120 protein-coding genes and 1 tRNA gene (1 of these 121 running past the window's edge) are annotated in these 109,244 nt (G+C 67.4%); 64 read left to right on the plus strand and 57 right to left on the minus strand.

Annotated elements, in window-relative coordinates; translation table 11 throughout:
* The 3 genes from AC11WY_RS04950 to AC11WY_RS04960 all read left to right on the plus strand — a co-directional run.
* Nucleotides 1-815: helicase-related protein (locus AC11WY_RS04950; protein WP_482923158.1), on the plus strand; the 815-nt coding region annotated here is incomplete at its 5' end.
* A 103-nt stretch (nt 816-918) separates the two neighbouring features.
* Nucleotides 919-1,386 (plus strand): hypothetical protein, encoded by a 468-nt coding sequence (locus AC11WY_RS04955; RefSeq protein ID WP_482923160.1) that lies wholly within the window; start codon nt 919-921, stop codon nt 1,384-1,386.
* Nucleotides 1,387-1,624: 238 nt separating this feature from the next.
* Nucleotides 1,625-1,930, plus strand: a complete 306-nt coding sequence (locus tag AC11WY_RS04960) for a hypothetical protein (RefSeq protein ID WP_482923162.1) — start codon at nt 1,625-1,627, stop codon at nt 1,928-1,930.
* A gap of 14 nt (nt 1,931-1,944) precedes the next feature.
* Here the strand turns inward: AC11WY_RS04960 and AC11WY_RS04965 are convergent, their stop codons facing one another.
* The 3 genes from AC11WY_RS04965 to ade form a co-directional block, all read right to left on the minus strand.
* The gene (locus AC11WY_RS04965; protein WP_482923164.1) at nt 1,945-2,190 is read right to left on the minus strand and encodes a DUF2442 domain-containing protein; all 246 of its coding nucleotides are present in this window, start codon (nt 2,188-2,190) and stop codon (nt 1,945-1,947) included.
* Nucleotides 2,174-2,416, minus strand: a complete 243-nt coding sequence (locus AC11WY_RS04970; protein WP_482923166.1) for a DUF4160 domain-containing protein — start codon at nt 2,414-2,416, stop codon at nt 2,174-2,176. Before AC11WY_RS04970 ends, AC11WY_RS04965 begins: the two co-directional genes overlap by 17 nt.
* Nucleotides 2,417-2,652: 236 nt before the next feature.
* Nucleotides 2,653-4,350 carry an adenine deaminase gene (gene ade / locus AC11WY_RS04975; RefSeq protein ID WP_482923168.1) on the minus strand — a complete coding sequence of 566 codons (1,698 nt, stop codon included), beginning with the start codon at nt 4,348-4,350 and terminating at the stop codon, nt 2,653-2,655.
* A gap of 181 nt (nt 4,351-4,531) precedes the next feature.
* Here ade and AC11WY_RS04980 point away from each other — a divergent pair, with 181 nt between their 5' ends.
* Nucleotides 4,532-5,452 carry a DMT family transporter gene (locus AC11WY_RS04980; protein WP_482923170.1) on the plus strand — a complete coding sequence of 307 codons (921 nt, stop codon included), beginning with the start codon at nt 4,532-4,534 and terminating at the stop codon, nt 5,450-5,452.
* A 43-nt stretch (nt 5,453-5,495) separates the two neighbouring features.
* On the opposite strand, the gene AC11WY_RS04985 is transcribed toward AC11WY_RS04980, so the two are convergent.
* The 3 genes from AC11WY_RS04985 to AC11WY_RS04995 all read right to left on the minus strand — a co-directional run bounded on the left by AC11WY_RS04985 (nt 5,496) and on the right by AC11WY_RS04995 (nt 8,471).
* Nucleotides 5,496-6,272 carry an ATP-binding cassette domain-containing protein gene (locus tag AC11WY_RS04985; RefSeq protein ID WP_482923172.1) on the minus strand — a complete coding sequence of 259 codons (777 nt, stop codon included), beginning with the start codon at nt 6,270-6,272 and terminating at the stop codon, nt 5,496-5,498.
* Entirely contained in the window at nt 6,272-7,342 is a 1,071-nt protein-coding gene (locus AC11WY_RS04990; RefSeq protein ID WP_482923174.1) for an ABC transporter permease, read from the minus strand. Before AC11WY_RS04990 ends, AC11WY_RS04985 begins: the two co-directional genes overlap by 1 nt.
* Before the next feature lie 103 nt (nt 7,343-7,445).
* Nucleotides 7,446-8,471 carry a substrate-binding domain-containing protein gene (locus AC11WY_RS04995; RefSeq protein ID WP_482923176.1) on the minus strand — a complete coding sequence of 342 codons (1,026 nt, stop codon included), beginning with the start codon at nt 8,469-8,471 and terminating at the stop codon, nt 7,446-7,448.
* Nucleotides 8,472-8,805: 334 nt separating this feature from the next.
* Here AC11WY_RS04995 and AC11WY_RS05000 point away from each other — a divergent pair, with 334 nt between their 5' ends.
* The 5 genes from AC11WY_RS05000 (at nt 8,806) to AC11WY_RS05020 (ending at nt 15,312) form a co-directional block, all read left to right on the plus strand.
* Complete coding sequence (locus AC11WY_RS05000) at nt 8,806-9,246, plus strand: RbsD/FucU family protein (RefSeq protein WP_482923178.1); 441 nt, start codon at nt 8,806-8,808, stop codon at nt 9,244-9,246.
* Between the two features lie 32 nt (nt 9,247-9,278).
* On the plus strand, nt 9,279-10,502 hold the full coding sequence (locus AC11WY_RS05005; protein WP_482923392.1) for an ROK family transcriptional regulator: 1,224 nt from the start codon (nt 9,279-9,281) through the stop codon (nt 10,500-10,502).
* Nucleotides 10,503-10,575: 73 nt separating this feature from the next.
* Nucleotides 10,576-11,874: a sodium:proton antiporter NhaD gene (gene nhaD, locus AC11WY_RS05010; protein WP_482923180.1), complete on the plus strand. Its 1,299-nt coding sequence runs from the start codon at nt 10,576-10,578 to the stop codon at nt 11,872-11,874.
* A 92-nt stretch (nt 11,875-11,966) separates the two neighbouring features.
* Nucleotides 11,967-12,968, plus strand: a complete 1,002-nt coding sequence (gene deoC, locus AC11WY_RS05015; RefSeq protein WP_482923182.1) for a deoxyribose-phosphate aldolase — start codon at nt 11,967-11,969, stop codon at nt 12,966-12,968.
* Nucleotides 12,969-12,972: 4 nt separating this feature from the next.
* Nucleotides 12,973-15,312, plus strand: coding sequence for an aldehyde dehydrogenase family protein (locus AC11WY_RS05020; RefSeq protein ID WP_482923184.1), 2,340 nt, complete (start codon nt 12,973-12,975; stop codon nt 15,310-15,312).
* Nucleotides 15,313-15,408: 96 nt separating this feature from the next.
* On the opposite strand, the gene AC11WY_RS05025 is transcribed toward AC11WY_RS05020, so the two are convergent.
* The 3 genes from AC11WY_RS05025 to AC11WY_RS05035 all read right to left on the minus strand — a co-directional run bounded on the left by AC11WY_RS05025 (nt 15,409) and on the right by AC11WY_RS05035 (nt 18,429).
* Nucleotides 15,409-17,451 carry a hydantoinase/oxoprolinase N-terminal domain-containing protein gene (locus AC11WY_RS05025; protein ID WP_482923186.1) on the minus strand — a complete coding sequence of 681 codons (2,043 nt, stop codon included), beginning with the start codon at nt 17,449-17,451 and terminating at the stop codon, nt 15,409-15,411.
* Between the two features lie 232 nt (nt 17,452-17,683).
* Nucleotides 17,684-18,058, minus strand: a complete 375-nt coding sequence (locus AC11WY_RS05030; RefSeq protein WP_482923188.1) for a hypothetical protein — start codon at nt 18,056-18,058, stop codon at nt 17,684-17,686.
* Nucleotides 18,055-18,429 carry a terminase gpP N-terminus-related DNA-binding protein gene (locus AC11WY_RS05035; RefSeq protein WP_482923190.1) on the minus strand — a complete coding sequence of 125 codons (375 nt, stop codon included), beginning with the start codon at nt 18,427-18,429 and terminating at the stop codon, nt 18,055-18,057. Before AC11WY_RS05035 ends, AC11WY_RS05030 begins: the two co-directional genes overlap by 4 nt.
* 375 nt (nt 18,430-18,804) lie before the next feature.
* Here AC11WY_RS05035 and AC11WY_RS05040 point away from each other — a divergent pair, with 375 nt between their 5' ends.
* On the plus strand, nt 18,805-19,287 hold the full coding sequence (locus tag AC11WY_RS05040; RefSeq protein WP_482923192.1) for a helix-turn-helix domain-containing protein: 483 nt from the start codon (nt 18,805-18,807) through the stop codon (nt 19,285-19,287).
* Between the two features lie 296 nt (nt 19,288-19,583).
* Nucleotides 19,584-21,764, plus strand: coding sequence for a selenide, water dikinase SelD (gene selD, locus AC11WY_RS05045; RefSeq protein WP_482923194.1), 2,181 nt, complete (start codon nt 19,584-19,586; stop codon nt 21,762-21,764).
* A 108-nt stretch (nt 21,765-21,872) separates the two neighbouring features.
* Here the strand turns inward: selD and mnmH are convergent, their stop codons facing one another.
* Genes mnmH through nth form a run of 3 tightly spaced genes read right to left on the minus strand, consistent with a single transcriptional unit; the run spans nt 21,873 to nt 24,569 of the window.
* Nucleotides 21,873-22,925 (minus strand): tRNA 2-selenouridine(34) synthase MnmH, encoded by a 1,053-nt coding sequence (gene mnmH, locus AC11WY_RS05050; RefSeq protein ID WP_482923196.1) that lies wholly within the window; start codon nt 22,923-22,925, stop codon nt 21,873-21,875.
* A 10-nt stretch (nt 22,926-22,935) separates the two neighbouring features.
* Nucleotides 22,936-23,928: an adenosine kinase gene (locus AC11WY_RS05055; RefSeq protein ID WP_482923198.1), complete on the minus strand. Its 993-nt coding sequence runs from the start codon at nt 23,926-23,928 to the stop codon at nt 22,936-22,938.
* Nucleotides 23,925-24,569 (minus strand): endonuclease III, encoded by a 645-nt coding sequence (gene nth / locus AC11WY_RS05060; RefSeq protein WP_482923200.1) that lies wholly within the window; start codon nt 24,567-24,569, stop codon nt 23,925-23,927. The genes AC11WY_RS05055 and nth overlap by 4 nt, the downstream gene beginning before the upstream one ends.
* Nucleotides 24,570-24,686: 117 nt before the next feature.
* On the opposite strand from nth, the gene AC11WY_RS05065 reads away from it, so the two are divergent.
* The 3 genes from AC11WY_RS05065 (at nt 24,687) to AC11WY_RS05075 (ending at nt 27,194) form a co-directional block, all read left to right on the plus strand.
* On the plus strand, nt 24,687-25,532 hold the full coding sequence (locus AC11WY_RS05065; RefSeq protein ID WP_482923202.1) for a methylated-DNA--[protein]-cysteine S-methyltransferase: 846 nt from the start codon (nt 24,687-24,689) through the stop codon (nt 25,530-25,532).
* Nucleotides 25,533-25,656: 124 nt separating this feature from the next.
* Nucleotides 25,657-26,319 carry a YiaD family glycine zipper/OmpA-like lipoprotein gene (locus AC11WY_RS05070; protein WP_482923204.1) on the plus strand — a complete coding sequence of 221 codons (663 nt, stop codon included), beginning with the start codon at nt 25,657-25,659 and terminating at the stop codon, nt 26,317-26,319.
* Between the two features lie 107 nt (nt 26,320-26,426).
* Nucleotides 26,427-27,194 (plus strand): FadR/GntR family transcriptional regulator, encoded by a 768-nt coding sequence (locus tag AC11WY_RS05075; RefSeq protein WP_482923206.1) that lies wholly within the window; start codon nt 26,427-26,429, stop codon nt 27,192-27,194.
* Between the two features lie 74 nt (nt 27,195-27,268).
* Here AC11WY_RS05075 and AC11WY_RS05080 read toward each other — a convergent pair whose 3' ends face one another.
* From AC11WY_RS05080 to AC11WY_RS05105, 6 genes are all read right to left on the minus strand, one after another.
* On the minus strand, nt 27,269-27,829 hold the full coding sequence (locus tag AC11WY_RS05080; protein WP_482923208.1) for a F0F1 ATP synthase subunit B: 561 nt from the start codon (nt 27,827-27,829) through the stop codon (nt 27,269-27,271).
* A 4-nt stretch (nt 27,830-27,833) separates the two neighbouring features.
* Nucleotides 27,834-28,367: a F0F1 ATP synthase subunit B' gene (locus tag AC11WY_RS05085; RefSeq protein ID WP_482923210.1), complete on the minus strand. Its 534-nt coding sequence runs from the start codon at nt 28,365-28,367 to the stop codon at nt 27,834-27,836.
* Nucleotides 28,368-28,437: 70 nt separating this feature from the next.
* On the minus strand, nt 28,438-28,674 hold the full coding sequence (locus AC11WY_RS05090) for a F0F1 ATP synthase subunit C (protein ID WP_482923212.1): 237 nt from the start codon (nt 28,672-28,674) through the stop codon (nt 28,438-28,440).
* Nucleotides 28,675-28,717: 43 nt separating this feature from the next.
* On the minus strand, nt 28,718-29,473 hold the full coding sequence (locus tag AC11WY_RS05095) for a F0F1 ATP synthase subunit A (RefSeq protein WP_482923394.1): 756 nt from the start codon (nt 29,471-29,473) through the stop codon (nt 28,718-28,720).
* A complete protein-coding gene (locus AC11WY_RS05100; RefSeq protein ID WP_482923214.1) occupies nt 29,470-29,799 on the minus strand; it encodes an AtpZ/AtpI family protein in 330 nt (109 codons plus the stop codon). Before AC11WY_RS05100 ends, AC11WY_RS05095 begins: the two co-directional genes overlap by 4 nt.
* Nucleotides 29,800-30,045: 246 nt before the next feature.
* Nucleotides 30,046-30,624, minus strand: a complete 579-nt coding sequence (locus tag AC11WY_RS05105; RefSeq protein WP_482923216.1) for an OmpA family protein — start codon at nt 30,622-30,624, stop codon at nt 30,046-30,048.
* A gap of 182 nt (nt 30,625-30,806) precedes the next feature.
* Between AC11WY_RS05105 and AC11WY_RS05110 the strand changes: the two genes are divergently transcribed.
* The gene (locus tag AC11WY_RS05110; protein WP_482923218.1) at nt 30,807-31,154 is read left to right on the plus strand and encodes an ArsR/SmtB family transcription factor; all 348 of its coding nucleotides are present in this window, start codon (nt 30,807-30,809) and stop codon (nt 31,152-31,154) included.
* Nucleotides 31,155-31,160: 6 nt separating this feature from the next.
* On the opposite strand, the gene AC11WY_RS05115 is transcribed toward AC11WY_RS05110, so the two are convergent.
* The 4 genes from AC11WY_RS05115 to AC11WY_RS05130 form a co-directional block, all read right to left on the minus strand.
* Nucleotides 31,161-32,369, minus strand: coding sequence for an ABC transporter permease (locus AC11WY_RS05115; RefSeq protein WP_482923219.1), 1,209 nt, complete (start codon nt 32,367-32,369; stop codon nt 31,161-31,163).
* Entirely contained in the window at nt 32,359-33,087 is a 729-nt protein-coding gene (locus tag AC11WY_RS05120; protein WP_482923221.1) for an ABC transporter ATP-binding protein, read from the minus strand. The genes AC11WY_RS05115 and AC11WY_RS05120 overlap by 11 nt, the downstream gene beginning before the upstream one ends.
* Entirely contained in the window at nt 33,084-34,331 is a 1,248-nt protein-coding gene (locus tag AC11WY_RS05125; protein WP_482923223.1) for an efflux RND transporter periplasmic adaptor subunit, read from the minus strand. The genes AC11WY_RS05120 and AC11WY_RS05125 overlap by 4 nt, the downstream gene beginning before the upstream one ends.
* A gap of 119 nt (nt 34,332-34,450) precedes the next feature.
* The gene (locus AC11WY_RS05130; RefSeq protein ID WP_482923225.1) at nt 34,451-35,437 is read right to left on the minus strand and encodes a hypothetical protein; all 987 of its coding nucleotides are present in this window, start codon (nt 35,435-35,437) and stop codon (nt 34,451-34,453) included.
* Nucleotides 35,438-35,770: 333 nt separating this feature from the next.
* On the opposite strand from AC11WY_RS05130, the gene AC11WY_RS05135 reads away from it, so the two are divergent.
* Nucleotides 35,771-36,289 (plus strand): hypothetical protein, encoded by a 519-nt coding sequence (locus AC11WY_RS05135; protein ID WP_482923227.1) that lies wholly within the window; start codon nt 35,771-35,773, stop codon nt 36,287-36,289.
* A 265-nt stretch (nt 36,290-36,554) separates the two neighbouring features.
* On the opposite strand, the gene AC11WY_RS05140 is transcribed toward AC11WY_RS05135, so the two are convergent.
* Nucleotides 36,555-37,283 carry a Crp/Fnr family transcriptional regulator gene (locus AC11WY_RS05140; RefSeq protein ID WP_482923229.1) on the minus strand — a complete coding sequence of 243 codons (729 nt, stop codon included), beginning with the start codon at nt 37,281-37,283 and terminating at the stop codon, nt 36,555-36,557.
* Between the two features lie 198 nt (nt 37,284-37,481).
* On the opposite strand from AC11WY_RS05140, the gene AC11WY_RS05145 reads away from it, so the two are divergent.
* Complete coding sequence (locus AC11WY_RS05145; RefSeq protein WP_482923395.1) at nt 37,482-37,718, plus strand: hypothetical protein; 237 nt, start codon at nt 37,482-37,484, stop codon at nt 37,716-37,718.
* Nucleotides 37,719-37,806: 88 nt separating this feature from the next.
* Here AC11WY_RS05145 and AC11WY_RS05150 read toward each other — a convergent pair whose 3' ends face one another.
* Nucleotides 37,807-37,965: an entericidin A/B family lipoprotein gene (locus AC11WY_RS05150; RefSeq protein WP_482923231.1), complete on the minus strand. Its 159-nt coding sequence runs from the start codon at nt 37,963-37,965 to the stop codon at nt 37,807-37,809.
* A 425-nt stretch (nt 37,966-38,390) separates the two neighbouring features.
* Here AC11WY_RS05150 and AC11WY_RS05155 point away from each other — a divergent pair, with 425 nt between their 5' ends.
* Nucleotides 38,391-40,085 (plus strand): OmpA family protein, encoded by a 1,695-nt coding sequence (locus tag AC11WY_RS05155; protein WP_482923234.1) that lies wholly within the window; start codon nt 38,391-38,393, stop codon nt 40,083-40,085.
* A gap of 178 nt (nt 40,086-40,263) precedes the next feature.
* Here AC11WY_RS05155 and AC11WY_RS05160 read toward each other — a convergent pair whose 3' ends face one another.
* The 5 genes from AC11WY_RS05160 to AC11WY_RS05180 all read right to left on the minus strand — a co-directional run bounded on the left by AC11WY_RS05160 (nt 40,264) and on the right by AC11WY_RS05180 (nt 43,402).
* Complete coding sequence (locus AC11WY_RS05160; RefSeq protein ID WP_482923236.1) at nt 40,264-40,503, minus strand: hypothetical protein; 240 nt, start codon at nt 40,501-40,503, stop codon at nt 40,264-40,266.
* 456 nt (nt 40,504-40,959) lie between these two features.
* Nucleotides 40,960-41,035: transfer RNA gene (locus tag AC11WY_RS05165), tRNA-Ala, on the minus strand.
* A 73-nt stretch (nt 41,036-41,108) separates the two neighbouring features.
* Nucleotides 41,109-41,573 carry a thioredoxin TrxC gene (gene trxC, locus AC11WY_RS05170; RefSeq protein WP_482923238.1) on the minus strand — a complete coding sequence of 155 codons (465 nt, stop codon included), beginning with the start codon at nt 41,571-41,573 and terminating at the stop codon, nt 41,109-41,111.
* Nucleotides 41,574-41,621: 48 nt separating this feature from the next.
* Nucleotides 41,622-42,506: a DMT family transporter gene (locus AC11WY_RS05175; protein ID WP_482923240.1), complete on the minus strand. Its 885-nt coding sequence runs from the start codon at nt 42,504-42,506 to the stop codon at nt 41,622-41,624.
* A gap of 8 nt (nt 42,507-42,514) precedes the next feature.
* Complete coding sequence (locus AC11WY_RS05180; protein ID WP_482923242.1) at nt 42,515-43,402, minus strand: LysR family transcriptional regulator; 888 nt, start codon at nt 43,400-43,402, stop codon at nt 42,515-42,517.
* Nucleotides 43,403-43,516: 114 nt separating this feature from the next.
* Here AC11WY_RS05180 and AC11WY_RS05185 point away from each other — a divergent pair, with 114 nt between their 5' ends.
* Nucleotides 43,517-44,107 carry an FMN-dependent NADH-azoreductase gene (locus AC11WY_RS05185; RefSeq protein WP_482923244.1) on the plus strand — a complete coding sequence of 197 codons (591 nt, stop codon included), beginning with the start codon at nt 43,517-43,519 and terminating at the stop codon, nt 44,105-44,107.
* 53 nt (nt 44,108-44,160) lie between these two features.
* On the opposite strand, the gene AC11WY_RS05190 is transcribed toward AC11WY_RS05185, so the two are convergent.
* Nucleotides 44,161-44,529, minus strand: coding sequence for a hypothetical protein (locus tag AC11WY_RS05190; protein ID WP_482923246.1), 369 nt, complete (start codon nt 44,527-44,529; stop codon nt 44,161-44,163).
* A 334-nt stretch (nt 44,530-44,863) separates the two neighbouring features.
* On the opposite strand from AC11WY_RS05190, the gene AC11WY_RS05195 reads away from it, so the two are divergent.
* The gene (locus AC11WY_RS05195; protein WP_482923248.1) at nt 44,864-45,520 is read left to right on the plus strand and encodes a LysE family transporter; all 657 of its coding nucleotides are present in this window, start codon (nt 44,864-44,866) and stop codon (nt 45,518-45,520) included.
* 100 nt (nt 45,521-45,620) lie between these two features.
* Here the strand turns inward: AC11WY_RS05195 and AC11WY_RS05200 are convergent, their stop codons facing one another.
* Entirely contained in the window at nt 45,621-46,460 is an 840-nt protein-coding gene (locus tag AC11WY_RS05200; protein ID WP_482923250.1) for a hypothetical protein, read from the minus strand.
* 252 nt (nt 46,461-46,712) lie between these two features.
* On the opposite strand from AC11WY_RS05200, the gene ffh reads away from it, so the two are divergent.
* The 12 genes from ffh (at nt 46,713) to AC11WY_RS05260 (ending at nt 53,964) form a co-directional block, all read left to right on the plus strand.
* Nucleotides 46,713-48,224 (plus strand): signal recognition particle protein, encoded by a 1,512-nt coding sequence (ffh, locus tag AC11WY_RS05205; protein WP_482923252.1) that lies wholly within the window; start codon nt 46,713-46,715, stop codon nt 48,222-48,224.
* Nucleotides 48,221-48,766 (plus strand): GNAT family N-acetyltransferase, encoded by a 546-nt coding sequence (locus tag AC11WY_RS05210; protein ID WP_482923254.1) that lies wholly within the window; start codon nt 48,221-48,223, stop codon nt 48,764-48,766. The genes ffh and AC11WY_RS05210 overlap by 4 nt, the downstream gene beginning before the upstream one ends.
* Nucleotides 48,763-49,275, plus strand: a complete 513-nt coding sequence (locus AC11WY_RS05215; RefSeq protein ID WP_482923256.1) for a GNAT family N-acetyltransferase — start codon at nt 48,763-48,765, stop codon at nt 49,273-49,275. Before AC11WY_RS05210 ends, AC11WY_RS05215 begins: the two co-directional genes overlap by 4 nt.
* 88 nt (nt 49,276-49,363) lie before the next feature.
* A complete protein-coding gene (locus AC11WY_RS05220) occupies nt 49,364-49,660 on the plus strand; it encodes a chorismate mutase (protein ID WP_482923258.1) in 297 nt (98 codons plus the stop codon).
* Nucleotides 49,661-49,701: 41 nt separating this feature from the next.
* The gene (gene rpsP / locus AC11WY_RS05225) at nt 49,702-50,058 is read left to right on the plus strand and encodes a 30S ribosomal protein S16 (RefSeq protein WP_482923260.1); all 357 of its coding nucleotides are present in this window, start codon (nt 49,702-49,704) and stop codon (nt 50,056-50,058) included.
* 64 nt (nt 50,059-50,122) lie between these two features.
* Nucleotides 50,123-50,635, plus strand: a complete 513-nt coding sequence (rimM, locus tag AC11WY_RS05230) for a ribosome maturation factor RimM (protein ID WP_482923261.1) — start codon at nt 50,123-50,125, stop codon at nt 50,633-50,635.
* Complete coding sequence (locus tag AC11WY_RS05235) at nt 50,632-51,024, plus strand: hypothetical protein (protein WP_482923263.1); 393 nt, start codon at nt 50,632-50,634, stop codon at nt 51,022-51,024. Before rimM ends, AC11WY_RS05235 begins: the two co-directional genes overlap by 4 nt.
* Before the next feature lie 65 nt (nt 51,025-51,089).
* On the plus strand, nt 51,090-51,854 hold the full coding sequence (gene trmD / locus AC11WY_RS05240; protein WP_482923397.1) for a tRNA (guanosine(37)-N1)-methyltransferase TrmD: 765 nt from the start codon (nt 51,090-51,092) through the stop codon (nt 51,852-51,854).
* A gap of 46 nt (nt 51,855-51,900) precedes the next feature.
* Nucleotides 51,901-52,284 carry a 50S ribosomal protein L19 gene (gene rplS, locus AC11WY_RS05245; protein WP_482923265.1) on the plus strand — a complete coding sequence of 128 codons (384 nt, stop codon included), beginning with the start codon at nt 51,901-51,903 and terminating at the stop codon, nt 52,282-52,284.
* An 11-nt stretch (nt 52,285-52,295) separates the two neighbouring features.
* A complete protein-coding gene (gene rpmE, locus AC11WY_RS05250; protein ID WP_482923267.1) occupies nt 52,296-52,517 on the plus strand; it encodes a 50S ribosomal protein L31 in 222 nt (73 codons plus the stop codon).
* 153 nt (nt 52,518-52,670) lie between these two features.
* On the plus strand, nt 52,671-53,039 hold the full coding sequence (locus AC11WY_RS05255; protein ID WP_482923269.1) for a hypothetical protein: 369 nt from the start codon (nt 52,671-52,673) through the stop codon (nt 53,037-53,039).
* 115 nt (nt 53,040-53,154) lie between these two features.
* On the plus strand, nt 53,155-53,964 hold the full coding sequence (locus AC11WY_RS05260) for a division plane positioning ATPase MipZ (protein WP_482923271.1): 810 nt from the start codon (nt 53,155-53,157) through the stop codon (nt 53,962-53,964).
* On the opposite strand, the gene AC11WY_RS05265 is transcribed toward AC11WY_RS05260, so the two are convergent.
* Entirely contained in the window at nt 53,948-54,106 is a 159-nt protein-coding gene (locus AC11WY_RS05265) for a hypothetical protein (protein WP_482923272.1), read from the minus strand. The two genes, AC11WY_RS05260 and AC11WY_RS05265, sit on opposite strands and share 17 nt — an antisense overlap.
* A gap of 380 nt (nt 54,107-54,486) precedes the next feature.
* Here AC11WY_RS05265 and AC11WY_RS05270 point away from each other — a divergent pair, with 380 nt between their 5' ends.
* The 5 genes from AC11WY_RS05270 (at nt 54,487) to galE (ending at nt 59,481) form a co-directional block, all read left to right on the plus strand.
* Nucleotides 54,487-55,593: an ABC transporter substrate-binding protein gene (locus AC11WY_RS05270; RefSeq protein ID WP_482923274.1), complete on the plus strand. Its 1,107-nt coding sequence runs from the start codon at nt 54,487-54,489 to the stop codon at nt 55,591-55,593.
* 86 nt (nt 55,594-55,679) lie between these two features.
* Nucleotides 55,680-56,561 (plus strand): ABC transporter permease, encoded by an 882-nt coding sequence (locus AC11WY_RS05275; protein ID WP_482923398.1) that lies wholly within the window; start codon nt 55,680-55,682, stop codon nt 56,559-56,561.
* Entirely contained in the window at nt 56,558-57,346 is a 789-nt protein-coding gene (locus AC11WY_RS05280; protein ID WP_482923276.1) for an ABC transporter permease, read from the plus strand. Before AC11WY_RS05275 ends, AC11WY_RS05280 begins: the two co-directional genes overlap by 4 nt.
* Nucleotides 57,347-57,349: 3 nt before the next feature.
* Nucleotides 57,350-58,405 carry an ABC transporter ATP-binding protein gene (locus AC11WY_RS05285; protein WP_482923278.1) on the plus strand — a complete coding sequence of 352 codons (1,056 nt, stop codon included), beginning with the start codon at nt 57,350-57,352 and terminating at the stop codon, nt 58,403-58,405.
* Between the two features lie 56 nt (nt 58,406-58,461).
* Nucleotides 58,462-59,481, plus strand: coding sequence for a UDP-glucose 4-epimerase GalE (gene galE / locus AC11WY_RS05290; RefSeq protein WP_482923280.1), 1,020 nt, complete (start codon nt 58,462-58,464; stop codon nt 59,479-59,481).
* Here galE and AC11WY_RS05295 read toward each other — a convergent pair.
* The 9 genes from AC11WY_RS05295 to AC11WY_RS05335 all read right to left on the minus strand — a co-directional run bounded on the left by AC11WY_RS05295 (nt 59,472) and on the right by AC11WY_RS05335 (nt 68,281).
* Entirely contained in the window at nt 59,472-59,906 is a 435-nt protein-coding gene (locus AC11WY_RS05295; protein WP_482923282.1) for an acyl-CoA thioesterase, read from the minus strand. The genes galE and AC11WY_RS05295 overlap by 10 nt on opposite strands.
* Nucleotides 59,906-60,745, minus strand: a complete 840-nt coding sequence (kynA, locus tag AC11WY_RS05300; protein WP_482923284.1) for a tryptophan 2,3-dioxygenase — start codon at nt 60,743-60,745, stop codon at nt 59,906-59,908. The genes AC11WY_RS05295 and kynA overlap by 1 nt, the downstream gene beginning before the upstream one ends.
* On the minus strand, nt 60,742-62,367 hold the full coding sequence (locus AC11WY_RS05305; protein WP_482923286.1) for an AMP-binding protein: 1,626 nt from the start codon (nt 62,365-62,367) through the stop codon (nt 60,742-60,744). Before AC11WY_RS05305 ends, kynA begins: the two co-directional genes overlap by 4 nt.
* Nucleotides 62,368-62,389: 22 nt before the next feature.
* Nucleotides 62,390-62,794, minus strand: a complete 405-nt coding sequence (locus AC11WY_RS05310; RefSeq protein ID WP_482923288.1) for a RidA family protein — start codon at nt 62,792-62,794, stop codon at nt 62,390-62,392.
* Nucleotides 62,791-63,939 (minus strand): acyl-CoA dehydrogenase family protein, encoded by a 1,149-nt coding sequence (locus AC11WY_RS05315; RefSeq protein WP_482923290.1) that lies wholly within the window; start codon nt 63,937-63,939, stop codon nt 62,791-62,793. The genes AC11WY_RS05310 and AC11WY_RS05315 overlap by 4 nt, the downstream gene beginning before the upstream one ends.
* A 61-nt stretch (nt 63,940-64,000) precedes the next feature.
* On the minus strand, nt 64,001-64,813 hold the full coding sequence (locus AC11WY_RS05320; RefSeq protein ID WP_482923292.1) for an enoyl-CoA hydratase family protein: 813 nt from the start codon (nt 64,811-64,813) through the stop codon (nt 64,001-64,003).
* Entirely contained in the window at nt 64,810-65,265 is a 456-nt protein-coding gene (locus AC11WY_RS05325) for a MarR family winged helix-turn-helix transcriptional regulator (protein WP_482923294.1), read from the minus strand. Before AC11WY_RS05325 ends, AC11WY_RS05320 begins: the two co-directional genes overlap by 4 nt.
* Nucleotides 65,262-65,999, minus strand: a complete 738-nt coding sequence (locus AC11WY_RS05330; protein WP_482923296.1) for an SDR family NAD(P)-dependent oxidoreductase — start codon at nt 65,997-65,999, stop codon at nt 65,262-65,264. The genes AC11WY_RS05325 and AC11WY_RS05330 overlap by 4 nt, the downstream gene beginning before the upstream one ends.
* Nucleotides 65,996-68,281: a bifunctional salicylyl-CoA 5-hydroxylase/oxidoreductase gene (locus AC11WY_RS05335; protein WP_482923297.1), complete on the minus strand. Its 2,286-nt coding sequence runs from the start codon at nt 68,279-68,281 to the stop codon at nt 65,996-65,998. The genes AC11WY_RS05330 and AC11WY_RS05335 overlap by 4 nt, the downstream gene beginning before the upstream one ends.
* Nucleotides 68,282-68,409: 128 nt before the next feature.
* On the opposite strand from AC11WY_RS05335, the gene AC11WY_RS05340 reads away from it, so the two are divergent.
* The 15 genes from AC11WY_RS05340 (at nt 68,410) to AC11WY_RS05410 (ending at nt 81,233) form a co-directional block, all read left to right on the plus strand.
* Nucleotides 68,410-69,591, plus strand: coding sequence for an acetyl-CoA C-acyltransferase (locus AC11WY_RS05340; RefSeq protein WP_482923299.1), 1,182 nt, complete (start codon nt 68,410-68,412; stop codon nt 69,589-69,591).
* A gap of 95 nt (nt 69,592-69,686) precedes the next feature.
* Entirely contained in the window at nt 69,687-70,148 is a 462-nt protein-coding gene (locus tag AC11WY_RS05345) for a (2Fe-2S)-binding protein (RefSeq protein WP_482923301.1), read from the plus strand.
* Between the two features lie 3 nt (nt 70,149-70,151).
* On the plus strand, nt 70,152-72,395 hold the full coding sequence (locus AC11WY_RS05350) for a xanthine dehydrogenase family protein molybdopterin-binding subunit (RefSeq protein WP_482923302.1): 2,244 nt from the start codon (nt 70,152-70,154) through the stop codon (nt 72,393-72,395).
* Between the two features lie 82 nt (nt 72,396-72,477).
* Nucleotides 72,478-73,167 (plus strand): hypothetical protein, encoded by a 690-nt coding sequence (locus AC11WY_RS05355; protein ID WP_482923304.1) that lies wholly within the window; start codon nt 72,478-72,480, stop codon nt 73,165-73,167.
* A 127-nt stretch (nt 73,168-73,294) separates the two neighbouring features.
* Nucleotides 73,295-73,675 carry a DsrE family protein gene (locus AC11WY_RS05360; RefSeq protein ID WP_482923306.1) on the plus strand — a complete coding sequence of 127 codons (381 nt, stop codon included), beginning with the start codon at nt 73,295-73,297 and terminating at the stop codon, nt 73,673-73,675.
* Between the two features lie 22 nt (nt 73,676-73,697).
* Nucleotides 73,698-74,456 carry a 4Fe-4S dicluster domain-containing protein gene (locus tag AC11WY_RS05365; protein WP_482923308.1) on the plus strand — a complete coding sequence of 253 codons (759 nt, stop codon included), beginning with the start codon at nt 73,698-73,700 and terminating at the stop codon, nt 74,454-74,456.
* 40 nt (nt 74,457-74,496) lie between these two features.
* The gene (locus AC11WY_RS05370; protein WP_482923309.1) at nt 74,497-75,870 is read left to right on the plus strand and encodes a heterodisulfide reductase-related iron-sulfur binding cluster; all 1,374 of its coding nucleotides are present in this window, start codon (nt 74,497-74,499) and stop codon (nt 75,868-75,870) included.
* Nucleotides 75,867-76,919, plus strand: a complete 1,053-nt coding sequence (locus AC11WY_RS05375; protein WP_482923311.1) for an FAD-dependent oxidoreductase — start codon at nt 75,867-75,869, stop codon at nt 76,917-76,919. The genes AC11WY_RS05370 and AC11WY_RS05375 overlap by 4 nt, the downstream gene beginning before the upstream one ends.
* Nucleotides 76,919-77,794: a hypothetical protein gene (locus AC11WY_RS05380; RefSeq protein WP_482923313.1), complete on the plus strand. Its 876-nt coding sequence runs from the start codon at nt 76,919-76,921 to the stop codon at nt 77,792-77,794. The genes AC11WY_RS05375 and AC11WY_RS05380 overlap by 1 nt, the downstream gene beginning before the upstream one ends.
* The gene (locus AC11WY_RS05385) at nt 77,794-78,540 is read left to right on the plus strand and encodes a 4Fe-4S dicluster domain-containing protein (protein WP_482923315.1); all 747 of its coding nucleotides are present in this window, start codon (nt 77,794-77,796) and stop codon (nt 78,538-78,540) included. Before AC11WY_RS05380 ends, AC11WY_RS05385 begins: the two co-directional genes overlap by 1 nt.
* Complete coding sequence (locus AC11WY_RS05390) at nt 78,540-79,469, plus strand: CoB--CoM heterodisulfide reductase iron-sulfur subunit B family protein (RefSeq protein WP_482923317.1); 930 nt, start codon at nt 78,540-78,542, stop codon at nt 79,467-79,469. The genes AC11WY_RS05385 and AC11WY_RS05390 overlap by 1 nt, the downstream gene beginning before the upstream one ends.
* Nucleotides 79,466-79,939: a hypothetical protein gene (locus tag AC11WY_RS05395; RefSeq protein ID WP_482923319.1), complete on the plus strand. Its 474-nt coding sequence runs from the start codon at nt 79,466-79,468 to the stop codon at nt 79,937-79,939. Before AC11WY_RS05390 ends, AC11WY_RS05395 begins: the two co-directional genes overlap by 4 nt.
* 12 nt (nt 79,940-79,951) lie before the next feature.
* A complete protein-coding gene (locus AC11WY_RS05400) occupies nt 79,952-80,392 on the plus strand; it encodes a biotin/lipoyl attachment domain-containing protein (RefSeq protein ID WP_482923320.1) in 441 nt (146 codons plus the stop codon).
* A gap of 104 nt (nt 80,393-80,496) precedes the next feature.
* The gene (dsrE2, locus tag AC11WY_RS05405; protein WP_482923321.1) at nt 80,497-80,991 is read left to right on the plus strand and encodes a sulfur carrier protein DsrE2; all 495 of its coding nucleotides are present in this window, start codon (nt 80,497-80,499) and stop codon (nt 80,989-80,991) included.
* A gap of 14 nt (nt 80,992-81,005) precedes the next feature.
* The gene (locus AC11WY_RS05410) at nt 81,006-81,233 is read left to right on the plus strand and encodes a sulfurtransferase TusA family protein (RefSeq protein ID WP_482923322.1); all 228 of its coding nucleotides are present in this window, start codon (nt 81,006-81,008) and stop codon (nt 81,231-81,233) included.
* A gap of 25 nt (nt 81,234-81,258) precedes the next feature.
* On the opposite strand, the gene AC11WY_RS05415 is transcribed toward AC11WY_RS05410, so the two are convergent.
* Both AC11WY_RS05415 and AC11WY_RS05420 read right to left on the minus strand, forming a co-directional pair.
* Nucleotides 81,259-81,573 (minus strand): ArsR/SmtB family transcription factor, encoded by a 315-nt coding sequence (locus AC11WY_RS05415; protein WP_482923323.1) that lies wholly within the window; start codon nt 81,571-81,573, stop codon nt 81,259-81,261.
* 228 nt (nt 81,574-81,801) lie between these two features.
* Entirely contained in the window at nt 81,802-83,199 is a 1,398-nt protein-coding gene (locus AC11WY_RS05420; protein ID WP_482923324.1) for an MFS transporter, read from the minus strand.
* Nucleotides 83,200-83,385: 186 nt separating this feature from the next.
* On the opposite strand from AC11WY_RS05420, the gene AC11WY_RS05425 reads away from it, so the two are divergent.
* The 4 genes from AC11WY_RS05425 to AC11WY_RS05440 are packed head-to-tail and all read left to right on the plus strand — an operon-like array spanning nt 83,386 to nt 88,175.
* Nucleotides 83,386-84,333: an ABC transporter permease gene (locus tag AC11WY_RS05425; protein WP_482923325.1), complete on the plus strand. Its 948-nt coding sequence runs from the start codon at nt 83,386-83,388 to the stop codon at nt 84,331-84,333.
* A complete protein-coding gene (locus AC11WY_RS05430; RefSeq protein ID WP_482923326.1) occupies nt 84,330-85,148 on the plus strand; it encodes an ABC transporter permease in 819 nt (272 codons plus the stop codon). Before AC11WY_RS05425 ends, AC11WY_RS05430 begins: the two co-directional genes overlap by 4 nt.
* The gene (locus AC11WY_RS05435) at nt 85,145-86,740 is read left to right on the plus strand and encodes an ABC transporter ATP-binding protein (RefSeq protein WP_482923328.1); all 1,596 of its coding nucleotides are present in this window, start codon (nt 85,145-85,147) and stop codon (nt 86,738-86,740) included. The genes AC11WY_RS05430 and AC11WY_RS05435 overlap by 4 nt, the downstream gene beginning before the upstream one ends.
* Nucleotides 86,730-88,175 (plus strand): aldehyde dehydrogenase family protein, encoded by a 1,446-nt coding sequence (locus AC11WY_RS05440; RefSeq protein WP_482923330.1) that lies wholly within the window; start codon nt 86,730-86,732, stop codon nt 88,173-88,175. Before AC11WY_RS05435 ends, AC11WY_RS05440 begins: the two co-directional genes overlap by 11 nt.
* Before the next feature lie 62 nt (nt 88,176-88,237).
* Here AC11WY_RS05440 and AC11WY_RS05445 read toward each other — a convergent pair whose 3' ends face one another.
* Nucleotides 88,238-88,936, minus strand: coding sequence for an SDR family oxidoreductase (locus AC11WY_RS05445; RefSeq protein ID WP_482923331.1), 699 nt, complete (start codon nt 88,934-88,936; stop codon nt 88,238-88,240).
* A gap of 122 nt (nt 88,937-89,058) precedes the next feature.
* Between AC11WY_RS05445 and AC11WY_RS05450 the strand changes: the two genes are divergently transcribed.
* From AC11WY_RS05450 to AC11WY_RS05460, 3 genes are all read left to right on the plus strand, one after another.
* A complete protein-coding gene (locus AC11WY_RS05450) occupies nt 89,059-89,799 on the plus strand; it encodes a glucose 1-dehydrogenase (protein WP_482923333.1) in 741 nt (246 codons plus the stop codon).
* A 58-nt stretch (nt 89,800-89,857) separates the two neighbouring features.
* On the plus strand, nt 89,858-90,847 hold the full coding sequence (locus AC11WY_RS05455) for a P1 family peptidase (protein ID WP_482923335.1): 990 nt from the start codon (nt 89,858-89,860) through the stop codon (nt 90,845-90,847).
* Nucleotides 90,848-90,918: 71 nt separating this feature from the next.
* A complete protein-coding gene (locus AC11WY_RS05460) occupies nt 90,919-91,479 on the plus strand; it encodes a hypothetical protein (RefSeq protein WP_482923337.1) in 561 nt (186 codons plus the stop codon).
* On the opposite strand, the gene AC11WY_RS05465 is transcribed toward AC11WY_RS05460, so the two are convergent.
* Nucleotides 91,474-92,271: an alpha/beta hydrolase gene (locus AC11WY_RS05465; RefSeq protein WP_482923339.1), complete on the minus strand. Its 798-nt coding sequence runs from the start codon at nt 92,269-92,271 to the stop codon at nt 91,474-91,476. The genes AC11WY_RS05460 and AC11WY_RS05465 overlap by 6 nt on opposite strands.
* Before the next feature lie 84 nt (nt 92,272-92,355).
* On the opposite strand from AC11WY_RS05465, the gene AC11WY_RS05470 reads away from it, so the two are divergent.
* Nucleotides 92,356-93,834 carry an NAD-dependent succinate-semialdehyde dehydrogenase gene (locus AC11WY_RS05470; RefSeq protein WP_482923341.1) on the plus strand — a complete coding sequence of 493 codons (1,479 nt, stop codon included), beginning with the start codon at nt 92,356-92,358 and terminating at the stop codon, nt 93,832-93,834.
* A gap of 92 nt (nt 93,835-93,926) precedes the next feature.
* Nucleotides 93,927-94,502, plus strand: a complete 576-nt coding sequence (locus AC11WY_RS05475) for a GNAT family N-acetyltransferase (protein WP_482923343.1) — start codon at nt 93,927-93,929, stop codon at nt 94,500-94,502.
* Between the two features lie 6 nt (nt 94,503-94,508).
* On the opposite strand, the gene rsgA is transcribed toward AC11WY_RS05475, so the two are convergent.
* On the minus strand, nt 94,509-95,573 hold the full coding sequence (gene rsgA, locus AC11WY_RS05480) for a ribosome small subunit-dependent GTPase A (protein WP_482923345.1): 1,065 nt from the start codon (nt 95,571-95,573) through the stop codon (nt 94,509-94,511).
* Nucleotides 95,574-95,689: 116 nt separating this feature from the next.
* Here rsgA and AC11WY_RS05485 point away from each other — a divergent pair, with 116 nt between their 5' ends.
* From AC11WY_RS05485 to AC11WY_RS05495, 3 genes are all read left to right on the plus strand, one after another.
* Entirely contained in the window at nt 95,690-96,043 is a 354-nt protein-coding gene (locus tag AC11WY_RS05485; protein WP_482923347.1) for a cupin domain-containing protein, read from the plus strand.
* 24 nt (nt 96,044-96,067) lie between these two features.
* Nucleotides 96,068-96,850, plus strand: coding sequence for a YkgJ family cysteine cluster protein (locus AC11WY_RS05490; RefSeq protein WP_482923349.1), 783 nt, complete (start codon nt 96,068-96,070; stop codon nt 96,848-96,850).
* A 123-nt stretch (nt 96,851-96,973) separates the two neighbouring features.
* Entirely contained in the window at nt 96,974-98,620 is a 1,647-nt protein-coding gene (locus AC11WY_RS05495) for a Na/Pi cotransporter family protein (protein ID WP_482923351.1), read from the plus strand.
* Nucleotides 98,621-98,626: 6 nt separating this feature from the next.
* On the opposite strand, the gene sbmA is transcribed toward AC11WY_RS05495, so the two are convergent.
* The 11 genes from sbmA to AC11WY_RS05550 form a co-directional block, all read right to left on the minus strand.
* Nucleotides 98,627-99,865, minus strand: coding sequence for a peptide antibiotic transporter SbmA (gene sbmA / locus AC11WY_RS05500; protein ID WP_482923353.1), 1,239 nt, complete (start codon nt 99,863-99,865; stop codon nt 98,627-98,629).
* A gap of 147 nt (nt 99,866-100,012) precedes the next feature.
* Nucleotides 100,013-101,104, minus strand: a complete 1,092-nt coding sequence (gene modC, locus AC11WY_RS05505; protein WP_482923355.1) for a molybdenum ABC transporter ATP-binding protein — start codon at nt 101,102-101,104, stop codon at nt 100,013-100,015.
* A complete protein-coding gene (gene modB / locus AC11WY_RS05510; RefSeq protein ID WP_482923357.1) occupies nt 101,104-101,772 on the minus strand; it encodes a molybdate ABC transporter permease subunit in 669 nt (222 codons plus the stop codon). The genes modC and modB overlap by 1 nt, the downstream gene beginning before the upstream one ends.
* On the minus strand, nt 101,772-102,572 hold the full coding sequence (gene modA, locus AC11WY_RS05515; RefSeq protein ID WP_482923359.1) for a molybdate ABC transporter substrate-binding protein: 801 nt from the start codon (nt 102,570-102,572) through the stop codon (nt 101,772-101,774). The genes modB and modA overlap by 1 nt, the downstream gene beginning before the upstream one ends.
* 67 nt (nt 102,573-102,639) lie before the next feature.
* Nucleotides 102,640-103,011, minus strand: a complete 372-nt coding sequence (locus AC11WY_RS05520; RefSeq protein WP_482923361.1) for a winged helix-turn-helix domain-containing protein — start codon at nt 103,009-103,011, stop codon at nt 102,640-102,642.
* Between the two features lie 83 nt (nt 103,012-103,094).
* Nucleotides 103,095-103,994 (minus strand): DMT family transporter, encoded by a 900-nt coding sequence (locus AC11WY_RS05525; RefSeq protein WP_482923363.1) that lies wholly within the window; start codon nt 103,992-103,994, stop codon nt 103,095-103,097.
* A gap of 199 nt (nt 103,995-104,193) precedes the next feature.
* Nucleotides 104,194-104,658, minus strand: coding sequence for an Hsp20 family protein (locus tag AC11WY_RS05530; RefSeq protein ID WP_482923365.1), 465 nt, complete (start codon nt 104,656-104,658; stop codon nt 104,194-104,196).
* Nucleotides 104,659-104,772: 114 nt separating this feature from the next.
* Complete coding sequence (locus AC11WY_RS05535; protein WP_482923367.1) at nt 104,773-105,618, minus strand: trypsin-like serine peptidase; 846 nt, start codon at nt 105,616-105,618, stop codon at nt 104,773-104,775.
* Nucleotides 105,619-105,674: 56 nt separating this feature from the next.
* Entirely contained in the window at nt 105,675-106,970 is a 1,296-nt protein-coding gene (glcF, locus tag AC11WY_RS05540; protein ID WP_482923369.1) for a glycolate oxidase subunit GlcF, read from the minus strand.
* Between the two features lie 3 nt (nt 106,971-106,973).
* On the minus strand, nt 106,974-108,083 hold the full coding sequence (locus AC11WY_RS05545; RefSeq protein ID WP_482923371.1) for an FAD-binding protein: 1,110 nt from the start codon (nt 108,081-108,083) through the stop codon (nt 106,974-106,976).
* Between the two features lie 68 nt (nt 108,084-108,151).
* Nucleotides 108,152-109,244, minus strand: partial view of an FAD-linked oxidase C-terminal domain-containing protein gene (locus AC11WY_RS05550; protein ID WP_482923373.1) — the 3' portion only. The gene runs 341 nt beyond the window's last position; 1,093 of the gene's 1,434 nt are visible here — the last part of the coding sequence; its start codon lies off the right edge, out of view; its stop codon occupies nt 108,152-108,154.

The raw sequence follows: 109,244 nt of genomic DNA on the forward strand, positions 1-109,244 counted from the left end.
TGCTGGACGAGGTGCGCAAGGTCGCCCTTGCCGGGTTCCGCACCCTGGTGACCACCCTCACCAAGCGGATGGCCGAAGACCTGACCGAATACCTGCACGAACAGGGCATCCGCGTGCGCTACATGCACTCCGACATCGACACGATCGAGAGGATCGAGATCCTGCGCGACCTGCGGCTGGGCGCCTTCGACGTGCTGGTGGGCATCAACCTGCTGCGCGAGGGGCTGGATATCCCCGAATGCGGGCTGGTGGCGATCCTCGATGCGGATAAAGAAGGCTTCCTGCGCTCGGAAACCTCGCTGATCCAGACCATCGGGCGGGCGGCGCGCAACGTCGAGGGCCGCGTCATCATGTATGCCGACCGCATCACCGGCAGCATGGAACGCGCGATCCGCGAAACCGACCGCCGCCGCGAAAAGCAGGTGGCCTACAACCTTGCCCACGGCATCACCCCCACCACGATCCGCAAAAACGTCGACGACGTGATCCACGGGCTGTTTCAGGCCGACACCGACCAGAGCCGCGTCACCGCGACGCTGGATAAACCGATGTTCGGCCAGAACCTCGCCGCGCATCTGGACGCGCTGCGGATTCAGATGCGCAAGGCCGCCGAGAACCTCGAATTCGAGGAAGCCGCGCGCCTGCGCGACGAGGTGCGACGGCTGGAGGCGGTGGAACTCGCCGTCGCCGACGACCCGCTGGCCCGCCAGTCGGCGGTGGAGGAAGCGGTGGAAGAGGCCGTGAAGGCGCGCGGCCGCTCGACCGGCGGGCGCGGCGGGATGCACGGGGGGAAACGGGGCGGCCGCCGCAGCTAACTGAATTCATCGCGCTCATTGTCAAAAACAAATTGCGCGCCACGTTTGCAACTTGCGCTGAGCCCGTTTTTGCGGTAGATAAAAGCAAGAAGTCGGAGGTAGCATGAGCAGAATCGGATACTCGCAACGCATACGGCAGCGCATCGCGCAATTGGAGGCGGCTATCGTTGATGCCCAGTCCGAGCTTGATGAGCTTCGCGTTGCGGAGCGTGTGCTCGGGCGCCTCGGATCAATCAATGAGGATGAGGAGCAACCAGTTGGGCCAAGCCGGGCCTCTACAACCACATCTGGACATCTCACTGTCGCGGACAAGGCTGTTGATGCATTAACGCGGCATGGACCGCTTGACACATTGTCTTTGCTTGCGATCCTACAAGCCGAGTGGCGTCCGGATTTGCAACAAACAACCCTTAGTTCTACGCTGTCCAGAACAAAAGCATTGGGACGGATTGCTCATGAGGACGGAAAATGGTGTGCTCCGTCAATCAAAAACGAAGAGCCGCCCGAAGGCGGCTCCTTAGAGACTCTCGCGGAAGGTAGCACTTCACGCGATTGGGGTGGCGGAGTTTAAATATTACGCCACTCAAGTTCCGGGACGCAGGAGACTGCACTTCTTGCCTCTGCTGCGCCTCGCAGGCCCCGTTTTGGGGGTCACTTGGTCCAGATCTTGCCCCTTCCACAAGGGCTTAAGAGCAAACGGCGTCGTTGGGTCCAAACTAACGGCGCCGTTTGTGCAATGTAATACGGAAGTTCACTCAGGTCAAACGGCGCGGTCTACCCGCCCAAACCAATCCCCCCGGAGCCCCCCAATGTCCCTCCTCGCCAACCTCTTCGCCGGCATCTTCCTCGCCAACGCCCTGCCGCACCTGATCGCGGGCCTGCTCGGCATGCCCTTCCCCACCCCCTTCGCCAAACCCTCCGGGGTGGGCAATTCGGCGCCGCTGGTGAATTTCGTCTGGGGCAGCGCCAACCTGGCAGTCGCCGCGCTGCTGCTGGTCTGGCAACCGGTCGTGTTCGGCCTCAACCTGCCCTTCGGCGTCGCCGCCCTCGGCGCCTTCCTGATGGGGGCCGTCATGTCATGGCAGTTCGGCCGCGTGCGGACCGCTCGCCGCTGATCCGGTTCGCCCCCTCACGCCACCTTCCCAACCCCGCCCAAATCACCCCGCCCGGCCAGCAGCCCGGCGACCGAGATATCCTCGTCCAGCGCTTCCCAGTGGATGCCAAAGGGTGAAAGCTCAAACCCCTCCCGCGCCACCGGGTCGGCATGCAAGAGCCGTGGGAACCACGCCAGCGGCACCCCGATCACGCGCCCGTCCGACAGCCCGACCCACATCGCGTCCTCGTCGAAGCGGATGGTCTTAGCCGAAATACTCATGCCACGCCCTTTCGATCCGGTCGCGGTTTTCCGCCACCACCTGCACCAACCGCCGCAGGGTCCGCGCGTCGAACCCGGCACTTTCCGCGACCGCTACCTCGGGCCGCAGCCAGACCTTCGCTTCCGCCCCGGCGCCCATCACGTGCACATGCGCAGGTTCACGCGGGTCGCCCTCGTTCGAGTAGAAGAAGAAACGGAATCCGCCCGCGCGGAAGATCGTCGGCATGCGGACAGGCTAACCCGGGCCGCCTTCTCTGGCAACGTGCCCCCTCACAGGAACGACGATGACCCCTGCCCGCAGGCCGCCAAGGCCACCAGCAGGCCCATCACAAGCATCCACCTGAACCGCATCCGTGCCTCCTTTGTCTGGCCGGGGCCGTCCCGGCGGGGCGAGTTTGCGCCCGTCCGGCTTGCGGTGCAACGTCGGTGCGGTTTCGGTGCTTTTTCGGTATACCAGAAATGCTATGCGATTACCTCGAACTTATCCACATCGACCATGCCAAAGTCGGTGATCTTCAGGTGCGGGATGACGGGCAGGGCGAGGAAGGCAAGCTGCAGGAACGGCTCTTCCAGCACCACGCCCAGCGAGGCCGCCGCCGCCCTGAGCTTGCGCAGGCTGGCCTCGACCACCTCGAACGGCTCAAGGCTCATCAGCCCCGCGACAGGCAGCGCAAGCTCGGCCAGCACCGCGCCGCCCGCCACCACGACGAACCCGCCCTCGATCTGCCCCAGCCGGTTCGCGGCCAGTGCCATGTCGGCGTAATCGACCCCCACCACCGCGATGTTGTGGTGGTCGTGGCACACGGTGGAGGCGATGGCGCCCCGCTGCAGCCCGAAGCCGTGCACGAAGCCGGTGGCCATGTTGCCGTTCACCCCGTGCCGCTCGATCACCGCGATCTTCACCAGATCGCGTGTGGGGTCGGGCCGCTTGTCGCCATCGGTGGGGGCGATCACCTCGGTCAGGTGGTCGGTGATGATCTTGCCGGGAATGATGCCGATCACCGGCGTTTCGGCCCGGTTGCCCGCGGTGCGGAAATCGGTGGCCTTGACCGTGCGTGCCTTCACCGAATGGCGGGCGACCGGCGGAATCACCGCGCGCGCCGCGAAGGCCGCATCATCCGCCACCACGCCGCCACAGATCACCATCCGGGCGCGGCACGCCTCCAGGCTGTCGATCAGCACGATGTCGGCGCGCTTGCCCGGCGCGATCAGGCCGCGGTCCTTCAGGCCGAAGGCCTCGGCCGCCGAGAGGCTGGCCGCGCGGTAGACCGCCAGCGGCGGGGCGCCGAGCGCGATGGCCGTGCGGATGACGTAATCGAGGTGCCCGTGTTCGGCGATGTCCAAGGGGTTGCGGTCATCGGTGCAGAACGCGATGTAGGGCGAATTCCGCTCGGTGATGAGGCCCACCAGCGCGTGCAGGTCTTTCGACACCGAGCCCTCGCGGATCAGCACCCGCATCCCCTTGCGCAGCTTTTCCAGCGCCTCGGATGCGCTGGTCGCCTCATGCTCGGTGCGGATGCCGGCGGCGATGTAGGCGTTCAGGTCGCGCCCGGTCAGCAGCGGCGCGTGGCCGTCGATGTGGCGGCCGCGCCAGGTTTGCAGCTTGGCCATGCAGCCCGCGTCGCGGTGGATCACGCCGGGATAGTTCATGAACTCGGCGAGGCCACTGGTGCGCGGGTGGTCGCGCAGGGGGATCAGGTCGGCGGCCTCCAGCCGGGCGCCGGTGGTTTCCATGTGCGTCGAGGGCACGCAGGACGAAAGCTGGACGCGGATGTCCATCACCGTGCGGGTCGAGGCGTCCAGGAAGTAGGCGATGCCGGTCAGCCCGCAGACGTTGGCGATTTCGTGCGGGTCGCAGATCGCGGTGGTGACGCCGCGCGGGGTCACGCAACGGTCGAACTCGAACGGCGTGACCAGCGAGCTTTCGATGTGCAGGTGGGTGTCGATGAAGCCGGGCACGAGGATCGCCCCCTGCGCGTCGATCACGCGAACACCGTCATAGCCACCGTCGTAAACCCCCACGATGGTGTCGCCGCAGATCGCCACGTCGGTTTGCAGCAGCTCGCCCGTGATCAGGTCGAACACCCGCCCGCCGCGGATCAGCAGGTCGGCGGGCCGTTCGCCCCGGCCCTGCGCGATGATCTCTGTAAGGTCCGCCATCCGTCTGTTCCCCGCGCTGTCCGATGCGCCACAGAACCGCATGCGGCCGGGCCCGTCCAGCCCCCAATCCCGCCCCGGCGGACCTTGAACCTGGGGCGGAAACCATGCTTGATCCCGTCAGGCGCCGAAAAACGCCGCCTGCGGCCGCACGAAAGCCGCCTCTCGAGTCCTGGCCCCTTCGATGCGTCCCCTGCGTGGCATCCTGTTGAAACTCCTGTCGGTCACGATCTTTCTCGTGATGTCGTCCTGCATCAAGGCGGTGTCGGACCGTGTGCCCGCAGGCGAGGCCGTCTTCTTCCGCTCGGGCTTCGCGATGCCGGTGATCCTGGTCTGGCTGGGGCTGCGCGGCGACCTTGGCACCGGGTTGCGCACCGCCATTCCGCTGGGGCACGCGCGGCGCGGGATCATGGGCACGATCGGCATGGGCGCGGGATTCGCGGGGCTGGGGCTGCTGCCGTTGCCCGAGGTCACGGCGCTGGGCTATGCGTCCCCGCTGCTGACGGTCGTGTTTGCCGCAGCGATGCTGGGCGAGCGGGTCCGGCTGTTCCGACTGTCGGCGGTGGCCCTTGGCCTGTGCGGCGTGCTGATGGTGCTGACGCCGCGCCTCACGGCATTTTCCGGCGGTGCTGCCGACCGGATCGAGGCGATCGGCGCGCTGATCGTGCTGGGCGGTGCGGTATTTTCGGCGCTGGCGCAGATTCAGGTGCGCCGTCTGGTGGCGACCGAGGAGATATCGGCGATCGTCTTCTACTTCTTCGTCACCGCCACCACCCTGTCGCTGATCACGCTGCCCTTCGGCTGGGTTGTGCCGACGCGGACCGAAGCGTCCTTGCTGATCGGCGCGGGCATCACCGGGGGCCTTGGGCAGATCCTGCTGACCACCGCCTACCGCGAAGCCGACGCGTCGCTGGTGGCGCCATTTGAGTATGCCTCGATGGTGCTGGCGATCCTCGTGGGCTACTTTGTCTTCACCGAGATCCCCGACCACGGCACTTTGGCCGGGGGCGCGGTCATCGTGGCCGCCGGCCTGCTGATCCTGTGGCGCGAGCGTCAACTGGGCCTGGAACATGCCCGCCAGCGCCGGGCGAGCACGCCGACCTGAAGGCGGCCGGGCGCGGCTGAAGCCGCGCCCGGTGGTCCGGCAATCACGCCGCCTCGGTGACACCCTCCGGCAGCTTGGCGCCAGTCATGAAGGCCACCGCGTCCGACATCGTGTAGTCCTTCGGATTGATGACGCAAAGCCGCTTGCCCAGCCGGTGGATGTGGATCCGGTCGGCAACCTCGAAGACATGCGGCATGTTGTGGCTGATCAGCACGATCGGCAGCCCGCGCCGCTTCACGTCAAGGATCAGTTCCAGCACCCGGCGGCTTTCCTTCACGCCCAGCGCGGCGGTCGGCTCGTCCATGATGATGACCTTGGAGCCGAAGGCGGCGGCCCGCGCCACCGCCACACCCTGACGCTGGCCGCCTGACAGCGTTTCCACCGCCTGGTTGATGCTCTGGATGGTCATCAGGCCCAGTTCGGTCAGCTTCTCGCGGGAAATCCGCTCCATTTCCGCGCGGTCGAGCTTGCGGAACAGCTTCCCCATCACGCCCGGCTGACGCAGTTCGCGCCCCATGAACATGTTGTCGGCGATCGACAGAGCCGGACTCATCGCAAGGTTCTGGTAAACCGTCTCGATCCCGGCCTCGCGCGCGGCGATGGGCGAGTTGAAATGAATCTCCTGCCCATCGAGCGAGACCGTGCCCTCGTCGGGCTGGATGGCGCCCGACAGGATCTTGATCATCACCGACTTTCCGGCACCGTTGTCGCCGATCACGGCCAGGATTTCCCCCGGATAGAGGTCGAAATCGCAGTGATCGAGTGCGGTGACCCTGCCGAAGCGCTTTACCAGGCCTCGGGCCTTCAGAATGGGTTCCATCACGCTGCCGCCTTTCTGATCCACTGGTCCACGGCCACCGCCGCGATGATGAGCACACCGATCAACAGGTAGGTCCACTGCGGATCGGTGCCGTACATGCCGAGGCCGAGCGAGAAGACGCCCACGATCAGTGCCCCGAACATCATGCCGAGGATCGACCCGCGCCCGCCGAACAGCGAGATGCCGCCGATCACCACGGCGGTGATCGAGTTGATGTTTTCAAACTGACCCGAGGTCGGCGAGACCGAGCCGAGCCGACCGATCAGCGCCCAGCCTGCAAGCGCGCAGATCAGGCCCGACAGGGTGTAGACCGAGATGATGACGTTCTTCACCTGCACCCCGGCGAGTTCCGCCGCCTCGGGATCGTCGCCGACGGCATAGACATGCCGCCCCCAGGCGGTGTGCCGCAGCACGTAGGCCAGAACGATCACGAGAACGACCATGGTGATCGCGCCATAGGTCAGGACGGCGCCGCCGACCTCGACCGTCGAGCCGAAGAATTGCAGCAGCGGCGCCTTGTCCTCGATGTCCTGGGCGCGCAGCGTCTCGTTCGCCGAATAAAGGAAGTTCGCCGCGAGCACGATCTGCCACATGCCAAGGGTCACGATGAACGGCGGCAGCTTCATCCGCGCCACCAGCGTGCCGTTGACGAACCCGATCAGCGCGCCGAAGACCATTCCGCACAGCACTGCCGCACCGGGCGGAATGCCGTAGCGGAAAACGAACTGCCCCATGATCACCGACGACAGCACCATGATCGCGCCGACCGAAAGCTCGATACCGGCGGTCATGATCACCAGGGTCTGCGCCGCACCGACGATGCCGGTGATGGCGACCTGCTGGAAGATCAGTGTCAGCGCATAGGCCGAGAAGAACTTGCCGCCGATGATGATGCCGAAGATGATCACGGATGCGAGCAGCACGATCAGCGGCACCAAGGATGGCGTCTGGTGCAGCATCGACTGGAATCGCTGAACCTTGCTGCGCGGTTCGGTGAATTCGGCCACCTTGCTCTGCCCCGAAGCGATCGCTGTCTCGAAGCTCTGCGGGCCACGAATTTCCGTTGCCATTGTTTCCCCCTCCTCCACGGCCCTCTTCGGGGCCGGATGTGGAAAGGGGCGGCGCTGCCACCGCCCCTTCATCACTTATTCTGACGCTCAGTCTTGCGTCAAATCAACCCCAGCAGAGCTCTGCGCCCTTTTTGGTGTCGATCGACGGAACGCCAGCCACCGGGTGATCGGTGATCAGTTGCACGCCGGTGTCGAAGAAGTTCTTGCCTTCGGTCGGCTGCGGCTTGGTGCCGTCCTTGGCCCAGGCGGCGATCGCCTCGATGCCCTTCGACGCCATCAGCAGCGGGTATTGCTGCGAGGTCGCGCCGATGACGCCTTCCTTGACATCCTTGACGCCCGGGCAGCCGCCGTCGATCGAGACGATCAGCACGCCCTTCTGCTTGCCCACGGCCTTCAGAGCCTGGAAGCCACCGGCGGCCGAGGGCTCGTTGATCGTGTACATGACGGTCGGGTTCGAGTCTTTCGCCAGCAGGGTTTCCATCGCCTTGCGGCCACCCTCTTCGTTACCGGCGGTCACTTCGTGGCCGATGATGCGCGGGTCGGTTTCGTCGCCCCACTTGTTGGGGTCTTTCACGTCGATGCCGAAGCCGGTCAGGAAGCCCTGGTCGCGCAGCACGTCCACCGAAGGCTGCGACACGGCGAGGTCGAGCATCGCGATCTTCGCGGTGGCGGCCTTGTCGCCCAGCGTCGCCGTGGCCCATTGGCCGATCAGTTTGCCGGCGGCGAAGTTGTCGGTCGCAAAGGTCATGTCGGCCGCGTCGATCGGGTCAAGCGGCGTATCCAGTTCGATCACCAGCACACCGGCCGCACGGGCCTTCTGCACCGACGGAACGATCGCCTTGGTGTCCGAGGCGGTCAGCAGGATCCCTTTGGCGCCGTTGGCGATGCAGGTCTCGATCGCGGCCACCTGGGATTCGTTGTCGCCGTCAACCTTGCCGGCATAGGCTTTCAGGTCGATGCCCAGCTTCTTGGCCTCGGCCTGGGCGCCTTCCTTCATCTTCACGAAGAAGGGGTTGGTGTCGGTCTTGGTGATCAGGCAGGCGCTGACGCCCGCAGCCATCGCCGGAGCAGCCGAGATCAGCGCAAGGGCGGCGGCGCCGAACAGGGCGCCGGTTTTGAATTTGGTCACGATGGTCCTCCCAGAATATGGTTGGGGCAGAAACGCCCCTCGTTCTTCGCAAGCCGCAGTGTTCCTCCCGCTGCGATGGGCACAGAAAAGCTGATTCCCGCCGCTGCGTCAACATAAATAAATCACTGTGAATTAGTATTGACAGACTCCTCTTTTCCTTTGCACTCTCGGATGAACGGCCCGATCTGCGGGCTGCAAAACGCGGCACGAACCGCGCCGGGAGGAGACCGCCGAAGGATCGACGCGATCCGGCACATCGCTGTGCCGGGCGTCGTGCAGCAAGGCTTCGCCCTGCGTTTCGGGCTGCCGGGATGGCGCGCGAAAGAGCTGGAACATGCTGATCGGGATACCTTCGATACTCGGGCCGGACCTGCTTTTCACCCTCCGGTCGATGGGCCACGGCGACGAGATCGCGCTGGTCGACGGGAACTATCCCGCGCAAGAGCACGCGCGCCGTCTGGTGCGGGCCGACGGCCATGGAATCATCGCGCTGCTGGAGGCGATCCTGACGGTGATGCCGCTCGACCATGCCGTGCCCGAGGCGATTTTCCGCGCCTCGCTCAACGGCGATCCGGCGCAAAAAGCGCCAATTCACGCCCGGATCGAGGAAACCTGCGCCAGCCGCGTGCCGGGCTTCGCCGTGCGGGCGCTGTCGGGCGCCGACCTCTACCCCCGCATCCGGGGCGCCCATACGATCGTCGCCACCAGCGAGCCGGAGTTGTTCGCGAACGTCATCCTGCGCAAGGGTGTGATCCGCCCGGACGGCACGACGTGAGCCCGGCCGCCGACGAGGGGGAGCATGACGCGGTGAAGCAGGTTCAGGAGATCGTGCCAGACCGGACCCAGCCCGAGGGCGGTTTGCGCGGCTCGAACCAGTCCGGGATGCGCGCTTACAACGAGCGGCTGGTGCTCTCGCTCGTCCGTCGTCAGGGGGCGCTGGCGAAATCCGATATCGCACGCATCACCGGGCTGTCGGCGCAAACCGTTTCCGTCATCATGCGCAGCCTCGAAGCGGACGGGTTGCTGGTGCGCGGCGAGCCGATCCGCGGCCGCATCGGCCAGCCCTCGGTGCCGATGTCGCTGGCGGCCGACGGCGCCTTCTTCTTCGGGCTGAAGATCGGGCGGCGCAGCGTCGACCTGATCCTGGTGGATTTTCTTGGCGGGATCGTCGCGCACCGCCGCCAGACCTACCGCTATCCCACCCACGATGCCGCGGTGGAGTTCGTCGCCCGCACCCTGCCTGCGATGATCGCCGCGATGCCCGAGCCGCTGCGGGGGCGGATCGCGGGCCTTGGCATCGCGATGCCGTTCCAGATGTGGAACTGGGCGCAATACATCGGCGCGCCGCAAGCCGAGATGGACGCCTGGCGCGACCGCGACATCCAGTCCGAAATCGCCGCCTTCAGCCCGGTGCCGGTCTATGTGCAGAACGACGCAACCGCCGCCTGTGGCGCCGAACTGGTGTTCGGCACCGGCGAACGGCCGAAGGATTTTCTGTATTTCTACATCGGCTACTTCGTCGGCGGCGGCATCGTGCTGAACGGACAGTTGTTCACCGGGCGCACCGGCAACGCGGGCGCGCTCGGTTCGATGCCGGTGCCGGGGCCGGATGGCACCATGCGGCAACTCATCTCGGTCGCCTCGATGGCATCGCTGGAACGCTACCTGCTGGCCGCCGGGCTGTCGGCGGACACGCTTTGGGACACGCCGCCCAACTGGTCGATGCCGCCAATGATCCTGGACCGCTGGCTGGAGGAGGCCGCGCAGGGGCTGGCCCACGCGATCCTGTCGGCCGCCGCCGTGCTGGACGTCGAGGCCGCGCTGATCGATGGCTGGCTACCGGAAGCGGTGCGACGCGCGTTGGTGCTGCGAACCCGCACGGCCCTGGGGGCGCTCGACGTCGCCGGGCTCGAAGCGCCACAGGTGCGCGAGGGCACGGTGGGCGACCAGGCCCGCTCGCTCGGCGCCGCGTCGATCCCGTTGTCGCAGCGCTACCTGATCGACCAGAACGCCTTCCTCAAGGACGGCTGACCGCCGCACAGGCCCCTGTGATCAAAGCATTGGCTGGTATAAGGCGATCAGGCGGACATCACGGGAGGGATGAATGCTCGATCTGACCGGACACTGGGCGGGGCTCCTGTCACTGGCGATCTTCATCATCGCCTATGTGATGGTGATCCTCGAAGAAACCACCCGGATGCGGAAATCCAAGCCCGTCCTGATGGCGGCCGGCCTGATCTGGGCGCTGATCGGCATGGCCTATGCGCTGGCCGGGCACAGCGCCGAGGTTCACGCCGAAGCCACCGCCGTGATCGAGGAATATGGCGAGTTGTTCCTCTTCCTGCTGGTCGCGATCACCTACGTCAACACGCTGGAAGAGCGCCGCGTGTTCGAGGTGCTTCGGGTCAAACTGGTGGCATTGGGCCTCGGCTACCGGCAATTGTTCTGGCTGACCGGCATTCTTGCGTTCTTCCTATCCTCGATGCTCGACAACCTGACGACGGCGCTGATCATGGGCGCGGTGGTGCTGGCCGTCGGACAGCATTCGCCGCGTTTCGTGGCCCTTGCCTGCATCTCGCTGGTCGTGGCCGCGAATGCGGGTGGCGCCTTCTCGCCCTTCGGCGACATCACCACGCTGATGGTCTGGCAACAGGGCAAGCTGGACTTTGGCCAGTTCTTCGCCCTGTTCCTGCCCGCGCTGGTGAACTGGCTGGTGCCCGCCGCACTGATGCATCGCGCCCTGCCCAAAACGAGCCCCGCCGCGCCGGACGATCACGTCACCGCCAAGCCGGGCGCCGCTGGCGTGGTCGTCCTTTTCGCGGCGACGATCGCCACCGCCGTCGCATTCAAGAACTTCCTCGCCCTGCCGCCCGCGATGGGCATGATGATGGGCCTGGGCTATCTGCAAGTCTGGTCCTACCTGCTGCAACAGAAGGGCAGGCGCCGCCGCGATGATGACATGGTGCTGGACAGTTTCGCCCAGATCGCGCGGGTGGAGTGGGATACGCTCTTGTTCTTCTTCGGCATCATCTTCGCGGTCGGCGGCCTTGGCGTGCTGGGCTACCTCGGGCTGGCGTCCAGTGTGCTCTATACCGGCCTCGGGCCGACGCCCGCCAACATCATCGTGGGCGGGCTGTCGGCCATCGTCGACAACATCCCGCTGATGTTCGCGGTGCTGACGATGAACCCGGCGATGTCGCATGGCGAGTGGCTCTTGATCACGCTGACCTGCGGGGTGGGCGGGTCGATCCTGTCGATCGGCTCGGCCGCCGGGGTGGCGCTGATGGGACAGGCGCACGGGGTCTATACCTTCATGAGCCACCTGAAATGGACCTGGGCGGTGGCGCTTGGGTATGTTGCCAGCATCGGGGTGCATCTTGTGCTGAATGCCGCCCTGTTCTAGCCGCCCGGTGATTTGACCAAAGGGTCAGATCACCTTGCGCGAGGGCGCCCCCCCGTGCAAACCTCGCCCGGCAACCTGCACCGGAGGACCCCTTGCAGACCCACTCCGACACGTCGGCCACGACCGTGGCGCACCAGCTTCCGCAGCTGTCCCACGCCCGCAACTCCGGCATGACGCTGGATCTTGACTGGGTTGCCGCCGTGCAAGCCAACACCTCGGCGATCGAGCGGCGCACGGCGACGCTGCCGGGCCGCCGGTCGGTAAAGAAGGATTATCAGGCCGCCTGGCTTTGCAAGGCGGTCAGCCTGATCGACCTGACCACGTTGTCGGGCGACGACACCCCGGGCCGAGTGCAAAGGCTCTGTGCCAAAGCCCGCCAGCCGGTGCGCGCCGAGTTGCTTGACGCCCTGGGGATGCAGGGCCTGACCACCGGCGCGGTCTGTGTCTACCACGAGATGGTGGAAACCGCCGTGCAGGCGCTGGAGGGGACGAACATTCCCGTCGCCGCCGTTTCCGCCGGCTTTCCGGCGGGTCTGTCGCCACTCAAGACCCGACTGATGGAGATCGGGGAATCGGTCCGCGCCGGGGCGCGCGAGATCGACATCGTGATTTCCCGCCGCCATGTGCTGACGCAGAACTGGCAGGCGCTGTTTGACGAGATGCGGGCGATGCGCGCCGAATGCGGCGAGGCGCATGTCAAGGCGATCCTGGCCACCGGCGAACTGGGCACATTGCGCAACGTCGCCCGTGCCAGTCTGGTGTGCATGATGGGCGGCGCCGATTTCATCAAGACCTCAACCGGGAAAGAGCCGGTGAACGCCACGCTGCCCGTCAGCCTCGTGATGATCCGCGCGATCCGCGACTATCACGAACGCACCGGCATCAAGGTCGGCTACAAGCCCGCGGGCGGCATCTCCAAGGCCAAGGACGCGCTGGTCTACCTCTCGCTGATGAAGGACGAACTGGGTCACCCCTGGCTGCAACCCGACCTGTTCCGCTTTGGGGCCTCGTCACTGCTGGGCGATATCGAGCGCCAGTTGGAACACCACCTCACCGGCCATTACTCGGCCGCCAACCGCCATCCGATGGGATAAGCCCATGACCATTCGCGATATCTTCAACGCCATGAGCTACGGCCCCGCCCCCGAAAGTGCCGCCGAAGTGCAAGCCTGGCTGGCGAAACACAACCGAACGTTCGGTCATTTCATCGACGGCGGCTTCACCAAGCCGGGCGAGACCTTCGCCACCCGCAACCCCGCCACCGACGCGGATCTGGCGCAGGTGACACAAGGCACCGCCGCCGACGTGGCCAAAGCCGTCGCTGCCGCCCGCCGCGCCCAACCGAAGTGGGCGGCGCTGTCGGGCCATCAGCGGGCGAAATACCTCTACGCCCTCGCCCGCCTCGTGCAGAAACATTCCCGCCTGCTCGCCGTGCTGGAAACGCTCGACAATGGCAAGCCGATCCGCGAAAGCCGCGACATCGACCTGCCGCTGGTCGCCCGCCATTTCTACTACCACGCCGGCCTCGCCCAGCTTCTGGCCAGCGAGCAGCCCGGCATGGCTCCCGTTGGCGTCTGCGGCGCGATCATCCCGTGGAACTTCCCGCTGCTGATGCTCGCCTGGAAGGTCGCGCCCGCGCTGGCCGCCGGCAACACCGTGGTGCTGAAACCCGCCGAATACACCCCGCTGACCGCGCTGCTCTTCGCCGAGATCAGCCGCGAAGCCGGTTTGCCGAAAGGTGTGCTGAACATCGTCACCGGCGACGGTGCCACGGGCGCCGCGCTGGTCGACGCGCCCGTCGACAAGATCGCCTTCACCGGCTCGACCGAGGTCGGCCGCCGCATCCGCGCCGCCACCGCCGGGCGCGGCATCGCCCTGACGCTGGAACTTGGCGGCAAGTCGCCCTACATCGTCTTCGACGACGCCGATCTCGACAGCGCCGTTGAAGGGCTGGTGGACGCGATCTGGCTCAACCAGGGCCAGGTCTGCTGCGCCGGTTCGCGCCTCTTGGTGCAGGAAGGCGTGGCCCGCCGCTTCCACGACAAGCTGAAGCGCCGGATGGACGGGTTGCGGCTTGGCGACCCCCTCGACAAGTGCATCGACGTCGGCGCCATCGTGGACCCGGTGCAACTGACCGCCATCACCGCGATGGTCGATGGCAGCAACGAGGGCGAGGTTTACCGCGCCGCCGCCCCGGTACCCGCAGGCTGCTTCTATCCGCCAACGCTGATCACCGGCCTGTCTGCCGCCTCACGGCTGATGCAGGAGGAAATCTTCGGCCCCGTCCTCGTCTCGATGACCTTCCGCACCCCCGGCGAGGCGGTCGAGTTGGCCAACAACACCCGCTATGGGCTGGCGGCGACGGTCTGGACCGAGAACATCAACCTCGCCCTCGACCTGGCGCCGAAGCTGAAGGCGGGCGTCGTCTGGGTCAACGGCACCAACATGTTCGACGCCGCCGCCGGTTTCGGTGGTATACGCGAGTCCGGCTTTGGCCGCGAAGGCGGGTGGGAGGGGCTGCTGGCCTACCTCAAACCGGCCGGAAAACCGCGCGCCCTCAGACCGATCGCGGCCTTCCCCGAGCCCGCCAACCCCGAGGCGCCCGCCCTCGACCGCACTGCCAAGCTTTACGTCGGCGGCAAGCAGGCCCGCCCCGACAGCGGCTATTCCCGCGCCGTCTGGGGGCCTAGGGGCGCGCTTCTGGGCCATGTCGGGCTTGGCAACCGCAAGGACATCCGCAACGCGGTGGAGGCCGCTCAGGCCGCGAAGGGGTGGGCCAGGGCCACCGGCCATGCCCGAGCCCAGGTGATCTATTACATCGCCGAAAACCTCTCGGCCCGCGCCTCCGAATTCGCCGCGCGCCTGCACGCGATGACAGGAAACCGCGGCGAGGCCGAAGTGGAAAAGACGATCGAACGACTGTTCGTTTATGCCGCATGGGCCGACAAATGGGATGGCGCGGTGAAATCCGTGCCAATCCGTGGCATCGCGCTGGCGATGAACGAGCCGGTCGGCGTGATCGGCGCGCTCTGCCCGGACGAGGCACCGCTGCTTGGCCTGATCTCGGTGATGGCCCCCGCGATCGCGATGGGCAACACCTGCGTGCTGGTGCCCTCGGCGCCTTTCCCGCTGGCCGCGACCGACCTTTATCAGGTGCTCGACACCTCGGACCTGCCGGGCGGTGTCGTCAACATCGTCACCGGCGACGCGGCCGAATTAGGCAAAACACTGGCGGGGCACATGGACGTTGACGCGGTCTGGTCGTTCGCGGGGCCGGACCTCGCGCGCCTGATCGAGACGGAAAGCACGGCGAACTTGAAACGCACCTGGATCAACGACGGGCGCGCTCGCGACTGGGCCGGGCCCGAGGGTGAGGGGCAGGCGTTCCTGCGTCACGCGACCGAGGTCAAGACGGTCTGGGTGCCCTACGGCGAGTGATCCGTCCGCGACTGCCGGAGGGGGGCTGTCTGCCCCCCTTACCCCCAGAGGATATTTGCGGACCGAACGTGAACGAACATTTGTCTTGTCATCGCATCAGACCCCGAGCACCGGCCCCGGTTCTACGGCCCCGCCGGCGGCAATGCGCGGCCGCCCGGTTGCCGTGACCCGGATGCGCGCCTCGATGAACATCTTGCGGCCCTCGATCTCGACCTCCTGCACGTCCCGGGTGACGCTCAGCCGCAGTTCCTCGGCCCCGGCGGCGCGCGCCTTCTCTCGCGCCTCGACCGCGAGCACGGCCTCCGCCGCATCCAGCGCGGCGTCGCGGTTGGCGAAGGTCTGTGTTCCCGCCATCAGATGCGCCACGAACCGGCCTTCGCCCGGCGAGGTCACGATCGCCTCGGCGTGCATCGCGACCTGACCGACCACGGCACCGATGGCATTGGCCACCCCGGCATGTTCGGGCAGCACCATCCGGGTGCCCAGCCGCTCGCCGACCGCGCCGTAGTAGCTCGGGGCGGAGGCGCCAAGGCCGATCACCGGCACGCCCAGCCGCAAGCCGACCTGCACCACGCCGTCGGCCCGCCGCAGCCCTTCGCGCGTCAGCACATGGCGCGCCAGATCCTCGGGCGCGGCACCGCCCCAGTCGCGGCCGTCCTCGGCAAAGGCGGCCTCCAGCAGGCAATCCACGGTCTGCGCCGTCAACTGGTCGATGATCGCCTTCGCCATCGGCGCAGCCCCCGCCGCGATGCGGTCGCCCCGCCCGTTGCGCTTGCGCGCGAAAAGCCGCATCGCTTTTTCGGCGGCCGCGGCATCCCAGGCGCCAAGCCGCCCCAGCACGTGACTGGCATCGGATGGCGTGACGCCCGACAGCATCACCAGACCGCGTGCCACCAGTCGGGTCAGCGCCGCCCCGTCCAGCCGTGTCAGCAGGACCGAGGCGACCGTGGCCGCCTGCCCGCCGATCCTGTCCAGCAGCGCCGCCTCGCGCGGGCCAAGCCCCGCCGCCGATGCCCCCGCCATCGGCAGCACGAAACGCCCGTCAGCCTCGCCCGCGACCTCGGTAGACAGCGCCCGATCCAGCGCGCCATGCACCAGGTCCGGCCAATCCACCGCCATCAGCGACACCGGGATCAGCCGCCGCGGCCCCAGGCGCAAGCCACCTGAAAGCCCATCAACCAGATGCACCTCGCTGTCGCCGCCAAGGCCGGTGGTGCGCATCGCCACCGCTTCGACCATCGTCCGCCAGCCGCCGACACGCGCCCCCATCGGGTCGATCTCGGGCTTGCCGCCGCGCAGCAGCGCCACGTCGGTCGTCGTCCCGCCGATGTCCGAGACCAGCGCGTCGCTTTCCCCGGTCAGCCAGCGCGCCCCGACGATCGAGGCGGCCGGGCCCGACAGGATCGTCTCGATCGGCCGCTCGCGCGCCACGGCGGCCGAAATCAGCGCGCCATCACCGCGCACCACCATCAGCGGCGCTACAATCCCGATCGCGGTCAGATGCGCCTCGCAGGCGTCGATCAGCCGCGCAATCATCCCAATCAGGCGCGCGTTCAGCACCGCCGTCAGCGCCCGCTTGGGCCCGTTCAACTGCGCCGAAAGCTCATGCGAGCAGGTCACCGGCCGCCCGGTCAGGCGCCGCACCGCCGCCGCGGCCGCCAGTTCATGCGCGGGGTTGCGCACGGCAAACCGCGCCGCCACCGCGAACCCCGCCACGGTCGGGCCAAGCCGCGCGATCTCGGCCTCCAGCCGGGCGAGATCCAGGGGTCCGGCCTCGGTTCCGGCATGGGTATGGCCGCCCGCCATCGCCACCACCGGGTCGCCAGCCAGCGCCTCGGCCAGCCCGTGACGGGTCAGGTCGGCCTCGTCGAAGCCGATGAAGATCAGCGCTACGCGACCGCCCTGCCCCTCGACCAGTGCATTGGTGGCCAGCGTCGTCGACAGCGACACCATCGCCACATCCTGTGGTCTCAAGCCCGCCCGCCCCAGCGCGGCATCCACCGCGCGCCCGATGCCCAGCGCCAGATCGGCGCGCGTCGTCAGCGACTTGGCCGCCGCGATCACATGGGCCTCGCCATCGTCCACGATCACCGCATCGGTGTAGGTGCCGCCCGTATCGACCCCAAGAAAAACCGCCATGCCCCGTCCCGTCCTGTTCGCCTGACGCATCTAGGCCAGCCCCGTCGCGCCGTCAGCCCTCAAAGCGACCCAAGCCTGTCGCCTAGCGGCCATGTGCTTTCATCTTGGCGGAAATATCCCGGGGTGCGGGGGCTCGCCCCCCGTGTGTGTTCACATGGTTTGAGAATAGGTCTCAGATGGTTTGAGGATTTCCGGGATCAACTGATTGCAGCCGGTATCCTGCGGTTGAGGTCTAACGGCAAGCCTTCATCTTGCGCCACCAGCGGTGCACGGTGGAGCGGCCAACGCGGCGCTCTGGCGGGAAGTGTGCGGCGATTTCGTCGGTGAGCTGCTGGAAGGTCAAGTGCTCGATCCGGGCCCGAATGAAGGCTTCCAGCTCCGGGTCGGAAGCGATCTTGGCAGGGACGCCCATGCGGTGTTCGCGGCGGTGTTCTGCCGCCGGATGCCGTGCCTCAGTCGGGGCATAAACACCCCGTTTAAGACGGGCTTCAAGGGCAGTTTGCAGGGCCTTTGCAACGCGGCCCAGATCAACCCGCGCCGCGTCCATGATGGCGGCCGCCTCGGTCAGCGCCTCCGGACCGGCATCACGCGGTGGATCGACGCTCATTTGCCCCAGTCCCTTGCCAGCCACGTCCGCACCGAAACATCGCTGACGTGAAGACGCCGGGCGATTTCAGCGGTCGAATTGCCCTGCCACGCAAGGAAGGCCGCTACCCAGGGCTTCGCCAGGGGAACGCGGCGCGTCATGCGATGCGACAGTGCGCCAAGCGCCTTCGCCTTCTCGTAACCCACCAGCGCCTCAAGCCGAGATGACCCTTTCGGATCGTCGGCGATGTAGAGTTCGGCCCCGCCGAACGCTAGCAGAAATTGCGCCGTCAATTCCGGGCCAAGCACCTCGACAAAGTGCCGCACCTGTGGCGGTGGTTTGGGAAGTGGTCGGCCGACTTCGTTCATTTGGCGCTGTGGACGATGTTCCATATCCACTCCGCCACTTCATCAACCCGGCTTATTCACGGAAATCGGTTTGATTGGTTGCGTGCATCTGAAATCGCTGTAGATTCAAGCTGCTAGAGAGGAAACGACGGCAGCATCGGACGCACGCATGGGTGACGCGCGCATGACTGCTTGGACAACGGCCGCAGCCTTTGGGCCGGTCCATTCTTCCATCAGGGCCTTTCTGACGTTTGGGCGGTGAAAACCGTTGCCGCGGCACCACGCTGCAAGCGTCGTGCCTTGCTGGACAAAGCCGCTTCTTATAGCATCTGCCCTACGTTCGAGGGCCTTTCGGTCGGTCCTGCCCATCGCATTCGCTCCATATTGGGAGCATATTGCTCCATGTATGGAGTATACGCAATGACTAATTCGGCCTGGGCCGAAGGTTTTCGCGAGCGTCTTGGTCTTCTTCAGACTCGTTTCGGGTTTTCAAAGGCGGAGATGGCCCGTCAATGCGGTCTTCCAGCGCGAACCTTGGAAAACTACTTCAAGGGGCACAAGCCGGGGGTGGAGGCACTGATCGCGCTTTCACGCGGACTCGGGATTGATATCGAGTGGCTCTTGGGCGAGGACACCGAGGCCAAGAACTTCAACACCGATCTTGTTGGCGAAGCGGCTTGGAACGGGATTTATGCATATTCAAAGGAAATGATCGAAGTATCGGAGGCGGGCAAACGAGTTGTCGAAGACGGCAAAATTCTTGGAAGAGAACCTGCCAAATTCGCAGCAGCCGTTGAAGCAAAGATCGTCGCCGAATACATAGCTCTTCGAGTGGAGTACGCGGAGCCATCACTTGAGCGTGCCACCGCTTCCCGCAGGGCGCGGGGATCGACCACGGTTTAAGACCATGTGAAATCGTGTGGGGTGTGGGCTAAGTTGCCCACACCTTCAAAAACCCCCTATTGATTTCATTAGACTTTTTTTGCCGCGACACGCGCCAATGTCGCGCCATCCCCCGAAAATCGCCTTCCGTCCTCAAACCATGTGAAAGTCCGCTTCCGTAACGAACGGAAAACGCTTGCTATTTTTTCGGCACGTCCTCAAACCATGTGAACGCGCTCACCCCCGCCCGAGTCGCCCTGCCCCCTCGCCATTCGACCCTTCCTGCGCTACCCCGAGGGCAACCGCGAGGAGCCCCGATGCAGCCGCAAATTCCCCTGACCCGCGACCTCGTGCTGATTGGCGGCGGCCATACCCATGCGCTGGTGCTGCTGCGCTGGGGCATGGCGCCTCTGCCCGGCACCCGGCTGACGGTGATCGACCCGAATCCGACCGCACCCTATTCCGGGATGCTGCCCGGCCTGATCGCCGGGCATTACCGCCAGAGCGAGCTGGAAATCGATCTGGTGCAGTTGGCGCGCCATGCCGGGGCGCGGCTGATCGTCGGTCGGGCGACGGGGATCGACCGGGCAGCGCGGCGCATTGCGGTGCCGGGGCGGCCCGATCTGCGCTACGACATCGCCTCGATCGACATCGGCATCACCTCCGATCTGCCGACGCTGCCGGGGTTTGCCGAGCACGCCACCGCCGCCAAGCCGCTGGGCGACTATGCCGCGCGGTGGGAAGCGTTTGTCGCCAGCGCACCCGCCGGGGCATCGGTGGTCATCCTCGGCGGTGGGATCGCGGGGGTGGAACTGGCCTTGGCCAGCGCGCACCGGCTGCGCGCGGCGGGCATTGCGACACCTGCGGTGACGGTGCTGGAACGGGAAGCGGCGGCCCTGCCGGGCATCGGCGCCGGGGCCCGGCGAGCACTGCTGGCGCATCTGCGGGCGGCGGGGGTGACGGTGCTGACCGGCAGCACGGCGGCGCAGGTCACCGCTGACAGCGTTGTGCTGTCCGACGGACGCAGGCTGCCTTCGGCCTTCACGCTCGGCGCGGCGGGGGCGCGGCCGCATCGCTGGCTGGCCGAAACCGGGCTGACGATGGCCGCGGGCTTCGTGACCGTCTCGCCCACCCTGCGCGCGGTCAATGATGACGCGGTCTTTGCCGTCGGCGACTGCGCCCATCTTGGCTATGCCCCCCGTCCCAAGGCGGGCGTTTTCGCGGTGCGCGAGGCGCCGGTGCTGTATCACAACCTGCGCGCCGCGCTGACGGGTGCGCCGATGCGGCACTACCGGCCGCAGCGCGACTACCTCAAGCTGGTTTCGACCGGCGGCAAGGGGGCGGTGGCCGACAAGTTCGGCCTCAGGCTCGACGGGCGCTGGCTCTGGCGCTGGAAGGACCGCATCGACCGGCGCTTCATGCGCATGTTCCATCAGTTGCCGCAGATGCCCGCGTCGCCGCTGCCGGTTCCGCTCACCCTCGGGGTGCGCGAGGAAATGGCCGGATCGAAGCCGCTGTGCGGCGGTTGCGGCGCCAAGGTCGGCCCGGGCGCGCTGGCGGCGGCCTTGGGGGCGGTTCCGGCGCCGAAGCGGGCCGATGTGCTGTCCGGACCGGGCGACGATGCAGCGGTGATCGCGTTCGGCGCGGTGCGTCAGGTCATCACCACCGATCATTTGCGGGCGTTCTGCGAGGATCCGTTCCTGATGGCGCGGATCGCCGCGACCCATGCCCTGGGCGACGTCTGGGCGATGGGGGCGGTGCCGCAGGCGGTGCTGGTGCAGGTGACGCTGCTGCGCACGTCCGAGCGGTTGCAGGCCGACATGCTGGCCGAGATCATGGCGGCCGCGGCGCAGGTCTGCGGCGCGGCGGGGGCGGATATCGTGGGTGGGCACACCTCGGTTGGGGCCGAGATGACGATCGGGTTCACCGTGACGGGGCTGGTGGAGCCGCCGGTAACCAAGGCGGGGGCGCGGCCGGGGGATGCGCTCATCCTGACCAAGCCGTTGGGCACCGGGACCATTCTGGCGGCCGAGATGCAGCGCGCGGCACCGGGGCGGGTTGTGACGGGGGCCTGGGCCGGGATGGTGCACCCGCTGGGCCATGCAGCGGCGATCCTGGCGCCTGCGGCCCATGCGATGACCGATGTGACAGGCTTCGGCTTGGCCGGGCACCTGCTGGAAATCCTGGATGCCTCCGGCGTCGCGGCAGAACTTGATCTGGCCGCCATTCCGCTGTTGCCGGGGGCCGAGGCGCTGGCTTCGGCGGGCCATGCCTCGACGTTGGCGCCCGCGAACCGGGCCGCCGTGGCGCCCCGGATGACGGCGCCCGAGACGGCGCGGGCGGCGCTGCTGGTGGACCCCCAGACCGGCGGCGGGTTGCTGGCGGCGGTGCCGGGTGAGGCGGCGGAAGGGCTGCTGGCACGGCTGCGGGAGGCCGGAGACGAGGCCGCGATCATCGGGCGGGTCGTCGCGGGGGCGCCGTTCCTGACGGTCCGGTGAACGTGGCCAACCGTTCGCCCCGGCGTCGCGGCAGAAGGGGGCTTTTCCACCCCCACACCCGCGGAGGATATTTTCACCAATGCGAAAGAGCGAAGAGGTTTGCCCCGATCAATGCGCCGCGACGCGGGCCGCCAGACGGTCGGCGAGGCGGTCGAGCGCCTCGGGCGTCAGGTCGTCGGTTTCCAGCACGTCGCCCGTCTCCCCCGCGGTGCGGTCGCGCTGCTTGTCGTAGCGCGGATCATAGTGGCGCGCCATCAACTCGTCGGCGAGGTGTTCGAAATCGGCCGCGGCGGCAAGGGTGTGCCAGCGGTGGATCACCTCGGCGGGATGGAGCGGGCGGAGGAGGTCGATGACGCGGGCGAGTTGCACCGGATCGGCGGTCAGGTCGGCATAGGCGCGGGCGAGGTAGCGGGCGCGGGCGGCGCGGGGGGCGGCGATGCGCAGGCGTGGCGCGGTGCACATCGCCTTCCACAAGGGTGGCGGCAGGGCGCGGTTGCCGACCTTGCTCGATTCCGCCTCGATCACCACCGGCCGCGCCGGGTCGAGCGCGGCAAGCGCGACGGCGAGGCGGCTTTCAAAGGCCTTCTGGCTGGGCTGACCGCCCGGCATCGAGCCGAAGAGCGAGCCGCGGTGATTGGCCATGCCTTCAAGGTCGATCACCTGCACGCCGCGCGCCGCCAGCAGGTGCAGGAGTTCGGTCTTGGCGCTGCCGGTGTTGCCGTCGAGCAGGACCACGGGCGCGGCGATGGGGGTATCGTAGCAGGTCTGCACCACGAGCGACCGGTAGGCCTTGTAGCCACCGGCGATCAATTCGGTGCGCCAACCGATCTGGGCCAGGATCGTCGCGAAGGAGCCGGAGCGTTGGCCACCGCGCCAGCAATAGACCAGCGGGCGCCAGCCGCCGGGCTTGTCGGCCAGCGGGCCCTCGATATGGCGGGCGGCGTTGCGGGCGACCAGTGCGCCGCCGATCTTGCGGGCGGTGAACGGGTTCACCTGCTTGTAGATGGTGCCGACGCGGGCGCGTTCGTCATTGTCGAGCACCGGCAGGCTGATCGCGCCGGGGATGTGGTCGTCGTCGTATTCGGCGGGCGAGCGGACGTCGATGATGGTGTCGAAACCGAGGGTGGCGAGGTCGGTCAGCGCGGTGAGCGTGATCGCCATCGCCCAGCCCTCAGAGCACGCCGTGGCGGGCGAAGAGCGCGCGCAGGTCGGCCTCGGGCCGGGCGCCGATGTGGCTGATGATCTCGGACGCCGCGATGCAGCCCAGGCGGCCGCAGGTTTCCAGGTCGCGCCCCTCGGCCAGGCCCCAGAGGAACGCCCCGGCGAAGAGGTCGCCCGCGCCGGTGGCATCGACGATCCGGGTCGGGATCGCGGGCACCGGGCGATGCTGGCCGTCCCACAGGATATGGGCGCCCTTTTCGCTTTCGGTCGCGGCGACGATCGCAACCTCTTGCGACGCGGCCTTCATTGCGGCGCCGAAATCCTCGGTCTGGTACATCGACATCAGTTCGGCGCGGTTGGCGAACAAGAGGTCGACATCGTCGCGGATCATGCGGCGGAAGGCATCGCGGTGGCGTTCGACGCAGAACGGGTCGGAGAGGGTGAGCGATACCCGGCCACCAGCCGCCTTGCAGGCGGCGATCGCACGCGCGAAAGCCTCGTGGCTTTCCGGGCCGTCGAAGCGGTAGCCTTCGAGGTAGATCCATTCCGCCTGCGCCATCTGGCCTTCGTCGATGTCGGTGGGCGACAGGAACTCGGTCACGCCAAGGTAGGTATTCATCGACCGTTCGCCGTCGGGGGTGACTAGGATGATGCAGCGGCCGGTTTCCTGCGCGGTCGATCTGGGCGCGAGGGCGGTCTGGTAGACCGCGCCCTGCGCGCGCAGGTCGTGGGCGAAGATGGCGCCCAACTGGTCATCCTTGACCTTGCCGACGTAGGCCGTGCGGCCGCCAAGCTGGGCGATGCCCGCAATGGTGTTCGCGGCGGACCCGCCCGACACTTCCTCGGCCGGGCCGATGCGGCCGTAAAGATCGACGGCGCGGGGCATGTCGATCAGTTGCATGATGCCCTTCTGCACCCCCATCTCGGCCAGCGCGGCCTCGGAGGCGTGGGAGATCACGTCGACCATCGCATTGCCGATGCCGACGACCTGGAACTGTTTCATGGGGTCTTGTCCTCGTAAGCGCAAAGATCGCGGATCAGGCAATCGCCGCAGCGGGGCTTGCGCGCGGTGCAGATATAGCGGCCGTGCAGGATCAACCAGTGATGGGCGTGGCCCTGAAATTCGGCGGGTACGTTGTCCTCGATGGCGCGCTCGACGGCGTCCACGTCCTTGCCGGGCGCGATGCCGGTGCGGTTGCCGATGCGGAAGATGTGGGTATCGACCGCCTGCGCGGGCAGGTGCCACCACATGTTCAGCACCACGTTGGCGGTCTTGCGGCCCACCCCCGGCAGCGATTGCAGCGCCGCGCGGGAGGAGGGCACCTCGCCATCGTAGGTATCGACAAGGATGTGGCTCAGCCGGATGACGTTTTTCGCCTTGGTGCGGTAAAGGCCGATGGTCTTGATGTATTCGATCAAGCCATCCTCGCCAAGGTCGAGCATCTTCTGCGGCGTGTCGGCGATCGCGAACAGCGCGCGGGTGGCCTTGTTGACGCCCGCATCGGTGGCCTGCGCCGACAGCGCGACGGCGACCAGCAGGGTATAGGCGTTCAGATGCTCAAGCTCGCCCTTCGGTTCCGGCTCGTGGGCCTGGAACCGGCGAAAGATCTCGCGCATCGTGCGGTAGTCGCGTTGCTGTGCCATCCGCGCCGGTATGCCCTTTGGCCGGGCCCGGGGCAAGCGCGGGCCCTGCGGCAAAGCGCAGTTTTCGGGTCGCGTGTGGGGCTTTGGCGGCCTAGTCTGGGGGCCAAGGAGAAGCCCATGCCGCTGGATACCGACAGCCCCGCCTACCACTACAAGGTCATCGCCCGCGCGTTGGCGCTGATCGAGGCGGGCGGGCTGCAGATGTCGCTGGAGGATCTGGCCGCGCGGATGGGGATCAGCCCGGCCCATTTTCAGCGCACCTTTTCCGCCTGGGTCGGCGTCTCGCCGAAGCGGTATCAGCAATACCTGACGCTGGACCTGGCCCGACGCCTGCTGATCGAACGCCACACCGTGCTGGAAACCACGCTGGAGGCCGGGCTGTCGGGCACCGGGCGGCTGCACGATCTGTTCCTGCGCTGGGAGGCGATGAGCCCCGGCGACTATGCCAAGGGCGGCGAAGGCCTGACGATCTTCTGGGGCTGGTTCGACAGCCCGTTCGGCCCGGCGCTGGTGATGGGCACCGAGCGTGGCCTCTGCGGCATCGGCTTTGCCGCCGAGACCGGCGCCGATGCGACCATGACCGATCTCATTCACCGCTGGCCCAAGGCGGATTACGTCGAAGACCCGATGATGCTGCGGCCCTGGGTGATGGCGGCCTTCGGCGCCGATGCCACCGTGCCGGTGCCGCTTTACCTGATCGGCGCCCCGTTCCAGATTAAGGTGTGGGAGGCATTGCTGCGCATCCCCTCGGGCCACGTCACCACCTACACCGACCTCGCGCGCGCGGTCGGCCACCCTGCGGCGCAGCGCGCGGTGGGCACGGCGGTGGGGCGCAACCCGATCAGCCTGCTGATCCCCTGCCACCGCGCCTTGCGCACCACGGGGGCCTTGGGCGGCTATCACTGGGGCCTGCCGGTGAAACGCGCGATGCTGGCCTGGGAGGCGGCGCGGGCCGAGGCCTGAGCGCCGTGCGCCCGGCATGGGCGAAATCCTGCCGGTTGGCAGGCGCGCCTGTTCCTCGGTCGTCGCCTTGTCTATATTGCACGCAACGCCCGGAGACGGGGCGAGCAACGATGAGGCAGAGCAGATGTTGATGAAGACCCCCCTTCTATTGGCCACCGTTGGTGCATTGGCGCTGTCGGGGTGCATGTCGGATCAGAGCTATAACCCCAACGACCCCAACGCCAATGCCCGGACGGGCGCGATCACCGGCGCTGTCGTCGGCGGCCTTGCAGGCGCTTTGAGCGGTGGGCGCGGCGCCTTCGGCAAGACGGTGGTCGGCGCGGCGGCGGGCGGCGTGGTCGGCGCGATCGCGGGCGGCGCGCTGGACCGGCAGGCGAAGGATCTGCGCAGCGGGTTGGGCGACGACAACATCACCGTGGTGAACACCGGCAACGAACTGGTGGTGTCGATGCCGCAGGATATCCTGTTCGCGACCGACTCCACCGCGGTGCAGCCCGGTCTGCAACGCGAACTGGCAGCAGTGGCGCAAAACCTGCGGCAGTATCCCGACAGCACGGTCACGGTCAGCGGGCACACCGACAACGTCGGCACCGCCGCCTACAACCAGGATCTGTCGCAGCGCCGCGCCGACGCCGTGGCGGCCATCCTGATGCAGGACGGTGTGCGCGCGAACCGGCTGATCGCCTATGGCCGCGGCGAGAGCCTGCCCGTCGCATCGAACCTGACGCCCGAAGGCCGGGCCCTGAACCGGCGCGTCGAGATCCATATCCGCCCGAACAACGGCTGACGCGAACCATCCCGCGATGGCGGCCGGGCGCGCGCGTCCGGCCGTTAGCGCGCTGGACGCGCGCGCTGCGGTGCGGTCATATGATCTGACCAATCCGCAGGTGCCAAATGCCGTTCCAGAAGGTCACGCCCGAGAAACTGTCCACCGCCATCGTCCGCCAGATCGAGCTGCTGATCCTGCGCGGCATCCTGCGGCCCGGCGAACGGCTGCCGTCCGAGCGCGAGCTGTCGGAGTCGCTTGGCGTCTCGCGCCCCTCGTTGCGTGACGCGGTTGCCGATCTTCAAGAGCGCGGGTTGCTGACCGCGCGCGCCGGGGCGGGCATCTTCGTTGCCGACGTGCTCGGCTCGGCCTTCTCGCCCGCGCTGATCGGACTGTTCTCCAGCCATCACGATGCGGTGTTCGACTACCTCTCGTTCCGGCGCGACATGGAGGGGCTGACGGCCGAACGCGCGGCGACCCAAGGCTCGGACACCGACCTGAAAGTGATCGGCAGCATCTTCGCCAAGATGGAAGCCGCCCATTCCAAGCGCAACCCGGCCGACGAGGCGCGGCAGGATGCCGAGTTCCACATGGCGATCATCGAGGCCAGCCACAACGTGATCATGCTGCACATGATGCGGTCGATGTTCGATCTGCTGCGCGAGGGCGTGTTCTACAACCGCCAGGTCATGTTCAGGCAGCGCACCACGCGCAGCGCCCTGCTGGATCAGCACCGGGCGATCAACGACGCGATCCAGGCGCGCGACCCCAAGGCCGCGCGGGCGGCGGTGGAGGCGCATCTGGACTATGTCGAGGCGGCGTTGCGGGCGCAGTTGAAAGCCGACCACAACGAAGAGATCGCGCGCCAGCGGTATCAGCACGAACAGGGACGCTAGCCTGCTGTCATCCGTGCCCCCGGAATCGAAAGGCCCGGCACAAGGGCCGGGCCAGGATGCGTTTCGGCAGCGGCTCAGTTCAGCCGCGCGCTGACGTCGCCGATGGCGCTGTCGATCAGCGCGTTGGCCGTGGCCTCGGTCATCTGCTTGGTCAGCAGATCGCCCGCCGCTGCTACCGCCACCGACACGGCGCGATCCCGGACGGCACGCACCGCACCGGTTTCGGCTGAAGCGATCTGATCCTCGGCCGCGGCAAGGCGCCGGGCAATCGAGGCGGCCAGATCGGCCTTGGCCTGTTCGGCCGCCGCAATCGCCTCTTCGCGGGCACCGGCCACGATCCGGGCCGATTGCGCCTGCACGTCCTTCTGCTTGCGCTCGTAGGAGGCCAGGATCATCTGCGCCTCCTCGCGCAGCAGTCGCGCCTCTTCCAGGTCCCTGCGGATCTGGTCGGCGCGGGTGTCAAGCGCCCCGCCGATCATCCCCGGAACCTTGAAGTAGACGAGGATTCCGACGAAGACGAGGAACGAGATCAGCACCACGAAGGCAGGGTTGTGCAGCGAGAAGAAGGGGCCCGCAGGCTCTTCCGCCAGCGCGGGTGTCGCCGCGAGGATTGCCAGGATCGCCAGTCGTTTCATCGCCTTACCCCTTCAGCCGTGCCGCGACGGCGTCACCGACCGCAGCCGCATCCACGCTGCCGCCGAAGTGCGTCACGATCTCGCCCGCGGTGCTGCGCGCGACGTCGGTGATGCTTGCCAGCGCGCTGTCGCGAATGTCCGCGATCCGCTTTTCGGATTCCGCCGCCTTGGCCATGATCTCGGCATCCGCCCTGGCGGTGGCCGCGTCGAGATCCTTCTGGATATCGGCCTTGGCCGCCGCGACGATCTTGGCCGCCTCGGAACGGGCATCCGCCAGCGCCTTGTTGTAGGCCGCTTCCGCCGTGACCGCCTTGCGCTTCAGCTCTTCGGCCGCCGCGATGTCGCGCTCGATCGTGCTCTTGCGCTCGGCCAAGACGCCGCCGATGCGCGGCAGGATCAGCCGCGACACGATGAGGTAGAGCACGACCAAGGTCACCAGCAGCCAGAAGATCTGGTTGGCGTAGGTCGTGAAATCGAGCTGCGGCATTGCCACCTTGTGGCCGGCTTCGCCTGCCGCCGTGACCGCTTCAGTCGCCATGGTATTCTCCTTCACCCCAACGTGGCCGGAGGGACGCTTTCGCCCGCCCGGCCGCCTGACAGGTGCCGGATCAGACCGCGAACATCAGCAGGATGGCGACGAGGAACGAGAAGATCCCCAGCGCTTCGGCGAAGGCCATGCCGATGAACAGGTAGGCGATCTGGCCCGGCGCGGCCGACGGGTTGCGCAGCGCACCCGACAGGTAGTTGCCGGCCACGGTGCCCACGCCGATTGCGGCGGCACCCGAGCCGATACCAGCGAGGCCGGCACCGATATACGCACCCATCTTGAGCAGTTCGGGGGTCATGTCATGTCTCCTTGGTTGAATTGGGAAGATGTCGGATGATCGCTCAGTGCGACGGATGCAGCGCATCCTTGAGGTAGACGCAGGTGAGGATCGTGAAAACGTAGGCCTGAACGATGGCCACCAGCACTTCGAGCCCGTACATCGCGGTGATCGCGACGATGGACACCGGCGAGATCAGCAGCACCGCGGCAAAGGCCGCGAACACCTCGATCACCGCATGGCCCGCCATCATGTTGCCCGCAAGTCGGATCGAGTGGCTGACCGGGCGCACGAAGTATGAGATCAGCTCGATCGGCAGCAACACGAAGCGCATCGCAAACGGCGCGGAACTGACCCAGAACAGGCCCAGGAAGTGCGAGCCGTTCTTGGCAAAGCCGATGGCCGTGACCGAGAGAAAAACGATGATCGCCAGCACGCCCGTGACCGCGACATGGCTGGTGACGGCGAAGCTGAGCGGGATCAGCGACAGGGTGTTGGCGAAGCAGACGAAAAGGAAGATCGTCAGCACGAACGGAAAGAAGCCCAGCGCGTCTTCGCCTGCGACATCGCGGACCATGGTATGGATCAGGCTGTAGATCACCTCGCCGACCGACTGGCTGCGCGAGGGCACGATGGCGCGGGCGCCCGCGCCGACCACGAAGATCGCCATCACCACCAGAACGATGATGGCCATCCACAGCGTCACGTTGGTGATGGTGTACCAGTGCACCACGTCGCCGCCGAACAGCGGGCGCACGGTGAACTGCTCCATCGGATGGAACGTCAGGCTGCTGGATGCTTCGCCACTGGCCACGTCTATTCCCCTTCGTCCTCGGCGGGTGATCCCGCCGCCGTATTCTTCGACAGCTCCTGCGCCGAGCGGAACATCACCCGCACTCCGGCCGCGAAGCCCAGCATCATGAACAGCATCATCAACCACGGCTTCGTGCCAAGCAGCACGTCAAGCCCCAGTCCGATGCCGAAGCCGATCCCCAGACCGGCCACAAGCTCTGTCACCATCCGCCAGCCCACGTTGGCCTGGCTGTAGTGTTCGTCCACCCGGGGCGCCGGTGCGACCGACTTCTTCACCTTGGCGATGCGCGCATCGAGCTGCCTGAGCCGCTCGTCGTCGGGCGCATTGCCCATGTGAAGCCCCCCTTGGACAGTCGGTCGGAACCTACGGACGGGCCGCGCCCAAGTCAAGCGTTCACGAACCGTTGAGAATTCGCGCCAACTAGTTGATATTGCTATTATTTACAAGACGCCTGACGATCTGCCGCAGCGGTCTTGGTGTCGGCGCAAGCCCGGCGCCACATTCAACCATCCGGTTGAACGACGATGTTCCCCGGCGGCACAGCGTCTTTCCGTCGCGCCGCCGGAGCGGTCTTGACGTCACTTCTGGACGTTCGTCCCGGAGGTGTTCGTGGTCGAGGTCGTGGACTGGTTGCTGAGCAGCAGCAGCAGGCCGACCAGCCCGACACCCGCGAGCGCGGCACCACTGGTCAGCGAACTGGCCGGCACCGCCGGGCCCGTCAGGTACGCCTGATTGCAGTTGGCAACGTTCAGATCGACGAGGCGGTTCTTCGCCTCGGAGCCCGGCACATTGATCACCAGTTCGGACTTGCCCACACCGGACAGATCGAAGGTCATGTCTTGTCCGCCGTGGGTCTTGAGATAGTTCACCACGCGCATCACCCGCCGCTTCGACAGGTCAAGATTGTAGGCCGCCGAAGCCAGCGCATCCGTGCGGCCGGTTCCCGTGACATGTGCCTTCGGATACTTCGCGATCAGGTTGTCGAGCACCTGCATGTCCTCGGCAGTGAGCGTGTCTTTGTCGAGCGCAAAATACACGATGAGTTTGCACTGTCCCTCTTCGGCATGCGCCGCGCCGGTCATGTTTTGCGCCATTGCCGCCGTCGCGGAGACCAGTGTTGCCGTCGAAATCGCAAGCACCTTGAATAAAGTCCTCATGGATCACCCTCCTCCTAAATCCCCGACGGCAACGCAGACCAAAGATGGCACCAACCCGCCGCCGCGATTCCCAAAACTCACACTCCTGTGAGGATATTACTCCTCTTCCCGAGAAAAGCATGTGGAATTGTCCCATTTTGCCGCGGTTGACGGCGGCCGCGCGGGGGCCGATCCTGGGCGCCATGTCCGACCCGCTCGATCATGTCTTCGCCGCGCTCGCGGACCCGACCCGCCGGGCGATCCTGTCGCTGCTGCTGGAGGATGACATGGCCGTGACCGACGTGGCCGAGCCCTTCGCGATGTCGCTCGCGGCGATCTCGAAGCACCTCGCGATCCTCGCCGCGGCGGGACTGATCAGCCAGGAAAAGCGCGGCCGGGTGAAGTGGTGCAAGCTGGACCCCGACGCGCTACGCGGCGCTTCGGTCTGGATGCAGGGCTTCGGGCAGTTCGAGCCGGTGAACCTTGACGCGTTCGAGCGGTTTCTGGCGCGCGAACTGGCAGAGGGCGCAGCGCCGGACCCGACCGAGTGAGCGCCGTCATTGGTGCCGCAGCGCCTCGATCGGGTCCAGGCGGGCGGCGCGGCGGGCGGGAAAATAGCCGAATACGACGCCGACCGCCGCCGAAAAGCCGAAGGCCAGCAGCATCACCCAGGGGTCGGGGCTGAACGGCACCCGCAGCACCCGCGCGCCCGTCAGCCCCAGCGCAAGGCCGGTGAGGATGCCGATCACCCCGCCCGCCAGCGACAGCACCACCGCCTCGACCAGAAACTGCACCAGCACCTGCCGTTCGGTGGCGCCGATCGCCAGCCGGATGCCGATCTCGCGCGTGCGTTCGGTGACCGAGACCAGCATGATGTTCATGATGCCGATCCCGCCGACCAGCAGGCTGACCGCCGCCACCGCTGACAAAAGGCCGGTCAGCACGGTCGAGATGCCGGTCAGCATCGTCGCGATCTGCTTGAGGTCGAAGACGTTGAAATCGTCGTTTTCGCCCGGCCCGATGTGGCGGCGTTCGCGCATCAGCGCCTCGATGGCGGCCTTGGCCTTGTCCGTGGTCTGCCCGTCACGGACCGAGGCGAAGATCGTCGCCACCTCCTGATTGCCCGCGATGCGGCGCTGGAAGGCGCGCAGCGGCATCAGCACCAGATCGTCCTGGTCCGTGCCGAAGCTCGACGCGCCTTTTGCCGCCAGCAGGCCCACCACCCGGCAGGCGACCTGCCGGAACCGGATGTCGGCGCCGATCGGGTCGCCCGCGCCGAACAGCGCCTGCCGCACCGTTTCGCCCAGAATGCAGACCGCCGCGCCCGACAGGATGTCGCTGTCATAGAAGGCGCGGCCCTCGGCCAGGGTCCAGCCGGTCGCGGCAAGATAGCGGTTGTCGGTGCCGGTCACGTTGGTGGTGTGGTTCTGGCTGCCGAACACGACGGTCATCGACCCCGCGCTGAGCGGGGCGGCGGTGCTGACGGCGGGCACCTCGGCCTCGATCGCGGTGGCATCGCGTTCGCTGAGCGACGGCGCGGTGCCGGCCGAGACACCGGGGCCCCCGCCCTGACCCGGCCGCACGATCAGCAGGTTGTTGCCCAGCTTGGCGACGTCGGATTTCACCTGCGCGGTGGACCCCTGCCCGACGGTCAGCATCGCGATCACCGCCGCCACGCCGATGACGATGCCCAGCACGGTCAGGAACGACCGCAGCACATTGCGCAGGATCGCCTGCACCGCCAGCCGGAGCGCCTCAAGCAGCATCGGCGCCTCCGATGCCATCCGTGGCAAGGCGACCGTCAAGGAAATGCACCACCCGGTGGGCATAAGCGGCCATGTCGGGTTCATGCGTCACCATCAGGATGGTGATGCCCGCCTCGCGGTTCAGCGTGGTCATCAGCTCCATGATCTCGCGCGAACGGGCGGTATCGAGGTTGCCGGTCGGTTCGTCCGCCAGGATCACGTCGGGCCGTCCGACAATGGCGCGGGCGATGGCGACGCGCTGCTGCTGGCCGCCCGACAGTTCCGACGGGTCGTGGCTGACGCGGCCTTCCAGCCCGACCCGCGTCAGCGCCTCGCGCGCCAGATGGCGGCGTTCGGCCCGCGCCACGCCGCGATAGATCAGCGGCAGTTCGACATTTTCCAGCGCGGTCATCCGCGGCAACAGGTTGTAGCCCTGAAACACGAAGCCAAGGCAGTGGCGCCGCAGCAGCGCGCGCTGATCGCGGCTGAGCCCGCCGACCTCGACGCCGGAAAAGCGGTAGCTGCCCCGCGTCGGCGTATCGAGACAGCCGAGGATGTTCATCGCGGTGGACTTGCCCGACCCCGAGGGGCCCATGATCGCGACGAATTCGCCCGCAGCGATCGACAGCGTGATGTCGCGCAACGCCTGCACCTCGGCCTCGCCGGTGCCATAGGTCTTGCCGACCCCGCTGAGCGAGATCAGGGGCTGGGCGATCGGGGGGGCGCCCGCATCGGTCATGGCGTGGTGGCGTCGGTGATGACCGCATCGCCGGGCTGCAGCGGGCCCGAGACGACCTGCGTCAGCGTGCCGTCGGTCTGGCCCGCGACCACGTCCACCGGCACGGCGGCGCCGTCCTTCAGCAGCCAGAGCCGCTGCGCCCCGCCCGGTGGCGGCGTCGGCGTCGTGGGCTTGACCTGGGGCGGCTGGATCAGCATGCCGACAAAGCCAGAGCCGCCGCTTGGCGTCTTGGGCGCCGCAGGGGTGAAGCGCAGCGCGGCATTCGGCACCACAAGCACCTGCGAGACCGCGGCCACGATGATTTCCGCAGTCGCGGTCATGCCGGGGCGCAACGCCAGGTCGGCGTTGTCGATCGACAGCACCGCCTGATAGGTCACCACCCCGTCGATCGTCTGCGGCGCATAGCGGACCTGGGCGATGATCGCCGGAAACCGCCGTTCGGGGTAGGCTTCGACGGTGAATTCCGCCCGGTTGCCGACAGCAACCTTGCCGATGTCGGCCTCGTCGATGGCGACGTTCAGCTCCATCTTCCGCAGATCTGCGGCCAGCGTGAACAGCACCGGCGCCTGCAACGACGAGGCCACGATCTGGCCGACCTCGACATTGCGCGCCAGCACGATGCCGTCGATCGGCGCGGTGATCGCGGCCTTGTCGAGGTTCGCCTGATCCAGGCTCAGATCGGCCTCGGCGACCCGCACGTCGGCCGTCGCCATGTCAAGCGCCGCCGTCGCGCGCGCAAGTGCGGCGCTGGCGGTCTGCAAGTCCTGATCGGTGCCCGAGCCGCGTTTGACCAGCTCGGCGATCCGGTTGTAGCCGCTTTGCGTTTCGGCCAGCGTGGCGGCCGCCTGGGCCACCATCGCCTGCTTCGAGGCCAGCGTGGCCCGCGAGTGATCAAGGGTCGCCTGCAACTTGCCGGTGTCGAGCTTTGCCAGCAATTGCCCGGCGGCGACGTGATCGTTGTAATCCGCCGCGACGGCACGGATCGTGCCGCTCAGCTCGCTCGACACGTCGACCTCGTCGGTGGGCTGGACAGTTCCGGTTGCAGTGATACGCACCGTCAGGTCGGCGACGCGCGCGGCCACGGTGGTGTAGGCGGGGGCCGCCGCCGTGCGTGCCGCGCGCCACCAGACCCCGCCGCCGATCAGTGCGGCGAGCACGAGCCCGACGAAGACCCAGCGCGGCCAGCGCCGCCGCCTTGCCCCGCCGGCCAGAAGTTTCTCAAGGTCATCGGCCCCGATCGGCATCACATGATCCCATGTTCACGGACGAGCACACAGGATGCACCCGCCTTCCGCGCCTGCCCCTCTTAGCACGCGACCAAGCTCCGGCCTTGATCTGGAGCAACGCCGGAGGGCGCGGGGGCCTAGCGCGCGAGCCCGGGCACACGATTGAAGAGCCAGGTCAGCGGATCGTTGACCCAGGCCTTGGTCACATAGTCGCGGTGGTCGAGGCCGGGCGTCGCGAGGAAGGTCACCCCGCCCGGCCGTAGCGCCCGCGGCGGCGCCGTCGAATAGGCGATCCGTTCAGCGTCCAGTTGTCGACGGACGCTGGTGTTTTCGTCTTCCGCCGCCTCGGAATAGGCGGAAAAGAAGAAGGTGCCACGGTGGCTTTGCCGGATCCAGTCGACATATTGGTCAGTCTCGCCGAACAGCGCGTCGAGCAGCACAAGGCCCATGATACGCGGCCCGACGCCGCCGATCGTCAGGACATAGGCCACCGGGTAGTAGCCGCCGCTGAAGGCCACCAGAATGATCGGCAGCCCCGCGAATGCCTGTCGCGCGTCGCGCACGCCCAGCAGATCGGCGAGCGCCGTTGCCGCCTCGGACATGAAGCGGGCGAACTGCTTTGGTTGCCAGAAGCGGCCCGCGCTGGAGTCGAGCGCGTCGACGGCGAACTGCGGGGCGATCAGCGCCGCGTTCAGCGTCGAGGCCTGCAACTGGTCCAGCACATGCTGCCGACCCACGACGTCGCGCTGAAGCGTTGCCTGGTTGCCGTGAAAGAACACGACGATCGCGGCCTTCTTGCGCAGGTCGAAGCCGCCCGGCAGCGCCACCAGAACGTGGTTGTCGGAATAGGTCTGGTCTTCGTAGTAGACCCCGCCGCGTGGCGAGGTGTGACCGGCGCGACCGTTGGCGCCCTTGACGTCGAGGAATCTTTCGCCGGTATCGGGCCGCAGGCCCTCATAGGGGAACGGCGCGGAGGCAAAGGGGTAGAGTCTCGCTTTCATCCGCGCCAGGGGGCCTTTCGGGATTGCCGCCTCGGCGGGCGACCGCAGGCCGGACAGGGTTACGCCAAGCAGGGACAATGCCGCCAGCCGTGCCGTGAGGCCCCCGAGCGCGCGGCGGGACATCCTCCCCTCGATCATCACAGGTCATCGCCCCCGCTGGTTCCGACGGCACGGCCGGAGCACCTGCCAGACCGACCGCGTCCCCGCCATCCCGAGCATGCAGAAGATCGGGCGGCAAGGCAAAGGCAAAGGCGAAGGCCGATCTGATCCGCCACCACCTTCGGCCTCCAGTCCACGCGCTGCGGCAGCACTGCCAGCGCGGCGCGGAAGTTCGCCGCCTCCCCGGAGTCGAAATCCGACAGCGGGCCAACCTGCATCAGTCGTGCACCGCGCAATCAATGGCAGGGTGAACCATGACCAGATCAGGTCACCTCAAACCAGAATCGAGAATCTCAAATGTTCCGTAGCTTTTTTGCACCCGCGCTTGTCGCGGTCTTGATGGCCACAACGGCACCGGCCAATGCCGTGCAGGTCATGGTCAAGGACATCGCGGTCACCGTCGATCTGACCGCGGTCGCCAACCCGGCCGCCGCGAAATACTGGGCCAATCTGAGCGACGACCTGAAGGCCGCCATCGCCGCGCGCATTGCGGACCGGATCGCGGCAGACGGCGCGCACCTTCTGGTCAATGTGTCGTCGGTGGCGCTGTCGACCGGCTATCTGAACGCCGCGGGGGCCCCCGACCCGCACCTTGTGGGCGTGGTCAACGTGGTCACCGACGTGGCCACGTCCGGCAGCGGCACGACTCAGGCGACCCCACACAAGAATTCCAACTACGAGCTGACCATCTCGTTCAAGGACTCGGAGGCCTTCGTTCCCGCCGGTGTCGACGTGCTGACGATCACGCCCGACAAGAAGGAATACCACGACGCGATGATCGCGGCCTTCGCCGACTACGTCGCCAAGCACCTCTGACACGCCGCCTGCCATCGCCGGTTCGGAAAGTCGGTGGCAGGACTGACCTGCATCAGTCCACCCGGTCGGGAATCGGATCAGGCTGATGCATGGCGGGCGGATATCCGGTCGCCACCTTGTTGTTTTCCGAGTTCTGGTGAAGCCCGTCGGCGGATGCTTGTCCCTAGGCATCCTCAGGTGCAACCGGCGGGCTTCACCAGTTTGCGACGCAAGGCCAGAGCCCGGTCCGCCGACATCGGCACGGCCAAGCGCCACACCGGCGAGCCTAGCGCAGCAGGGGGCCGCTCTGATCAAGGTAGCTCAGGTCGAACTCGGCCAGCGCGGCAAGTCCGTCAAAATCGTCGAAGATCACCTTGCCGTTGCGGAAGGTCAGCAGACCCTCCTCGCGCAACTGGCGCAGGACGCGGTTGATGTGAACCGCGCTCAGCCCCAGCGCATCGGCCAGCAGGTATTGCGACAGCGGGCAGGCATAGCTCTCCCTCGTGCCAAGGCCGACCAGCATCAGCCGCGCGCCAAGTTCCAGCAGCAAATGCGCGGTGCGCTGCAGCGCGTCGCGGCGGCCGATGTTGATCAGATGCTCCACCACCATCGCCTCGTCGCGCGAGGCGGCCCAAAGCACCGCGGTCGCCAGTCGCGGGGTGCGGCTGAAGGCGTCGAGCAGGTCGCTGGCCAGCACCTCGGACGCCTCGACCCGCGTCACCGGCTCGACGTTGTGGTCGGCGGTGCGGAACAGCACGCTGCGCAGGCCGAGGAAATCGCCCGGAATCTGGAAGTCCACGATCTGCCGCGTGCCGCTCGGAAGCAGCTTGTAGGAACAGGCCCAGCCGCTGGCCAGAATGTAGGCCGGTCGCACGGTCTGACCCTGGTAGATCATGTCCTGCCCGGCCGGAAACCTCCGGCGCCGTGCGTGCAGCGCCGCCAGGGCGGCGAATTCCGGATCGGAAAGGGCAACGTAGGCGCCAAGCTTGCGGGCGAAGGGGCTGTTCTGAACCATCGTCGGCAAATCTTATCCGACCTTTGCCGCGCAAAGGGCAACGGCGGTGGCATTCTGCGCGGCACGTTATCGAGGCGGAACCTCTGCATCCTGCTCTGCATCAGCCCACCCTGCAAGTTTTCTGCGAAGATGGCGATGCGAATGATGCCGCGCGGTCGGACCTCCGTTGGGTGGTACGCCTTGGAAAGGTTTCCCGTCATGAGTTTTGCCCCAGATGTTTCGGGAACTGCCGCGCTGGCGATCGTGGAATCGCTCCTGCTGGCGCTGAACGACCACAAGATTCTGCCAGAGACCGAGATCCTCGGCATCCTGAAGGATGCGGCGGCCGCGCATGCAGAGATGCGGGAAACAAAGGAATATCCCGGCCATCACGCCTCGGTCGCGGCGCTGATCAACAAGATACTGGACGGGGGAAATTCCGTGCGCCGACGCTGACGCCGGGCGCGGCGTGGATCTGATCGGCCAGAATCAACCGCCGACCTGCCGCCGGGCCCTGCCGCTTGATGCGGCCCGTGTTCAGCGGTCAATAGGTCTTGTTCTCGTTGGCGCTGTTCGTGATCGCCTGGCCGGCCGACGTAATGTCGCGCCCGGCACCTGCGGTGGCATCGCAGCCCGCAAGCAGCATCGGCACCAGCAGCAAAACAGCGGCGGTCAGTGTCAGACCCGTCTTGGTCGCCTTCATGTCAATCTCTCCACAGTCCTCGCCGCCCACTTCGGACGGAACGGCGCTTTTCCACCGGCTAAGAGGATTGCCGCAACGCCACACTAACATGGATCACGCAGCGCAGGTATATTCAAGCCGTCGGCGGATTTCAAAAGACACGATCGCGCCGCCTCTCGGCTTCGGGGCCGTGCTGATCCACGTTAAGGCGTGGCAGCGGGGGGCAGGTAGAATAAAATCATCCGTCGGTTTGCGGAATCGGCCGTGCCGTGGAAATATCGCGGTCGGCCCTGCATCCGGCACCCAGCGGGAAAGGCCCGTTCGGACATGCCATCCCGACCACGTCCGATCAACCGACGGCTCGCTTCCGGGCGTTCGCGGTTGGTCGGCGGAATCGGGTCCGACGTACCACGACCGAGTTTATCCCCTCGCCATCTGGAGCCAACATGAGCATTTCCCTTCTCAAGACCACCACCTCGATCTGCGTCGCGCTGATGCTGTTGCAGCCCGCAGCAGGCTTTGCGCAGACGGATACCACCACGCCGCAGGTTGACGGCTCGCCCTGCCTGCCCGGCCAGAAGGACTGCAAGCCGATCCTGCCCAAGGTGCTGAAGCCCGGCGCCAAGGCGCCCGAAGCGCAGCCGGCGCCCGGAGCCACGACACCCGAGGTGACGCCGACGCCCGAGGTGACCCCCACGCCCGAGGTGACGCCGACGCCCGAGGTGAAACCCACGCCCGAGGTGAAACCCACGCCCGAGGTGAAGCCGACGCCCGAGGTGAAACCCACCCCCGAGGTGAAACCCACCCCCGAGGTGAAGCCGACGCCTGAAGTGAAGCCGACACCTGAAGTGAAGCCGACGCCGGAGGTGAAGCCGACGCCCGAGGTGAAACCCACGCCCGAGGTGACGCCGACGCCCGAGGTGAAACCCACGCCCGAGGTGAAGCCTACGCCCGAGGTGAAGCCGACGCCCGAGGTGAAGCCGACGCCCGAGGTGAAGCCGACGCCCGAGACCGGCACCGGGAAACCTCAGCCGACCGACCAGACCGGGAAACCGAAACCGGGTGCCGACTTGCTGGGTGCCAAGACGGGCGGCAAGACCAAGCCGCCGGCTGCCGCCGCGGCACCTGCTGATGCGAACGCCGGCGCGACCGCCCCGGCGATCACCCTTGGCGACAAGGACGTGCGCCGCAGCGACCAGAACGCCCCGGATCACAACGCCCCCCAGGCCAACCAGCAGGGCTCCGGCCTGACCGATCTTGAGAAGTTCGGGCTGATCGCGCTCGGGGCTGTCGCGGTCGGCGCGATCCTGTCGAACGGTCAGACCGTCGTGTCGAACTCCGGCGACCGCGTCATTGTGCGTGATTCGAACGGCCGTTACGGCGTGATGCACGACGATAACGCCCTGGTGCGCCGCCCGGGCTCCACCGTCCACACCCAGAACTACAATGACGGCTCGGTGCTCAGCCGGGTCGTGCTGGCGGACGGCACCGTCATCATCACCGTGCTCGACGTCGACGGGCGTGTCCTGCGCCGCAGTGTGCAGCACCCGAACGCGCACCCGGTCATGCTCTACGACGATACCCGGCCAGAGCGGGCCTACACGCCGGACAACCGGCCGCGTCGGCCTCCGGTGATCATCATCTATGGCATCCAGACGACGCCTGAAGTGCTGATCCAGGGTTTCGACGCCCCGCCGCCGCAGCCCTACGGCCGCACGTTCAGCCTGCGCCAGGTGCGCGACTACCACGAGGTGCGCAGCCTTGTCCCGGCGGTGAACCTGAACGCGCTGACCTTTGATACCGGGTCTTCCGCCATCGGGCCGGATCAGGCGCAAGCCCTGGCGGCCCTCGGCGGAGCGATGGTGCGTCTAATCGCCCAGAACCCGTCCGAGGTGTTCCTGATCGAGGGTCATACCGATGCCGTGGGCGACGTCGCCTCGAACCTCGCGCTGTCGGACGCCCGCGCCGAATCCGTGGCGCTGGCCCTGACCGAAAGCTTTGGCGTGCCGCCCGAGAACATGGTGACGCAGGGCTATGGCGAGTCCGACCTGGCGCTGCAAACCCAGAGCGCGGCCGAAGTCAACCGCCGCGTCGTCGTGCGCCGGATCACCCCGCTGCTCGCCCCCGTTGCGGCGAACTGACACGCCAGACCACGCTCCCGCCCGATACTCGGGCGGGGGGTGTCATCCGTCTCCGTTTCTTCCACGGCTCCTCACGGACACCCGGCAGACAGAAACGAAAACGCCACCGGGGCACTGGTCCCCGATGGCGTGATGGTCCGCGTCGTCCGTCGCCAGACCGATCAGCCCGGCCCGTCGGTCAGTGATACATGCGGTATTCGCCGTGCCCGTCGTCGCGGCACCCCGGCACCCTGAGGTCATGGCAGACGGCCCCAGCCACGCCGCCAATCACCGCACCCGCGAGAACGTCACCGCCGACCGCGCCCGCGACCAGCGCGCCGCCAGCCGCACCGGCAACCCCGCGCTGGGTGTTGTTCTCAAGGCATCCCGCCAGCGTGGCGACAAGCACCAAGCCGGTGGCAAATTTTACGAATCGCATTCTGTTCCCACTCCAATTTGATCGATTTTCCATGCGCGACGTTAGCCGCCCCTCGCCCGCCGCGCACTAACTCAGGGCAGCATGAACCGGAACTTGCCCGCTTTGGCAGCGGTCTGATTGCCCGGTCGTGTCGATGGAGCACACAGCGCGTTGCATCGCAAGGCCCGACACCGGAATGCGGCCCGTCGCGGCCGTCGGTTCACAGGTTTTCCCTGAACCGGACGTCAATTCCAGTCGTCGCTTGCGGGGCCAGACCCTGACGGCCGCGCACATCGAGCGCCTGACCGTCGATCCGTTGTGGTTTGGCCGTCGGACCGTTGGAACGGTGGGCGTCGCAAGCCAGCGTGCCCGCCCTCAAGACAGGGTCGGCTCACCACGGCCGGTGGGATGAATGGTGGGACCGGAAGACCAGACCGCAAAATATCCGTCACTTTTCAATAACCAATTTTGGCGATCTGGTGGAGCAGAGGGGGATCGAACCCCTGACCTCGTCATTGCGAACGACGCGCTCTCCCAACTGAGCTACTGCCCCACAGGGGCGCTATTTGGCGCAAGGCCCGCGCCTTGTCAAGCAAGCGGGCCCAGAATCCCTCGGGCGGAATTGCTCAGGCCACCGGCGTCACATGTTCGCGCACGAACCGCTCGATCTCGGCGGCCGGGCGGGCGCCGGGCAGACGTGTGACTTCGCCCCCACTGCGGAACAGGATCAACAGCGGAATGCCCCGGATGCCGAAGCGTTGCGAGGCTTCGGGGTGCTCCTCGGTGTTGATCTTGGCGAACCGCACATGGGGCGCCAGCGCCTTCGCCGCCTTCGCGAACTCGGGCGCCATCATCCGGCAGGGGCCGCACCAGGGCGCCCAGAAGTCGATCAGCATGGGCAGGTCGTCGGTCTTTACCGCCTTGGTCAGCGTCGCCATGTCGAGCGCGCCGACCGACCCATCCGCCAGTTTCGCCCCGCAGGTGCCGCACTTCGGCCCCGCGGTCAGCTTGTCCAGCGGCACCCGGTTGGCCTGCCCGCAGTCGGTGCAGATCAGTTTCACGCCCTCGGCCACGGCTTCCTCCTGATACATTCGCTGTATTGCATATATGGCAGGGCCACCGCCCCGTTCAACCCCGCCTCAGTCGCCGCGCAGCAGGATAACCAGCGCCAGCGCCGTCAGCGCCACCCCCACCGCCACCAGCGCAGGCGGCGCGCCGTGGCCAAGCGCCACCTGCCACAGGATCACCCAGCTTGGCGTCAGGTAGGTGTAGGCCATCACCTTGGCCGACGGCAGCACCATCGCCGCCGTCTGAAGCAGAACGAAGCTCATCGCGCTGGCGAAGATCGAGAGGTAAAGCAGCGTGATCCAGACGATCGGCGGCAGATGGAGCCAGTCGGTCGCGCGGATGTCGGACCAGCCGAAGACGGTCAGGATCACCATCCCCGCCACCAGCATCCCGAAGGTGAACACCACCGGCGACTCGCCCCGGTTCAGCTTGCGCACCATCGGCGTATAGATCGCGTGCGCCATGCAGCCCCAGAAATAGACCACCTCGCCGTGGCCGACGTGGAAGGCCTGCGCACTCGCCGGATCGCCGCGAAAGATCACCCACAGGGCCCCCGCCGCCCCGATCATCAGCGCCAGGGCGATGCGCGGCGTGGTGATCTGGCGCAGCAAGAGCCAGCCGAACCCCGCCGCCATCACCGGCGTCAGCGTGAAGACCGCGGCGGCCGACACCGGCGGCGCTGTCTTCAACCCGACGAACATCAGCACGAAATTGCCCGCGAACAGCCCGCCCAGCACCAGATAGCGCCAGGGCGCGCGCGCGGCGCTACGCGGCAACCCGGTGGTCAGCAGCGCCGCCGCGCCGATCACCACCGCCGCCAGCGCAAACCGCGCCGCGTTCAGCGCGGCGGGCGCGATCAGGTTCGCCGCCATCGAGCCCAGCGCGAACGACCCCGCCACCAGCGCCGAGAAGGCCAGCATCGCCAGATGCCCGCGCGCGGCGGGCGACCAGCGCACGGGCGGGCCTAAGCCATCGGCCAGGATTTCGCCTCCTGCTTCAGATAGGCGAGGAAGCCTTGCACCTTGGCGGTGCGATGCAGGTCGACATGGGTGACCAGCCAGACCTCCACCTCCCACTCCTTGCGGGGGGGGAGCACCTCGACAAGGTCCGCCTGCCCCTGCGCGACCCAGACAGGCAGGAACCCGATGCCGGCCCCGTCGATCACCGCCTGGCTCATCGCGCGCATGTCGGTGGTGCGGAAGGTGATCGCCTCGGGCGGCACCGTTTGCGCCAGCCAGCGGAAGAACGGCACCCGACTGGCCTCACCATCCGGCCCGACGAAGCGATGCGCAGCCAGTGCCGCCTCGCCCTGCGGCAGCCCGAACCGCGCAACGTAACCGCGCGCGGCGTATAGCGCATAGCGGACATGCAGGAACGGCTGCGCCACGTTGTCAGGCTCATCCGGCGCCCGCCCGGCGCGGATCGCCACATGCGCCTCGCCGTATTCGAGCTTGAACAGCCGCACATCGGTCAGGTAGCGCACGATGAGGCCGGGATGCAGCGCCTGGAAACCGACCAGCGCGGGCGTCACCAGCGGTGCCAGATCGGGCAACGAGGTCACCACCAGCTCGCCCGTCACCGCCTCGCCCAAGCCCTTGATCCGCGCGGCAAACTGGCTGAACTGGTCATCGGTCGCCTGTGCCACCTGCAACAGATCCTGCCCGGCCTCGGTCGGCGTGTAGCCGCGCGCGTGGCGCTGAAAGAGCCGCACCCCCAGCCGCTTTTCCAGCGCGTCGACATGCCGGATCACCGTGGCATGGTGCACCCCCAGCACCTCGGCCGCGCCCGAGACGGTGCCCAGCCGGGCGACCTGATAGGCGGTGCGAATCTCGTCCCAGGTGTCAATCGCCATGACGTGTGCATCCACTCACAGAACCCCTGCATTCTTCAAGATTGCGTTCGGCGCTGCAAGACCGATGTGTAACCCACCCCGCCAGCCCGGCGGCCCCAACAAGGAACGCACACCATGACCGCCATCCTCCGCATCGAAGCCTCGATCAAGGGCGAGGCCTCCATCTCGCGCAAGCTGACCGACCGCCTGATCGCCCGCCTGCTTGACGCCCACGCCGATGCCAGCCTCGTCAGCCGCGACCTCTCGATCGGCATCAACCCGGTCGATGCCGCCTGGATCGGCGCCGTCTTCAGCTCCGCCGAGGCCCGCACCGACGCGCAAAAGGCCATCGTCGCCTATTCGGACGTGCTGCTGAACGAAGTCCGCGCCGCCGACATCATCGTCATCGGCCTGCCGGTCTACAACTTCGGCGTGCCGTCGCAGCTGAAAAGCTGGTTCGACCAACTGGCCCGCAAAGGCGAGACCTTCACCTACACCGAGGCCGGGCCGCAGGGTCTGCTGAAGGGCAAGAAGGCGATCATCGCGATGGCCTCGGACGGCACCAAGCAGGGCTCGGCGATCGACTTCGCCTCGGGCTACGTGCGTCACATGCTGACCTTCTTCGGCATCACCGATGTCGAGATCGTCGCCGCCGACGCCATCGCCTATGCGCCGGAAACCACCGTTCCGGGCGCGCTCGCCGCCGTCAACGCGCTGGCGCTCTGAGCCGCTGACAGATCGGACGCCGCCGGAGAATCCCCCCTCCGGCGGCGGTTTCGTCACTTGGTGAAAGCCGTGGTCACATCCGTGTCACGGTTGTATTTCAGCGTGACCTCGGAAATGTTGCACAGGTTCAGACCGCTCCAGACCGTCGGTTTGTAGTCCTCGGTCCACTCCACCTTCAGGTCCCATTTGCAGCTGTCGGCGTCGCCGGTGAAATGGATGTCGACCCCGCTGCCATCCGGCAGGATGTCCGCCCCCATGACGTCGTCCGTCCAGCTGTCGCTGCTCGTCGGATCGACATAGACGGCCTTGATGTCGTAGCCGGTGGCGTTGTTCAGCGTGAAGTCCAGCCCGTTGGCATGGGCCGGGGCGCCGACCATCAGGCCGAGCCACGTTGCAGCAACCAGCGCGTAACCTCGTTTCATGTTCCATCCTGCCTTGCACGCCGCTGCCGCCGCAGGTTCCCTGTCGCGGTCAGACGGTCGCGTGTTTCCCTCGGGGCGGCGCCATTGCCGTCCCGGACCGTTCCAGCCAATTCCAGTCAAGCGAAGAATTTCCAGCCTCTGCGCAGTCTTGCGCGCCGGCCTCCGGCGCAACATAGTCAGCCCGGCACATCGCGATCAACGATTCGTGCGGACCGCGTGATCGCGCTCCGCCCCTCGCCCACCGCCTCGGCGCCGCGCCCGCTTGCCCCGCCCGCGGTTTCGCGCAACTGTGCCAGCCGCGCCGCCCGGAGCGCGCCACCGCGCAGAGACACAGATGAACGGCACCCTGCTTCCCATCCTCGGCACCGGCTTTCTGCTGGGCTGGTCGGTCGCCTGGCCACCGGGCCCGATCAATACCGAGATCGCGCGCCGCTGCCTTGCGCGCGGGTTCTGGGCGGGCTTCGGCCTGCTGCTTGGCGCCTGCTCGGGCGATGCGCTCTGGGCGATCCTGGTGGCGCTCGGGGTGGGCCTGATCTTCACCGGACCGCTCGCCCAGATGATCATGGGCACGATCAGCGTCGCGCTGCTGACCCTCTTGATGCTGACCTTCTTGCGCCGCGCCTGGCGAGCCTGGGCCGGCCCGGCCGCTGCCGCCGCCGCCGCCCCGCCCCGCTTCGACAGCACCCGGGCCAGCTACCTGCTGGGCTTCTCGATGGCGATCACCAGCCCCTGGAACGTCACCTTCTGGCTCGCCGCCGTCGGCCGCCCCGAGATGACCCATCTCGGCCTGCACGCGCTCCTGCTGACCGCCGCCGCCGTCATCGTCGGCGCCGCCACCTGGGGGCTCGTGTGGTCCGGCACGGTGGTGCTGGTCCACCGCCAGATCGGCGCCGGCAACGGCCGCTGGGGCGCCATCCTGATGAACGGCGCGACCGCACTCCTCATGCTTTACTTCATCATCGGCTCGGTCACCCGGCTCGTGGGCGGTTGACGCAGATCGCCCGCCCCCTTTTCCCATTCCCATTGGCCCAAATATCCTCAGGGGTGAATGCGCCCGCAGGGCGCAGAGGGGGCAGAGAGCCCCCTCCCCTTCACCCGCCCATCCGCGCCGCGACCGCTCGGGCCTCGGGTTGGGTGTCCCGGCCCGCCCGCGCCTCGGCCGCGTGGAACGGATGCGCCGGGTCCGCGCCGGGCGCCACCGGCGCGTCAAGGCCCAGCCTCTCCCACTCTTGCGCCCGCGCCACCCGCTCGGCCACCATGATCGCGGGCAGATCGTCCAGCCGCTCGGGGTTGCCGCGCAGGTGCTGCAACAGGCGGTGCGAGTGCAGGATGGTCGGCCGCGCGTCCAGCGGTTCCCAGGCGTCCAGCACCGTCACCCGGCGCAGGTTGAACTCGGGCGGCAGCACATAAAACCGGACGTCGCTTTGCCAGACCAGGTCGCGAAAGCTGACCTGATCACGGGTCCGCGCCGCCCTGCGGTAGCGCCGCTGCCAGTCGGCCAGGAACGCGTCCATCGCCGCCGACCGCCGATACAGCATCACGCCGCAGTTCATCTGCGGAAAGGCATAGGGCGTGTCGACCGCGTGCCCCTCGCGGATCAGCGCCGAGGTGCGCCGCACGTCATGTGCCACCGCCAGTTCGAACCGCTCGAGGATGTCGAAAAGGTCGCCAAACGGCGCCAGCACCAGCGTGTCGCAATCCAGATAGAGCGTGCGCGCGAACCGGGTCTCGGGCAGGCAGGCCAGCTTCGGCGTCGGCCCGCTGTCGGGGATCGGCCGCACCCGGTCGAACAGGCCCGGCCTCACCTGCGGCTGATCGGTGAACAGATCGACCGCCAGCCCCGGATTGAGCGCCCTGAGCGAGGCCGCCGAGCGTTCCGCAAGGTCAAGATAGCCCGCCCCCTTCGCCACATAGATCACGCCGTCGTTCATGGCAGCCTCCCTGTTCGCCCCAAGGAGATTAGGTCAATCCCGCCGCCCGGCCAGCCTCACCTTTGTGTTTTTCTTGACCTCCGCCGCCGAACCGCCTAGATACCCGTCGATTCCGGAAGTGCGTCAAAGCTTCCGGTCCTCGAGTCCATCGAGGATCGCCATCCGTCAGCGCGTTGCGCCCGCGGGTGACATTGGCGTTTGGAGCGTCCGGCCTTACATGCCGGGCAGGGTGCAACCGGCAGGAGGCCGCAGATGTTCGAGAACCTTTCCGCCCGGCTCGGCGGCGTGTTCGACCGGCTGACCAAGCAGGGCGCGCTGTCGGATGCCGATGTGGCGACCGCGCTGCGCGAGGTGCGGACCGCGCTGCTGGAGGCCGACGTCTCGCTGCCCGTCGCGCGCGATTTCGTCGCCGCCGTGCAGGCGAAGGCGACCGGCCAGCAGGTCACCAAATCCGTGACGCCCGGCCAGCAGGTCGTCAAGATCGTCCATGACGCGCTGATCGACGTGCTGCGCGGCGAGGGTGAACCCGACGCGCTGAAGATCGACAACCCGCCCGCGCCGATCCTGATGGTCGGCCTGCAGGGTTCGGGCAAGACCACCACCACCGCCAAGCTTGCCAAGCGTCTCAAGGAGAAGAACGGCAAGCGGGTGCTGATGGCCTCGCTCGACACCAACCGCCCGGCCGCGATGGAGCAGTTGCAGATCCTCGGCGCCCAGATCGGCGTCGACACCCTGCCCATCGTCAAGGGCGAGTCCGCCATCCAGATCGCCAGGCGCGCGAAAACGCAGGCCCATCTCGGCGGCTACGACGTGTTCCTGCTGGACACCGCCGGGCGTCTGCACATCGACGACGTGCTGATGGCCGAGGTGCAGGCGGTGCGCGACATCGCCCAGCCGCGCGAGATTCTGCTGGTCGTCGATGGCCTGACCGGTCAGGACGCGGTCAACGTCGCGACCGAGTTCGACGGCAAGATCGGCATCACCGGCGTCGTGCTGACCCGGATGGACGGCGACGGCCGCGGCGGCGCCGCGCTGTCGATGCGCGCCGTCACCGGCAAGCCGATCCGCTTTGTCGGCCTCGGCGAGAAGTTGGACGCGCTGGAGACCTTCGAGCCCGAGCGTGTCGCGGGCCGCATCCTCGGCATGGGCGACATTGTCGCGCTGGTCGAGAGGGCGCAGGAAACGCTGGAAGCCGAGCAGATGGAACGCGCGATGAAGCGCTTCCAGAAGGGTCTGTTCAACATGAACGACCTGAAATCCCAGCTTGACCAGATGCTGCGGATGGGCGGCATGCAGTCGATCATGGGGATGCTGCCCGGCATGGGCAAGGCGCAGAAGGCCGCCGAGGCGGCGGGCTTCGACGACACCATGCTCAAGCGTCAGATCGCGCTGATCAACTCGATGACCAAAAAGGAACGGGCCAACCCCGACCTTCTGCAAGCCAGCCGCAAGCGCCGCATCGCCACCGGGTCGGGGCTCGAGGTGGCCGACCTGAACAAGCTACTGAAGATGCACCGCCAGATGGCGGACATGATGAAGAAGATGGGCAAGGGCGGGATGCTCAAGCAGGCGATGAAGGGCATGATGGGCGGCCAGGGCGCGGGCGGGATGCCCGACCTTGCCAACATGGACCCGGCACAGTTGAAGGCGGCGGCCGATCTTGCCAAGGGCAAGATGCCCACCGGCCTGCCCGGCCTTGGCGGCGGCGGGATGAAGCTGCCGGCCGGGCTGTCGGGCCTTGGCGGCTTAGGAAAGAAGAAATGATCAACAGCCCCTCCTCCCTCCTGATCGACGCGACGGTGCTGGCCACCGACCGGCTGATCCTGCGCGCGCCCGAAACGCGCGATTTCGACGCCTACGCCACCTTCCGGGCCTCGGATCGCAGCGCCTTCATCGGCGGCCCGCTGAACCGCGCCGCCGCGTGGCGTGCCTTCGCCACCGACCTTGGCCACTGGCTGCTGCGCGGCTACGGCATGTTCAGCGTGATCGAGCGCGACACCGGCGCTCAGGTCGGCATGGCCGGATTCTGGAGCCCCGAGGGCTGGCTCGAACCGGAGCTCGGCTGGACCCTGTTCGACGGCTTCGAAGGGCGCGGTTTCGCGCAGGAGGCCGCCCGCCGCCTGCGTGCCTATGCCTACGACACGCTGGCCTGGGCCACGCTGACCAGCGTCATCGCCCCCGGCAACGCGCGGTCGATCGCGCTGGCCGAACGGCTCGGCGCCCGGCGCGAGCGGGACTGGACCGCGCCCTCCGGCGCGCTCGCGCTGATCTTCCGCCACCCCGGCCCGAAGGCGCTGGCCGCATGACGATGGCGCCCACCCTCACCACCGTGCGGCTGACGCTGCGGATGCCCCGGCTCGACGATTTCGAGCCGCGCGCGTCCTTCTATGCGTCGGATCGGTCGGTGGACGAGGGCGGGCCCCTGCCGCGCGCTGCCGCCTGGCGCATTTGGGCCTCGGAAGTCGGGCAATGGGCGCTGATGGGCTATGGCCCGTTCACCGTCGAGGATCGCGCGACCGGCGCCTATGTCGGCGAGGTCGGCATCTACCACGCCGCCGAATACCCGTCGCCCGAGCTTGGCTGGTTCGTCGTGCCCGAAGCCGAAGGCAAGGGCTATGCCGCCGAAGCGGCCCAAGCGGTGATGGCCTGGGCGCGCGACGATCTGGGCTGGACCCGGCTGACCAGCATCATCGAACCCGCGAACGCCCGCTCCATCGCGCTCGGCCTGCGGCTGGGCGGGGTGATCGACCCGACGCTGCCGGGCATCGACCCGACCGATGTGGTGATCCGCCACGACCTGCGGAGGGCGGCATGAGGCTGCAAACGTCGGTGCGAAATCGGTGTGTTTTCGGTGTGTTTTCGGTGTCCACCGAACGCCGCATTAACCTGTCCCGGAGCCGCCCATGACCGACGACGCCACCCGCGCCCAGGCGCTGCTGAAAGAGCACCGGGAATCGATCGACCGGCTGGATGCGATCCTCGTCTACACGCTGGCCGAGCGGTTCAAGCACACCCAGTCGGTGGGCCGCCTGAAGGCCGCGCACGAGTTGCCGCCGTCGGACCCGGCGCGCGAGGCGCGGCAGATCGAGCGGCTGGAACGGCTGGCGACCGAGGCCGATCTCGACCCCGAATTCGCCAAGAAATTCCTGACCTTCATCATCTCCGAAGTGATCAGGCATCACGAGAAACTGCAAGAATAGCGGCCCCCGCCGCCCCAACCAAACCCAAGGAGACCCCTGATATGTCGATGAAAATCCGCCTCGCCCGTGGCGGCAGCAAGAAGCGCCCGCACTACTCGATCGTCGCCACCGACAGCCGCATGCCGCGCGATGGCCGCTTTCTCGAAAAGCTCGGCACCTATGACCCGATGCTGGCCAAGGACGATGAGACCCGCGTGAAGATGAACATCGAGCGTGTGCAGTACTGGCTGGGCCAGGGTGCGCAGCCGACCGACCGCGTCGCCCGCATGCTGGAAGCCGCCGGCGCCCGCCCGAAGACCGAGCGCAACAACCCGGTTTCCGCCAAGCCGGGCAAGAAGGCGATCGCCCGCGCCGCCGAGAAGGCCAAGAAGGCAGAAGCGGCAGTGGTGGCGGAATAACTCCGATTCGCCAAACCCTTGACCGGGCGGGCGCAGTCCGCGCCCGCCGCTGCCGGAGCCTGATATGACCGCCACCGATCACGTCTGTGTCGGCGCCATTGCCGGAGCCTTCGGGGTCAAGGGCGAGGTGCGCCTGAAAAGCTTCTGCTCCGACCCCGAGGCGATCGCCGCCTACGGGCCGCTGGCGACCGAGGATGGCAAACGCCGCTTCAAGGTGACGCTGACCCGCGTCATCCCGAACGGCTTTTCGGCCCGTCTTTCCGGCGTCGCCACCAAGGAAGAGGCCGACGCGCTGCGCGGCACCTCGCTCTATGTCGGGCGCGACCGCCTGCCCGGACTGGGTGACGACGAGTTTTACCACGCCGACCTGATCGGCCTGACCGTGCTCGACGCTGGCGGCACTCCGGTCGGGCGTGTCACGGCGGTGCACAACCACGGTGCGGGCGACCTGCTGGAGGTTGATCGTTCCGGCCCGAAATCCGCCCTACTTCTGCCCTTCACCCGTGCAATCGTCCCGACAGTCGATCTGGCCGCGGGCCGGATCATCGCCGACATACCGGAGGGATTGCTGGAATGACCCCGAATCTGCGCCACCAGATGTTCATGTTTTGCGCCGCCATGCTCTATTTCGGCGCAATGCTTGCAGGTCTTGCGGGCTACACGTGGCACATGGTGCCGATCTTTGTCGCGCTGTTCCTGATGTGGCTGGTGATCCTTCACCCTGAACTCTGGCCGCAAGCCGGGGCAGAGTGGCGCCGCGCCAGCACCATCGCATGCGTCGCGATGCGGATCGTGACCCAGGTCGCGCTGGTGGTGTTCTGCTTCGCGCTGGGGCGCGGCGTGGGCGGCATCCTCGGCACCGTGCCGCATCTGCCGCTGGGCCTGACGGTCGGGCTGTCGTTCCTCGCGCTGCCGTTCCTGCGGATGCTGCGGTCGGAACCAGCCCCGGAGGCCCTGAAGGCGTGACGGAACCAAAGCCGAAATCGCACGGACGCCTGTCGATTTCGGCTTCCTCCCAGCCACGCGACCTGATGGACGGGCCGCAGCGCGTCAAAGGCGCATGGACGGCGAAGGTCGTGACGCTGTTTCCCGACGCCTTTCCCGGCACGCTCGGCCTCAGTCTCACCGGCAAGGCGCTGGACATGGGGCTGTGGTCGCTTGAGCCGATCGACCTGCGCCCGTTCGGCGAGGGTCGCCACAGGAACGTCGATGACAACCCCGCCGGGGGCGGCGCCGGGATGGTGCTGCGCGCCGACATCGTGGGCAAGGCGCTGGCCTCGGCTGCGATCGGCACCCCGCCCGATCGCGCGCGCTGGCCGGTGATCTACCTGTCGCCGCGCGGCCGCCGCTTCGATCAGGCGATGGCCCGCCGCTTTGCCACCGGCGACGGCCTGACCCTGCTTTGCGGCCGGTTCGAGGGCGTGGATGAACGGGTGCTGGAGCAATTCGGTGTCGAAGAGGTCAGCCTGGGCGATTTCGTCCTGACCGGGGGCGAGATCGCGGCACAGGCCTTGATCGACGCGACCGTTCGCCTTATACCCCGCGTGCTCGGGAATCATCAGTCCGCCGAAGAGGAATCCTTTTCGGACGGGCTTCTTGAATTTCCGCAGTACACACGGCCCACGCTTTGGGAAGGCCGCGCGATCCCCGAGATTCTTCTTTCGGGCCATCACGCGAACATCGCCGACTGGAGACGGGGGATGGCCGAAAGGCTGACCAAGGAACGCAGACCTGACCTCTGGCGGGCTTACTGTGCGGTGCATGGTAGGGACCCGGACGAAGACCGAGAGCTCTGAGGTTGCATCACACCGCGGAACAACCGCGCCAGACGAAGGACAAGCGATGGACATTATCGCGCAACTGGAGGCCGAGCAGATTGCCGCTCTGGCCAAGACGATCCCCGACTTCCGGGCCGGCGACACCCTGCGGGTCGGCTACAAGGTGACCGAAGGCACGCGCACCCGTGTGCAGGCCTACGAAGGCGTCTGCATCAGCCGCAAGGGCGGCAGCACGATCTCGGCCTCGTTCACCGTGCGCAAGATTTCCTTCGGCGAGGGCGTCGAGCGCGTCTTCCCGCTCTACTCGACCAACATCGACGCGATCGAGGTCGTGCGTCGTGGCCAGGTTCGCCGCGCCAAGCTGTACTACCTGCGCGACCGCCGCGGCAAATCCGCCCGGATCGCCGAATTCACCAACTACAAACCCAAAGACGGCGCGAAAGCGTAAGGAGCGGGACCATGAAAAAGGGCATTCACCCCGACTATCACATGATCGACGTCAAGATGACGGACGGCACCGTGTTCCAGACCCGCTCCACCTGGGGCAAGGAAGGCGAACAGATGGCGCTCGACATCGACCCGCTGGCGCACCCGGCCTGGACCGGTGGCAACGCCAAGCTGATGGATACCGGCGGGCGCGTCTCGAAGTTCAAGAACAAATACGCCGGCCTGGGCTTCTGAGCCTCACCCCGACGACGGAACCGGGCGCCTCTTGCGGGGCGCCCTTTTCATTGGGGGCTTCCGTGCCACCGCAGGCTTGGTCATACTGGCGCGATGATCCGGTGTGCGGTCTGCCTTATCCTGCTGCTTGCGGCGCCTGCGGGCGCGCAAACGGTGTTCGATCGTGCGGCGGGCCTTTACGGCAGCGTCGAGAACCCGGCCCAATCCTGCACGCAGAACCCGCACCGGCTGAGCTTCATGGCCGCGCCGCCGCACGCCCTTTTCCGTTGGGCACAGCCCGCGCCTGACGCCAGCGGGCAGATGCGGGACCATGAGCGATACGACATTCTGGACTATGACGCGGGCTCGATCACGCTGCGGCGAGAGGGCGACCCGCAAATGACCGCGGACGGCAATCCTCCGGTCTGGATCCTTCGGTTGACCCAAAACCCGGCGGGCTACTGCTGGGGACGCGCCGATTGGCCGGTGGTTCGCTGCGAGCGCCTGGCCCTGCGTTGCGGGGATGACGCCCCGACGTCGTGACTGCCACAGTCGGCCGACTTGCTGCTGCCGTCAGCTTCCCATCGGCATGGCCACAACATATAGTGACCCCAACAAACCTCGCCGCTTGAGCGGGTAACGGGACAGGGAACGCATCTTGGCGCACATCATCGTGGTGGGAAACGAGAAGGGCGGCTCGGGCAAATCCACCACCTGCATGCATGTGGCGACCGCCTTGGCGCGGATGGGGTTCCGGGTCGGCGCGCTTGATCTCGACCTGCGCCAGCAGAGCTTTGGCCGCTATATCGAGAACCGCCGCGCCTATATGGCCCGCTCGGGCCACAGCCTGCCCACGCCCGATCTGCGGCCGCTGCCCGAGGTCGATCGCAGCACGCTGGCGCCGAACGAAAACGTCTTCGATCAGCGGTTGTCGGCCGCGGTGTCCGAGATGGAGCCGAGCTGCGATTTCATCGTCATCGACTGCCCCGGCTCGCACACCCGGCTGAGCCAGGTCGCGCATTCGCTGGCCGACACGCTGATCACGCCGCTGAACGACAGTTTTGTGGATTTCGATCTGCTGGCGCACGTCGATCCGGAAACCGGCAAGGTGAAGGGCCCCTCGATCTACGCGGAAATGGTGTGGAACGCGCGGCAATTGCGCGCGCAGGCGGGGCTGAAGCCGATCGACTGGATCGTGCTGCGCAACCGGCTTGGCGCGCAGCAGATGCACAACAAGAAGAAGGTCGGCGCCGCGCTGGAGGATCTGTCGCGCCGCATCGGCTTTCGGGTGGCGCCCGGTTTTTCCGAGCGCGTGATCTTCCGCGAGCTGTTTCCGCGCGGGCTGACGCTGCTCGACCTGCGCGATCTCGGCGTCGATCAGCTGAACATCTCGAACATCGCCGCGCGCCAGGAAGTGCGCGACCTGATGAACACGCTGGGCCTGCCCGGCGTCAGCGGCGACCTCTGAACAGCGCAACACCCGCGGGGGCGGGGCACGCCGCGGCGCAAAGCGCGCTGAGCCGTTTGTCGAACGCCGAAGGGGTGTGTTGCCTGCCGCGCAGCAGGTGAATGACGAAGCGGCGACCCAGGTTCATGATCAGCGTCTCCATGTTGATCCTGTCGTTGAGTCAGCGTGATCGCCGTTCGCGGCCGAACTGTGTCGCGCGCGGTCCGGCGCCGCGGCTTGCCCGAAACAATCGCTTGCCTGATTCGCGACAACCGCCACAACCGCACGCCGGGCGAAGGCAAAACGCGCGGCGACACCGGGCCAGGAGGCTGTTACAAAACGATCATGAACAGTCACACAACCTTTAAACACAGAAGATACCAAGCGCGGGACTGAAGCCGACGTCACGCCACTTGCCTTGTCACAAAAAGCGCCGTTACCTGTAGCGGCCCGGACTGACCGGCGGACAGGAGCAGCGGTTCACGATCATCCTGTCGCGACAGCGGCTTCAGCGGCATCAACAACAATGGGGAGCGACCCGATATGAAATTCAACCATCGACTTGCGATCACGGCCAGCGCCGTGGCGCTGTCCTCCGTGGCCGGGATGGCCTCGGCCGGCGCCATCGACGACCTCTACACCGCCGCGAAAGCGGAAGGCCAACTGACCGTCATCGCGCTGCCGCACGACTGGTGCGCCTACGGCGACGTCATCGCCGGCTTCAAGGCGAAATATCCCGGCATCACCGTCAACGAACTGAACCCTGACGCGGGCTCGGGCGACGAGATCGAGGCGATCAAGGCCAACAAGGACAACAAGGGCCCGCAGGCGCCCGACGTTGTCGACGTCGGTCTGGCTTTCGGCCCGTCCGCCAAGAAAGACGGCCTGATCCAGGCCTACAAGGTCTCGACCTGGGACACGATCCCGGCAAACGCCAAGGACGCCGACGGCTTCTGGTACGGCGACTACTACGGCGTGATGGCCTTCGGCATCAACAAGGACATCGTGAAGAATTCCCCCGCCGACTGGTCGGACCTGACCAAGCCGGAATACGCCAACGCCGTTGCCCTGACCGGCGACCCGCGCTCGTCGAACCAGGCGATCCTCGCCGTGATGGCGGCCGGTGCCGCTTCGGGCGCGAAGCTTGGCAAGGACTCGGGCGAAGCGGGCCTGAAGTTCTTCGCCGCGCTGAACAAGGCCGGCAACTTCGTCCCGGTCTCGGCCAAGTCGGGCACCATCGCCCAGGGCGCGACCCCGATCGTCGCGGCGTGGGACTACAACCTGCTGGCGTGGAAAGACAGCCTGAAGGGCAACCCGCCGATGGAAGTCGTCGTGCCGAAGTCGGGCGTGGTCGCCGGTGTCTACGTGCAGGCGATCTCGGCCTTCGCGCCGCACATCAACGCCGCCAAGCTGTGGATGGAGTATATCTATTCCGATGAAGGTCAGCTTGGCTGGCTGAAGGGCTACTGCCACCCGATCCGCTTCAACGATCTCGCCGCGAAGAAGGCGATCCCGCAGGCGCTGATGGATGCGCTGCCGCCGGCCGATGCCTACACCAAGGCCGTGTTCCCGACGCTGGACGAGCAGGCGGCCAACAAGGCTGCCGTCACCGGCGGCTGGGATGCCACCGTGGGCGCCGTGGTGAAGTGATCCTGACCTGACCACCGGTTCGCCCCGCGATCTGCGGGGCGAACCTTTTTCCACAGGCTGACGCAGCGGACCTTTCCGGCATGACCATGACGTCCACCATCGGTGCTGCCGCCAAGCCGCGGCGAAGACTGCCGCTGAACTGGCTCGGCATTGTGCCGTTCCTGTTGTTCGCGGTGCTGTTTCTGATCCTGCCGACGCTGAACATCGTCGTCGGCGCCTTTGTCGATGCGCAGGGCAATGTCACGCTCGCCAACCTCGGCAACCTGTTCAGCGCGTCGATTCTGGACGCCTTCAGGATGTCGATCTGGCTCAGCCTGCTGACCTCCGTGATCGGCTGTTTCGCGGGCTTTCTGATCGCCTCGGCGATCACGCTGGGGAACCTGCCCGGCTGGCTGCGCGGCAGTGTGCTGACGTTCTCGGGTGTCGCGTCGAACTTTGCCGGCGTGCCGCTCGCCTTCGCCTTCATCGCGACGCTGGGCCGCGTCGGTCTTGTCACCGTGCTGGCGCGCGACTGGTTCGGGGTGAACATCTACGCCACCGGCTTCAACCTGCTCAGCTTCGTCGGCCTGGTGCTGACCTACCTCTATTTCCAGATCCCGCTGATGGTGCTGATCATCACCCCGGCGCTGGAAGGCCTGCGCAAGGAATGGCGCGAGGCCGCGGTGATCCTGGGCGCCACCAGTGTGCAATACTGGCGCATGGTGGCGCTGCCGGTGCTCTGGCCCTCGCTCTTGGGCACGGCCGCGCTGTTGTTCGCCAACTCCTTCGGCGCGGTCGCCACGGCGATGGCGCTGACCGGGTCGGGGCTGACGCTGGTGCCGATCAAGCTGTTCGCGCAGATCCGCGGCGACGTGCTGAACGACCCGCATCTGGGCTATGCCATCGCTTTCGGGATGATCCTGCTGACCGGCATCGCCAACGTCATCTACATCGTGCTGCGCATCCGCGCCGAAAGGTGGATCAAATGAAGCGCAACCGTCTGGGCTCCTGGCTCATCATCGCGGCGGGCGCGGTCTATTTCTTCCTGCCGCTGATCGGGATGATCGAGTTCTCGCTGCGCATGAAGCGCGGCGAATACAGCCTGGAGGCTTACCGCGTCGTCCTGTCGGACCCGCAGTTTCAGGCCACCTTCGGCTATTCGGTCGTGCTCGCCCTGCTGACCATCGTGCTGGGCGTGCTGATCGTGGTGCCCACCGCCTACTGGGTGCGGCTGCGGCTGCCGGGAATGCGCCCGGTGATCGAGTTCATCACGCTGCTGCCGCTGGTGATCCCGCCCATCGTGATCGTGTTCGGCTATATCCGCATCTACAACACCTCGTCCTGGCTGCCGCTGACCGGCACCTGGTGGGGCACCAACATCCTGGTGCTGTTCGGCTATGTCACGTTGTCGCTGCCCTACATGTACCGCGCCGTCGATACCGGGCTGCGCGCCATCGACGTGCGCACGCTGACCGAGGCCGCGCAGAGCCTCGGCACCAGTTGGGTCACCATCTTGGCCCGCGTGATCCTGCCCAACGTGCTGGTCTCGGTGCTGTCGGGCGCGTTCCTGACCTTCGCCATCGTGATCGGCGAATATGTCTTTGCGGCGCTGCTGAACCTCAACACCTTCGGGCCCTACATGTTCTGGATGGGCGGCAACCGCGCCTACGAACCCTCGGCGCTGGCGGTGATCGCCTTCGCCATTACTTGGGCCTGCATGGGGCTGATCCAGCTTTTCACCCGCTTCTCCAAATTCTCCTCAGCAAAGCGATAGCGCATGGCCTACCTGGAACTCAATCACCTCGAGAAATCCTTCGGCGCGACCCGCGTGGTGAAGGATTTCGACCTGTCGATCGACAAGGGCGAGTTCGTCTCGTTTCTGGGGCCGTCGGGTTGCGGCAAGACCACGGTCCTGCGCATGGTCGCGGGGTTCGAGACGCCGACTGCGGGCACCATCGTGATCGACGGGCAGGACGTCACCGCGTTGCGCCCCAACCAGCGCAACATCGGCATGGTGTTTCAGGCCTATGCGCTGTTCCCGAACCTGACGGTGGCGCAGAACGTCGGCTTCGGGCTTCGGGTCGCGGGCATGGCACGCGCCGAGATCGCCGCGCGCGTGGCCGAGATGCTGAAGCTGATCGGCCTGTCCGACCTTGGCGCCCGCTATCCGTTTCAGCTTTCCGGCGGTCAGCAACAGCGCGTGGCGCTGGCCCGCGCGCTGGCGGTGCGGCCGCGCGTGCTGCTGCTGGACGAACCGCTCTCGGCGCTCGACGCCAAGATCCGGGTGTCCTTGCGCGAGGAAATCCGCGCCATCCAGCGCGAATTGGGCATCACCACGATCTTCGTGACCCATGACCAGGAAGAGGCGCTGTCGATGTCGGACCGTGTCGTGGTGATGACGAACGGCATCGCCGATCAGGTCGGCACGCCCTTCGAGATTTACAACCGCCCGACAACCCGCTTTGTCGCGCAGTTCGTCGGCACGCTGAACCTGCTTGACGCCAAGGTCGTGGATGCCGTCAGTGGCCATGTGACGGTCGGCGAAACGGCGGTGGCGCTGAACCGCACCCTGAACGGCGCCCACGGCGCGATCAGCTTGGCGCTGCGCCCCGAGGTGATCAGCCTTGGCCGCCACACCGCGCGCGGCGTCGTGCTGTCGGGCCGCATCGCCGAGGTGCACTTCCTCGGCTCGGTCATCCGCATCCGGGTGAACGTCGGCGGCAACCTGATCTCGCTCGACACCTTCAACCAGCCCGATACGCCGCCGCCCGCCGTTGGCAGCGCCGCCGAGATCAGCATTTCAGAGGCCGACCTGCTGGTGCTGACCGACTGACTGGCGCCAAGAGGCCGACCGGTATAGACCTTTGCGGGTTGAACCGTGAGAGATTGATGCCAGGCAAGATTCTCCTGACCGGCGGCGCCGGCTACATCGGGTCGCACACCTATGCGGCGCTGTGCGCGGCGGGTTACGAGGTCGCGATCCTCGACAATTTCGCCAACGCGCGCGACGACGTGCCCGACCGGCTGGAGGTGATCACCGGCAGGCCGGTCACCGTGTATCGCTGCGACATCCTTGACCCCGCGGGGCTGGCGCGCGTTTTCGCCAGCGACCGGTTCGACGGCGTGGTGCATTTCGCCGCCAAGAAGGCGGTGGGCGAGTCGCAGGAAAAGCCGCTGGAGTATATCGAGACGAACTGCACCGGCCTGGTGAACCTGCTCAAGGCGATGCGCAACGCGGGGGTGTTCCGGCTGGTGTTCTCGTCCTCGGCCACGGTCTATGCGCCGACGACGGACTGGCCGATCCCCGAGGGCGCGGCGCTGGGCTATGCCAGCACCTATGCCTACACCAAGCTGATGGGCGAGCAGATCATCCAGCAGGTCGCCGGGGCCGACGACCGCTGGCGCTACGGCATCCTGCGCTACTTCAACCCGGCCGGGGCGCATGACACCGGGCTGATCGGCGAAGACCCGTCCGACATTCCGAACAACCTGATGCCCTATATCGCCAAGGTCGCCACCGGCGAATTGCCCGCGCTGAACGTGTTCGGCAACGACTACCCGACGCCCGACGGCACCGGCGTGCGCGACTACATCCATGTGGTGGACCTCGCGCGGGGTCACGTGCTGTCGCTCGACGCGCTGATGCGCGGCGATGACAGCCACACCGTGAACCTTGGCACCGGGCAGGGCTATTCGGTGATGGACATGCTGGCCGCCTATTCGCGTGCCTGCGGGCGCGATCTGCCCTGCAAGATCGCCCCGCGCCGCGCGGGCGATCTGGATTGCTACTACGGCGATCCGACCAGGGCCGCCGAGGTGCTGGGCTTTCGCGCCGAACGCGATCTGGACAACATGTGCGCCACCAGTTGGGCCTGGGTCTCGCGCCGGTCCAACACCCGTCAGGGCTGAGGCTCGGGCAACGGCAACGGCTCCAGTTCCGCCTCCAGCCGCGCACGCAGGCGCGGCGGCCAAGGCTGCGGGCGACCTTCGGCGAAGCTGATGAAGACCAGGGTCGAGTGCATCTTCAACCGCACCTGCCCGTTGCATTCCGCCACGAACTCCAGCCCCGCGCTGGTGCGCCCCAACCGCCGCAGGCAAAGCGAGATTGCCAGCATGTCACCAAGGCGGCTGGGCGCGCTGAACACCACCCGCAGCTCGGCGGTGGGCACCCCGGCCTGCATCGCGCCGTGCATCTTGGCGAAGGAATGCTTCAGGCGACCTTCAAACCACTCTTCGACCGTCGCGTTCATCATCTCCATATAGCGCGGATAGAACACGATCCCGGCGGGATCGCAGTGCTGGAACAGCACTTTCTGACGGTAGACGAAAGGCATCAAAGATCGGTCCGCACATGCCAGAGCTCTGGAAACAGCTCGACCTCCAGCATACGGCGAAGATAGGTCACGCCGCCAGTGCCCCCGGTGCCCCGCTTGAAGCCGATCACCCGTTCGACCGTCGTGACGTGGTTGAAGCGCCAGCGGCGGAAGTAATCCTCGAAATCCACCAGCTTCTCGGCCAGATCGTAAAGCGCCCAATGCCCCTCGGGGTCGCGGTAAACCTGCGCCCAGGCCGCCTGCACCGCGGCGTTCGGTTGCCATTGCTGCGCGGTATCGCGGTGGATCACCTCCTCGGGCAGCGTGAGCCCCGCCTTGTGCAATGCCCCCAGCGCCACATCGTAAAGCGAGGGCCGCGCCAGTTCCGCCTCCAGCAGCGCCTTGATCTCGGGGCGGTGCGCATGGGGGCGGATCATCGCCGGGTTGCGGTTGCCCACCATGAACTCGATCAGCCGGTACTGCCAGGACTGGAAGCCGGACGACTGGCCCAGCGCATCGCGGAACTTGGTGTAATCCGACGGCGTCATCGTGCGCAGCACATCCCAAGCGCCGTTCAACTGCTCGAAGATCCGCGACACCCGGGCCAGCGTCTTGAACGCATGGGCGAAATCGCCCCCGGCGACCGCATCGCGCGCCGCCGTCAGCTCGTGGATCGCCAGCCGCATCCACAACTCGGATGTCTGGTGCTGGATGATGAACAGCATCTCGTCATGGGCATCCGACAGTTGCGCCTGCGCGCCCAGGATCGCATCCAGCCGCAGGTAGTCGCCGTAGGACATCCGGCCATCGAAGACCATCTGGGCACCCTCGCGGGCGGGGTCGTAAGGGGTTTGGGTCATGGGTTCTCTCTCAGCCGGAAGCGTTGGATCTTGCCGGTCTGCGTCTTCGGCAGCGCGGCGGTGAAGATGATCCGGCGCGGATACTTGTAGGGCGCGATCACCGCCTTCACATGGTCCTGCAACACCTTGACCGTCAGCGCATCGGGCGCGACCCCCGCCGCCAGCACGACATGCGCCTCGACGATCTGGCCGCGGTCCTCGTCGGGCGCGCCGATCACCGCGCATTCGTGCACGCCGGGGTGCGACAGCAGCGCCGCCTCGACCTCGGGTCCGGCAATGTTATAGCCCGCGCTGACGATCATGTCGTCGTTGCGGGCGGCGAAGTGGAAATAGCCCTCGGCGTCCTGCACAAAGGCGTCGCCGGTCAGGTTCCAGCCGTTCTGCACATAGTCGCGCTGCCGCGTGTCGTCGAGGTAGCGGCACCCGGTCGGCCCCCGCACCGCCAGTTTGCCCACTGTGCCGCGCGGCACCTCGGTGCCCGCGGCGTCCACGACCTTCGCCTGATAGCCGGTCACCGGCCGCCCGGTGCAGGCCGGGCGGCTGTCGCCAAAGCGGTTGGTGATGAAGATGTGCAGCATCTCGGTGGCGCCGATCCCGTCGAGCATCGGCTTGCCGGTCTTGGCCCTCCACTCGTCATAGACCGGCGCGGGCAGCGTCTCGCCCGCCGACACGGCGGCGCGCAAGGACGACAGGTCCGCCCCCTCGTCGATCGCCTTCAGCATCACCCGATAGGCGGTGGGCGCGGTGAAGCAGACCGTGGCGCGGTACTTCTGGATGATCTCGATCATGTTGGGCGGCGAGGCGGTTTCCAGCAGCGCCGCCGCCGCACCGAAGCGCAGCGGGAAGACCGCGAGCCCGCCCAGCCCGAAGGTGAAGGCCAGCGGCGGCGAGCCGACGAAGATGTCCTCCGGCGTCACCCCCAACACCTCCTTCGCATAGCCGTCGGCGATGATCAGCAGGTCGCGGTGGAAGTGCATCGTCGCCTTCGGCACCCCCGTGGTGCCCGAGGTGAAGCCCAGCAGCGCCACATCGTCCCGCCCGGTCTTCACCGCCGTGAACCGCACCGATTTGTCCAGCGCCGCGCGGTCCAGTTCCGCGTCGTGGTTCGCGGTGCCGTCGAAGCCGATCACCGTGGTCAGGAAGGCCGAGCCCTTGGAGCAGGCGACCATCTCCTCCATCAGCCGCGTGTCGCACAGCGCGACCGAAACCTCGGCCTTGTCGACGATCTTGGTCAGCTCGCCCGCGCGCAGCATCGGCATGGTGTTCACCACCACCGCCCCCGCCTTCATCGCCGCCAGCCAGCAGGCCACCATCGCCGGGTTGTTCGCCGACCGGATCAGGATGCGGTTGCCGGGCTTCACGCCGTAATCCTCGACCAGCGCATGGGCGATGCGGTTGGTCCAGTCGGTCAGTTCCTTGTAGGTGCGTCTGCGGCCGTTGCCGATCAGCGCGGTATGGTCGCCAAAGCCCTGCGCCACCATGCGGTCGGTCAGTTCCACGCCCGCGTTCAGCCATTCGGGGTAGCTGAAGCCCTCCAGCGGCAATTCCGGCCAATCCTCACCAGGCGGCAGCCGGTCGCGGGCAAAGCTATCGACATGGCCTGAAGGCCCCAGGTTCACCATCGCGCGCCCTCCCCTGTCCGCGTCACAGCGGCACCACCGCCGTCGCCTCGATCTCGACCTTCGCGCGGTCCTCGACCAGCGCCACCACCTGCACCAGCGCCATCGCCGGGTAGTGCCGCCCGATCACCTCGCGATAAACGGCGCCAAGCGCGCGCAGGTTGCCCAGATAGTCGCGCTTGTCGGTCACATACCAGGTCAGCCGCACCAGATGGCGCGGCTCCGCCCCGCCCTCGGCCAGCACGGCCACGATGTTGCGCAGCGTCTGGCCTACCTGCCCGACGAAGTCGTCGGTCTCGAAGTCCTGATCCGCGTTCCAGCCGATCAGCCCGCCGCAGAAGATCATCCGCCCCGTGGCGGCAACCCCGTTCGCGTAGCCCGCCGCGGGCTTCCAGTGGCGCGGATGCAGAACCTCATGCCCGTCGCTCATGCCCCGCCCTCCGCCAGAACCGCCCGCGCGATGATCAGCCGCTGCACGTCGCTCGCGCCCTCGTAGATGCGCAGCGCCCGGATTTCGCGGTAAAGGCTTTCCACCGCGAAGCCTTGCCGCACCCCGTCGCCGCCATGCAACTGCACCGCCATGTCGATCACCCGCTGCGCCGCCTCGGTGGCGTAAAGCTTGGCCATCGCCGCCTCGCGGCTGACCCGAGCGGCCCCCATGTCCTTGGTCCAGGCCGCGCGGTAGATCAGCAGCGCGGCCGCGTCGATCTCCACCGCCATGTCGGCGATATGGCCCTGCACCATCTGCAACTCGGCCAGCGCCGCGCCGCCGACCCGGCGCGCCTTCACCCGCACCACCGCCGCGTCCAGCGCCCGACGCGCGAACCCCAGCGCTGCCGCCCCCACCGTCGGGCGGAACACGTCCAGCACCGACATGGCAACCTTGAACCCCTCGCCGGCCCGCCCGATCAGCGCCGCCCCCGGCAGCCGCACGCCGTCCAGCCGCAGATGCGCCAGCGGATGCGGCGCGATCACCGCGATCCGTTCGACGACCTCCAGCCCCGGCGCATCCGCGGGCATCAGGAAGGCCGACAGCCCCTTCGCCCCCGGCGCCTCGCCGGTACGCACGATGACAACATAGACATCCGCAATTCCGCCGTTCGAGATATAGGTCTTCTCGCCCGTCAGCACCCAACCGTCGCCGTCGCGCGCCGCCACCGTCGCCGTGTTGGCCACATCCGACCCCGAGTTCGGCTCGGTCAGGGCGAAGCCTGAAATCGCCGCCCCCGTCCGCGTCCGCGCCAGCCAGGCCCGCTGGTCCGGTGTTCCAAAGAGGCTCACCGCCCCCATCCCCAGCCCCTGCATGGCAAAGGCGAAATCCGCCAGCCCGTCATGCCGCGCCAGAGTCTCGCGGATCAGGCACAGCGTGCGGACGTCCAGCCGCTCGCCCGCGCCCGCCCCGCTATGGCGCAGCCAGCCGCCCGCACCCAGCGCCGCCACCAGCCCCCGGCAGGCGGCGTCCACGTCGTCATGCGACACCGGCAGGTTCGCCGCGCACCAAGCCTCCAGCGCCGCCGCCAGATCACGGTGCCGCGCCTCGAAAAACGGCCACTCCAAGAAGCTTCTGTCTGCCATCTTCTTCCGTTCCCAAATATCCTCGGGGGGTCCGGGGGGCAGACAGCCCCCCGGCTGCGCGTCAGTTCCCTTGGAACACCGGCCGCTCTTTCGCGACAAACGCCCGGTAAGCCCGCGCGAAATCCTCGGTCTGCATGCAGATCGCCTGCGCCTGCGCCTCGGCCTCGATCGCCTGTTCCAGCCCCATGTTCCACTCCTGGTTCAGCTGCGTCTTGGTGATGCCATGCGCAAAGCACGGCCCCGCCGCGATCCGCCCGGCCAGCGCCATCGCCTCGGCCTCCAGCACCTCGGCCGCATGCAGGGCGTTCCAGAACCCCCAGGCCGCGCCCTCCTCGGCGCTCATCGTGCGCCCGGTGTAGAGCAGGTCCGCCGCCCGTCCCTGCCCGATGATGCGCGGCAGCATCGCGCAGGCCCCCATGTCGCAGCCCGCAAGGCCGACCCGCGTGAACAGGAACGCGGTCTTGGCGGCGGGCGTTGCGATGCGCAGGTCCGCCGCCATCGCCAGGATCGCGCCCGCGCCGACGCAGATGCCATCCACCGCCGCGATCACCGGCTTGCCGCAGCCGATCATCGCCTTGATCAGATCGCCGGTCATCCGGGTGAAGGCCAGCAGCCCCTTCATGTCGCGCCCGACCAGCGGCCCGATGATCTCGTGCACGTCGCCGCCCGAGCAGAAGTTGCCGCCGTTCGGCGCCAGCATCACCACGTCGACGTCCTCGGCGTAGGGCAGTGCGCGGAAGGTGTCGCGCAACTCGGCGTAGCTCTCGAAGGTCAGCGGGTTCTTCTTCTCGGGCCGGTTCAGGCGGATCACCGCGATCCGGCCCTGAACCTCCCAGAGGAAATGCTGTGGCGTCAGCCCGGCCAGTGTGGTCATGCCTTGTCTCCCCGTCCCATGCGCTTGAGGATGTCGGTCAGCGTGACGAGGTCGGCCTCGGTCAGCCCCGCGAACAGGCGGTTCACCTCGCGCTCGTGGCCCTCGGCCTGCGCTTCGAACTGGCTCAGGCCCGCCTCGGTCAGCGCCACCTGGACGGTGCGGCGGTCGTTCGGCACCGGCGTGCGCTTCACCAGCCCGTCGCGTTCCAGCCGGTCCACCACCGCCGTGGCATTGCCGTTCGAGACCAGCAGCATCCGCGACAGTTCCGACATGCTGACCCCCTCGCGCCGCCGCCACAGCGCGGCCATCACGTCGAACCGGGGCAGTGTGGTGCCGTGTTTCAGCCGCAGATAGTCGCGCAGCGGCGCCTCGGCGGCGCGGGTCACGCCCAGCAGGCGGATCCAAGCCTTCAGGCGGCGCTTCGACAGCGGGTCCGGGCCCACATCCTTCATGTCTCGCCCCCCGAGATGGCAATGGCCTGCCCGTTCACCCCCGCGCTGCCCGGCGCGCAGAGCCACAGCGCCGCCGCCGTCACCTCGGCGGGCTGGATCAGCCGGTTCTGCGGGTTCATCGCCTCCAGCGTGGCCTTCGCCTCGGCCGGGCTGCGGCCGGTCTTTCGTGCGATCACATCGACCGAGTGATCGGTCATCGGCGTGTCGAGAAAACCGGGGCAAAGCGCGTTCACCGTGATCTCGCGCCGCGCGATCTCCAGCGCCAGCGAGCGGACAAGGCCAACCACGCCATGCTTGGCCGCCGCATAGGGCGCGACCTTGGCATAGCCCTTCAGCCCGGCGGTGGAGGCAACGACGATCAGCCGCCCCCAGCCCGGCATCTGGTTCAGCCCGTCGCGCAGCGTCAGGAACACGCCGGTCAGGTTGACCGCGATCATCGCGTTCCACTGCGCCAGCGTGGTGCGGGCCATCACCCCACTGTCAGCCGCGCCCGCGTTGGCGATGACGATATCACAAGGCCCGGCGGCGGCGAACATCGCGGCGACGGAGGCTTCATCCGTCACGTCGGCCTGCACCGCACGGATGCCGGGTGTCATCGCCACCGCCACCAGCGGGGCCGTGCGCCGTCCGGTGATCACCACCTCGGCGCCCGCTGCCGCGAAGCCGCGCGCAAGGTCGGCCCCCGCGCCGGTGCCGCCGCCCGTGACCAGAACGCGCTTGCCCGCCAGCGTCATGCCCGGATCGCCTCCTGCGCGCGCTGCGCAAGCCGCACCGCCTGATCGCGGCCCGCCAGATAGGGCAGCGGCCAGTGCTGTGCGGAATCGCCCAGCGCCAGCGCGGCGTGCAGCGTCCAGTACGGGTCGGCCAGGTGCGGGCGGGCCAGGCAGACCAGATCGGCCCGCCCCGCCATCAGGATCGAGTTGACGTGGTCGGGTTCGGTGATGTTGCCGACCGCCATCGTGGCCAGCCCGGCCTCGTTGCGGATGCGGTCGCTGAACGGGGTCTGGAACATCCGGCCATAAACCGGGCGCGCCTCGGTCGAGGTCTGGCCCGCCGACACGTCGATGATGTCGGCCCCCGCCGCGTGGAACATCCGCGCGATCTCCACCGCCTCGGCGGGCGTCACGCCCTGTTCGCCGACCCAGTCGGTGGCCGAGATGCGCACCGACATCGGCTTTTCCGCGGGCCAGGCGGCGCGCATCGCGGCAAAGACCTCCAGCGGCCAGCGCATCCGGTTTTCGAGGCTGCCGCCATAGGCATCGGTCCGCACGTTGGACATCGGCGAGATGAAGCACGAGATCAGGTAACCGTGGGCCGCGTGCAGCTCGGCCATGTCGAAGCCCGCCCGCGCCGCCATCAGCGTGGCGGAAACGAACTCATCCCGCACCCGGTCCATGTCGGCGCGGTCCATCGCCTTCGGCACCTGATTGCGATCCGACCACGGCAGCGCCGAGGCCGACATCACCGTCCAGTTGCCCGAGGCGAGCGGCGCGTCTCCCTCTTCCCAACCCAGTTGGGTGGACGCTTTCCGCCCCGCATGACCGATCTGGCAGCACATCTTCGCCTCGGTCTCGGCATGGACGAAATCGACGATCCGCCGCCATGCCGCCTCGTGTTCCGGCGCGTAAAGGCCGGGGCAGCCGGGGGTGATGCGCCCCTCGGGCGACACGCAGGTCATCTCGGTATAGACCAGCCCCGCTCCACCCTTGGCGCGTTCGGCGAGGTGGACGAAGTGCCAGTCGGTCGGGCAGCCGTCGACCGCCTTGTACTGCGCCATCGGCGAGACCACGACACGGTTGACCAGCGTCATATCGCGCAGCCGGAACGGCGCGAACATCGGCGTGCGGCCGGGGGTGCCGCCCGCCTGCGCCTGAAACCAGTCCTCCGCCTCGCGCAGCCACTTGGGGTCGCGCAGCCGCAGGTTCTCGTGGCCGATGCGCTGGCTGCGGGTCAGCAGCGAATAGGTGAACTGCACCGGGTCAAGGTGCAGGTAACGCTCGACCTCCTCGAACCACTCCAGGCTGTTGCGCGCCGCCGATTGCAGCCGCAGCACCTCGACCCGGCGTTCGGCCTGATAGCGCTCGAAGGCGGCCTCCAGCGTCGGTTCCGAGTGCAGGTAGTCGGCGAGCGCGATCGCGCTGTCGAACGCCAGCCGCGAGCCCGAGCCGATCGAGTAATGCCCCGTCGCCGCCGCATCGCCCATCAGCACCACGTTGCCGTTGTACCATTTCTCGCAGATCACGCGGGGAAACTGCATCCAGACCGCCGACCCGCGCAAGTGCGAGGCATTCGACATCAGATCGTGGCCGCCAAGATGCCGCGCGAAGATCTTGCGGCAGGTCTCGACGGTTTCTTCCTTCGTCATCGTCTCGAAACCCCAGCGATCCCAGGTCTCGGGCATGCAGTCGACGATGAAGGTCGCGGTGTCCTGGTCGAACTGGTAGACATGGGCCCAGACCCAGCCGTGTTCGGTGTTCTCGAAGATGAAGGTGAAGGCGTCATCGAATTTCTGATGCGTGCCCAGCCAGATGAACTTGACCTTGCGCAGGTCGATGTCGGGCTTGAACACGTCCTCGTATTCGCGGCGCACCAGCGAGTTGATGCCGTCGCAGCCGACCACGAGGTCGTAATCCTTGCGATAGTCCTCGACCGACTTGAACTCGGTCTCAAACCGCAGATCGACACCCAGTTCGCGCGCCCGCGCCTGCAGCAGAACCAACATCTGCTTGCGCCCGATCCCGGCGAAACCGTGGCCGCCCGACACGATGCGGTGGCCGTCCTTCACCACGGCGATGTCGTCCCAGTAGGAAAAATGGCTGCGGATCGCGTCGGTGCTTTGCGGATCGTTCTTCTGCATCCGGCCCAGCGCGTCATCCGACAGCACCACACCCCAGCCGAAGGTGTCGTTGGCGCGGTTGCGTTCCAGCACCGTCACCTGATGCGACGGATCGCGCAGTTTCATTGAAATCGCAAAGTAAAGACCCGCAGGCCCGCCGCCCAGACAGAGAACGCGCATCTGCCCCTCCCCTTGATGATGTCAACCAACCTGCCATCGACCGGGATTCATTTCAAGCTTGAAATATCTTGCGCTTTGCGGAACCATCAGCGGGCGCCACAATGCGCCGAACCGCCGAAGGAAATGCCATGTCGCCTGTCTATATCTGCACCGGCAAGCGCACCCCGATCGGGCGCTATGGCGGCGCGCTGTCGATGGTCCGCCCGGACGACATGGCCGCCCATGTGATCGACGCCGTGCTGCAGGCCGCACCGGGGATAACGGTCGACGAGGTGATCCTGGGCTGCGCCAATCAGGCGGGCGAGGACAACCGCAACGTCGCGCGCATGGCGGTGCTGTTGTCGCGGCTGCCCGAGACGGTGCCCGCGCTGACACTGAACCGGCTTTGCGCAAGCGGGCTGGACGCGGTGATTGCCGGGGCGCGCGCCATCGAGGCCGGCGCGGCCGAGGTGGTGATTGCCGGTGGCGTCGAAAGCATGAGCCGCGCGCCCTTCGTGATGCCGAAGGCAACCGCCGCCTTCGCCCGCGCGCCGGAGATTTACGACACCACCATCGGCTGGCGCTTCGTCCACGCCCGGATCGCGGCGGAATACGGCATCGACTCGATGCCCGAGACGGCCGAAAACGTCGCGGCGGAGTTCGGCATTTCCCGCCCCGATCAGGACGCCTTCGCGCTGCGCAGCCAGGCGCGCTACAGCGCGGGCTGGCACGCCGCCGACATTGCCCCCGTGACGATTCCCGGTCGCAAGGGCGAGGCGGTCGTCGTCGCCACCGATGAGCATCCGCGCCCGACCTCGCTGGAGAGGCTCGCGGCCCTGCCCGCCCCGTTCCGCGCGGGCGGCACGGTCACGGCGGGCAATGCCTCGGGCATCAACGACGGGGCGGCGGCGCTGCTACTGGCGTCAGAGTCGGCGATCGCGCGGCATGGGCTGACGCCGCTTGCCCGTATCGGCGCCGCTGCGGCGGCCGGGGTGGCACCGCGCCTGATGGGCATCGGGCCGGTCGCGGCGCTGGCCCGGCTGACCGCGCGCACCGGCCTGACGGCGCAGGATTTCGACGTGATCGAGCTGAACGAAGCCTTTGCCGCGCAGGCGCTGGCCTGCACCCGCGCCTGGGGCCTGCCCGATGAGGCGGCCCACGTGAACCGCTATGGCGGCGCCATCGCGATGGGCCATCCGCTGGGCATGTCGGGCGCGCGAATCGCACTGTCCGCCGCGCGGCAGTTGCACGAAACCGGCGGGCGCCATGCGCTGGCGACGCTGTGCGTTGGCGTGGGCCAGGGCGTCGCGCTGGTTCTGCACGCGGTCTGACCCCGCGTCAGCGCGGAAATTCCCATGATCCCCGTTGCGCCCATCGGCGCGGCGCGCATATGGAGGGCGCAGCCCCGCGCGAATGAGGTGCCCCCATGCGATTGTCCGTCAACGGAACCCCGCACGACGTCTCGGCCGACCCCGGCACACCGCTTTTGTGGGTGTTGCGCGACGTGATCGGGCTGACCGGCACCAAGTATGGCTGCGGCGTCGGCCAGTGCGGCGCCTGCACGGTGCATCTGAACGGGCAACCGACGCGGTCCTGCTCGATCACGCTCGGCGATATTGGCGGAGCCGAAATCACCACGATCGAGGGGATCGGCACCCCGGAAAAGCTCGCCGTGATCCAGCAGGCCTGGGTCGACCATCAGGTGGCGCAGTGCGGCTATTGCCAGTCCGGGCAGATCATGTCGGCGGTGGCGCTGCTGGCGGCAACGAAGACACCGACCGACAGCGACATCGACGCCGCGATGGATGGCAACCTGTGCCGCTGCGGCACCTACCCGCGCATCCGCGCCGCGATCCATGACGCCGCCAAGCGTCTGCAGGGGGCGTAAGCCATGAGCCGTCTGGGCACGATCACCCGCCGCAGCTTCCTTGTCGTTTCCGCCGCCGTCGCGGGCGGGGTGGCGTTCGGCTACTACAAGTATCAGCAAGACCCGGCCAACCCGCTGACCGCGGCCGAAGGCGAGACGATCTTCAACCCCTGGGTCATTGTGCGCGCCGACAGGGTGACCGTCATCACCCCGCGCGCTGAAATGGGACAGGGCGTGCAGACCACCCTGGCCGCGCTGGTCGCGGAAGAGATGGACCTGGCCTGGGATCAGGTGCGCGCCGAACATGGCCCGGCCGCCTCGGCCTACACCAACTTCGTTGCCGCCGGGGCCAGCCTGCCCTTCGCCGGGTATCGCGACAGCCGAATGAAGCATCTTGCCGAAGGCGCGATGGATGTGATGGGCAAGTTCCTCGGCGTGCAGGCCACCGGCGGCTCGACGTCTACCGTCGATGCCTTCGTGCGGATGCGGCAGGCCGGTGCGGCGGCGCGCTTCGTGCTGGTGCAGGCCGCGGCCAGGCGGCTGAAGCAGAACCCGATGGCGCTGAAAACCGAGGGCGGCGCCGTGGTGGCGCCCGATGGCACCCGGCTGAGCTATGGCGAACTGGCGGCCGAGGCGGTGGCGATCGCCCCGCCCTCGGACCCCAAGCTGAAAGACCCCAAGGACTGGACCCTGCTTGGCACCTCGCTGCCGCGGCTGGACATGGTGGCCAAGGTCACCGGCACCGCCGGGTTCGGCATCGACACGCGGCTGCCGGGGATGCTGTTCGCCTCGGTGCGTGCCAATCCGGCGCTTGGCGGCACGATGCTGCGCTTCGACGCGACCGCCGCCAGGGCGATGCCCGAGGTGAAGGCGGTGGTGGACCTTGGCGATGCGGTCGCGGTGGTGGCCACCAACACCTGGGCCGCGTTCACGGCGCTGCAGAGCGTGCAGGTCTCCTGGGGCCCGGCGCCCTACCCGGAGACGACCGACGCCATCTTTGCCGAGATCGCCAAGGCCTTCGACGCAAGCCCCAATGCCACGCTGCGCGACGATGGGAACGTGGACAAAGCGCTGACGGGCGCCAAGGTGCTGACCGCCGAATACCGGGTGCCCTACCTCGCCCACGCGACGATGGAGCCGATGAACGCGGCGGCATTGTTGAAGGACGGTGCGCTGACGGTCTGGGCGCCGAACCAGGCGCCGACGGTGATCCGCGACAAGTGCGCCGCGGCGGTCGGGGTGGCGGCCGACAAGGTGACGGTGCACACGACCTTCCTCGGCGGTGGCTTCGGTCGGCGCGCCGAGTTTGACTATGCCGTGCAGGCGGCGAAGCTGGCCAAAGCGCTGCCCGGCACCCCCGTGCTGCTGACCTGGCGGCGCGAGGAGGACATGACGCATGACTTCTTCCGCCCCGGCGCCATCGCCCGGATGGAAGGTGTCATGGGCCCCGATGGGCCGGTGGCGCTGAAAGCCGCCGTCGCGGCGCCCTCGGTTCTGGCCAATCAGGGCAAGCGCCTGCTGGGCATGGCGCCGCCCGGCCCCGACAAGATCCTGGTCGAGGGGCTGTTCGATCAGCCCTATGGCATTCCGCACTACCGCGTGGCGGGCCATGTCGCCGACGTGGCGGTGCCGGTCGGGTCGTGGCGGTCGGTCGGCAATTCGCACAACGCTTTCTTTCAGGAATGCTTTCTGGACGAGTTGGCACACGAGGCCGGGCTTGATCCGGTGGCGATGCGACTGACGCTGATGGGCAAGCAAAGCGCCGTTGCCGCGCGGGTGCTGGAAACCGTCGCGGGGATGGCGAACTGGGGCACGCCCGCCCCGGCGGGCCGCGCCCGCGGCATGGCGTTCTGCTGGTCCTTCGGCACCCCCACCGCCGAGATCATCGAGATCAGCCAGTCCGACGCGGGCATCAAGCTGGAGAAGATGTGGATCGTGCAGGATGTCGGCACCGCGCTCGACCCGCGCAACATCGAGGCGCAGATGACCTCGGGCGCGATCTTCGGGCTGACGGCGGCAATTCAGGGCGAGATCACCTTTGCCAAGGGCGCGGTGGAGCAGCAGACCTTTGCCGACTACGACGGCCTGCGGATGCCGCAGATCCCGCTGTTCGAGACGCGCATCCTGCAAACCAACGCGCATCTGTCGGGCGTCGGCGAACCGGCCACGCCGCCCGCCGCACCCGCGCTGGCCAATGCCATCTTCGCGCTGACCGGCAAACGCATCCGCACCCTGCCACTGAACAAGGCGGTCAGCTTCGCCACCTGACCCCCGGATTAAATACCGTTTCCGGAATGTGTGTTTGACTTTGGCCCTCCCCTGCGAAATCCTTGCCGCAGGGGAGTGAAGCATGAAAACCATCTGCGTCGTCCAGCATACCGAGGCGGAATACCTTGGCCTGATCGAAGATCACTTCGAGGGCCGCAACATCCGCTTTACCTACAAGCGCCCCTTCACCCCGGGCGGAACGCTGCCAACCAGCACCGACGGGTTCGACGGGCTGTTTCTGCTGGGGGGCGGCCCCTACGGATTGGTCAGCGGCCACCTGCTGCCCAGCCTCGGGCACGAGTTGCGGCTGACCCGCGCTTTCCTCGACGCGGGCCTTCCGGTGGTCGGCTTCGAGCTTGGCGCGGTGATTCTCGCCACCGCCGCCGGGGGCGGCGCAACCGAGGCTCCGCTGCGATTCGAAGTCGGTCACATCACCGCGACGCGGCCGGGTCTGCTCGGCGGGATGCTTCCCGACCGCCTTCCGATGGCCGCCTACCTGCGCGATCGCCCGGCGCTGCCCGCCGGGGCCGAGGTCTTTGCAATCGCAGCATCCGGCGAGCCGATGATCTTCGGGATCGGCACCAACTGCCTTGGCTTCGTCGGTCATCCGGGGGCGAAACGCGGGATGATGGAAGACCTTATCATGGAGTTCGCGGAAACCCCCGAGGACACCGCAGGCTCGCTGCAATTGCTCGGTCAGGTGCAATCCGAAATCGCCGAAGCGCTCACGTCGCTGATGGTTGGCGTAGCCGGGCACACCGGGCTGATGTGATTGCGATCGGCCACGCGTCGATTGCATATTCCATTCTCTACATGTATCGTTATCTTTGCATATATTGAAGACCGGCTATGCGCTGACCGAGATGGTCCGCACCGGTGACAGCCCGAGGGAGACAGACGTGGCGAGCAAACTCATCATCGTGATGGTCAATACCGATCCGCGCAACGGCGAGGAACTGGGCGCGCCGTTCTTCCAGGCCACCGTCGCCGCGGCGATGGATTACGAGGTCGAGGTGATTTGCACGGCGACCTCCGGCCAGTTGATGAAGAAGGGGTTCGCCGAGACCCTGGTGGTGAAGCCTGGCTCGCCGAAGACCGTCTACGACTTCATCAAGGACGCCCATGAGGCGGGGGTCAAGTTCTACTGCTGCTCGCCCAACCTCGACCTGTTCGACATGACCGTCGACGACCTGATCCCCGAATGCGAAGGCATCGTCGGTGGCGCCAAGGTCATCGAGGACATCATGGAAAACGACGACGCGAAAGTGCTGACCTACTGAACCGAAACGCGGGGAGGCGACGATGAACGCACACGTCCAGGCGGCCAATCCGCAGATCAGCGATCCGGTTTCGGACAAGCCGGTGGTGCCATATGAAAAGCTCGAAGAGATCTTCGAGGACATCCGGAACCACACGGTCTACCACACCGAAATTCACGGCTGCCTGAACTGCGGCATCTGCACCGCCACCTGCCCTTCGGCGCATTACTACGACTACAGCCCGCGCGAGATCGTGCAGTTGCTGTGGACCGAGAACCTTGAAGGCATCTACGATGCGATGCAGGAAAAGATCTGGGCCTGCGCCCAGTGCTACACCTGCGCCGCCCGCTGCCCGTTCGAGAACTCGCCCGGTGGCCTGGTGATGATCATGCGCGAAGTGGCGATCAAGCACGGCATGGAATCCGCCAAGGAAGTGCTGCGCCCGTTCAGCCGCGTGCTGCTGAAGCTGGTCTCGACCGGCAACCAGCTGGCGCCGAACATGATCACCAAGGAAGCCTTCCCTGACTGGGGGCCGAACGTGGTCAAGGTGGATGCACCGCTGGCGATCCTGCGCAAGGCGATCCCGATGCCGACGATGCACACGCTCGACACCGCCTGGGTGGTGAACCTCAAGACCTCGGTCGAGCTTTACACGATCTGGGAAGCGACCGGCGTTCTCAACCAGCTTGAGACGGTGGATGAGAACCTCTTCGACGTGGTCTCCGACGTGATGGATGAGAAGCGCGAAGAGTGGGAAGAGTGGCTCGAAGAGCAGGCAGACGCAGACGAGGACGACGAATAGGGCGCGACCTATCGTCCACGGCGCATCAGGAGGAAACGCGATGGCGAACGGAATGAACGACGGCAAAGGTGGTGCGTTCGGCGGCTTCGGCGCCGAATGGCAGCCATCGAACCTCAGCGCCACCGAGGCGCGGCGGGCCACCGACTGGGTCGAGGCGAAGATCGACAAGCGGGCCATGCTGACCAACAAGGAGCGCAAGGAAGACGTGCGCGACATCATGTGGCAACTGGAGAGGGAGGGCGAGATCGTCGTCCACCGCGTCGGCGACCACAACGAGCCGGTGATGGCCAAGACGCTCTATGGCTGGGACAAGAAGATCCCGACCAACAACCTGTGGCACCACAAGTCCTGCGGCCAGTGCGGCAACATCCCCGGTTACCCCAGCTCGATCCTCTGGCTGATGAACGAGATGAAGCTGACCTATCTGGACGAGACCGACCAGACCAGTTGCACCGCCTGGAACTATCACGGCTCGGGCATCGGCAACGTCGTCTCGCTTGCCGCGGTGTTCCTGCGCAACTTCCACCAGGCCTATGTCTCGTCGAAGTCGCAGGGCCTGGATGTCGGCGCCTACTATCCGCTGGTGCATTGCGGCACCTCCTTCGGCAACTACAAGGAAATGCGCCATTTCCTGATGCATTCCGCCGAGCTGCGCGCCGAGGTGAAGGCAATCCTCGGCAAGCTTGGCCGTCTGATCGACGGCAAGCTGCTGATCCCGGAAGAGATCGTGCACTATTCGGAATGGCTGCACGTCATGCGCCACCGCATCGCGGACCGCCAGACCATCGACGTCAGCAATATCCGCGCGACCGTTCACCCGGCCTGCCACGTCTACAAGATGGTGCCCGAGGACGTGATCTATGACGACGACGTGATGGACGGCAACCGCGTTGCGGTGACGACCGGCCTGCTGCAATCGCTCGGCACCCAGGTGATCGACTATTCGACCTGGTACGATTGCTGCGGCTTCGGCTTCCGCCACATCATCGGCGAACGGGAGTTCACCCGTTCGTTCACGATCGACCGCAAGATCAAGGTCGCGGTCGAGGAAGCGCGGTCCGACGTGATGGTCGGGCATGACACCGGCTGCATCACCACGCTCGACAAGAACCAGTGGATCGGCCGCGCGGTGGACAAGGTCTACGAACTGCCGGTGATGGCCGATTGCCAGTTCGCCGCCCTGACGATGGGCGCGCATCCCTACAAGCTGGCGCAGTTGCACTGGCACGCCTCGCCCTTCGAGAAATTGCTGGAGAAGATGGGCATCGACTGGGAGAAGGCCAAGGCCGAGTTCGAGGGCTACCTCGAAGAGGTCAAGGCGGGCCGCATCGAGACGCTTTACGACCCGAAGCGGGCGATCACCTCGGGCCCCGGCTATGTGAAACCGAAAATCCTTGCAGGAGCGGATAAGTGAGCAAACCTGTCCTGATCATCGGTGGCGGCCCGGCGGGCCTGTCCGCCGCCCACGCGCTGGCCCTCGCCGGCCGCAAAGCAATCCTGGTCGAGAAGGAAGACCGCCTTGGCGGCGCGCCGATCCTGTCGGGCTATGCCAAGCTCGTGCCGTCGCACGAATGGGCGAAGGATGCGATCGGCGGCATGGTGAACCGTGTCGTGTCGAACCCGCAGGTCGAGGTGAAGCTGAACACCACGGTGCAGAAGTTCGAGGGCGAACCCGGCAACTTCGTCGCTACCCTGAAGGATGGCACCAAGGTCGAGGCCGACACCGCAATCCTGACCACTGGCTTCACCCACTTCGACAGCATCAACAAGCCGGAATGGGGTTTCGGCACCTACCCCGACGTGGTGACGACGGTGCAGGTGGAACAGATGATCTCGTCCGGCAAGGGCGTCCGCTGCCCGTCCGACGGGCGGGTGCCGGACCGCGTCGCGATCCTGCTCTGCGTGGGGTCGCGCGACCGTCAGATCGGGCGCGAGTGGTGCTCGAAGATCTGCTGCACGGTCTCGGCCAACATCGCGATGGAGATTCGCGAGATGTCGCCCAAGACCAACGTCTACATCTACTACATGGATATCCGAACGTTCGGTTTGCTTGAAGGCGAGTACTACTGGGGCAGCCAGGAGATTCACAAGGTCAAGTACATCAAGTCGCGCATCGCCGAGGTGACTTCGGATGGCAAGCGGCTGCTGGTGAAGGGCGAGGATACACTGGTCAAACGCCCGATCTCGATCCCGTTCGACATGGTGGTGCATGCGATCGGGATGGACCCGAACGTCGACAACATGACCATCTCGTCGGTGTTCGACGTGAAGCTGAACAAGTACGGCTATATCGGCAAGCCGTCGAGCTATCTGCACATGGCCGAGACCTCGCGCCCTGGCATCTTCGTGGCCGGCGCCGCCACCGGACCCGAGACGATCGACGACTCGATCGCACAAGGCTTGGCGGCGGCGATGGCCGCGCTGAACTTCGCCACCATGGCCGTGCAGGCGGCGGCTGAGTGATGTTCGGGCTCGCGCGCAAGCCCGCTGCCCCGCCGACCCCGCAAGGGCCGGTGCTGGACCTGTCCGGCCCCCGGTTGCGCCGGACCTTTGAACATCTCGTCGACTCCGCCGAGCCGACCGGAGGGATCGAGCGTTACGTCACGGCCCTTGTCCTGAAGTCCTCGCTGTTCGAGGAATTGCTGGGCAAGGGCAAGCTTGACACCCTGACCGAGCCCGAGTTCCTCGACCTTGCCGCCTTCGTCACCCCGGTGCGCCGCCGAGTCGGCCCCTGGCTGGCCGAGAACGGGTTCTGGGAACTGCGCGGCAGGCTCGCCGCCCTGCTGGAGGGTTGGGCGGATATCTCCACCGCCGATGCCCGGCTGGCAGCCTTCACCGCCGCCTTCCCGCAGGACAAGGCGCACCGCTGGGTCCGCGATCTTGGCGCCGAGGTGATGCACTTCACCGCGCCGGACCGTTACCCGCTGATGGCGCGCTGGGTCTGGGATGCCCAGGTCACCACCGGTGCCCTGCGCGAGATCTGGTTTGCCGACGATGTCGACTACGTCAAGATCACCGTGCCGGACACGATGGCCACCTTCGTGGTGCTGCGCGCCGAACTCGAAGGCTTCCTGAAGGAACAGGGCGTGTTCCGCGACCTGCCGTTCTACGTCGACCTGCTGCTGGCCCATGTCTACGCGGGCTACATCAACGACCGAGGCGGGCAATACCTGCGGTCGGATTTCACCAGTGATATCGACCCGATGAACCATACGCGCCGGATGCTTGGTCTCGACGCCGTCGACACCGAGAGCGGCCGCACCCGGCTGAAGCTGATCGACGGATCGGCACATGTGCTGGGCACCCCCCAGGCGATCACGCATCAGGAGGCGTCTTAATGCCCATCCACGAAAAATCGCTGATCCGTCCCGAGAACATCATCACGCACGATCACCTTGTGATCGAAGGGATGGACGTCTCCGGGCACTGGTCGACCTTCATCGAAGGCCGTTCGATCACCGATTACAACGAGGCCATGCAGGACGAGATTGCGGCCCTTCCGGGCGGCGAGAACATCCACCGCTGCTGGCAATGCGGCAGTTGCACCAACGCCTGCACCGTCAACGCCATCAACCCCGAGTTCAACCCGCGCTACTGGATCTACCTCATCCGCCTTGGGATGGAGGAGGAGTTGCTGCGCGACAAGGACATCATCTGGCAATGCGTATCGTGCAACAAATGCACCTACGCCTGCCCGCGTGACGTGGTGCCCGAGGCGGTGATGAAGGCGACCGCGCACTGGCTGGAACTGAAGGGCCACACGCCCAAGAGCCCCTCGATGATCTTCGATGAAGGCTTCTCGGATCAGGTCTTCCACTCCGGCAAGATCGAGGACAGCCTGGTGCTGCGCAACTTCTTCAAGGCGACGGGCCAGCCGCTGACCCAGCCTTGGCTGGTGGCGATGATCATCGGGCTGATCAAGCGCTTCCCGGTATTCTACCTGATCCGACTGGGTCGGCTGACGCTGTTCCACCCCCGCACCCGGGGCTGGGGCAAGGCCCGCGCGGCGATCAACGACTACGTCCATGAATGCGAAACGGCGAACCGCAAGGCGCTGGGGCTCGACGCGAAGGGGGCTGAATGATGGCGGACACGAAGAAATACAAGAAGGTCGCCTATTACCCGGGCTGCGCGCTGGAAAGCTCGGGGCATGCCTACAACGCCTCGACCAAGGCGGTTGGCAAGGAACTGGGTCTGGAGCTTGTCGAGCTGGACAACTGGAACTGCTGCGGCGCGATGGAAGTGAAGAACATCGACCCGAAGATTCAGACCTATCTTTCGGCCCGCAACCTTTCGATCGCCGAAGACATGGGGTTCGACACCGTGATGGCGCCCTGCAACGGCTGCTATCACAACCTCAAGAAGGCCGAATACGACCTGTCGCACGACGAGAAATCGGCCGAGGTGAACGCGCGGCTGAGCGGCAAGGCCGGTCACAAGACCTACGAGCCGGGCAAGGTCGAAACGATCCACGCGCTCGACTGGCTGAAAGAGGCGGTGGGCGAGGCAGAGATCGCGCGGCGGGTGAAGAACTCGCTAAAGGGCATGAAGATCGCCAACTACTACGGCTGCATGTACACGCGCCCGCGCCACATCTTCCCGGAAAAGGACAAGGGTCCGGGCACGGAATCGACCGCCAAGCCGCATTTCATGGATGACATCCTGGCCGCCGCCGGGGCGGAGAACGTCGAATTCCCGCTCAAGACCGCGTGCTGCGGCGGGGCCCATGCGCTGTCGGACAGCGACACCTCGACCAAGCTCGTGCTGAACATCCTGACCACGGCCGAGGCCTGCGGCGCCGAAGTCATTGCGACGGAATGTCCGACCTGCCACACTGGCCTCGAGATGCACCAGATCCGTGCGGAGAAGGTGCTGGGGCGCAAGACCAACGTGAAGATCCTGTATTTCACCCAGTTGCTCGGCATGGCCCTGGGGCTTTCGGCCAACAAGGTGGCGGTGCAGGAAAACTTTTCGGACTCGCGCAAGTTCCTGAAGGAAAAGGGGCTGGGATGACCCAAGCGGAACGCCGGTCGATAGACGCGATCACCGACCGGACGGATCAGATCATCGGCGCCTCCACCGACGCTCTTGCCGCCAGCGCACCTGCATTGGCCGACGAGTTGCTGGCGATGGGCGAGGACGTGCTGGTGGCCTGGCTCGACGCCAAGGGCCAGGTGCCGACCGACGAAGTGTCGGAAGGCTTCCGCCTGCTGGCGATGCACCGGCAGGCCGCGCGCGGCAACCCGACGTTCAATGCCTGCCGCGAAACCTGCCGCGAAGTGGTCTTTCACCACAACCTGATCCGTCTGGCCCCGCAGGATGCGCAGACTCCGCGCCACATTCGCCTTGGCGCGATGGTGGTGCGGCATCTTGCGCTCTTTGTCGGGGGCAAGCTTCAGGTCGATGGTCTGGGCGACTTCTGCTGTTCGTCCCGCCCGATCCGGCAGGGCGAGGGAACTGATCTGAAAACCGAAGCGATATGATGGAGCCGTAAGATGCCCGTAGTCCGTGGCTGCAACCTTCCCGACGATCTGCTTTACGACGTCGACAACAACCTCTGGTACCGCCCCGAAGGCGACGGCACCTATACCGTCGGCATGACGATGATCGCGACCGGCATGGCCGGGCAGCTTGTCGCCTTTACCGCCAAGAAGGCGGGCAAGACGGTCGGCGCCGGCAAGTCCTGCGCCACGATCGAAAGCGGCAAATGGGTCGGCCCGGCGAAACTGGCCTTCGACTCCGAGATTGTGGCCGTGAACGACGATCTGACGGCAACTCCGAAGCTGGCGAATTCCGATACCTACGGCGCGGGCTGGATGGTGAAGGTGAAACCGGCGGATGCGGGCGCCGTTTCCGCGCTGACCAAGGGCGCCGATGTCGCGGCCCCCTACGAGGCCAAGATGGCCGCCGACAGCTTTGCGGGCTGCGCCGCCTAGGCGGTGCCCTGCCCCCGGCGGCATGACTTCCGGATCGGCCCAAGGGGCCGGTTCGTTGTGACCAAGGAACCCATGCTGCCGGACGATCCGGCGAGGAGGCGAGAATGAGCGAAGACACCAATGCCAAGTCGATGTCGATCATCGTCACCAAGGGGACGCTCGACTGGGCCTATCCCCCCTTCATCCTGGCCACCACCGCCGCGGCGATGGGCCTTGATGTGACGATGTTCTTCACTTTCTACGGGCTTGCGCTGCTGAAGAAAGACCTGAACCTGAAGGTCAACCCGCTGGGCAACGCGGCGATGGAAATGCCGATGGCCGGGATGCACATGGCGATGCCGAACATCCTGGCCGCGCTGCCGGGCGCCACGGCGCTGACCACGACCATGATGAAGAACATGATCAAGAGGAAGGGCATCGCCTCGATTCAGGAGTTGCGCGATCTGGCCCTTGAGGCCGACGTCAACATGATCGCCTGCCAGATGACGATGGACCTGTTCGAATACAAGCGCGAGGACATGATCGACGGCCCCTCGGTCGGCGGCGCGGCCTCCTGGGTCGAAGTTGCGACCAAAAGCGATATCAATCTTTACATCTGACGAAAGGAACGACCATGGCCGACCAGGTTCTTGACGCGAAGGGGCTGAACTGCCCGCTTCCGATCCTGCGCACCAAGAAGGCGCTGAAAGACATGCCGACCGGCGCGACGCTGGAAGTGCTGGCGACCGACCCCGGCGCCGTGAAGGATTTCGAAGCGTTCTGCCGCACGACCGGCAACGAGCTTGTCTCGTCGAATCAGGCGGGCACCGTCTATTCCTTCGTGATCAAGCGCACCGCCTGACAGCGGCAGCCCAGACCCGGCCGGATCACGCGCAGAACTCGTCATAGAGGGCGCGAATGATCCGCCGGGTTGTCTCATCTTTCAGCGAATAGGTGATTGTCCGCCCGTCGCGGCGGCAATCGACCAGGTCATCCTCACGCAGCCGCGCGAGTTGCTTCGACACGGCCGATTGCGGCAGTTGCAGGAAATCCTCCAGCTCGCCCACGCTGACCGGCCCTTCGGCCAGACGGCAGAGGATGACAAGGCGCGCCGGGTGCGACAGCGCCTTGAGGAATTCCGTCGTCTTCTGCGCGTTCTGCAGCATGTCGCTGGCGGAAAGGCCGACGTTCTGGTCAGCCACGACGGACTCGGGGGATGGCAAGCTCATTTCGGCACGCACCATGTTGGATTTTTCGGATGATGTATCACCGACGTGACAGTCAGCAAGACCGCACAAGAAGAAAGTGCCGCTCTGACCCCGGATTTGCTCAAGCCACCGGGGTTTCGATCGCATGACCCCGAGACGGCGCCCAGTGGCTGCCGATCCTGTCCTGACCGCGCCCGCGGCTCGGCCTGATCGGCTCGCCCGTCAATAGGCCAGCCGCGTCATGCTGACCACGGCCGCAACCGTCGCGAATCCGGCGCCGACAAATTGCGCCGTCGTCGCACCCGCCATGCCAAGCTGCGCCAGCAACAGCGCCACCAGCGCCGCGCCGATCGACTGCCCCATCAGCCGCGCGACACTCAGCATTCCGCTGGCTGCGCCGCTGCGCGCCTTGGGCGCGGCGCCGATCATGGTGCGGTTGTTGGGCGCCTGGAACAACCCGAAGCCCAGGCCGCACAGCGCCATCCGCCAGGCGATATTCCACGGCGCGGGATGCGCGGGCAGCACCCCCATCAGCACGAGGCCCGCCGCCAGCAGGATCAGCCCGACCCCGCCCAACACGGCAGGCGAGCGGGTATCGGCCAGCCTCCCCGCGATCGGGGCGACCACCGCCACGGCGAGCGGCCAGGGCGTCATCAGCAGCCCCACCTCGACCGGCGGGAAGCCGTAGACCAGTTGAAACGTGAAGGGCAGCGAGACGAAGGCCAGCATCTGCGCGGCAAAGGACGCGACCGAGGTGCCGATCGACAGGCTGAACACCGGCAGCCGCAACAGGTCGAGCGGCAGCATCGGCCGCGCCACCCGGCGCGAGCGGGCCACCAGCAGCACCAGTGCCGTGACGCAGGCCGCCACCTGCGGCAGCACGACGGCCCAGGAGATGTCGTGCCCGAAACTGTCGATGATGGTGACGACCAGACCGAACCCCGTCGCGCTCAGCACCGCGTCGATCCAGTCGAAGCGTTCGTGGGCGCGGTCGCTGTCGGGCAGGCTGCGCCAGCCCAGCGCCACCACCAGCACCCCCAGCGGCAGGTTGATCGCGAACAGCCAGCGCCAACTGACCACCGCCAGCGCGAACCCCGCGATGGCCGGGCCCGCGGTCGAGGCCGCAGCCACCACCAGGGCGTTGATGCCGATCGCCGCGCCGAACTTCGCCTTGGGCACGGTGTAGCGCAGCACCGCCGCATTCACGCTCATCAACCCGGCGCCGCCGAGGCCCTGCACGATCCGCGCGATGGTCAGCGTGGTCAGCCCGCCCGCCAGCACGCAGCCCAGCGAGGCAACGGTGAACAGCGCGATGCCCAGCAGGTAGACCCGGCGATAGCCGAAAATCTCGCCCAGCGCCGACAGCGGCAACAGCGCCATGACGATCGCCAATTGGTAACCGTTGACGATCCAGATCGAGGTCGCGGCGGGGGCCGAAAACTCCTGCGCGATGGTCGGCAGCGCGACATTGGCGATGGTGCCGTCCAGCACGGCCAGCGTCAGGCCAAGGATGATGGTGGCCCAGGCGAGCCGCCGCCGCGGCATGGGCAGGCCGTCGCGCTCGGACAGCGCGGCCCCTGCGGCCGCTCCGCGCATCGTTCCCTGATCGGTCGCCACCATGCCGTCCCCCTGTCGCCGCGGGCAGATGCGCAACGCACCGAACGACGGGCGGAACATATCGCCGCACCTGCCAGCGTCCAGCCCCGAATCAATCGTCGGTGAACACGTCGGTGCGATGCGGGGCACAAGGCCCGCCTCTGGACCGCCCGGCCCGGCCCGCATAGGCTCGGCCCGAAAGGGGGGCCCATGCTGCGCTTCGTTGTCTTGCGTCTGGGCTCGCTGGGGCTGAGCCTCGTCGTGGCGAGCCTGGTCATCTTTGCCGTCGTGCAGGTGATCCCCGGCGATCCGGCCAGCTTCATGATGGGCCTGAATGCGACGCCCGAGGCGGTCGAGGCGCTGCGCAAGGTGCTGGGGCTGACCGGCACGCTGCCCTGGCGCTATCTGCACTGGGTCGCGGGGATGCTGACGGGTGATCTTGGCACCTCTTACACCTACCGCGTGCCGGTGGCGGGGCTGGTGCAGGAGCGGTTGCAGGTGTCCCTGCCGCTGACGGTTTACGCGCTGATCCTGTCCACCGCGCTGGCGCTGCCCGCCGGGATGCTGGCCGCCGCGCGGCGCGGGCGCGCAGCGGATGTGACGATCATGGGCGTGACCCAGTTCGGTATCGCGGTGCCGAACTTCTGGTTCGCCATGCTGCTGGTGCTGCTCTTTGCGCTGCGGCTGCACTGGCTGCCGGCCGGGGGCTTTCCCGGCTGGCAGGCGGGGCTCTGGCCCGGCCTGCGCGCGCTGACCTTGCCCGCGGTGGCGCTGGCCCTGCCACAGGCAGCGATCCTCGCCCGCATCATGCGCTCGGCGCTGATCGACACGCTGGGGCAGGATTTCATCCGCGCCGCCCGCGCCAAGGGGCTGAGCCCGGGCCAGACCGTGCGCCGCCACGCACTTCGCAATGCGCTGATCCCAGTGCTGACGATCCTTGGCCTGCAATTCTCGTTCCTGCTGGCGGGCGCGATCATCATCGAAAACGTGTTCTACCTGCCCGGCCTCGGGCGACTGATCTTTCAGGGCATCACCCAGCGCGACCTGATCGTGGTGCAGTCGGTGGTGATGCTGCTGGTCGCCGCCGTCATCGTGGTGAACTTCACGGTCGAGATCGCCTATGCGCTGGTCGATCCGCGCCTGAGGCGATCTGCATGAGGGGGCGGGCAGGCTTGTTCATCGGCGGCGCGCTGGCCGGTTTCTTCCTCGCGCTCGCGCTGATCTCCTACGTCTGGACGCCCTTCCCCTATGCCGCGATGGACATCGCCGCCAAATTCCGCCCCCCCGGCGGGGCGCACTGGCTTGGCACCGACCAGTTCGGCCGCGACGTGGCGGCGCAACTGATGGTGGGCGCGCGCACCTCGATCGCGGTTGCGATCGTCGCGGTCGGCATCGGCATCGCGGGTGGCGTGCCGCTTGGCCTCTGGGCGGCGGCGGTGCGCGGAACCTGGGTGGATGAGGTGATCCAGAGGGGCGGCGATCTGGTCTTTGCCTTCCCCTCGCTGGTCATCGCGATCCTGATCACCGCGGTCTTTGGCCCCTCGGCGCTGAACGCGATCCTTGCTATCGGCATCTTCAACATCCCGGTCTTCGCGCGGGTGACACGGGCCGGGGCGCTCAGCCTCTGGACGCTGGATTACATCCGCGCGGCGCGGCTGGCGGGCAAGGGCCGCGCCCGGATTTCGGTGGAACACATCCTGCCCAACGTCGCGAATCTGCTGATCGTGCAGGGCACCATCCAGTTCTCGCTGGGCATTCTGGCCGAGGCGGGGCTCAGCTACGTCGGCCTTGGCGCGCAGCCGCCGACGCCAAGCTGGGGCCGGATGCTGGCCGACAGCCAGACCCTGATCGGCCTTGCGCCGCAGTTGGCGATCTTCCCCGGCGCGGCGATCGTGCTGACGGTGCTGGGGCTGAACCTGATGGGCGACGGCTTGCGCGACCTGCTGGACCCAAGGCTGAGGCGGCGGGCATGACGCTGCTGTCGGTGCGCGATCTTTCCGTGACGATCCACGGCAAGCCGATCCTGCACGGCCTGTCGTTCGACATGGCCGCAGGCGAGGTGTTCGGGTTGGTCGGCGAAAGCGGGTCCGGCAAGTCGATGACGGCGCTGGCGCTGATGCAATTGCTGCCACATGGGTCTGCGGCGGGCGGTCGCGCGCTGCTGGCGGGCGACGACTTGCTGGCGCTGTCGGAACGGCGGATGTGCGGGCTGCGCGGCCGCGAGATCGGCATGATCTTTCAGGAACCGATGACGGCGCTGGATCCGCTGAAGACGATCGGCGATCAGGTGGCCGAAGCACTGGTGATCCACGGCGCCGCCCGCCGGGGCGAGGCGTTGCGGGTGGCGCGCGAACGGCTGGACCGGGTCGGATTGCTGGAGGAACGCTTCCCCCTCGGCCGCTACCCGCACGAATTGTCGGGTGGCCAGCGTCAGCGGGTCTGCATCGCGATGGCCGTTGCGTTGCGCCCGAAGCTGTTGATCGCCGACGAACCCACGACCGCGCTTGACGTGACGACGCAGGCGCAGATTCTCGACCTGCTGAAAGGGCTGGTGGAAGAGGACCGGATGGCGCTGATGCTGATCACCCACGATCTGGCGGTGGTGGCGGGCATGGCGACCCGTGTCGCGGTGATGCAGGCCGGGCAGATCGTTGAAGCTGGCGCGACCGAGGCCGTGTTCCGCCAGCCCCGGCACCCCTATACCCGCGCGCTGTTCGCGGCCTCGGGCCACCGGCCCGCGCGTCGCGCCAGCGTGACTGCTGATCCGGTGCTGACGGTGAAGGCCGCCACCCGCCGCTACCCCCTGCCCCACCGCCCCTTTGCGCGGCCGCGCTGGTTCGAGGCGGTGCGCAGCGTCAGCTTCACGCTGCACGCGGGCGAAAGCCTCGGGCTGGTGGGCGAAAGCGGCTGCGGCAAGTCCACCCTCGCCCGTGCGGTGCTCGGGCTCGACCCGTTGCAGGGCGGCGCGATCCGGCTCTTCGGCACCAAGGATGTGGGGCCGGATATGCCGAACGCCCTGCGTGCCGGGTTGCAGGCGGTGTTTCAGGATCCCTATGGCAGCTTCAACCCGCGCTGGACGGTGGCGCGGCTGGTGGCGGAACCCTTCCATCTGATGCCCACCCCGCCAGCCGACCCAAGCGAACGGGTCGGCGCGGCACTGACCGAGGTCGGCCTGTCGCCCGCCGACGCCAGCCGCTACATCCACGAGTTTTCCGGCGGCCAGCGGCAACGCATCGCCATCGCCCGCGCCCTGATCACCCGGCCCGACGTGATCGTGCTGGACGAGGCGGTCTCGGCGCTTGACGTGCGGGTGCGGGCGCAGATCCTCGACCTGCTCGCCGACCTTCAGGCCCGCCGCGGGATGAGCTATCTGTTCATCAGCCACGACCTGTCGGTGGTCCGCGCCATCACCGACCGGGTGATGGTGATGCGGGCGGGTGAAATCGTCGAGACGGGGCCGACCGACCGTGTGCTCGACGCGCCCGAACACCCCTATACGCGGGAACTGGTGGCGGCGGCACCGCGCCTGCCCCCCGACTGGATGGAGAACACCGATGCCGCTTGACCGCCTCTGGTTCGATCCCGCGCAGGTCTTCATCGGCGGGCGCTGGCTGTCCGTCGCCGCAACCCTGCCGCTGGAAGACCCCTCGACCGGGGTGCAGATCGGCGCCATCGCGCGCGGCGGCACGGCCGAGATCGACGCGGCCGTCGCGGCGGCCGAGGCGGCTTTGCGCGGCGACTGGGGCCGGATGACGGCGGCCGAGCGCGGCCGGGTGCTGGCCCGGATCGGGCGGCTGGTGCAGGACCGGGCCGACGATCTGGCGGTGCTGGAGGCGCGCGATGTCGGCAAGCCGCTGAAGCAGGCGAAGGCCGACGCCCTGGCGCTGGCCCGCTACATGGAGTTCTACGCCGGTGCTGCCGACAAGGTGATGGGCGAGACGATCCCCTACCTTGAGGGCTACACCGTCTACACGCTGCGCGAGCCGCACGGGGTGACGGGGCACATCATCCCGTGGAACTACCCGATGCAGATCATCGGCCGCTCGGTCGGTGCGGCGCTGGCAATGGGCAACGCCTGCGTGCTGAAACCGGCCGAGGAGGCCTGCCTGACCGCGCTGGCCTTCGCACGGCTGGCCGAGGCGGCGGGGCTGCCTGCGGGCGCGCTGAACGTGGTGCCGGGGCTGGGCGAAGAGGCGGGCGCCGCGCTGACCGCGCATACGGGGGTGCGGCACCTGAGCTTTACCGGGTCGGTCGGCGTCGGGCAGATGGTGCAGGCGGCGGCGCGCAACGTGGTGCCGGTGACGCTGGAACTGGGCGGCAAGTCGCCGCAGGTGGTCTTTGCCGACGCCGACTTGGACCGGGCGCTGCCCTTCCTTGTCAACGCGGGCATCCAGAACGCCGGGCAGACCTGTTCGGCCGCGTCGCGCATTCTGGTGGAACGGTCGCGCTATGCCGAGGTGGTGGACCGGATGGCGGCGCGCTACGCCGCGCTGCGGGTCGGCCCGGCAATGGCGGACCTTGATCTTGGCCCGCTGATCTCGGACCGCCAGAAAGAGATCGTGGAGGGCTTCCTGAGCCTGTCGGGTGACCTGACGGTCGCCGCGCGGGGCCAGATCGTGGCGGATGCGCCGAAAGGCGGCCACTACGTCGCGCCGGTGCTGCTGGCCGATGTGCACCCCGAACACCGGCTGGCGCGCGAGGAGATTTTCGGACCGGTGCAGGTGGTGATTCCGTTCGAGGGCGAGGCGGAGGCGGTGGCGATCGCCAACGGCACCGGCTACGGGCTGGTGGCCGGCTGCTGGACCGAGAACGGGCCGCGCGGCTTTCGCATGGCCAGGCGGTTACGCGCGGGGCAGGTGTTCCTGAACACCTACGGCGCGGGCGGCGGGGTGGAACTGCCCTTCGGCGGCGTCGGCAAGTCGGGCCACGGCCGCGAAAAGGGGTTCGAGGCGCTTTTTGGCTTCTCCACTCTCAAGACCGTCGCGGCGCACCACGGCTGAGCGGGGCCCGATTTTTCGCGAAAAAATCGGTTCGTTTTTGCGGCGCAAAAACGCGCCCGGCGTTACACCGAGCGCGTGATGCCGCCATCCACCCGCAGGTTCTGCCCGGTGATGTAGCCCGCCGCATCCGAGGCGAGGAACGACACCACACCCGCGATTTCGGCAACCCGGCCGTAGCGGCCCATCGGAATGCGGGCGCGGATCGCCTCGGTCTCGGGGAAGCTGTCGATGAAGCCGGGCAGGATGTTGTTCATGCGGATGTTTTCGGCGGCGTAGCGGTCGGCGAAAAGCTTGGTGAACGACGCAAGGCCCGCGCGGAACACGCCCGAGGTGGGAAAGGCAGGCTCCGGCTCGAACGCCGCGAAGGTCGAGATGTTGATGATGACGCCCGCCTTCTGCGCCTGCATCACCGGCGTGACCAGCCGCGTCGGGCGCACGGCGGACAGGAAATAGACCTCCATCCCGCGGTGCCAGTCGTCGTCGGTCAGCTCCAGCACGGGGCCGCGTGGCCCGTGACCCGCGCTGTTCACCAGCACGTCGATGCGGCCCCAGCGATCCAGCGTGGCGTCGATCAACCGCTTCACGTCGTCGTTGGACTGGTTCGACCCGGTCACGCCAAGGCCGCCCAACTCGCGCCCCAGCACCTCGCCCTTGCCCGAGGAGGACAGGATCGCCACCTTGAAGCCATCCTCGGCCAGCTTGCGCGCAGCGCCCGCGCCCATGCCGCTGCCGCCCGCCGTGATCACCGCCACCTTGTCCATCGTCGTCGTCCTTCACCTGTTGCGCCCCCCTTGGGTGCCACGGGGGGCCGACCACGGCAACTCCCCTCTTGCCTTCGCGCGCCCGTCGGGCAGGGTGGACGCCGGGCAAGCGGAGGAAGCGGATGCGGCTGGCGGGCAAGACGGCAATCGTCACGGGCGGCGGATCAGGCTTTGGCGCGGGCATCGCGCGGGCCTTTGCGGCCGAGGGCGCGCGGGTGATGGTGGCCGACCTCGACGAGGCTGCGGCGCGGGCGGTGGCGGCCGAGATCGGCGGGCTGGCGCAGGCCGTGGACGTGAGCCGCGATGCCGCGGTGCGGGCGATGGCCGAGGCGGCCTTTGCCGCCTTCGGGCAACTCGACATTCTGGTGAACAACGCCGGGATCACGCATCTGCCGATGCCGATGGAGGACGTCACCGAGGACGAATTCGACCGGGTGCTGGCGGTCAACGCGAAGTCGGTCTACCTGACCGCGCGCCACATCGTGCCGCGCATGAAGGCGGCGCGGGCAGGGGCGATCCTCAACATCGCCTCGACCGCCGGGATCAGCCCGCGGCCGCGGCTGAGCTGGTATAACGCCTCGAAGGGCTGGATGATCACGGCGACCAAGGCAATGGCGGTGGAACTTGCGCCGAGCGGCGTGCGGGTGAACGCGCTCTGCCCGGTGGCGGGCGAGACGCCGCTGCTGAAACGCTTCATGGGCGAGGACACGCCGGAAATGCGGGCAAAGTTTCTGGCCACCATCCCGCTCGGCCGGTTCTCGACCCCCGCCGACATGGGCGCGGCGGCGCTGTTCCTGTGCTCGGACGAGGCGTCGATGGTCACCGGAGTCGCGATGGAAGTGGACGGCGGGCGCTGTATCTGACGCGGTTGGGGGGGCAAACAGATGAGTATTTTTGCCAAGAAGAATTGAGGGACTCGCGATGAAGCCGGGTCCGCGCAACCTGATCACCGATGTCGAGAGGCTCCTGGTCGGCAATGCCGGGGATCACACCCTGCGCTCGGGCGCAACGGTGCTGGTCGGGACGCGTCCTTTCGTGGCCGCCGTGAACGTGATGGGCGGCGCGCCGGGCACGCGCGAGACCGATCTGCTGGCGCCCGACCGGCTGGTGCAGGAGGTCGATGCGCTGGTGCTGGCGGGCGGCTCGGCCTTCGGGCTGGATGCGGCCTCGGGCGTGGCGGATGGCTTGCGCGAGAGGGGGCGCGGATTCGCGGTGGGCGACATCCGGGTGCCGATCGTGCCGGGGGCGATCCTGTTCGATCTGCTGAACGGCGGCGACAAGGGCTGGCACGAGAACCCCTACAAGCGGTTGGGGCGCGCGGCACTGGACGCGGCGGCGGCGGAGTTTGAACTGGGCACGGCGGGGGCGGGAACCGGGGCGACCACCGGCAATCTGAAGGGCGGGCTCGGCTCGGCCTCGGCGGTGCTGGGCAACGGGATCACCGTGGGCGCGCTGGTGGCGGTGAATGCACTGGGGCGCGTGACGGTGGGGGACGGCCCGCAGTTCTGGGCGGCACCGTGGGAAATTGACGATGAGTTCGGCGGGCTGGGTCTGCCGGGCGGGTTCATGGCAACGGCCGAGCCGAGGCCCGGCAAGCGGATGGGCGAAGCGACGACCATCGCCATCGTCGCCACCGACGCGGTGCTGACCCAGGCGCAGGCGCTGCGAATGGCGACCGCCGCGCAGGACGGGATGGCGCGGGCGATCGTGCCGAGCCATACGCCGTTCGACGGCGATCTGGTCTTTGCGGTGGCGACGGGGGCAAGGGCGCTGCCCGACCCGGCGACGGACCCGTTTCTGCTGGGTCACGCCGCGGCCTGTTGCCTTGCCCGCGCCATCGCCCGGGCGGTCTTCGCGGCACGGGCGAGGCCGGGCGATCTGCAGCCAGTGTGGTCGATGCTTCGCCATTGAGTGGCTTGCGGGCGGATCGGCACCTCGCCTAGCATGGCGGCATTATCAACCCTTTCTTGAGAGCTTTGCCGATGAAAACCTTGTTTGCCGCCACCGCCCTTGTCCTGTGCACCGCGATCGCCGTGCAGGCCGATGAAACCGAAGATTCGCTGAAAAGCGCGCTGACCTCCTATCAGGCCGGCAAGCTGAAAGAGGCGATGGACGACCTGGCCTATGCCCAGCAACTGATCCAGACCAAACGCGCGACCGCCCTGGCCGCGATCCTGCCGGCCGCGCCGGACGGCTGGACCCGCACCGACAATGCCGATGTCAACGCGGGGCTGAACATCCTGGGCGGCGGGGTCGGCGTCGAGGCCGATTACAGTGGCGACGGGGTGGAGTTCAAGATCACCGTGATGGCGAACAACGCGATGGTGGCCTCGATGGCGACGATGCTGGGCAATACCGCGATGATGGCGCAGATGGGCAAGATCACCAAGGTCGGAGACCGGAAATTCGTGAATCAGGACGGGCAGTTGTCGGGTCTGGTCGGAACGCAGGTGCTGGTGCAGGCGCAAGGCGCCGACGTCGAGAAGATGATCCCGATCCTGTCGAAGATCGACTTTGCGGCGCTGGAGAAGTTCGGCTCATAGCCCGCCGAGCAGCGTTTCGATCAGCGCGGAATCGGGCCGGGTCAGGTCGTCAACCACGTTGAAGTGGTGCAGGCGCGGCGCAATGTGGCCGGGGCATTGCCAGGCCTCCGCCAGCCAGCGCGCCTGGTCGAGGAAGGCGGGGCGTTCGATGCCGCCGACCCAGACCGTCACATCGGTTCCCGCGCGGCGGTCCAGCAGCGCGGGGCTTTCCGCCGCCGCCTCGGCCGCGTCGAGGTGCAGGGTGGCGTTCATCTGCGTCGCCCGCAGCGGCCGCAGGTCGGAGAGCGGCGAGATCGGCACCACGCGGGCAATGCGGGCGGCAACCTCGGGTGGCAGCGGCGCATCGGCGCAGGCCATGCGGGCGGACAGGTGGCCGCCCGCGGAATGGCCGGTGATGGCGATCGGGCCCGCAACGTCCTGTGCCGCGCGGGCGATGGCCTGCCCGACCTCGGTGGTCATGGTGGCGATGCGGGCCTCGGGCGCCAGGGTATAACCCGGCAGGGCGCAGGCCCAGCCGCGGTCGAGGGTGCCTTGGGCGAGGTGCGACCAGTCGCGCGGGCTGGTTTCCATCCAGTAGCCGCCGTGGATGAAGATCATCAGACCTCGCGGCGGGCCGTCAGGCCGGAACAGGTCCAGCCATTGGCGGGCGCCCGGTCCGTAGGGGATGCCGAGCCGGGCGCGAGGGCCTTGCGCGGCGCGGAAGGCTTCGGCCTCGGCGGCCCAGCGGATCGGGTAGGTGTCGGCACCGGCGATGAAGGCGCCGTTGGAATAGGCCAGATCGACGTCCGCCATTCTGCGTCCCCGGTTCGGCGCGTTACTGGACAAAATGCCCGGCCCCGTGCATTGCAGGAGCCAGCACATTTCAGGGAGGCCCCCATGCTCGATTCCGTAACCGATCTGCGCGCGCTACTGAAGGACCCTTCGCTGCTGGCGACCAAAGCCTATGTCGCGGGCGAGTGGATCGACGCCGACGACGGCACCACCTTTCCGGTTACCAATCCCGCCCGCGGCGACGTGATCTGCGAGGTGCCGAACCTTTCCCGCGCCGAAACCGCGCGCGCGATTGCCGCCGCCGAGGTGGCGCAGAAGGAATGGGCCGCCCGCACCGGCAAGGAACGCGCCGCGGTGTTGCGCAAGTGGTTCGACCTGATGATGGCGAACCAGGACGATCTGGGCCGCATCCTGACCGCCGAGATGGGCAAGCCCCTCGCCGAGGCCAAGGGCGAGGTCGCCTATGGCGCCTCCTATGTCGAATGGTTCGCCGAAGAGGCCAAGCGGGTTTACGGCGAGACGATCCCCGGCCATCAGCGCGACAAGCGCATCACGGTGATCAAGCAACCGATCGGCGTGGTGGGCTCGATCACGCCGTGGAACTTTCCCAACGCGATGATCGCGCGCAAATGCGCGCCCGCGCTGGCGGTGGGCTGCGCCTTCGTCGCGCGCCCTGCGGCGGAAACACCGCTCTCCGCTCTTGCGATGGCCGTGCTGGCGGAACGCGCGGGGCTGCCGAAGGGCATCTTCAGTGTGATCACCTCGAAGAAATCCTCCGACATCGGGAAAGAGTTCTGCGAGAACCCGATCGTGCGCAAGCTGACCTTCACCGGCTCGACCGAGGTGGGGCGCATCCTGCTGCGGCAGGCGGCCGAGCAGGTGATGAAATGCTCGATGGAACTGGGCGGCAACGCGCCGTTCATCGTGTTCGACGACGCCGATCTGGATGCCGCCGTGGTCGGTGCGATGATCTCCAAGTTCCGCAACAACGGCCAGACCTGCGTCTGCGCCAACCGCATCTATGTGCAGGCCGGGGTCTATGACGCCTTTGCGGCCAAGCTGGCGGTTGCGGTGAAGAAGCTGAAGGTCGGCGACGGGCTGGTCGAAGGCTCGGAAGCCGGGCCGCTGATCAACGAGGCGGCGGTGGAAAAGGTCGAGGACCACATCGCCAACATTCTTGCCGGCGGCGGCAAGATCGTGACCGGCGGCCATCGCCATGCGCTGGGCGGCACCTTCTTCGAGCCGACCGTGGTGACGGGTGTGACGCCCGACATGAAGGTGTCGACCGAGGAAACCTTTGGCCCGCTGGCCCCGCTTTACAAGTTCGAGACCGAGGAAGAGGCGATCCGGCTGGCCAATGACACCATCTTCGGGCTGGCGAGCTACTTCTACGCCCGCGACATCGGGCGGATCACGCGGGTGCAGGAAGGGCTGGAATACGGCATGGTGGGCGTGAACACCGGCCTGATTTCCACCGAAGTGGCGCCGTTCGGCGGCGTCAAGCAATCCGGGCTGGGGCGCGAAGGGTCGCACCACGGGATCGAGGATTATCTGGAGATGAAGTACATCTGCCTGAGCGTGTGAGGGCGGATGACGCATCGCGAGACCGGGCGGCGGGGGCAGGTGCCTTTGCGGCCCCTTGTGTCGGCGGCGCGCGGCCGCTCGGGGACCGGACCATGACCAGCTTCGATGCCCAACCCACGCTGACAGGTGAAACACTCGTTCTCAGCCCGCTTCGGGCCGAGGACTGCCCCGGCTTGCAGGCCGCCGCCGCCTCGCCCGACCTCTGGGCCGGGCATCCGGCAAAGGACCGCTGGAAACCCGAGGTCTTCCTCCCCTATTTCGATTTCCTGCTGGCAAGCGGCACCACGCTTTGCGTGCGCGACCGAGCGACCGGCCGGATCATCGGATGCTCGCGCTACTATCCCGCACCGGACCGGCCCGACAGCATGTCCATCGGCTTTACCTTTCTGGCACAGGACTACTGGGGCGGGTCGGCGAATTTCGAGATGAAGCGCCTGATGCTGGATCACGCGTTCGGGTCATTCCCCGAGGTCTGGCTGCACATCGCGCCGACCAACATCCGCTCGCAGAAAGCCACGGCGAAACTTGGTGCCGTGCACAGCCACGATGCCATGCTGGCGCTGACCGCAGCCCCCGCGACGCTGACCATGTGTTTTCGGCTGAGCCGCGAGGGCTGGGCGCGCAGGCTGGGCGCGCGCCATGCCCCGCAGGGCGGCACCGGCCACTGAGATCGCTCACGGCCGCTTTGCGCCCGACGCGTTGCGGACCGGCTTGACCAGCAGACGGCCGCTGGCGTGGCGCTTGGCCACGCTGGCGGAGTTGTAGGCGTCTTCGGCCAGCAGTTTCTTCCAGCGCTCCACCCGGTCGGCGTCAATCGTTCCGGCCTTGATGGCCGCATTGATGGCGCAGCCGGGTTCGGTGTCGTGTTTGCAGTCGCGAAAGCGGCAGCCCGGAACCAGCGCCACCAGGTCGGCAAAGACGCCGCCGATGCCGGCGTGAACATCGGCCAACTGCAACTCCCGCATCCCCGGTGTGTCAAGCAGCCAGCCGCCGAAGCGCAGGCGGTGCATCTCGCGGTGGGTCGTCGTGTGGCGCCCGCGCGCGTCGCTTTCGCGGACGGCCTGGGTGTCGATCCGGTCGTCCGCCAAGAGCGTGTTGACCAGCGTCGATTTCCCGACGCCCGACGAGCCCACGAACGCGACGGTCTGGCCATGCCCGCACCACGGCAGCAGGCGCGTTGCCTGTGCGCTGTCGCGGCCGTCCAGAATCTCGACCTTCAGATCGGGCATCAGTCCGGACGCCTGATTGAGGAATGCTTCGGGCGTATCGGTCTGGTCGGCCTTGGTCAGCACGATGACCGGCGTGACCTCGGCCTCGCAGGCCAGCGCCAGATAGCGTTCCAGCCGGGCGAGGTTGAAGTCGTTGTTGCAGGAGGTCGTGATGAACAGCGTGTCGATATTGGCCGCGATCAACTGCGTCCGGTGCGCCTCGCCGGGGGCACGCCGCCGAAACACGCTCTGGCGGTCCAGCAGGCGGACGGCATGGTGGCCTTCCGGTTCGATCAACAACCAGTCGCCGACGGTGGCCTGCCCCGATCCGTCCCCGGTGCTGCCGGAAAACGGCACGATCTCGGTCTCGATGCCCTCGCCCGCCACATGAAGGCTGCGACGATGCACGGCCAGCACCCGAACCGGGCGGAGGGACGTCACCTCCTCTGGCGCGAGTTGGTCAAGGAAGAACGCTCGCCAGCCAAGATCGGCGAGGGTGGGCGTTTCGGCCGCGGCATCCGGTGTTTCCATCCTTTCTCTTTACCCCAAACCCGCTGCGGGCAACAGCTTTGTCCGCAGCGCGCGCCGCCTTCCCCCCGACCCGCAAATCCCCTAGCCTGCGGACGAACCCCAACCGGAGCCGCGCCATGCAGACCGTCACCAGACTTCCCGCCACCAGCACCGTCACCCCCTCCACCGCCACCCTCGACGGCTGGACCGTGACCGCGGGCACCCCGCAGATGACGACCTGGGTGTTGCACGAGGCTGCCGACGGCACCATGATGGCGGGCATCTGGGAATGCACACCGGGCAGCTATCACGCCACCTACACCGCCTATGAATACGTCGTGCTGATCGAGGGGCGGATCACCATCACGCCCGATGGCGGCACCCCGGTCAGCGTGGTCGCGGGCGATGCCTTCGTGGTGGAAAAGGACTTCAAGGGCACCTGGGTGATCGAGGAAAAGGTGCGCAAGCACTTCGACTTCCGTCTGAAGTGACCGCGCCGCAATGTGGGGGCCCGCATGGCGTTGAAGCTTTCCGCCGGGGATCCGGCCCGCGAGGCGGTAAACCACGGCCATGTCGCGCTGGCGATGGGCGGGGAGGTGGTCGAGATCGACCTGACGGTGCCCGAGGGCAAGGTCAGCGTCGAGCGGCTGCTGCCGATCCTGCAGGGGCTGACCAACTTCATCGTCGATCGCGCCGAGGCGCGCGAGGCGTCCGAGGGGCGCCATGTCACCTGCGCCAAGGGCTGCGGCGCCTGCTGCCGCCAGATCGTGCCGGTTTCCCAGGCCGAGGCGCGCGCGCTGGGTCGGCTGGTCGCGGCGATGCCTGAACCCCGGCGCGCCCATGTGCGGCAGCGGTTCCAGGACGCGCTCGCCGCGCTGGAGGCGCAGGGGCTGCTGGCCGAGGTGGACGCGGCGCGGGCCACCCCCGGCGCCTCGGCGCGCGCGCTGGGGCTGCGCTATTTCGCGGCGGGGGTGCCCTGCCCGTTTCTGGAGGACGAGGCCTGTTCGATCCACCCCGACCGGCCGCTGGCCTGCCGCCAGTATCTGGTGTCCAGCCCGCCCACGCACTGCGCCGACCCGCAGCCGGGCAGCATCACGCCGGTGCCGGTGCCCTCGCGCCCCTCAACAGCGCTGTTGCTGGCCGATACCGCCGAGTCGGGCGTGCCGTGGCTGCCGCTGGTCTATGCGCTGATCTACCATGACCAGGTGCCCGAGACCCCGCCGACCCGCACCGCGCCGGAAATCCTGCAGGACATCTTCGGCCGCCTGAAGCGCCCGCAACCGCCTGACGGCGCCTGACCTGCCGCCGCGCGCCAACGGACCGGTTGACACTTCCGCGCGGGCGGCAGAAATGTAACAGAATTATGACAGGTTCCCGCGCCGAAGCCCGGATCGGACAACGTCGCGCTGCGGAGGGTGCTCTTGGAATCGCTGGTGGTCCTTGTTCGGCTGGGAGGCGCGGTCTGTCTGCTGCTGTTCGGCCTCCGGCTGGTGCGCGACGGCATCACCGAGACCTTCGGGCTGCGGCTGAAGATGGCGCTGGGCCTTGGCACCCGCAGCGGGCCGCGGGCGTTCCTGTCGGGGCTGGTGGCCACGCTGGGGCTGCAATCCTCGACCGCGACGGCGCTGATGACGGCGGATTTCGTCGACCGCCAGATGATCCGGCCCCGGATGGCGCAGATCGTGCTGCTGGGCGCCAATGTCGGCACCGCGCTGACGGCCTGGGTCGTGTCGGCCGGGCTGACGGCGCTGTCGCCGGTGCTGATCTTCGGCGGCTATGTGCTGCGGCGGCAGGCGAAACCGCAGGCGGCAGGCATCGGCCTTGCGCTGATCGGGATCGGGCTGTTGCTGCTGTCGCTGATCTTGCTGAATCTGGCGTCGGAGCCGATGCGGGATTCACCGGCGATGGCGGCGTTCCTTGCGATGCTGGGCGGGGCCTGGCCGGTCGCCTTCGGCTTTGCGGCGGTGCTGGCGGTGGCGTGTTCGTCGTCGCTGGCGGTGATCATGCTGATCCTGTCGCTCAGCACGGCGGGCAGCCTTGATCCGGCGCTGTCGGTGGTGATGGTGCTGGGCGCGAACTTCGGCGGGGCGATCCCGCCGGTGCTGGCGACGCTGCGGCTGGGCGCGGCGGCGCGGCGGGTGACGCTGGGCAACCTTGCGGTGCGGGGCATCGGCTGCTTTGTGGCGCTGCCGCTGGCCGGGCTGATCGCCACCGGGTTGCTGGCGCTGGGTCAGGGCCGCGCCGGGCTGCCGGTGGCCGCGCATCTGGCGTTCAACCTGATGCTGGCCGCGGTGATCTGGCCCTTCGCCGGGGCGATCTCGCGCAGTCTGGTGCGCGCGGTGCCGGATGCGCCGACCCCCGGCACGGTCGGCCCGCGCTGGCTGGACGAGGCGGCGCTGGGGCTGCCGGTGCTGGCGCTGACCGGCGCCAGCCGCGAGGTGCTGGCGATCGGCGACATCGTCGAGCGGATGATGACGCTGACGATGACCGCGTTCCGGACCAACAACCCCGCGACGCTGCGCGAGGTCGCCACGCTGGACGACACGGTGGACAGTCTTCAGCAAGAGGTGAAGGTCTACCTGTCGCGCCTGGGCAGCAGCGCGGGCGAGGATGAAAAACGCCGCGCAATCATCATCCTCGACTACGTCATCAACCTCGAACACATCGGCGACATCCTCGACAAGGGTTTGTCGGGGCAGGTGGAAAAGAAGATTTCGCTCGGCCTGCGCTTTTCCGACGAGGGCTACCGCGAACTGACGGCGCTGTTCCTGCTGACGCTGGAAAACCTGCGCATCGCCCAGACCATCTTCATCAGCCGCGACAAGGCGCTGGCCCGGCAACTGGTGGAGGCCAAGGTCGAGATCCGCCGGATGGAGCGCGAGTCGGCCGAACGCCACTTCCTGCGGCTGCGCGACGGGCAAGCCGCCAGCCTGCAAACCTCGTCGCTGCACCTCGACATGCTGCGCGACCTGAAGCGGGTGAATGCCCATACCGCGTCGGTTGCCTACCCGATCCTTGACGAGGACGGGGCGCTGATCGAAAGCCGCCTGAAGGCGGCGGCGTCCTGACTCGGATCATTTCGCCGCGATGATCGCCTCGATCGCGTCCAGCCGTTTACCTTCGAATGCCGCCTCGAACGCCTTCAGGCGCTTGTAGACCGATTGCAGTTCGATGATCGTCGACCAGCTTCCGACGAGATACTGGAACGAACCCGAGACCTGCCCGAAGGCGGTCAGCACCTGTTGCAGGATGCCGAAGCTGATCTTGCCCGCCGCGATGGTGGGGATCAGGATCAGGTAGGCAAAGATGTTGTCGGCCTGAATGTACATGCCGCGGAACACGTTGAAGTAGGCGAAGTGGAAGTAGTAGCGGAAGTAGTTCTTCCGCACGTTGACGAAAAGTTCGCGCACCGTGACCGGGCCCGCGCGGGTGTCGTCATCCTCGCCGTAGACCAGTTCCTTGCGATAGGCCGCCTCGACGCGCTGGTTGAGGAAGGCCAGACCCGGCAGCTTGATCCCGGCGACGGCCAGCAGCACCGTGCCGAACAGCGACCAGAACACCGCCGCCACCAGCAGCGGCTCGGGGATGTGGCCCACCAGCGGCATATCCTGCACATTGGCCGACAGCGCGGCCAGCACCGGCAGGAAGGCGACCAGCGTCATCACCGATTCAATCGCCGACGACCCCAGATCCTCCATGATCGAGGCAAAGCGCATGGTGTCTTCCTGCACCCGCTGCGCGGCACCCTCGATCGAGCGCACATCGGGCCAGCGCGACATGTAGTAGTCGTTCATCGCGGTGCGCCAGCGGAAGATGTAGTGGCTGACAAAGAACCGCGTCGCCACATAGACCGCCAGCCAGACGAAGGCGATTTCGGCAAAGATCAGGGTCAGCCAGTAAAGATCGGCCGCCGTCACCGTGGACTTGCCCGACAGCGCCGTCTGCACATCGTCGAAGAACGGGCGGCGCCAATTGTTGATCGCGACCGAGACCTGCACGCTGAAATAGGTGGACAGCAGGATCACCGTCGAGCCGAAGACCGACCACCACTGATACCTGTGCGGCGACAGGATGAACCAGGCGGCGGTGAAGGCGGTCAGAAACACCGCCACGTAGATGTAGAACCACAGAAAGCCGGGCGTCACGAAGTAGCCCAGGCCCAGCACCGGGTCGGTTTCGCCCGCGTCGGGCGGCAGGCCGATGGCGGTGCCAAGCCCTTCGCCGACCGTATACCAGAACGCCACCGCCACCGTGACCCAGAGGATCGCCGAGATCAGGAACAGCCGGGGCCGGGGAAAGAAGGACTGAAACACGGGCGCGCACCTCCGGCGGTTTCTGGCGTCTTCCTTTAACCGGGTTTTTCCGGCGGGCGACAAGGGTCATTCGCTCTGGATACGTTCTTTCGCGCCCGCGCCTGCGCCGAAAGCCCAACCACGCCGGGTTGATACGCCGCGAGCGGTTCAGGAACCCGCGCCGACATCCCCCCGCCCCACCGCGACCGTTTTCAGGATAGCATGACAGGCGACGCCGGGGGCCAGCCCCAGCGCCTCGGCCGAGCGGCGGGTGAGGCGCGCAAGGATCAGGTCGGTGCCCGAACGCACCTGCACCAGCGCCCCCGGCCCCTCGCCGAGATGCACCGTTTCCACCGTGCCGGGCAGGATGTTCAGCGCCGACAACCCCTCGGGCCGGGCGCGCGACAGGATCACGTCGTTGGCGTGGATGCGGACGCGCAACCTTGTGCCGGGCACCGCCTCGATGCGCGGCAGGTAAAGCCGCCCGGCCGAGGTTTCCAGCACCGAAAGCCCGTCGGCGTCCTGTGCCACCAGCCGCGCCTCGATCACCGCGCCCGCTTCGCTGATCCCCAGCGTCTTGAGGGCGGCGGGATTGAACATCACGGTGTCCGTCGGGCCGACAAAGACGGCGCGGCCCGCCTCGATCACCACGATCCGGTCGGCCAGCAACTGCGCCTCGCCGATGTCGTGGGTAACCAGCACCACCGGCATGTCGAACCGGCCACGCAGGGCGCGGATTTCCCGATAAAGCACCTCACGCGTGACCCGGTCCACCGCCGAGAAGGGTTCATCCAGCAACAGCGCCGCGGGTTGCCGCGCCAGCGCGCGCGCGATCGCCACGCGCTGCTGCTGGCCGCCGGAAAGTTCCGCCGGACGCCGCCCCTCCAGCCCGCCCAGATTGACCAGCGCCAGCAGGCGCCGCGCCTCGGCGGGCCGTTCCGCGCGCGGCAGGTGATCGAGCGCGGCCCCGACATTGCCCAGCGCCGTCAGGTGCGGAAACAGCCCGTAGGCCTGAAACACCATGCCCACCCGGCGCTGGTGCGGCGGCAGGCACAGCCCCGCCGCGGTATCCAGCCAGACCGTGCCGCCGACGCTGACCCGCGCCTGTTCGGGGCGCCACAGCCCGGTGATCGTGCGCAGCACGGTCGACTTGCCCGAACCGGAATGGCCCACCAGCGCCAGAAGCTCGCCGGGTTCCACCCGGAACGACAGGTCGAGCGGAATCGGCCCCGCCGCCCTGGCCATGACCTGAAGCGCCATCAGCGCAGCCTGCGCCCGACCCGGCGCGACAGCCAGAAGGTCAGCGTGATGGTGGCCAGCGAGATCGCCAGCAGCACCGCCGACATCAGCGCGGCGCTGGCGGTGTCGAAGCTTTGCACCCGGTCATAAATGGCGATGGCGATCGTCTTGGTCTGGCCGGGGATCGAACCGCCGACCATCAGCACGATGCCGAACTCGCCCAGCGTATGGGTGAAGGTCAGCACCATCGCGGTGATCAGGCCGGGCCAAGCCAGCGGCAGTTCCACCCGACGTAGCGCCCGCAGCGGGGTCATGCCGCAGCAGGACGCGGCCTCGCGCACCAGCACCGGAATGGCTTCGAAGGCGCGTTGCGCGGGCTGCACGGCGAAGGGCAGATTGAAGATCACCGAGGCGACGAGCAGCCCCTCGAAGGTGAACACCAGCGGCCTGCCGAAGGCGGCGTGCCAGAGCTGGCCGATCGGGGAATGCGCCCCGAAGCTGACCAGCAGGTAGAAACCGAACACCGTGGGCGGCAGCACCAGCGGAACGGCCACCAGCGCCTCGATCAGCCCCTTGCCGGGAAAATCACGGTAAGCCAGGAAACGCCCCGCGAACACCGCGACCGGCAGCAGGATCACCACGGTGAACCCCGCCAGCCGCAGCGACAGGAAAAGGGCCGTCCAGTCCATCATTCCCCCGGCAGAGCAAAGCCGTATTTCTTCATGATGGCACGCGCGGGCGGGGTGTTCATATAGGCATAGAAGGCTTCAGCCACCGGCCCCGCCGATTTCAGCAGCACCATGCGCTGATCGAGCGGTTCATGAAAGTCGATCGGGATCAGGTCGTAGTCGCCCAGCGCCGAAACCTCGGGCGAGACCGCAAGCGAATAGGCGATAATGCCGCCTTGCGCATCGCCCGAAAGGGCAAACTGCGCCGCCTGGCTGACATTTTCGCCCAGCACCAGCTTCGGCTCGATCGCGTCCCACAGCCCCTGATGTTGCAGCGCCTCCTTCGCGCGCAGCCCGTAGGGCGCGTGATCGGGGTTGGCGATCGCGAAATGCGTGATCGTGCCCGCCGCCAGTGCGGCCTTCAGGCTTTGCAGCGTGCCGTCGGGTTTCAGCGCCGACCCCTTGGGCACGATCATCACGATCCGCCCCACGGCATAAAGCTGCCCATCGCCTCTGGTGTAGCCGTCATGGGCCAGATCGAGCACATATTGTTCGTCGGCAGCCAGAAACATCTGGAACGGGGCGCCCTGCCGGATCTGGCGCGCGAAGTTGCCGGTGGAGCCGAACGACAGCGTGACGCCGTTGCCGGTGTCGGCCTTGAAGGCGGCCGCGATCTCGGTCAGGGCGAATTTGAGATCGGCAGCGGCGGCGATCACCGGGGCATCGTCGGCGGCGCGAACCGCCAGCGGCAACAGGCCAAGGCTTGCAATCAGCGCAAGCGCCCCAAGAAGGGCGCGGCGCGGCAGCGGGAAACGGCTCATCGGAACCTCCTGGCGAGCGATATGTTTTGCAAAACATATGCGATCCCCCGCGCAGGAATGGCAAGCGTTATTTCCCGTCGGGAATATCCCGCAGCATCGCCCGGATCGCCGCGATCTCGTCGGCGGCCGCCTCGGTCGCGCGCGCCTCGATGCGGCGGTAATGCGCCAGCACCGCCGCGCCCGCCGCGGTCAGATGCGCGCCGCCGCCCTGCACGCCGCCGCGAATGCTTTCCACCAGCGGGTCGCGGAACAGCGCGTTCAGCGTTTCGACCAGCATCCAGGCCCGCTTGTAGCTCATCCCCATCGCCCGCCCCGCCGCCGAGATCGAGCCGGTCTCGCGGATGCGCTCCAGCAGGTCGGCCTTGCCGGGCCCGATCATCGCGCCGTCGCCAAAGACGACACGCAGGCGCAGGCGGGGATCGGGGGTAGAGGCGGTCATGGGCGCGATCATGCTGCGGCGCGGGGCAGAGTGGCAAGCGTGATGTGGGCCGCCCTGTGGAGTGGGCGTTGCCGACCGCGCGTTCAGCCGTCCTGATCCGGCACGACGCGGCGCGTGGGCCAGACTTCCAGAACACCCGCGCAGATGACCAGCAGCCCACCCACGATTTCGAGTCGGCGCAACTGCTCATCGGCGAGCAGCGCGGCCGACAGGGCGCCGAAGAGGACTTCCGTCATCAGCAGGATGCTGACACGCGCCGGGTCCAACCGGACTGTCGCCCACATCAGGCCGGCAAGCGAAAGCCCCCACCAAAGGCCGCCCGTTCCCAGCGCCAGCAGGATCGCCTTGCCGATCTGGCCAGAGGGGAAGGTCGGCACCGGCTCCAGCATCGGGGCGAGCAGGAGCGCGGCACCGGCTGCACCACAGGCGAAAACGAACGCGGCCGACAAGGGATCGCTATCGGATTTCACCCGGATGCCCGTGGTCGAGAAAGACCACAGGACGCCCCCGATCAGCGTCATCCATTCTCCCAACCCTTTGGGCAAAGGCACATTTCCATCCGCCCCCAGCATGACGAAAAGCCCGATCAGCCCAACGGCGATCGCCAGAACGCGCAGCCGGGGGGTAGCCCAGCCCATCAGATAGCGCCCGATCAAGGTGCTCCAGACCGGGCTGAGGAACCACAGCAGGATGATGATCGCGACCCGGCCATAGACGAATCCGATCGAGTAGAGCGCGAAGGCGGCCCCGCCGAGGGCGATGGAGGCCAAGGCGACCCGGTTCGCCTGCGCCAGTTGTCGCCGCCGCGCGACCGCGAAGGGAAGAAGCAACACGGCCGCCGCAACGGTTATCGCGGCCGTTCCCCATGCTCCAGCCAGCCCCATCCCGGACAGGATCCGGACCGGCAGCCAGTAGAACCCCCAGAGGATGCCTGTGCCCAAGACAATGGCGGAGGCCAGAGAACTGTCACGATCAGTCGCCATGCAGCCGGTGCTATCAGTGCGACCACGTCAGGCCAAGGGCTCTCGGGCAGGCGTCCATGCGCCACGGCATTCCGTTCCCGGGCGGGGGCCCTTGGCCTTGAAACCACGCCCTTGCCACGGATACTCCGTGTCGTTCCTGTGCTCTGAACAAAAAGGGCGCGCCCTGCGGCGCGCCCCGGTTCAGGCCATCCCCCGGTGATCAGGCCGCCGTGGTCTCGACCGCCTTCGCCTCGATGTCGTTCGGGCGGGCGATCTCGATGCGGCGCGGTTTCAGCGCCTCGGGGGTTTCGCGCACCAGTTCGATGTGCAGCATCCCGTCAAGGTTCTGCGCGCCGGTCACGCGGACATGATCGGCCAGCGCGAAGCGGCGTTCGAACGCGCGGGTCGCGATGCCGCGATGCAGATAGGTGCGGGCGCTGTCGTCCTCGGCCTTGCGGGCGGTGACGACAAGGGTGTTTTCCTTCACCTCGACCGACAGGTCGTCGGCGGCAAACCCCGCCACGGCAATCGAGATGCAATAGGCATTCTCGGCCGTCTTCTCGATGTTGTAGGGCGGGTAGGTCGGCTGCGCGGCGTCGCCGGTCAGCACACGGTCCATCAGATCGGCGATGCGGTCATAGCCGACAGTGGCGCGGTAAAGCGGGGCAAGATCGAAAGTACGCATGGATCACCCTCCAGTGAGCGATGTTCAGATTGCCCTCCCCCACAGGGGACGGGCCGGAAGCCGGACCCGTCATGGCATCCGGTACCGCCTAGATGGGAAACGATTTCCCCGCGTTCAAGGGGGGCTGGGCCGCACGAACTTGGCGCCGCCGCCCTGCAGGCCGCCCGCAGGCAGGCCGCCGTCCAGCGAGGTCTGGGTCGGGATGACCTGCAGGATGGTTCCCGTCTCTTCCGCGACAAGATGCGCCTGCAACGCGCCGATCACCCCCGCCAGATCGACGCCCAGCGCCACCTGCTTGCCGTTCGCCTCGGCCTTGGCCGAGATCACCGACACGATGGTGGCAACGCCGTTGCGCAGCAGGAAGATCGGCGCCCCGGAGGAGCCGAAGTCGATATCGCAGGTCAGCACCAGAAGGCCGGGCTGCGTGTCCAGAACGTGGCAGGTCTGCTGCAACGAGGGCGCGTCAGAGCGGTCCTTGGCATAGGACACGACCCCCACCGCCTCGCCCACCTGCGCCCGGCCGGACACCGCGAAGGGCCGGATCGATGGCAGCCGGATCGCCTGATCCAGTTGCAGCAGCGCAATGTCATGGCCGATGCGGCCGATCTTGTCGGTCGAGGCATAGTCGTAGCCGGGCGCGATCACCGCGCGCCGCACGCTCCGGTAGGCGGCGGCACGACCAAGCCGCCAATCCGCAAGGAACGTCAGCGTGGCCAGTGGAAACCGCCCGCCCGTGGACTCGTCATAAAGGCAATGCGCGGCGGTCAGCACGATGTCGGGCGCGATCAGGGATGCCGTGCAGAACCCCCGGTCGCCGAGGTTCAGGCGGCCGACCCCTTCCCACCCCTTGCTGTCGTCAAGGGTCGAGAGGGCCTGCAGGTTCGTATCCGCCGGCGAGGGCCCGGCTTGCGCCAGCATCAAGACCGCGCCCCAGACCGCCATCCATTGCTTCATGCGCATCGCCCGCCGTTCTTTCGCCCGCTTCGCGCCGAATATGCCCGGCACCTGCGGCAAAACTATGGCCGCGCCGCCACCAACGCACGCGGCTCCGGGCCGCCGGTGGCCCAGTCGAGCAGCTCGACGGTATGCATCACCGGAATGCCGGTACCCGCGCCGATCTGCATCATGCAGCCGATGTTGCCCGCCGCGACCACCTCGGGCGCCGTCGCCTCCAGCGTGGCGACCTTGCGCGCCTTCAACTCTGCCGAAATCTTCGGCTGCAACAGGTTGTAGGTGCCCGCCGAGCCGCAGCAGAGGTGGCTGTCGGCCGGTTCCACCACGGTGAAGCCCGCCCGTTTCAGCAACTCCTTCGGGGCGGTCCTGATCTGCTGGCCGTGTTGCAGTGAACAGGCGGCGTGATAGGCAACCCGCATTCCGCGCGGCGCCTGCGTCGGCAGATCGAGCTTCAGCAGCAGTTCCGACACATCCGTCGCCAGCGCGGAAACGGCCTTCGCGTCGGCCTCCAGCGGATCGCCCGCGAACATCTTGCCATAGTCCTTCACGGTGGTGCCGCAGCCGCTGGTGTTGATCACCACCGCATCCAGCCCCCCGCCCCGCGTCTCGGCCATCCAGGCGGCGATGTTCTTCGCCGCCGCCGCGTGGCTTTCGGCGGTCTTGCCCATGTGATGCGTCAGCGCCCCGCAACAGCCCATGCCGCGCGCGATCACCACCTCGCAGCCCAGCCGTCGCAACAGCCGGATGGTGGCGTCGTTGATGTCGGTGTTCAGCGCCTTCTGGGCGCAGCCGGTCAGCAGCGCCACCCGCATCCGGCGCGGCCCCGTCGCCGGAAACACCTGCGGATCATCGTTCCGGCTGACCGGCGGGATCACCTTCGGCGCCATCGCCAGCATCGCGCGCAGCCGCGCATCCGGCATCAGGCGCGCGAACGGCCGCCCGATCTTCGCCCCCAGCAGCGCCAGCCGGAACCGCCCCGGATAGGGGATGATCCGCGCCAGCAGCCAGCGCAGCGCCCGCTCGCTCAGCGGCCGGCGGTAAGTCTGCTCGATATAGGCCCGCGCATGGTCCACCAGATGCATGTAATCGACCCCCGAGGGGCAGGTCGTCATGCACGACAGGCACGACAGGCAGCGGTCGATATGGCCCACGGTCTTCGCGTCCGGCACGCGGGAATTCTCCAGCATGTCCTTGATCAGGTAGATCCGGCCGCGCGGGCTGTCCAGCTCGTCGCCCAGCACCTGATAGGTGGGGCAGGTCGCGGTGCAGAACCCGCAGTGCACACAGGTGCGCAGGATCCGGTTGGACCGGGCGATCGCCGGGTCTTGCAGTTGTTCGGCGGTGAAGGTGGTCTGCATCGCTTATCCCATCAGTCCGGGGTTCAGAATGCCGCGCGGGTCGAACCTCGCCCGCAGCCCGGCGGCAAGGGCGGCAAGGGGCGCGGGCTCCGGCTGAAACGGCGCGACCGTCGCCCGGGTCTCGACGCTGGCCCGCATCAGCGTGGCATGGCCCGCAAAGGCCCCGATCCGCGCACGCAGATCGGGGCCCGGCGCCACCCGCGCCCAGATCAGCCCGCCCGCCCAGTCAAGCCGCACCGCCTCGGCCCCCAGCCGCGCCACGATCCCCGGCGCGTCCGACGGCTTCACCGACAGCCGCCACACATCGCCCGGCTGCCCGGCAAAGGCCGTGACATCGCGGATGCCCTGCCAGCGCGCCGCCGTGGCCGCGCGCGCCTCCTCCACATCTACCGGCCCGAACCCCGCCAGCAGATCGCGCAGCCGCCCCGCCCGGTAGGCAACCGAGGCCGCGAAGCCCTCGATCCGCAGCATCGCCCCCTCCGGCCCCCAGGCGGCGCCCGACACCTCGAAGGGCGAACCCACCGCCGCCGCCATCGCCGCAACCGCCCCGGCCAGCCCGATCCCCGGCAGCAGAACGCTCGCCGCCGTCTCCGGCACCGGCAGCACCTTGAACGCCACCTCGCTCAGCACGCCCAGGGTGCCCCAGCTTCCGGCCATCAGCTTCACCAAGTCATAGCCGGTGACGTTCTTCATCACCCGCCCGCCGTTCTTCACCACCGTGCCGCTGCCATCGACGAATCGCACCCCGATCAGGCTGTCGCGGCAGGCCCCCGCCATCAGCCGCCGCGGCCCCGAGGCGTTCGCCGCCACCACGCCGCCGATCGTGCAGTCACCCGCCGTGCCCAGCAGCCCGCGCCAGTCCGGCGGCTCGAACGGCAGCCGCTGCCCTTCTGCCGCCAGCGCCGCCTCGATCGCGGCCAGCGGCGTTCCCGCCCCCGCCACCAGCGTCAGCGCCCCCGGCTCGTAAAGCGTGATCCCCGACAGGCCACCCGTTTCCAGCACCGTGCCCGCCACGGGGCGCCCCACATCGCGCGTGCCGCCGCCGCGCACCCGCAGCGGCCCCGCCGCCGCGCGGATCGCCGCGGCCAGTTCCGTCTCGTCCGCGGGCCTCATGTCGTCCTCATCTTCCGTTCACAAGTATCCTCAGGGGGTGTGGGGGGCAGACAGCCCCCCACGGAACGTCACGCCGCACGCCGCCCGGCGGTGATCGCCAGCGGAAACACCTTCGCCGGGTTCAAGAGCCACGCCGGGTCGAAGACGTCCTTCACGCGCATCTGCGCCTCCATGTCGGCGGCAGTGAACTGCACCCCCATCAGGTCGCGCTTTTCGATCCCCACGCCGTGCTCGCCGGTCAGGCAGCCGCCGACCTCGACGCAAAGCTTCAGGATATCCGCCCCGAAGGCCTCGCATTTCTCCAGATCGCCCGGTGTGTTGGCGTTGTAGAGGATCAGCGGGTGCATGTTGCCGTCGCCCGCGTGGAACACGTTGCCCACGTCAAGGCCGCAGGCGCGGCTCATCTCGCCGATCCGGCGCAACACGAACGGCAGCGCCGTCACCGGGATCGTGCCATCAAGGCACATGTAGTCGTTGATCTGCCCCATCGCGCCGAAGGCGGATTTGCGGCCGAGCCAGATCTTCCTGCTCTCCTCCTCCGACCGGCTTTCGCGCAGCTCCACCGGGTTGTGCCGCCGCGCGATTTGCAGGATCACCCCCAGTTGCTCGTCGATTTCGGCCGGGCTGCCCTCCACCTCGACGATCAGCAGCGCCTCGCAGTCGGGGTAGCCCGCGTGGGCGAAATCCTCGGTGGCACGGATGCAGGGGCGGTCCATGAACTCGATCGCCACCGGCAGCACACCCGCTTTGATGATGTCGCTGACGCATTCGCCCGCAACCTCGTTGCTGTCGAACCCCATCAGCACCGGCCGCGCCCCCTCGGGCTTGCGCAGGATGCGCAGGGTGGCCTCGGTCACCACGCCCAACTGCCCTTCCGAGCCGCAGATGACGCCCAGCAGGTCGAGCCCGCCCGCATCCACATGCGCACCGCCGATCTGCACCACCGTGCCGTCCATCAGCACCAGCGTGACGCCCAGCAGGTTGTTGGTCGTCACGCCGTATTTCAGGCAATGCGCCCCACCCGAGTTCATCGCGATGTTGCCCGCGATGGCGCAGGCCAACTGGCTGGAAGGGTCGGGGGCGTAGAAGAACCCGTCCTGTTCCACCGCGCCGGTCACGCTCAGGTTGGTGCGGCCCGCCTGCACGCGGATGAAGCGGTTG

The organism is Solirhodobacter sp. (genome assembly GCF_964715405.1).

Bases quoted from the DNA above. Each gene is read 5' to 3' on its own strand.
- AC11WY_RS04955 (WP_482923160.1), top strand. From the start codon at position 919: ATGAGCAGAATCGGATACTCGCAACGCATACGGCAGCGCATCGCGCAA.
- AC11WY_RS04960 (WP_482923162.1), top strand. From the start codon at position 1,625: ATGTCCCTCCTCGCCAACCTCTTCGCCGGCATCTTCCTCGCCAACGCC.
- AC11WY_RS04965 (WP_482923164.1), bottom strand. From the start codon at position 2,190: ATGAGTATTTCGGCTAAGACCATCCGCTTCGACGAGGACGCGATGTGG.
- AC11WY_RS04970 (WP_482923166.1), bottom strand. From the start codon at position 2,416: ATGCCGACGATCTTCCGCGCGGGCGGATTCCGTTTCTTCTTCTACTCG.
- ade (WP_482923168.1), bottom strand. From the start codon at position 4,350: ATGGCGGACCTTACAGAGATCATCGCGCAGGGCCGGGGCGAACGGCCC.
- AC11WY_RS04980 (WP_482923170.1), top strand. From the start codon at position 4,532: ATGCGTCCCCTGCGTGGCATCCTGTTGAAACTCCTGTCGGTCACGATC.
- AC11WY_RS04985 (WP_482923172.1), bottom strand. From the start codon at position 6,272: ATGGAACCCATTCTGAAGGCCCGAGGCCTGGTAAAGCGCTTCGGCAGG.
- AC11WY_RS04990 (WP_482923174.1), bottom strand. From the start codon at position 7,342: ATGGCAACGGAAATTCGTGGCCCGCAGAGCTTCGAGACAGCGATCGCT.
- AC11WY_RS05000 (WP_482923178.1), top strand. From the start codon at position 8,806: ATGCTGATCGGGATACCTTCGATACTCGGGCCGGACCTGCTTTTCACC.
- nhaD (WP_482923180.1), top strand. From the start codon at position 10,576: ATGCTCGATCTGACCGGACACTGGGCGGGGCTCCTGTCACTGGCGATC.
- AC11WY_RS05020 (WP_482923184.1), top strand. From the start codon at position 12,973: ATGACCATTCGCGATATCTTCAACGCCATGAGCTACGGCCCCGCCCCC.
- AC11WY_RS05025 (WP_482923186.1), bottom strand. From the start codon at position 17,451: ATGGCGGTTTTTCTTGGGGTCGATACGGGCGGCACCTACACCGATGCG.
- AC11WY_RS05030 (WP_482923188.1), bottom strand. From the start codon at position 18,058: ATGAGCGTCGATCCACCGCGTGATGCCGGTCCGGAGGCGCTGACCGAG.
- AC11WY_RS05035 (WP_482923190.1), bottom strand. From the start codon at position 18,429: ATGGAACATCGTCCACAGCGCCAAATGAACGAAGTCGGCCGACCACTT.
- AC11WY_RS05040 (WP_482923192.1), top strand. From the start codon at position 18,805: ATGACTAATTCGGCCTGGGCCGAAGGTTTTCGCGAGCGTCTTGGTCTT.
- selD (WP_482923194.1), top strand. From the start codon at position 19,584: ATGCAGCCGCAAATTCCCCTGACCCGCGACCTCGTGCTGATTGGCGGC.
- mnmH (WP_482923196.1), bottom strand. From the start codon at position 22,925: ATGGCGATCACGCTCACCGCGCTGACCGACCTCGCCACCCTCGGTTTC.
- AC11WY_RS05055 (WP_482923198.1), bottom strand. From the start codon at position 23,928: ATGAAACAGTTCCAGGTCGTCGGCATCGGCAATGCGATGGTCGACGTG.
- nth (WP_482923200.1), bottom strand. From the start codon at position 24,569: ATGGCACAGCAACGCGACTACCGCACGATGCGCGAGATCTTTCGCCGG.
- AC11WY_RS05065 (WP_482923202.1), top strand. From the start codon at position 24,687: ATGCCGCTGGATACCGACAGCCCCGCCTACCACTACAAGGTCATCGCC.
- AC11WY_RS05070 (WP_482923204.1), top strand. From the start codon at position 25,657: ATGTTGATGAAGACCCCCCTTCTATTGGCCACCGTTGGTGCATTGGCG.
- AC11WY_RS05075 (WP_482923206.1), top strand. From the start codon at position 26,427: ATGCCGTTCCAGAAGGTCACGCCCGAGAAACTGTCCACCGCCATCGTC.
- AC11WY_RS05080 (WP_482923208.1), bottom strand. From the start codon at position 27,829: ATGAAACGACTGGCGATCCTGGCAATCCTCGCGGCGACACCCGCGCTG.
- AC11WY_RS05085 (WP_482923210.1), bottom strand. From the start codon at position 28,367: ATGGCGACTGAAGCGGTCACGGCGGCAGGCGAAGCCGGCCACAAGGTG.
- AC11WY_RS05090 (WP_482923212.1), bottom strand. From the start codon at position 28,674: ATGACCCCCGAACTGCTCAAGATGGGTGCGTATATCGGTGCCGGCCTC.
- AC11WY_RS05100 (WP_482923214.1), bottom strand. From the start codon at position 29,799: ATGGGCAATGCGCCCGACGACGAGCGGCTCAGGCAGCTCGATGCGCGC.
- AC11WY_RS05105 (WP_482923216.1), bottom strand. From the start codon at position 30,624: ATGAGGACTTTATTCAAGGTGCTTGCGATTTCGACGGCAACACTGGTC.
- AC11WY_RS05110 (WP_482923218.1), top strand. From the start codon at position 30,807: ATGTCCGACCCGCTCGATCATGTCTTCGCCGCGCTCGCGGACCCGACC.
- AC11WY_RS05115 (WP_482923219.1), bottom strand. From the start codon at position 32,369: ATGCTGCTTGAGGCGCTCCGGCTGGCGGTGCAGGCGATCCTGCGCAAT.
- AC11WY_RS05120 (WP_482923221.1), bottom strand. From the start codon at position 33,087: ATGACCGATGCGGGCGCCCCCCCGATCGCCCAGCCCCTGATCTCGCTC.
- AC11WY_RS05125 (WP_482923223.1), bottom strand. From the start codon at position 34,331: ATGCCGATCGGGGCCGATGACCTTGAGAAACTTCTGGCCGGCGGGGCA.
- AC11WY_RS05130 (WP_482923225.1), bottom strand. From the start codon at position 35,437: ATGTCCCGCCGCGCGCTCGGGGGCCTCACGGCACGGCTGGCGGCATTG.
- AC11WY_RS05135 (WP_482923227.1), top strand. From the start codon at position 35,771: ATGTTCCGTAGCTTTTTTGCACCCGCGCTTGTCGCGGTCTTGATGGCC.
- AC11WY_RS05140 (WP_482923229.1), bottom strand. From the start codon at position 37,283: ATGGTTCAGAACAGCCCCTTCGCCCGCAAGCTTGGCGCCTACGTTGCC.
- AC11WY_RS05145 (WP_482923395.1), top strand. From the start codon at position 37,482: ATGAGTTTTGCCCCAGATGTTTCGGGAACTGCCGCGCTGGCGATCGTG.
- AC11WY_RS05150 (WP_482923231.1), bottom strand. From the start codon at position 37,965: ATGAAGGCGACCAAGACGGGTCTGACACTGACCGCCGCTGTTTTGCTG.
- AC11WY_RS05155 (WP_482923234.1), top strand. From the start codon at position 38,391: ATGAGCATTTCCCTTCTCAAGACCACCACCTCGATCTGCGTCGCGCTG.
- AC11WY_RS05160 (WP_482923236.1), bottom strand. From the start codon at position 40,503: ATGCGATTCGTAAAATTTGCCACCGGCTTGGTGCTTGTCGCCACGCTG.
- trxC (WP_482923238.1), bottom strand. From the start codon at position 41,573: ATGTATCAGGAGGAAGCCGTGGCCGAGGGCGTGAAACTGATCTGCACC.
- AC11WY_RS05180 (WP_482923242.1), bottom strand. From the start codon at position 43,402: ATGGCGATTGACACCTGGGACGAGATTCGCACCGCCTATCAGGTCGCC.
- AC11WY_RS05185 (WP_482923244.1), top strand. From the start codon at position 43,517: ATGACCGCCATCCTCCGCATCGAAGCCTCGATCAAGGGCGAGGCCTCC.
- AC11WY_RS05190 (WP_482923246.1), bottom strand. From the start codon at position 44,529: ATGAAACGAGGTTACGCGCTGGTTGCTGCAACGTGGCTCGGCCTGATG.
- AC11WY_RS05195 (WP_482923248.1), top strand. From the start codon at position 44,864: ATGAACGGCACCCTGCTTCCCATCCTCGGCACCGGCTTTCTGCTGGGC.
- AC11WY_RS05200 (WP_482923250.1), bottom strand. From the start codon at position 46,460: ATGAACGACGGCGTGATCTATGTGGCGAAGGGGGCGGGCTATCTTGAC.
- ffh (WP_482923252.1), top strand. From the start codon at position 46,713: ATGTTCGAGAACCTTTCCGCCCGGCTCGGCGGCGTGTTCGACCGGCTG.
- AC11WY_RS05210 (WP_482923254.1), top strand. From the start codon at position 48,221: ATGATCAACAGCCCCTCCTCCCTCCTGATCGACGCGACGGTGCTGGCC.
- AC11WY_RS05215 (WP_482923256.1), top strand. From the start codon at position 48,763: ATGACGATGGCGCCCACCCTCACCACCGTGCGGCTGACGCTGCGGATG.
- AC11WY_RS05220 (WP_482923258.1), top strand. From the start codon at position 49,364: ATGACCGACGACGCCACCCGCGCCCAGGCGCTGCTGAAAGAGCACCGG.
- rpsP (WP_482923260.1), top strand. From the start codon at position 49,702: ATGTCGATGAAAATCCGCCTCGCCCGTGGCGGCAGCAAGAAGCGCCCG.
- rimM (WP_482923261.1), top strand. From the start codon at position 50,123: ATGACCGCCACCGATCACGTCTGTGTCGGCGCCATTGCCGGAGCCTTC.
- AC11WY_RS05235 (WP_482923263.1), top strand. From the start codon at position 50,632: ATGACCCCGAATCTGCGCCACCAGATGTTCATGTTTTGCGCCGCCATG.
- trmD (WP_482923397.1), top strand. From the start codon at position 51,090: ATGGACGGGCCGCAGCGCGTCAAAGGCGCATGGACGGCGAAGGTCGTG.
- rplS (WP_482923265.1), top strand. From the start codon at position 51,901: ATGGACATTATCGCGCAACTGGAGGCCGAGCAGATTGCCGCTCTGGCC.
- rpmE (WP_482923267.1), top strand. From the start codon at position 52,296: ATGAAAAAGGGCATTCACCCCGACTATCACATGATCGACGTCAAGATG.
- AC11WY_RS05265 (WP_482923272.1), bottom strand. From the start codon at position 54,106: ATGGAGACGCTGATCATGAACCTGGGTCGCCGCTTCGTCATTCACCTG.
- AC11WY_RS05270 (WP_482923274.1), top strand. From the start codon at position 54,487: ATGAAATTCAACCATCGACTTGCGATCACGGCCAGCGCCGTGGCGCTG.
- AC11WY_RS05275 (WP_482923398.1), top strand. From the start codon at position 55,680: ATGACGTCCACCATCGGTGCTGCCGCCAAGCCGCGGCGAAGACTGCCG.
- AC11WY_RS05280 (WP_482923276.1), top strand. From the start codon at position 56,558: ATGAAGCGCAACCGTCTGGGCTCCTGGCTCATCATCGCGGCGGGCGCG.
- AC11WY_RS05285 (WP_482923278.1), top strand. From the start codon at position 57,350: ATGGCCTACCTGGAACTCAATCACCTCGAGAAATCCTTCGGCGCGACC.
- galE (WP_482923280.1), top strand. From the start codon at position 58,462: ATGCCAGGCAAGATTCTCCTGACCGGCGGCGCCGGCTACATCGGGTCG.
- AC11WY_RS05295 (WP_482923282.1), bottom strand. From the start codon at position 59,906: ATGCCTTTCGTCTACCGTCAGAAAGTGCTGTTCCAGCACTGCGATCCC.
- kynA (WP_482923284.1), bottom strand. From the start codon at position 60,745: ATGACCCAAACCCCTTACGACCCCGCCCGCGAGGGTGCCCAGATGGTC.
- AC11WY_RS05305 (WP_482923286.1), bottom strand. From the start codon at position 62,367: ATGGTGAACCTGGGGCCTTCAGGCCATGTCGATAGCTTTGCCCGCGAC.
- AC11WY_RS05310 (WP_482923288.1), bottom strand. From the start codon at position 62,794: ATGAGCGACGGGCATGAGGTTCTGCATCCGCGCCACTGGAAGCCCGCG.
- AC11WY_RS05315 (WP_482923290.1), bottom strand. From the start codon at position 63,939: ATGGCAGACAGAAGCTTCTTGGAGTGGCCGTTTTTCGAGGCGCGGCAC.
- AC11WY_RS05320 (WP_482923292.1), bottom strand. From the start codon at position 64,813: ATGACCACACTGGCCGGGCTGACGCCACAGCATTTCCTCTGGGAGGTT.
- AC11WY_RS05325 (WP_482923294.1), bottom strand. From the start codon at position 65,265: ATGAAGGATGTGGGCCCGGACCCGCTGTCGAAGCGCCGCCTGAAGGCT.
- AC11WY_RS05330 (WP_482923296.1), bottom strand. From the start codon at position 65,999: ATGACGCTGGCGGGCAAGCGCGTTCTGGTCACGGGCGGCGGCACCGGC.
- AC11WY_RS05335 (WP_482923297.1), bottom strand. From the start codon at position 68,281: ATGCGCGTTCTCTGTCTGGGCGGCGGGCCTGCGGGTCTTTACTTTGCG.
- AC11WY_RS05340 (WP_482923299.1), top strand. From the start codon at position 68,410: ATGTCGCCTGTCTATATCTGCACCGGCAAGCGCACCCCGATCGGGCGC.
- AC11WY_RS05345 (WP_482923301.1), top strand. From the start codon at position 69,687: ATGCGATTGTCCGTCAACGGAACCCCGCACGACGTCTCGGCCGACCCC.
- AC11WY_RS05350 (WP_482923302.1), top strand. From the start codon at position 70,152: ATGAGCCGTCTGGGCACGATCACCCGCCGCAGCTTCCTTGTCGTTTCC.
- AC11WY_RS05355 (WP_482923304.1), top strand. From the start codon at position 72,478: ATGAAAACCATCTGCGTCGTCCAGCATACCGAGGCGGAATACCTTGGC.
- AC11WY_RS05365 (WP_482923308.1), top strand. From the start codon at position 73,698: ATGAACGCACACGTCCAGGCGGCCAATCCGCAGATCAGCGATCCGGTT.
- AC11WY_RS05370 (WP_482923309.1), top strand. From the start codon at position 74,497: ATGGCGAACGGAATGAACGACGGCAAAGGTGGTGCGTTCGGCGGCTTC.
- AC11WY_RS05380 (WP_482923313.1), top strand. From the start codon at position 76,919: ATGTTCGGGCTCGCGCGCAAGCCCGCTGCCCCGCCGACCCCGCAAGGG.
- AC11WY_RS05385 (WP_482923315.1), top strand. From the start codon at position 77,794: ATGCCCATCCACGAAAAATCGCTGATCCGTCCCGAGAACATCATCACG.
- AC11WY_RS05390 (WP_482923317.1), top strand. From the start codon at position 78,540: ATGGCGGACACGAAGAAATACAAGAAGGTCGCCTATTACCCGGGCTGC.
- AC11WY_RS05395 (WP_482923319.1), top strand. From the start codon at position 79,466: ATGACCCAAGCGGAACGCCGGTCGATAGACGCGATCACCGACCGGACG.
- AC11WY_RS05400 (WP_482923320.1), top strand. From the start codon at position 79,952: ATGCCCGTAGTCCGTGGCTGCAACCTTCCCGACGATCTGCTTTACGAC.
- dsrE2 (WP_482923321.1), top strand. From the start codon at position 80,497: ATGAGCGAAGACACCAATGCCAAGTCGATGTCGATCATCGTCACCAAG.
- AC11WY_RS05410 (WP_482923322.1), top strand. From the start codon at position 81,006: ATGGCCGACCAGGTTCTTGACGCGAAGGGGCTGAACTGCCCGCTTCCG.
- AC11WY_RS05420 (WP_482923324.1), bottom strand. From the start codon at position 83,199: ATGGTGGCGACCGATCAGGGAACGATGCGCGGAGCGGCCGCAGGGGCC.
- AC11WY_RS05425 (WP_482923325.1), top strand. From the start codon at position 83,386: ATGCTGCGCTTCGTTGTCTTGCGTCTGGGCTCGCTGGGGCTGAGCCTC.
- AC11WY_RS05430 (WP_482923326.1), top strand. From the start codon at position 84,330: ATGAGGGGGCGGGCAGGCTTGTTCATCGGCGGCGCGCTGGCCGGTTTC.
- AC11WY_RS05435 (WP_482923328.1), top strand. From the start codon at position 85,145: ATGACGCTGCTGTCGGTGCGCGATCTTTCCGTGACGATCCACGGCAAG.
- AC11WY_RS05440 (WP_482923330.1), top strand. From the start codon at position 86,730: ATGCCGCTTGACCGCCTCTGGTTCGATCCCGCGCAGGTCTTCATCGGC.
- AC11WY_RS05445 (WP_482923331.1), bottom strand. From the start codon at position 88,936: ATGGACAAGGTGGCGGTGATCACGGCGGGCGGCAGCGGCATGGGCGCG.
- AC11WY_RS05450 (WP_482923333.1), top strand. From the start codon at position 89,059: ATGCGGCTGGCGGGCAAGACGGCAATCGTCACGGGCGGCGGATCAGGC.
- AC11WY_RS05455 (WP_482923335.1), top strand. From the start codon at position 89,858: ATGAAGCCGGGTCCGCGCAACCTGATCACCGATGTCGAGAGGCTCCTG.
- AC11WY_RS05460 (WP_482923337.1), top strand. From the start codon at position 90,919: ATGAAAACCTTGTTTGCCGCCACCGCCCTTGTCCTGTGCACCGCGATC.
- AC11WY_RS05465 (WP_482923339.1), bottom strand. From the start codon at position 92,271: ATGGCGGACGTCGATCTGGCCTATTCCAACGGCGCCTTCATCGCCGGT.
- AC11WY_RS05470 (WP_482923341.1), top strand. From the start codon at position 92,356: ATGCTCGATTCCGTAACCGATCTGCGCGCGCTACTGAAGGACCCTTCG.
- AC11WY_RS05475 (WP_482923343.1), top strand. From the start codon at position 93,927: ATGACCAGCTTCGATGCCCAACCCACGCTGACAGGTGAAACACTCGTT.
- rsgA (WP_482923345.1), bottom strand. From the start codon at position 95,573: ATGGAAACACCGGATGCCGCGGCCGAAACGCCCACCCTCGCCGATCTT.
- AC11WY_RS05485 (WP_482923347.1), top strand. From the start codon at position 95,690: ATGCAGACCGTCACCAGACTTCCCGCCACCAGCACCGTCACCCCCTCC.
- AC11WY_RS05490 (WP_482923349.1), top strand. From the start codon at position 96,068: ATGGCGTTGAAGCTTTCCGCCGGGGATCCGGCCCGCGAGGCGGTAAAC.
- modC (WP_482923355.1), bottom strand. From the start codon at position 101,104: ATGGCGCTTCAGGTCATGGCCAGGGCGGCGGGGCCGATTCCGCTCGAC.
- modB (WP_482923357.1), bottom strand. From the start codon at position 101,772: ATGGACTGGACGGCCCTTTTCCTGTCGCTGCGGCTGGCGGGGTTCACC.
- modA (WP_482923359.1), bottom strand. From the start codon at position 102,572: ATGAGCCGTTTCCCGCTGCCGCGCCGCGCCCTTCTTGGGGCGCTTGCG.
- AC11WY_RS05520 (WP_482923361.1), bottom strand. From the start codon at position 103,011: ATGACCGCCTCTACCCCCGATCCCCGCCTGCGCCTGCGTGTCGTCTTT.
- AC11WY_RS05525 (WP_482923363.1), bottom strand. From the start codon at position 103,994: ATGGCGACTGATCGTGACAGTTCTCTGGCCTCCGCCATTGTCTTGGGC.
- AC11WY_RS05530 (WP_482923365.1), bottom strand. From the start codon at position 104,658: ATGCGTACTTTCGATCTTGCCCCGCTTTACCGCGCCACTGTCGGCTAT.
- AC11WY_RS05535 (WP_482923367.1), bottom strand. From the start codon at position 105,618: ATGCGCATGAAGCAATGGATGGCGGTCTGGGGCGCGGTCTTGATGCTG.
- glcF (WP_482923369.1), bottom strand. From the start codon at position 106,970: ATGCAGACCACCTTCACCGCCGAACAACTGCAAGACCCGGCGATCGCC.
- AC11WY_RS05545 (WP_482923371.1), bottom strand. From the start codon at position 108,083: ATGAGGCCCGCGGACGAGACGGAACTGGCCGCGGCGATCCGCGCGGCG.